Genomic DNA, 114,997 nt, shown 5'->3' with positions numbered 1-114,997 from the left:
AGTGCCCGGCATCCTCGAATCCGGCGAGCACGCGGTAGGCCTGCGCAAACCCTCCGGGGACGCCCTCGGCCTGCACGCTGCCGCGCGTCACGACGCCGTAGCGCTCCAGGAGCAGGCTCGCCGAGGCCGTCGCCCGCAGCGCGCCATCGGCAGACGGCTCGGGCAGCAGCGACCATCGTCCGCCGGCCATCGGCGCGCGCGGTGCGGCGGTGCGCGTGGCGGCCAGGGTCGTGGGGATGGAGGTCCCCCGGAACATGCGGGCGCGGGGAGCACGTCTCGCGGTGCGATGCGCCTGCGAGCCTCCGGCGAGCAGACCGCGAACGGGCGCAAAGGTGTCGTTGGTCACCCGTCCCGTCCAGGCGAGGTTCCAGAGCGCATCGATGACCGCCTGCTCGCTGGTCGCCTGCTTCATTGCTGCCAGCTGGCCGGCGAAGAACGCGCCGCCGGCGCGGAGGGCGTCGATGATGCGCTGCTCCGTGTCGGAGGGTGCCTCCGGGTCTTCCGCCGGGGTGAGGGTGAGGGCCACTGTGTCGGCGGGGTGAAGGGCGATCCACCCGTCGCGGCCGGGCAACGAGCCGTGACCCGACCAGACGACGTCGCCGGTCGAGGTGAGCTCGTCGAGCATCGCCGGTGTGTAGTCGCTCACCCGCAGCGGCAGGATCAACGACTCCCACGCGCTGGCGGGAAGCGGTACGCCCGCGAGCTGCTCGATGACGGCGAGGACGCCGTCGACACCCTCGAGCGGGCGTCCGCCGGCCGCGCCCGCGATGTGCTGCCAGGCGGGGAGGAAGCGGGCGTACGAGGCCGGCGCCACGGGTTCGACGGTGCCGCGGATCGCGGCGAGCGAGCGCAGGCGCAGACGTCGCAGCACCTCGCTGTCGCACCATTCCAGGTCGTCGATGCCGGCGCGGGAACCGCCCTCGTCGTCGGTCATCGATCGCGGGGCGGCCCCCTCGGGCAGGAAGAAGCCGCTCGCCACGCGCCCTTGCGACTCCAGCCGTTGCAGCGTCTGGCGGGCGACGGCGCCGCCGACGCCGAGCCGCCGTGCGACGTCGGCCGTGCGGAACGGGCCGTGGGTGCGCGCGTAGCGCGCGACGAGGTCGGCGAGGGGGTCGGCGACGGGCTCGAGGAAGGCGAGCGGAATGCCGACGGGCAGCGCGGCGCCCAGAGCATCGCGGAGCCGCCCGGCGTCCTCGATGGCCGCGACCCGCTCGACACCGCCGACACTCACACGGATCGCCCGACGTGCCGCGACGAGCTGATCGAGGAAAGCGGATGCCGCGCCGTGCGCGCCCGCGTCGCTCTCGGCATCCGTCGGGGACGGTGCCACACCCGCAGACGCGTCCTGCGACTGCGCAGCCGGTGGGGCCAGTCGCGCCGCGACCTCGATCGCGTCGAGCGGTCCGAGAAGGCGCAGCAGGTCGGCGACGCCCTCCAGCCCGCGCACGCGCCGCGACGGGTCCAGTCGCTGCGCCTCGCGTTCGAACTGCGCGATCACGGCCGGGTCGAGCAACTCGCGCATCTCGACCTTGCCGAGCAGCTCGCCGAGCAGGGCGGGGTCGACCGACAGAGCGGCCGCGCGACGCTCGGCGAGGGGCGAGTCGCCCTCGTACATGAAGGCGCCGACGTAGCCGAACAGCAGATCGCGGGCGAACGGCGAGGGGGTGCTCGTGGTGGTCTCGACCAGCCGGATCCGGCGGTCGCCGATGGAGCGCGCGATGCGCAGCAGCGCAGGGAGGTCGTAGACGTCCTGGAGGACTTCGCGCAGCGTCTCGAGGATGATCGGGAACGTCGGGTGGTTCTTGGCCACCTCCAGCAGCTGGGCCGACTTCTGGCGCTGCTGCCACAGCGGCGACCTCTTGTTCGGGTTCAGACGGGGCAGCAGCAGCGCGCGTGCGGCGCACTCGCGGAACCGGGAGGCGAACAGCGCCGAGCCGCCGACCTCATCGGTGACGAGTTGTTCGAGCTCGTCCGGCTCGAAGACGAACAGCTCTGCGCCGGGCGGCTCGCTCTCGGCATCCGGCACCCGCGCGATGATGCCGTCGTCGCTGGCGACCGCCGAGCCCTCGACGCCCAGCCGCTCCCGGATGCGCGCATTGACGGCCAGCGCCCACGGGGCGTGGACATGCATGCCGTACGGGGAATGCAAGATGATCCGCCAGTCGCCGACCTCGTCGCGCGAGCGCTCGACGGTCAGCGTGCGGTCGGTCGGGAGGCTTCCGGTGGCCTCCTTCTGCTCGTCGAGATAGGCCAGCAGGTTGCTGATCGCGTTGTCGTCGAGGCCCGATTCCCGCAGACGCGCCGTCGCCTTCTCGGCATCCGCTCCCGCCACCTCACGCGAGAACCGGCCGAGGGCTTCGCCCAGCTCGGCGGGCCGGCCGAGCCCGTCGCCGTGCCAGAACGGCAGCTTTCCCGGCTGACCGAACGCGGGCAGGACGTTGACGCGGTCGTGCGTGATCTCCACGATGCGCCAGCTCGTGGTGCCGAGCGTGAACACGTCGTTCACGCGCGACTCGTAGACCATCTCCTCGTCGAGCTCGCCCACCCGGGCGTTTCGCGTCTCGCCGGCGACGAAGACGCCGAACAGGCCGCGGTCGGGGATCGTGCCGCCACTCGTCACGGCCACGCGCTGGGCACCGGGGCGCGCCGTGAGGGTGCCGTGATCGCGGTCCCAGACGACGCGGGGACGCAGCTCGGCGAACTCGTCGGACGGGTACTTGCCGGCCAGCAGGTCGAGCGTCGCTTCGTAGGCCGAGCGGGGCAGCGTGCGAAAGGGCGCCGAGCGCCGCACCGTCTCGAACCAGCCCTCGACGTCCACCGGCCCGACGGCGCACGCGGCGATCGTCTGCTGCGCGAGGATGTCGAGCGGATTCTGCGGCACGCTGATCGCCTCGATCTGGCCCGCGAGCATGCGTTCGGTCACCAGCGCGGTGTGGAGGACATCGCCGCGGTGCTTGGGGAACAGTGCGGCCCGGCTCACCTCGCCCACCTGATGGCCCGCCCGTCCGACACGCTGGAGTCCCGAGGCGGCGGACGGCGGTGCCTCGACCTGGATCACCAGATCGACGTCGCCCATGTCGATGCCGAGCTCCAGCGAACTCGTCGCGACGACGCAGCGCAGGATGCCGCGCTTCAGTTCGTCTTCGACCTGGGCGCGCTGCTCCTTCGACACCGAGCCGTGGTGGGCCTTCGCCAGCTCCGGCGGGGCTCCGGCGCTCGCTCCCGCCTGGGCCATCGTGGCGGCCGGAACCGTCTGCCCGGGCAGATCGAGCCCGAGCCGCTCCGCATAGATCTCGTTGAGGCGCCCCGTGAGGCGCTCGGCGAGACGCCGCGAGTTCGCGAACACGATCGTCGAGCGATGCGCCAGGACGCGGTCGACGATGGCCTCCTCCACGTGCGGCCAGACCGAGCCGGTGACCTCGGACGGCTGCGACGGCGTGAACCAGTCGCCGTCGCCGTCGCCCTCGGCATCCGTCGCCGCCTCCGCGTCGGGATCGGTCCGCTCCGGCGGTGGGGGAGGGTTGAGCATGTCGCTCATCGGCACCACGACGCGCAGATCGAACGCCTTCGTCGCACGCGGGGCGACGATCTCGACCGGCGCGGAGCCGCCGAGGAAGCGCGCCACCTCGTCGATGGGGCGCACGGTGGCCGAGAGCCCCACGCGTTGCGCGGGCGCGCGCTCGGGGTCGTCGCCGCGACGCAGCGCGTCGAGTCGTTCGAGGCTGACGGCCAAGTGAGCGCCGCGCTTGGTCGCCGCGACCGCGTGCACTTCGTCGACGATCACCGTGTGCACGTCGCGCAAGGTCGCCGCCGCCTGCGAGGTGAGCATCAGATACAGCGACTCGGGCGTGGTGATGAGGATGTCGGGCGGGTCAGTGACGAGTCGGCGCCGATCGGCGGCCGGAGTGTCTCCCGAGCGCACGCCGACGGTGACCTCGGGGAGCGGGATGCCGAGGCGCCTCGCCGCCTGCCCGATTCCCACCAACGGCGAGCGGAGGTTGCGCTCGACGTCGACGCCGAGCGCCTTGAGCGGGGAGATGTAGAGGATGCGCGTGCCGGCGGCATCCTTCTTCCTCGCCGCCTTCTTCCGGGAGCCAGGGGGCTGCTGGGGGGCAGCGGGCTGCTTGGGCGCAGCGGGGTCTTCCGCCGCTTCGGACGCTCGCGGCGCCGGAGCCTTCTCACGGAAGACGCGGTCGATGGCCCAGAGGAACGCCGAGAGGGTCTTGCCCGAGCCGGTGGGAGCCACGACGAGGGCGTGCTTGCCGGCGGAGATCGCATCCCACGCCCCCGCCTGAGCGCTCGTGGGCTGGGCGAAGGCGCCGCGGAACCAGTCCTGGGTCGCAGGACCGAACCGCTCGAGCACATCGGCCATCGCTCCATCATCGCGCGGACCTCCGACACGCGGGGTCGCGCTCGCGCGCGGCGAACACCGACGCGTCGGGGCGGCGGAGCGCGCCCGCCGCCCCGAGGGCCGGATCAGCCGGACGCGACCTCGGTCAGCACCCCCTCCCGTAGCTCGAGCACGAGGTCGGGATCGATCCTCCCGAGGAAGCCGTCGTCGTGGCTGACCACGACGACGGCGCCGCGGAACGCCGACAGCGCGGCGACGAGCTGGTCGACCGTGTCGAGATCGAGGTTGTTCGTCGGCTCGTCGAGCACCAGCAGCTGCGGTGCCGGCTCGGCCATCACGAGGCATGCCAGCGCGAGGCGGAAGCGCTCACCGCCCGACAGCGCCGACACCGGGCGCAGCACCGTGGCCCCGCGGAGCAGGAACCGTGCGAGACGGTTGCGCAGCTCGACGTCGCCGACGCCGGGTGCGGCGCGGCGCAGGTTCTCCAGCGGCGTCGCCTCCTCATCCAGTCGGTCGATCCGCTGCGACAGGTACCCGACGCGGTCGGTGTGGGCGGTCGCGTGTGCAGGACTCCGCCTGGGCGGGCCGTCCGGACCACCGGCACCGCCGCCGGCAGCGGTTGAGGCGGAGTTGTGCACGTCGTCGTGCTCCGACGACACCGAGCCACTCGAGACGAGCCGTTCGAGGAGGGTCGTCTTGCCTGCTCCGTTCGGACCGATCAGCGCGACCCGCTCCGGGCCCTGGATGACCCACGACCGCTCGCCGTCACCGATCGTCGCGATCCGCCGGCCCGCGGCGACGCCGGGGTCGGGGAGGTCGATGTGCACCGACTCGTCGTCGCGCACGCGACGTTCGGCGGCGTCGAGCACGGCTCTCGCCTCCATCTCCTTGTCGCGCGCCTCGATGCGAAGCCGCCCGGCGGACACCTGTGCCGAGCGCTTGCGGGCTCCCATGATGATCTTCGGCACGCGCTTCTCTGCGTACGCCTTGTTGCCCACCGCCGTCCGGGTGGCCAGCACCTGGTCCTGGTGGATGCGGTCGCGCTTCTCGCGTCGTACCTGTTGGCGAGCGGCGGACTCGGCCTGCCGTGCGGCGGCCTGTTCCTCCTCATGGGCTGCGCGCCACGCGGAGTACGGACCGCCGAACGTCGTCAGCGCACTGCCGTAGAGCTCGGTCGTCTCGTCCATCTGCTCGAGCAGTGCCGTGTCGTGGCTCACGACGATGAGCGTGCCCCGCCAGCTCCGTACGAGCTCGTATACCCGCGCCCGCGCATCGCGGTCGAGATTGTTGGTGGGCTCGTCCAGCAGCGCGATGGGTGCACCGCGCAGCCGCACTCCGACCAGCGCCGCGAGCACGGCTTCGCCGCCGGAGAGGGCGTGGACGCGTCTGTCGAGCGCGTCGGCGGGCAGGCCCGCTTCGGCGAGCGCGGCCTGGGCCCGCGCTTCCACGTCCCAGTCGTCGCCGACGGCATCGAAGTGACGCTGGTCGACGTCGCCGGAGGCGATGGCGCGCACGGCATCCAGGGACGTGTCGACGCCCAGCAGAGCGGCGACGCGGGTGTCTTCGGGGACCCGCTGGGGCATCACATCGACGGTGCCGCTGCGAAAGACGGTGCCGGATGCCGGGACGCGGGTGCCCGCGATGAGGCCGAGCAGCGTGGACTTGCCGGCGCCGTTGCGTCCGATGAGTCCGGTGCGCACATCGGAGAAGGCTCCGGAGACGTTGTCGAGAGCGACGGTGCCGTCCGGCCAGGTGAAGGTGACGCGGTCGAGCACGACCGCGGGAGAAGCGTGGGGCATGGGTGCCTCCTGTCGGTGACGGGAACAGTGTCGGAGCGCGGGCGCGCACGACACCGTTCCCGGGACGACGGGAGAGGGTCGACGGCCGGCGCGGATAAGGATGCGCCGACGCGTCGAGAACCCGGGTTCCGAAGAGGGACGGAGGGATCGACGTCTCAGCGCGCAATCACAGCGCGGCGTCGAAACCCTTCAACGGTCTTCCTCACGGTCGGGACAGGAACGCCGACAGCCTAACGCACCCGCCCTCCGAAGGCCACAGCCGGCTCAGCCCTCCGCGGCGGCGAGCTGCTTCTCGAGGAAGACGCGGACGTCGTCGAGCTCCTCCTGCGACACGCTGTGGGTCAGCCCGGCATAGACGCGACCGCTCAAGGTCGCGTGCTCCGGCAGCCACTGCACCGTGTGGGCCACCGCGGCCGGCGGAATGACCTCGTCGCGGGCGCCCCGTCCCCAGAAGACCGGCGGGCGGCGTTCGGCGAGCGTCCCGTCGCCCGGAAGGGGGGTCGGGTCCGCATAGCCGGCGAGGTTCACGACGAACGCGAACCGTTCGGGGCGCAGGCGCAGGGCCTGCAGAGCGACCGCGGCGCCCTGGGAGAATCCGAGGATGCCGACCGTCTCGGCATCCGTCGTCCGATCGAGCCACGCGATCAGGGCGTCGGCGGCGTCCGTCACTGCGGTGCTCGAGCGTCCGTCGAGTCCCTCGATCGGGTACCACGACCAGCCGGGGGCGGGAAACGGCGGAGCCAACGGTGCGCGGACGGCGGCCAGCACGAACGCGTCGGGCAGAAACGGAGCGAGCCCGAACAGGTCGCGCTCGTCCGAGCCGTAGCCGTGCAGGAGCAGCAGCACGGGTCTGCCGCTGCGCGCCTCGGGGCCTTCGGACCAGAGGACGGCCCCGTCGTCGATCGCGATCGCGCTCATCACCCCATCCTCGCAGGAGGTGTCGACGCTCGCGTCGTCGCCCGGCCGACGCCGCGGACGCGCCATGGGCGGCGGTGCGGGTATACATGGAGGCATGGCCGTTCGCACCCCCGACCCCGATCCGAACGAACGCGACGACGACGGGACCCCTCGCGACCCGCTGCGCGGCTTCGGGGGAGGGGTCGGTCGTCCCGGGCACCCCCTCGGCGACGGCACGTTCGGCTCGCCGGCTCCGGAGAGCGCCGGAAACCCCGGCTGGTTGAGCGACGTCGAGCTCGCCGAGGCCCGTCGGCGGCTGCCGATCCTCTACGTCGAGGCGGTGCCGGTGCGCACGGACGGCGTAGGTGCGGTGACGCAGGTCGGCGTGCTGCTGAGGGCAACGCCGCTGGGGGAGATCACCCGGTCGATCGTGTCGGGGCGGGTGCGCTATGGCGAGACGGTGCGCGACGCCCTCTTCCGTCATCTCGAGAACGACCTCGGTCCGATGGCGTTCCCGCAGCTTCCGCCGCAACCGGTGCCGTTCACGGTGGCCGAGTACTTCCCCCTGCCCGGGGTCAGCGCCTTCCACGACGACCGTCAGCATGCGGTGTCGCTGGCGTTCGTCATCCCGGTCACCGGTACGTGCGAGCCGCGCCAGGATGCCCTGGAGGTCACGTGGATGACCCCCGAGGAGGCGTCGTCCGACGCTCTGGCCGCCGAGATGGAGGGCGGGCGCTCGACGCTCATCCGTCTGGCTCTCGCCAGCGTCGGCGCGCTGCGCTGACCGCCCCGCCGCCGAACCGACTCTCGAACCCAGGTGATCACCGTGCCCCGCAGTGAGATGCTCGTCGAGGTCGCCGGCGCGCTGCCGCTGGCGCTGCTGCTGTCGTTCGTGATCGCCTGGGTGCTGCGTCGCCTGTTCGGTGCCCGGCTCTCCCTGCCGCTGTCGGTCATGACGATCGTGTCGCTGCTGGGAGTGAGCCTGGGGCTCTTCCTGGCGGGGTGGTTCTTCGTCGGGCTGAGGCTGTGGATGCCGACCGCACTGCTGCTGGCGACCGGCAGCAGCCTCGGGCTGTCGTTCCTCGTCGCCGGCGTGGCGGCGCTGCTGCGCCGCGACGGGGCCATCGACGTCGCCGCGCTCCTGGAGAAGGGCGAGAGCGACCGTGTCGAGTTCAAGGAGACCGCGCGCTGGAACGTCCGTGACGACAAGAAGGACGCGCGGATGGAGCAGGTGGTCGCGAAGACCGTCGCCGCCTTCCTCAACAGTTCCGGGGGAACACTGCTCATCGGCGTCGACGACGACGGCCGCGTGCATGGTCTCGATCGCGACTTCGCGACGCTCCGCACCCCCGACGCCGACCGGTTCGAGCTCTGGCTGCGCGACATGCTGACGGCGAGTCTCGGAAAGAACGCCGCTGCCATGCCGCGTATCCGTTTCGCCGAGGTCGACGGCGCCACGGTCTGCGCCGTACGCTGCCCGCGAGCGCCCGAGCCCGTCTTCGTCGCCCAGGGCGGCGGCACCGAGTTGTGGGTGCGGGTCGGCAACTCGACCCGCGCGTTCGGCGTCGACGAAGCCGTGACCTACGTCGCCCGGCACTTCCGGCCCACCCTCACCGATCTTCTGCTCGGGCGTCGCTGACGACGACACCGTGACGATCGGCTTCTCCGATATCATTCGCGTGCCGGCACGCCCGAGTCGGTGACATGCCGCCGCGCCCGCCGGGGCGGGCGCCGCTTCGGAGTGTTGCCATGACCGACCGCCACGAGTCCGACCAGTCCGCCTTCGACGACCTCATGTCGGGGTCGCACGAGTCCCGATCCGACGGGGACGCGGCGTCGTTTCCCACCGTCTTCCGCGGCTACGACCGCGCCGCCGTGGATGCCGCGCTCGCGGCGTTGATGGCCGACACCGACGCCCGCCGCGCCGACGCCGACGCGCTCACCCGTCAGCTCGAGACCGCGCAGCAGCAGGAGCACGAGCGCACCGACGAGCTCGCGCGGCTCCAGGCGCGCGTCGCGCAGCTGGAGAGCGACCTCGCGGTGCAGTCCGCGCGCGCCGACAACGCAGAGGACAAGGTGCAGACCCTCTCGGCGGAGTTCGTGAGCTCTGCCGCGGAGTCCTCCCACGAACGCGAGCGGTTCGAGGACGTGCTGCGGGTCGCGGAGGACCAGGCATCCGTGATCATCAAGAACGCGAGCGTGCAGGCGGAGCGTCTTCTCCAGGCCGCCCGCGAGGAGATCGCCGCGCAGCGCGCAGCGGCTCACGCGGATATCGAGACGGTGCGCGCCCAGGCGGCGACGGATGCCGCACAGGCGAGACTGACGATCGATACCGAGCTGACGGCGCACACCGCCCAGCTCGAGCGCGAAGCGGCGCACGCCGCCGAGAAGGTCGCCCAGGCCGAACAGGAGGCCGCTGCCATCCGCACCGAAGCCGAGAAGGGCGCCGCGGCCCTGCGTGCTCTCGTCTCGCGCGAGACGGAGCAGCTCCGCGCGGAGGCGGAGGACGCGGTGCGCGAGCAGCGCCTACGCGCACTCGAGTTCGAGGAGGCCCTGAGCCGCCGGCAGGACGATGCCCAGCAGGAGTTCCTGATGCTGCACAACCAGGCCGTCGCGCACGCCGAGCGCATCACGCAGGACGCCAACGACCAGGTCGCCGCATCGCTGGAGCACGCGCAGCGCATCACGGCGAAGGCCGACGACTTCGACAAGCTCATGCGCGCCCAGGCTCAGCAGCACGAGGCCGACGCCCGGCTGCGGTCGCGCGAGATCCTGGATCGCGCGAGCGTCAAGGCGCAGAAGATCATCGACACCGTCACCGGGCATTCGCAGAGCGTGCTGCGCGACGCCGAAGACCGCGCGCGGGCGCTGCGCTGGCAGCAGCAGCAGTTGACGAGCTTCATGTCCGAGGTCAAGGAACTGCTGCGCACCGAGGCGGCGGCGGCCGACGGCGCCGAGGCCGCGTCGGTACCCGGTGCCGAGGAGATCGACGACGATCACGCGCCGCAGTGATCGCCGATCGGTGACGTCGCGGGCCCGACGTAGGCTCGGAGCATGACCTCGATCGAGCCCCTCGTCTTCCCGACCGACGCCGACGGTTGGGCGGCATTCGCGTCCGGACGCCCCGCCGCCGCTGTCGCCCTCGTCGCCGATGTCGACGCCCGCCTCGTCGGCGCGGCGGACGAGATGGATGCCGCGACGCGCCTGGATCTGTGGAACGACGCCGACCTGGCGCTGCGTCAGGCCACGTGCGAGGCCTATCTCCTGAGTGAGGCGCACCCGGATGCCGAGGTGCGCCGCGTCGCGGAAGCCCAGGTGCAGGCGCTCGAGGCGCTCTCGGCATCCCGGCTTCTCGACGCGAAGCTCTTCGCCGCGTTCGAGGCGCTGACCGGTGAGGATCTCGACGCCGACCAGGTGCGCCTGCTCGCCGAGGTGCGCCGCGACTTCCGCCGCGGGGGCGTCGCCCTTCCTCCGGACGACCGCGATCGCGTGCGCGTGCTCACCGACCGCGACACGGAGCTGAGCCTCGAGTTCTCGCGCAACATCCGCGACGGGCGGCGGGAGGTCCGTGTCGCACCCGAGGCTCTGGCGGGTCTGCCGCAGGACTTCATCGACGCGCATCCCGTGGACGACGACGGACTGATCGTGCTCACCACCGAGTACACCGACCTCATGCCGGTGCGAGAATACGCGACCGACCGTGCGACCCGCGCGGCGCTCGTCGCGGCCTACAACGACCTCGCGTGGCCGGCGAACGACGCGGTGCTCGCCGAACTGCTGACGGTCCGCGCCGAGCGGGCGCAGCTGCTCGGCTACCGAGACTGGGCCGACTACGAAACCGAGACCCGCATGATCGGCGCCGGACGCCCCGACGGCGGCAGTGCGGCGATCGCGGAGTTCCTCGCGCGTCTCGACGATGCGTCGGCCGCCGCCGCCGCGGGTGAGTACCCCGTGCTGCTCGAGCGGCTGCGACAGGATGACCCGTCGGCCACCGAGGTCACCATCGCCGACTTCTTCTACCTTCTCAGCACGCTGCGGCGTGAGCGTCACGACGTCGACGCCCAGCTGGTGCGCTCGTATTTCTCGTTCGACCGCGTGCTGCCGGGCGTGCTCGACACGACCGCGCGCCTGCTGGATGTCGAGTACGTTCCCGTCGAGATTTCCGCCTGGCATGACGACGTGCGCTCCTACGACGTGATCCGCCGCGGCGAGCGGCTCGGACGCATCCACCTCGACCTGCATCCGCGCGACGGCAAGTACAACCACGCCGCGTGCTTCCCCCTCGCGCCCGGCGTGACGGGACGCGTGCTGCCCGAGGCGGTGCTGCTGTGCAACTTCGCGCGCGGGCTGATGACCCACGACGAGGTCGTCACGTTCTTCCACGAGTTCGGTCACCTCGTGCACGACATCCTCGGCGGCGCCCAGCGCTTCGTGCGCTTCTCGGGGGTCGCCACGGAGTGGGACTTCGTCGAGGCACCGAGTCAGCTGTTGGAGGAGTGGGCGTGGGATGCCGAGGTCCTCGCATCCTTCACGGCGAACGCCGACGGCGAGCCGATCCCGGCCGACCTCGTCGCCAAGATGCGCGTCGCCGACGGGTTCGGCCGGGCACTGGAGGTGCGCCGTCAGCTCGGTCACGCCAACGTCTCCTACCACCTGCACGTCGACCGTCCGGCCGACCTGCAGGCGGCCACCGAGCACTGGTACGCCTCGACGAGCCCCGTGCAGCCGCTGCGCGGGCTGCACTCGTACGCCGGATTCGGGCATCTCACGGGGTACGGCGCCTGCTACTACACGTACCAGTGGAGCCTCGTGATCGCGCGCGACCTGCTCTCGGGCTTCGGCGGCGACCTCATGGATGCCGAGGCGGCGACCCGCTACCGTCGTGAGATCCTCGAGCCCGGCGGCAGCCGGGACGCGACCGCGCTCGTCGAGGCTTTCCTGGGGCGGCCCTCCTCGTTCGACGCCTACCGCGACTGGCTCGCGGGCGCCTGACCGGCGGCGAGGCGCGGGTCTCAGGTGAGGCGGGCGAGCTCCGCGATGAACGCGTCGACGTCGTCCTCGGACGTGTCGAAGGAGCACATCCAGCGGACTTCGTTCTTCGCCGCGTCCCAGTCGTAGAAGCGGAAGCTCTCACGGAGGGTGTCGGCGACACCGTCCGGCAGCACCGCGAACACGCCGTTGGCCTGCGTCGGCTGGCTGAACGACACCCCCGTGATCGACCCGTCGGCGATGCCCGCCTCGACGCCGGCACGAAGCCGCTGGGCCATCGCGTTGGCGTGGCGGGCATTGCGCAGGTACAGGTCTCCCTCGAGCAGTGCCACCAGCTGCGCGGAGATGAAGCGCATCTTCGACGCCAGCTGCATGTTGAGCTTGCGCAGGAACAGAAGTCCTTCCGCGGCATCCGGGTTCAGGACAACGACGGCCTCTCCGCCGAGCGCGCCGTTCTTCGTCCCACCGAAGCTCAGCACGTCGACGCCGACATCGGTCGTGAAGGCCCGCAGCGGCAGGTCGAGCGCCGCAGCCGCGTTGGAGATCCGGGCGCCGTCGAGGTGCAGGCGCATACCGCGCGCGTGCGCGTGGTCGGCGAGGGCTGCGATCTCGTCGGGGTTGTAGAGGGTTCCGAGTTCGGACGACTGTGTGATCGAGACGACGAGCGGCTGCGCGCGGTGCTCGTCACCCCACCCCCAGGCCTCGCGATCGACGAGCTCGGGGGTGAGCTTGCCGTCGTCGGTGGGGACGTTCAGGATCTTGATCCCCGCCACGCGCTCCGGAGCGCCGCCTTCGTCGACGTTGATGTGCGCGGTGGATGCCGCGATCACCGCACCCCAGCGCGGGAGCATCGACTGCAGCCCGACGACGTTCGCGCCCGTTCCGTTGAAGACGGGGAACGCCTCGACGCCCGCACCGAAGTGGTGACGGAACACCTCCTGCAATCGGGCCGTGTACGCGTCCTCGCCGTACGCGATCTGGTGTCCGTGATTGGCGGCGGCGATGGCCTCGAGGATCTCGGGGTGGACGCCCGAGTAGTTGTCGCTGGCGAAGCCGCGCACGGCGGTGTCGTGGAGAGTCGTCACGGACATCCAATCTAGTTCGACGCGCCGAGAGCGACGATCGTGTCGTTGACGGTGGCGGCGTCGAGTTCCCACAGACCGACGAACGCACGGGCCAGCTCGTCCTCGAGACCCTCGAGTGCGCGGATGCGGAAGATGACGGATGCCGCGCTCTGCGGCATCGAGCGATCGCGCGCGTCCTTCGCGAACCCCTGCGCCATCGCCCGCGCCCACGTCTCCTCGGCCGCCTTGACGGCCGCGTAGTTCGCGCCGCCGGCCAGGGGACGCGCGACCGCCGTGGACGACACGATCGCCGCGCGTGCAGCGGCGGAGGCACGCAGATCGTCCCACCACGCTCTCGTGACGTGCCGCAGGGCGCTCAGTCCGCTCTCGAGATCTCGGTAATCGGCCTCGGTCTGGCCGCGCAGCCCTCCACCGCCGCGCCAGCCGCCGACGAGGTGCAGCAGCCCATCGAGGCGCACGCCGTCCGCCGCGAGCGTCGCCGCGAAGCGCGCGACCTCCGCTTCGTCGGCGAGGTCGCACACGACGGTGCGGGCGCCCAGTTCTCGGAGGGGGATCAGAGCGTCCGCCCGTCGCCCCACCGCGATGACGTTCGCCCCCGCCGCCACGAGCGCGCGTGCGGCGGCGTGCCCGCTCGCGCTCGTCGCACCGGCGATCATGACCGAGCGCCCACGCACGCCGTCACCCATCGCGGCCCGTGATCCCCGTGGTCGAGGAGATGACGCTCTGCATCTTCTTGTCGAGCGCCTCGAAGAACATCGACAGAGGGAACTCGTCGTCCAGCACGGCGTCGGTGTAGCCCTTCGGGGCTCCGGCCAGCACGTCGTCGGGCAGACCGCGCGCCCAGAGCGACGCCGGGTGAGGGGTCACGACGCTGCTCACGAGCTCGTAGGCGGCGAGCCAGTGCGCGACCTTCGGTCGGTCGATCGACTCCCAGTACAGCCGGTCGATCGCATCGCTGAGGGCGATGACCGCCGCCGGCACCTCGTCCCAGTCGAGGGCGAGAGCGGTGTCGGTCCAGTGCAGCACGCCGCGCTGGTGCAGCCAGGCGAAGAGCAGCTGCCCGCCGAGACCGTCGTAGTTGCGCACCCGCGACCCGGTGATGGCGAATCGGAAGATCCGGTCGAAGAGCACCGCGTACGGGACGAGTCGCGCGTGATCGAGCATCTCCCGCTCGGCATCCGTCAGATCGTCGCCCTCATCGACGCGCGCGCTCAGCCGCACGGCGATGCCGACGCACTCCCGGTACGCCGTCAGATCGCATCGCAGTTCCTCCAGCGTGTACAAGAAGTACGGCATGCGCTGCTTGATCATGAACGGGTCGAACGGCAGATCCCCGCGCATGTGGCTGCGGTCGTGGATCAGGTCCCACATCACGAAGGTCTGCTCGGTCAAGCGTTGGTCGGCGAGCAGGCGCGTGACGCCCTCCGGCACATCGAGCTTCGTGATCTCGGATGCCGCGGCGACCACGCGTCGGAAACGCGCCGCTTCACGGTCCTGGAAGATCGCGCCCCAGGTGAACGCCGGGATCTCGCGCATGGCGACCGTCTCCGGGAACAGCACCGCCGAGTTCGTGTCGTAGCCGGACGTGAAGTCCAGCAGGCGGAGGGAGACGAACAGGCCGTTGGTGTAGGTCTGTTCGAGCTCGGCGATGAACCCCGGCCAGATCACCTCGCAGAGCACCGCCTCCAGGTGGCGGTCGCGGGAGCCGTTCTGCGTGTACATCGGAAAGACGACGAGATGGCGCAGGCCATCGACCCGATCGCGCTGCGGCTGGAAGGCGACCAAGGAGTCGAGGAAGTCGGGTGCGCCGAAACCGGAGTCCGCCCAGCGGTGCAGGTCGATCACGCACGCCGACAGATAATCGGCGTCGTGCGGGAACAGGGGCGCGAGAGTCTCGATCGCCTTCGCAACGACGGCGACCAGCGACGTCGCATGATCACGGTGAGCGGGGTCGGGCACCGCGCCGTCGGGTGCTTGCAGCGGCTGCAGTCGTGAGACGGCGTCCTTCAGGGCCAGCCAGGCCGGCTGCTGGGTGATCGGCCGGTCGTCTTCGACGAGCTGGGTGATCGGTCGGTCGTCTTCGACGACCTCGGGCTCTCCGATGACGGACTTCGCGGGAGTGAGAAGGGACATGGTGGGCACCTCCGATCGTTTGGCAGGAATATTTACGGCCTGAGTGGCTCGCATCGGATATTCTTCCATGTGTGGAAGATGATGTCGACCGTCGAATCGTTGCCGAGGTCTCCCGTGACGGGCGGATGACCCTGGCTGACCTGTCCGCCGCCGTCGGATTGTCGGTCTCGGCGGTGCAGGCGCGGCTCAAGCGCCTCGAGTCCCGCGAGGTCATCACCGGCTACCGCGCCCTCGTCGATGCCGATGCGGCCGGACGCCCCCTGGCCGCGTTCATCGAGATCACCCCGCTCGATCCCGCCCAGCCCGACAACGCGCCCGAGCTGCTCGAGCACCTCGACGCCATCGAGGCCTGCCACTCGATCGCCGGCGACGCCAGCTACATGCTCTTCGCCCGCGTCGCCTCGCCGCGCGCACTCGAAGAGCTCGTGCGCGACATCCGCCTCGCGGCCTCCGTCCGCACTCGCACCACCGTCGTCCTCCAGACGTTCTACGAGCACCGGCCCATCGTCCCGCTCGGCGCGTCCTAGGGCCGCCGGGCGCCGCCGACTGCAATACATCCCGCGATGGATGCCGCGACACGCGCCGTCGCGTAGCGTCGAAGCGTGTTCCGCACGCTCACCCGAACGCAGCTGACGGTCGACATCGTCGCCGCCGGCGTCTTCGCGATGTTCGCCGTGCTGGCCACCCTCGTCCCCTGGGACTCGGTGAGCTCGGGCGTGCTGCCGCCGCGCGTGGCGCTCGCCGTCGCGCTGGTTCTCACCGTGGTCTTCTCGGCCGCCGGCGCGATCCGCCGCCTCGCGCCGGAGCTGGCGCTCGCGGTCTGCTGGGTGGCCGCGATCATGCAGATGGCCAGCGGCCTGCCGCCCCTGCCGGCGAACGTCGTGATCTTCGGTGTGCTCTACACCACCGCCGCATACGGCGCCCGACGCACGTTCTGGTTCGGGCTCGCCTCATCCCTGGTCGGTGCGTTCGCGATCGCCGCCTACATCGTCGTGGTGCCGCTCCTGCTCGGAGCGGGGACGCCGAACGGCATCGGCACGTACGTGTTCGCCAGCGTCGCCACCTTCGCCTCCGCCGCGTTCGCTCTGCTGCTGTCGTGGACGACCGGCGCGCTGGTGCGCACCACGCTGCGTGCGCGCGAGAACCGCCGCGCGCAAGAACTCGCCGAGGCGACGGCGGTCGCCGAGGCCGAGCGCACCCGCATCGCCCGCGACATGCACGACGTCGTCGCCCACTCGCTCGCGGTCGTGATCGCTCAGGCCGACGGTGCGCGCTACGCGGCGGCATCCGACCCCGCCGTTGCCGCAGCGACGCTCGGCACCATCTCGGCCACGGCCCGCGCCGCGCTGTCCGACGTCCGGATGCTGCTGACGCAGCTGCGGCACACGCAGGCCGAAGGGCCACAGCCGACGCTCGCCGACCTGGAACAGCTCTACGCGCAGGTGCGCGCGGCGGGGGTCGCACTGCGCGTCGATGTCGACCCGATGCCGGCCGCCGAGGTGCCCTCGGCCGTGCAGCTCGCCGTCTTCCGCATCCTGCAGGAGGCGCTCACCAATGCGCTGCGCCACGGCGCACGCTCCGAGGTGAGCGTGCGGCTGGCGTGGCACCCTGGACGGGTGGAGCTGACCGTGAGCAATCCCATCGATCCGCCGTCGCCGCTTGCCGGCGCGCACGGCGACCGCGCAGACGGCGAGGCGCGCGGGCACGGGCTCATCGGCATGCGTGAGCGTGCACAACTCGTCGGCGGGCACCTCGAGGCGGCTCCCCGCGGGCGGGTCTTCGTGGTGAGTGCCTCGCTGCCGATCGCCGCCGAAGCGATGACGCCGGGATCCCGCGTGCCCGGGCCGACGCTGCCGGGTTCGCACGTCCCGGAGGCGGCGCGGTGAGCGCGCCAATCCGTGTCGTCCTCGTCGACGACCAGGCCCTCTTTCGCGCCGGCATCCGCATGGTCATCGATTCGCAGCCGGACCTGACCGTCGTCGGTGAAGCCGGAGACGGGGCGGAAGGCGTGCGGGTCGTCCGACAGACGCGCCCCGACGTCGTGCTCATGGACATCCGGATGCCGGTGATGGACGGCCTCGCTGCGACCGCGGAGCTGCTGTCCGATACGACGCTGGCGAGCGCACCCCCGCGGATCGTCATGCTCACGACCTTCGATCTCGACGAGGCGGCCGCGCGAGCCATTCGTCAGGGGGCGAGCGGCTTTCTCCTGAAGGACGCCGATCCGGAGTTCCTCCTCGCGGCCATCCGCACGGTGCAGTCGGGCTCGGCGGTCATCGCCGCCGCGGCCACGCGTGAGCTGTTCGCCCAGTTCTCGGCCCCTCTGCGTGCCGCACCGCCGGCGTTCGCCGAGCTCACCGACCGGGAGCGGGAGATCTTCGCCCTCGCCGCCCGCGGCCTCTCCAACGCCGAGATCGCCCAGCGCGAGTTCCTGTCCGAGGCCACGGTGAAGACACACATCAGCCGCGTGCTGGGAAAGCTCGGACTCCGTGACCGCGTGCAGCTGGTCGTCTTCGCGTTCGAGCACGGCTTGGCCTGAGAGCGCGTCGTCGCCGCATCATCCTTGCGATGTACGTCTCCGCGACGCGAGGCCGACGCGGGGCTGCAGACGCCTTCCGTAGCGTCGAGATCATGCAGATCACCACGACCGAACTCGGGCTCGCCGCTCGCGTGCAGAGCCTCACCAAGACCTACGGCGGCGGGGAGAGCGCGGTGCGCGCCCTCGACGGCGTCACCGTCGGCATCCGCCGCGGGGAGTTCACCGCCATCATGGGCCCCTCGGGCTCGGGCAAGTCGACGCTCATGCACATCATGGCCGGGCTGGACAGCGCCACCAGCGGTCGGGCGTGGATCGGCGACACCGAGATCACGGGTCTGTCCGACCTCGAGCTGACGATTCTTCGCCGGCGTCGGATCGGCTTCGTCTTCCAGGCGTTCAACCTCGTGCCGACCCTCGACGCGATCGGCAACATCATGCTGCCCTTCGACCTCGACGGACGGCGCCCGACGGCGCTGGAACGGGCTCGCATCGATGCCCTCATCGACACCCTGGGGCTGCGGGCACGCCTGCAGCACCGGCCGCACGAGCTGTCCGGCGGCCAACAGCAGCGCGTCGCCATCGCTCGCGCCCTCGCGACGGCGCCCGACCTCGTCTTCGCCGACGAACCGACCGGCAACCTCGACTCGCGCTCGAGCCGTGAGGTGCTCTCCCTTCTCGCCGCCGCCAGCCGGGATCACGGACAGTCCATCGCGATGGTGACGCACGACCCCGTGGCCGCCGCGCATGCCGATCGCGTGCTGTTCCTCGGTGACGGCCGTGTCGTCGCCGACAAGCCCGCGCAGACCGCCGAGCAGGTCGCGGCGTTCATGCTGGCCGCGGAGGTGAGGGCGTGAGCGCCCTGGTCGCCGATCGCGCCGCGCCGCCGACGATGTCCTCCCGACGTGACGCGGCCAGAGGCGGGTGGCTGCGCGAGCGCGGCATGGGGGCGAGCATTCTCGTCGCCGCCATCTCCTCCGCGTTCGGCGTGCTGCTGCTGACCGCCACCGGCTACATCGCGACCTGGGTGCGCAGCGACCCGTACCTGGGCGACAGCGAGACGGTCGCGATCGTCCTCGGCATCCTGAGCGTCCTGCTGGTCGGCGTCGCCGTGTACGTCGCTGCGATCGTGACGGCCAACACCTTCGCGACCATCGTCGCCGGTCGCACCCGTCAGATCGCCCTGATGCGGCTGATCGGTGCGTCAGCGCGGGCGCAGCGCCGCGCGGTCGGCCGTCAGGGCTGGGGCGTCGGCGTCATCGGAGCCACCACGGGACTCGTCCTGGGAGCCGCCGTCGCTGCGGTGCTCGTCCGCGCCGCCGATGCCGTGCTGCACGTCACCGTCGGCTACGCCGTGCTGCAGCCGGTGCTGCTGGTCCCCGCCGCCGTCGTGGCGATCACTACCTGGGCCGGCGCCTGGAGCGGGTCGCGCCGGGTGCTGGCCGTGACGCCGCTGCAGGCGCTCGGGGGAGCCACACCGCGCACGCGCGACGAGACCCGTTCGCGCGGGCGTACGGCGGTCGCGGCCGCCCTCGGGGCCGTCGGCGCAGCCCTGCTCGCCACCGGCGTGGTCGTCGGGACCGCATCGCCGCTGGGCGTCATCGTCGCCTTCTTCGGGGGCGTGCTGTCCTTCACCGCTCTTGCGCTGGGCGCCGTGCTCGTCATGCCGCCGCTGCTGCGTCTCAGCGGCCGTGCCTTCGGGCGGTCGGCGCCCGCGCGCTTGGCGGCCGAGAATGCGCTGCGCTACCCCGAGCGGGCCAGCCGGATGGCCATCGGCGTCGTGATGGGGGTGACGCTCGTCGTGATGTTCGCGGTCGCGAGCGCGTCGGTGAAGTCCCTGCTGACCGCGGCCGCCGACGGCGTTCCGCCTGCTGAGCTGAGCCGCGTGCTCGACACCTTTGCGGCGATCATGATGGGTCTCGTGGCGGTATCCGCGGTGATCGCCGCCGTCGGGCTCGTCAATCTTCTGACGATCGGCGTCGTTCAGCGCCGACGCGAGCTCGGTCTGCTGCGTGCGCTGGGGTTGTCGTCGGCGCAGGTGCGCACCGTGGTGCTGCTGGAGGCCGTGCACGTGACGGTCACGGCACTCGCGTTCGGTCTGGTGCTCGGCGTCGCCTACGGCTGGGTGGCGGCGCAGTCGCTGCTCGGGTCGGTCGCGCTGCCACCGTCGTTCTCGTCGCCGACGATCGTGGCTCCCGCCGTGCCGTGGATGCCGGTGCTCATCGTCGTGGCGGCGACGGCACTGCTGACTGCCGTCGCGACGGTCGTACCGACGCGGCTGGCGACACGGGTGAGCGCCGTGGAGGCCCTCGCCGAATGAGTCTCCGGGCGCATCGGGAGCGCCCGGACACCGGCCGCCGCGGTCACGGCTTCGACCGTGGCGGCCGGCTTTTCCGAAGGGTGGCGGTCAGCGCGTCGACGCGTCGACGGGGACGCTCTGCACGGTGTCGGGGTCGTACGCCCAGGTCGGCGCCAGCGCCTTCAGCCGCGCGCCGCGCCACTGCCACGTCGCCCACAGCACGGGCCAGAGCGCGGCCGCCGCCGCACCGCCGATGACGAGTCGGTCGCGCCAAAGGGTTCGCGACGGATCGCCCGGTGCGGGGGAGACGGCCATCTGGTGGTCCCAGACATCGAGGGCCGCGAGAGGGCCGGTGAGCGGGATGCCGCTGTCGCGGAAGATGCGGACGGGACCGTTCGCATCGTCCACGTGACGCTCACTCACGTGGATCAGCTGCTGTCCGAGCGTGATCCGCCCGGCGACGCTCATGCGAACGGGAACGTCGGCGCCCGCCTCCAACCGCGACGGCAGCCCCTCTGCCGCCATCGGCACCAGTTGCACGAAGGGGCCGTACAGATCGGCCACCGCCCGCGGCGAGTGCAGCGCTCGCCACGCGGCATCCGCATCGCAGTCGAGGACGAGCTTCAGCATGATCCGCATGTGCCCAGTCTCGCATCCGCCTGCCCGTAGCCTGAAGACATGCCCTCCCCGTTCGATCAGTCCCGTTATCAGGTGCGCATGGAATGGGGAGTGTCGGGGCTCGAGTGCGCTGCGGCATCCGACATCGTGGTCGTCGTCGACGTGCTCCGATTCTCGAGTACGGTCGCGCGGCGCATCGCGGCGGGCGACACCGTCGCCCTGGATGCCGACGCCCACGCCGTGTCGCTGAACGGCGCGGCCGTCGCAGCCCGTGCCGCCGACAGCGCAGCGGTGGTGGTTCTGGGGGCGCTCGTCAGCGCACGTGCGGTGGCCGCCGCCGTCATGGCCGAGCAGCAGCGCCGCGCCGCGAGGACGAGCATTCTCGTCATCGCCGCCGGCGAACTCTCATCCCGTGAGCCCGGCGCCGCTCTCCGCGTCGCGGTGGAAGACTTTCTCGGCGCCGGCGCGATCGTCGACGCCCTCGGAGCGCTCGGCATCGACCACACCTCTCCCGAAGCCGCGGCCGCCGGCGAAGCGTTCCGAGGCCTTCGTCCCGCGCTGCGGCACCTGCTCACCGCCAGCGGTTCGGGGCAGGAGCTCATCGACCGGGGCCTTCGCGACGACGTGCTCGCCGCCGCCCAGGTCGATACCGTGTCGTCGGCGCCGGTGCTGCGCGACGGCGTCTTCGTGCCGTACGCCTGAGGGTTCTCGCTGCACGCACGAGCCGGGCTCAGAGCGACGCGCCCACGCTCTCCCGCGGCGTCATCGCCGCCCGACGTGTGGCCGGCGAGATCTCGCGTCTCGTCCAGACGAAGAGGTAGCGGTCGTCGAAGGATGCCGAGCAGCGCGCGCACGAGGTCGGTCGGGTGGCGCGGCGATGGCGATAGGCGATGTGGCCGCGGGGGCAGACGCCGACCCAGGGCGCCAGCTCGGTGGCCGTCTCGCCGTGGTGGGTCGTGCCGCCGGTGTAGCCCAGCAGGCGCGCCGTGCGCTTCCACGCGCTGCCGTGCCCGGCTCGCGGACCGGCGAGCGCGTGCGCGACCTCGTGCAACAGCGTCTGCCGGTTGGTCTCGTCGTCGTAGCGGGCGGCGAGATACCGCGAGACGGTGATGCGCTGGCGCGTGTAGTCGCAGGCCCCCGCGCGCCGCTTCGCGTTGTCGAACGCGAACGTCCACGACGCGTCGAGATGCGTGCGGATGAGAGCCTCGGCCTCGCGCCGGACGACGTCCAGATCGGTCATGCGCACACGCTAGAAGGGATGTCCGACACTCAGCTCGCGACGGCCGTGCTGCGACGACGGTCGGCGGCTTCGATCGCCAGCAGCGTCGATTCGAGCTGCTCCTCGGGGGCACCCGCCTGCTGGCGCAGGAACAGCGCACGCTTGAAGTCGGCGCGGGCGTCGGCGAACTCCTCGGCGTCGTAGCTCACCTTGCCGCGATGCTGGAAAGCGAACGCCGCCAGGGCGGCCCAGCCCTGGCCTTCGGCCTCTTCGGCGCACGTGGTGAGCTCCTGATGGGCCGCGGCGTAGGCTCCCCGCACCTGCAGCACGCTCGCGTGCAGGATGCGTGCGCGCAGGAGATCCTTGCGGGTCCCGCCCATCCGCGCCACCCGCACCGATTGCTCCGACACGACGAGGGACTCGTCCCACCGGCCGAGCACCTTCAGCAGCCACACCCGCTCGAGCAGAGCCGGAAGGCTGCGCTGGTCGCCCAGCTCGTCGAGGCGCTCCTGGCATTCGCGCGGGTCCACGATCTCGCGCAGCGTCTGCGGGTCGTATCCCTTGATGTAGCTCACGGGCAGGCCCCCTTCGTCGTGCGAACGCGCCCGGGTGAGGCGCACCCCTCCAGTGTGACCCGCGGCCGTCGGAGGGACGGCCTGTACACGCCGCCGGTGCCGATTCTCAGCGTTCGAACACGGATGCCGCGGGCTTCGGCGAGGCCGTCGCGTCGGCATCCGTCGCCACGCGGGCGCCGCGCACGAACTCGTCGAGCTCTGCGCCCTGTGCGACCTTCGCCGGGTGCGGGCCCGCGGCCATGAGTCGCGGCAGCCACGCGACCGGCAGGGGAGAGGGGGATGCCGCGATGACGAGGTTGCCGAAGCGGCGCCCCTTCAGGGTCTGCACCTCCGCGAGCACGATGACCTCGGGCAGCACCTCCCGGACCGTGGCCACCTCGCGGCGGGCGAAGGCGAGTCCCGCGCCGTCGGCGACGTTGACGAGGAGCACGCCGTCGGGAGCGAGGAGCCCGGCGAGGATGCGGAAGTACTCGACGGTGGTGAGGTGGGCGGGAGTCTGTGCCCCGGCGAACACGTCGGAGACCACGAGGTCGGCGGCGCCCTGCAGCCCCGCGGGAAGGCGGCCGGCGACCTCGCGGGCGTCGCCGATGCGCACGCGCACCTGCGCGCCGCGCGGCAGCGGCAGCTGGGCGCGCACGAGGTCCACGAGTGGCTGTTCGAGCTCGATCACCTGCTGTCGCGAGCCGGGGCGCGTGTGCTCGACGTACCGGGGAAGGGTCAGCGCTCCCGCGCCGAGGTGGATCGCGGTGAGTGGCTGCCCCGGCATCCGGAGCCGGTCGATGACCGCGCCCATCCGGGCCACGTACTCGAAGTGCAGGTGCGCCGGGTCGTCGAGATCGACGTGCGACTGGGGTGTGCCGTCGACATCCAGTTCGAAGCCGCCCGCGTAGCGGCTCGGCACGACCCGTGCGATCGTGCCGTCCGACAGGCGCGCCTGCGGTTCGTCGTCCTCCACGTGCGCGCGAGCCATGCCTCCCACGGTACTCGCGCGCCCGCACCCGGCTCGTGGCGTGCGTAACTCCGCCTGGATCGGCGTTGCCGGGTGTGGGGGCCGCGGTCGGCGCGTGTGAGGCGGAGTTGTGCACGCCGGAGGCAGGTGACCGCAGGGTGACCGGCCGACCCCACCGACGGACGCCGGCCGCCGGTACGCTCGGATCGTGGCGGTCATCGATCTCAACGCCGATCTCGGCGAGACGGTCGGCGGGCTGCCCACGGCGGACGACGACGCCATGTTCGCGCTGATCTCGAGCGCGTCGATCGCGTGCGGGGGCCACGCCGGCGACATGGCCTCGATGCACGCCGCGGTCGAGCGCGCCGCCCGCACCGGCGTCGCGATCGGAGCGCACCCTTCCTACCCCGATCGCGCCGGCTTCGGACGGACGCCCCTCGCGATGAGCGCAGCCGATCTCCGCCGGAGCCTGGACGACCAGCTCGGCACCCTCGCCGCCGTCGGCGCCGACATCCGCTACGTCAAGCCCCACGGGGCGCTCTATCACGCCGTCCGCGCCGACGCCGCGCACGCCCGCGCGGTGGTGGATGCCGTGGCGGCGCTGGCCGCGGGGCTCGGCCGTGCCGTTCCGATCCTGGGTCTGGACGGCGCCATCGCCGACGAGGCCTCGCGGGCCGGTGTCCCGTTCGTGCGCGAGGCGTTCCTCGATCGCGGCTACCTGCCCGACGGTGGGCTCGTGCCGCGGAGCGACCCCGGGGCGCTCCTGCACGACCCCGGCGAGGTGGCTGCACGCGCGCTGCGACTGGCGCGCGACGGGGTCGTCGAAGCCGTCGACGGCAGCCTCGTCGCCACCGGTGCGGCATCACTCTGCGTCCACGGCGACTCACCGGGCGCCGTCGCCATGGCCCGTGCCGTGCGCGCGGCGCTGGATGCCGCGGGTGTCGACGTCGCCGCGCCATGGTGACGCACGGCGACGCGGTGATCGGCGGCGGCATCCGGGTGCGGCCCTTCGGCGAGCGCGCGCTGCTCGCGGAGGTGGACGACCTCGAGGCGGTTCTCGCGCTGCACGCCCGACTCGTGGCGACGCGGCGGCCCGGGATCGTCGATCTCGTGCCGGCGGCGCAGACGGTGCTCGTCGTCATCGACCCGACGGTGATGCCGCTCGCGTCGGCGCGGACGTGGGTGCTCTCGGCCCGCACGGCCGTCGCGCAGGGCGCACTCCCGCCGGCTCGCACCGTCGAGGTCCCCGTCGTCTACGACGGCGAGGACCTCCATGCGCTCGCCGCCGAGCTCGGCATCGGCGTCGCGCAGCTGACCGCGCGCCACGCGGCGGCCGACTGGACGGTCGCCTTCACGGGGTTCGCGCCCGGTTTCGGCTACCTCGTGAGCGCCGACTGGCCTTTCGACGTGCCGCGGAGGGCGCGTCCGCGGCCACGGGTGCCGGCCGGCGCCGTCGCGCTCGCGGGACGTTTCTCGGGGGCGTATCCGCGCTCGACGCCCGGCGGTTGGCAGCTGATCGGCACGACACCCGCGGTGCTGTTCGACCCCGATGCCGCATCCCCCGCGCTCCTTCGGCCCGGCGACCATGTGCGCTTCGTTCCGACGGCGCCGTCGGCGGCGGGGCGCCCGGTCGCCGTCGACATCCCGGCCGGTGCCGCCCCTCGCGCCGTGTCGCCGTCGTCGCGCGCCCGCGACGGCATCGTGGTGCGCGCGCCGGGGCCAGCGGCGACGGTACAGGACCAGGGCCGGCGCGGCGTGCTCGCCGACGGCGTCGCGCTGTCCGGGGCGGCCGACCGGGCGGCGCTGCGGGTCGCCAACCGGCTCGTCGGCACCGCGGCCACCGCTGCCGGCGTCGAGATCACGATGGGCGGGTTCCGTGCGGTGCGGGATGCCGCGGCATCCGCGGCGGACCTCTGGTTCGCCCTCGCGGGTGCGTGGGGCACGATGCGTCTCGACGGCCGGCCGTTCGACCCCTACGTCGCCCACCCCTGGCCGGCGGGCGCGGAGCTGGAGATCGACACCTTCACGCACGGTGTGCGCGCCTACCTCGCGGTCCGCGGCGGCGTGGCCGCGCGCTCACTTCTCGGCTCGAGGGCGACGGACACCCTCGCGGGGCTCGGCCCGGCGCCGCTCGCGGCGGGCGATGTGCTCGGCGTGGGAGGCGACGTCGCCGGGCCGGTTCCCGCCGTCGATCTGCGGCCCTGGAGTCCGCCCGCCGCCGAACTCGACATCGCGCTGGCGCCGGGCCCGCGCGCCGACCGGTTCGCCACGGTGGAGCCGTTGTTCGCGGAGGTCTGGACGGTGTCCACACAGGCCGATCGGGTGGGCATCCGCCTGGAGGGGCCGGCCCTGGAGCGCGCCGATATCTCGGAGCTGGCGAGCGAGGGCATGCTGCCCGGTGCGATCCAGGTGCCGCCGGACGGCCAGCCCGTCATCCTCGGCCCGGACGGCCCGGTCACCGGCGGCTACCCGGTCGTCGCCGTGGTCACGGATGCCGATCGCGATCTCCTCGGTCAGGCGCGGCCTGGCACGCGCCTGCGCTTCCGCCGCGTCGGCGCGGCGTCGTCCGGTCCCTCCTGAGAGCGCGTCCGCGCGTTTATACCGCAGCCGGGGAAGCTCGTCAAGAATCGACTGGACATGGCGCGTCGTGCGGACTATAGTGGGTAGTTGCGCTCCCTTCCCCCATGCCCTCATATGGTGGTCGGCTTGTGCCTGCGTTGACAATGTGCCCCGGATCATGGGGGCGCTCGCGCAGGAGTGGAACGGAGCACTCCACCTGACGACAAGGAAACCAGCCCCTGCCCGGGCTCATGGAGGTAATCCCCTTGGCTGCTGCGCGCAACGCAACCAATTCCACCACCACCCCCAAGAACGGCCGCGGCGCTTCGCGCCTGTCGTTCGCCAAGATCTCCGACACGCTGACGGTCCCCGACCTTCTCGCGCTGCAGACGGAGTCCTTCGACTGGCTCGTCGGCAACGACGCCTGGAAGGCCCGTGTCGCAGAGGCGAAGGCCGCCGGTCGCACCGATGTGCCCGAGACCAGCGGCCTCGAGGAGATCTTCGAGGAGATCTCGCCCATCGAGGACCTCGGCGAGACGATGCAGCTGAGCTTCACGAACCCCTACCTCGAGCCGGAGAAGTACTCGATCGAGGAGTGCAAGGAGCGCGGCAAGACCTACGCCGCCCCGCTGTACGTCGAGGCCGAGTTCATGAACCACCTCACGGGTGAGATCAAGACGCAGACGGTCTTCATGGGCGACTTCCCCCTGCAGACCGGCAAGGGCACGTTCATCATCAACGGCACCGAGCGCGTCGTCGTCTCGCAGCTGGTGCGCAGCCCCGGCGTCTACTTCGACAAGACGCCCGACAAGACCAGCGACAAGGACATCGTCTCGGCCCGCGTCATCCCCAGCCGCGGCGCCTGGCTCGAGTTCGAGATCGACAAGCGCGACCAGGTCGGCGTGCGCATCGACCGCAAGCGCAAGCAGTCCGTCACCGTGTTCCTGAAGGCGCTCGGTCTGTCCAGCGAGGACATCCTCGCCGAGTTCGCCGGCTACGAGTCGATCGCCGACACGCTGAGCAAGGACACGATCCTCACCAAGGAGGACGCGCTCCGCGACATCTACCGCAAGCTCCGTCCGGGCGAGCAGGTCGCCGCCGAGGCCGCCCGCGCGCTGCTGGACAACTTCTACTTCAACCCGAAGCGCTACGACCTCGCGAAGGTCGGCCGGTACAAGATCAACCAGAAGCTCGGCCTCGACAAGCCGCTGAGCGACTCGGTGCTCACCGTCGACGACATCGTCGCCACGATCAAGTACCTGGTCGCCCTGCACAACGGCGACGCGACCATCCCGGGGGTGCGAGCAGGCCAGCCCGCGGAGATCCGCCTGGACGTCGACGACATCGACAACTTCGGCAACCGTCGCATCCGCGCCGTCGGCGAGCTCATCCAGAACCAGGTCCGCACCGGTCTGTCGCGCATGGAGCGCGTCGTCCGCGAGCGCATGACCACGCAGGACATCGAGGCGATCACGCCGCAGACCCTGATCAACGTCCGTCCCGTCGTGGCGGCGATCAAGGAGTTCTTCGGCACGTCGCAGCTGTCGCAGTTCATGGACCAGAACAACCCGCTCGCGGGTCTGACCCACAAGCGCCGCCTCTCGGCCCTGGGTCCCGGCGGTCTGTCGCGTGAGCGCGCCGGCGTCGAGGTTCGCGACGTCCACCCGTCGCACTACGGCCGCATGTGCCCGATCGAGACGCCGGAAGGCCCGAACATCGGTCTGATCGGCTCGCTCGCCTCCTTCGCCCGCATCAACGCGTTCGGCTTCATCGAGACGCCGTACCGCCGTGTGGTCGACGGCAAGGTCACCGACGAGATCGACTACCTCACGGCATCCGAGGAGAACGACTACATCGTCGCTCAGGCCGGTGTCGAGCTGACCGCCGACGGCAAGTTCGCCAACGAGCGCGTCCTCGCCCGCCGCGGTCAGGGCGGCGAGGTCGACCTCTTCCACGCCGACGAGATCGGCTACATGGACGTCTCGCCGCGCCAGATGGTGTCGGTCGGCACCTCTCTCATCCCGTTCCTCGAGCACGACGACGCCAACCGCGCCCTCATGGGTGCGAACATGCAGCGTCAGGCCGTGCCGCTGCTGCGCAGCGACTCGCCGTTCGTCGGAACCGGCATGGAGGGCTACGCCGCCATCGACGCCGGTGACGTCATCACCGCAGACAAGGCCGGTGTCGTCATGGAGGTCTCCGCCGACGTCGTCACCGTGCAGCTGGACGAAGGCGGCACGAAGGACTACTTCCTGCGCAAGTTCGACCGCTCCAACCAGGGCAACTCCTACAACCAGCGCGTCATCGTCTCGGCGGGCGACCGGGTCGAGGTCGGCGAGGTCATCGCCGACGGCCCCGCCACCGAGAACGGCGAGCTGGCGATCGGAAAGAACCTGCTCGTCGCGTTCATGACGTGGGAGGGCCACAACTTCGAGGACGCCATCATCCTCAGCCAGGACCTCGTCAAGAACGACACCCTCTCCTCGATCCACATCGAGGAGTACGAGGTGGATGCCCGCGACACGAAGCTCGGCAAGGAGGAGATCACCCGCGACCTCCCCAACGTCAGCCCCGACCTGCTGAAGGACCTCGACGAGCGCGGCATCGTCCGCATCGGCGCCGAGGTGCGCCCCGGCGACATCCTCGTCGGCAAGGTCACGCCCAAGGGTGAGACCGAGCTGAGCGCCGAGGAGCGCCTGCTGCGCGCGATCTTCAACGAGAAGAGCCGCGAAGTCCGTGACACCTCGCTGAAGGTGCCCCACGGCGAGCAGGGCACGATCATCGCCGTCAAGGAGTTCAACGCCGAGGACGGCGACGACGAGCTCGGCTCGGGCGTCAACCGCCGCGTCGTGGTCTACATCGCCCAGAAGCGCAAGATCACCGAGGGTGACAAGCTCGCCGGCCGCCACGGCAACAAGGGCGTCATCGCGAAGATCCTCCCCGTCGAGGACATGCCGTTCCTCGCGGACGGCACGCCGGTCGACGTCGTGCTCAACCCGCTCGGCATCCCGGGTCGAATGAACTTCGGCCAGGTGCTGGAGACCCACCTCGGGTGGATCGCCAAGCAGGGCTGGAAGGTCGAGGGCACGCCGGAGTGGGCCGTGCACCTGCCGGAGGAGGCCCGCGAGGCCGCTCCCGGCACGAAGGTCGCGACTCCGGTGTTCGACGGTGCGCACGAGGCGGAGATCGCAGGTCTGCTCGACTCGACGCTGCCCAACCGCGACGGCGAGCGTCTCATCGACAGCTCGGGCAAGACGACGCTGTTCGACGGTCGCTCCGGCGAGCCGTTCCCGGCGCCCATCTCGGTCGGCTACATGTACATCCTGAAGCTGCACCACCTCGTGGACGACAAGATCCACGCGCGTTCGACCGGCCCCTACTCGATGATCACCCAGCAGCCGCTCGGTGGTAAGGCGCAGTTCGGCGGCCAGCGCTTCGGTGAGATGGAGGTGTGGGCCCTCGAGGCCTACGGTGCCGCGTACGCGCTCCAGGAGCTCCTGACGATCAAGTCCGACGACATCGTCGGCCGCGTGAAGGTTTACGAGGCCATCGTCAAGGGCGAGAACATCCAGGAGCCCGGCATCCCCGAGTCGTTCAAGGTGCTCATGAAGGAGATGCAGTCGCTCTGCCTGAACGTCGAGGTGCTCTCGGCCGATGGCACGCCCGTCAACCTCCGAGACACGGATGACGAGGCCTTCCGCGCAGCGGAGGAGCTCGGCATCAACATCTCCAGCCGCTTCGAGTCCTCGTCGATCGACGAGATCTGACCCGCGGCCTGATTTCGAAACTTTTCTGAGACACAGGAGAACCAGTGCTCGAGTCCACCACTTTCGATCAGCTTCGTATCGGCCTGGCCACCGCTGACGACATCCGTCGTTGGTCGTTCGGCGAGGTCAAGAAGCCCGAGACCATCAACTACCGCACGCTCAAGCCCGAGAAGGACGGTCTGTTCGGCGAGCAGATCTTCGGCCCCTCGCGCGACTGGGAGTGCGCCTGCGGCAAGTACAAGCGCGTCCGCTTCAAGGGCATCGTCTGCGAGCGCTGCGGCGTCGAGGTCACCAAGAGCTCGGTGCGCCGTGAGCGCATGGGCCACATCGAGCTCGCCGCCCCCGTCACCCACATCTGGTACTTCAAGGGCGTGCCCTCGCGCCTCGGCTACCTGCTCGACATGGCGCCGAAGGACCTCGAGAAGGTCATCTACTTCGCCGCGTACATGGTGATCTCGGTCGACGAGGACGCCCGCCACCGCGACATGCCGACCCACGAGGCGAACCTGCGCCTGGAGATCAAGAACCTCGGCGACCGCCGCGACGCCCGCGTGGCGACGCGTCTGGCCAAGCTGGAGGAGGAGCTCGCGGCCCTCGAGGCCGAGGGTGCCAAGGCCGACCAGAAGAAGAAGGTCAAGGACGCCGCCGAGAAGGAGATGGCGTCCATCCGCAAGAACGCGGACGACCAGGTCGCCAAGCTCGAGCGCATGTGGGACGAGTTCCGCGGTCTCGAGGTCGGTCAGCTCAAGCAGGAGGACGACGTCTTCCACGAGCTGCAGGACCGCTTCGGTCAGTACTTCGAGGCCTACATGGGCGCGGAGTCGATCCAGCGTCGTCTGCAGGCCTTCGACCTGGCCGCCGAGGCCGAGTCGCTGCACCTGCAGATCTCCGAGGGCAAGGGCCAGCGCAAGATCCGCGCGATCAAGCGCCTCAAGGTCGTCAACTCGTTCCTGCAGACGGGCATGAGCCCGGCATCCATGGTCCTCGACGTCGTCCCGGTGATCCCGCCGGAGCTGCGCCCGATGGTCCAGCTCGACGGTGGCCGTTTCGCCACCAGCGACCTGAACGACCTCTACCGTCGCGTGATCAACCGCAACAACCGTCTTCGTCGCCTGATCGACCTCGGCGCCCCCGAGATCATCGTCAACAACGAGAAGCGGATGCTGCAGGAGGCCGTCGACGCGCTGTTCGACAACGGGCGCCGCGGTCGTCCCGTCACCGGTACCGGCAACCGTGCTCTGAAGTCGCTGTCCGACATGCTCAAGGGCAAGCAGGGCCGCTTCCGTCAGAACCTGCTCGGTAAGCGCGTGGACTACTCGGGCCGTTCGGTCATCATCGTCGGCCCGCAGCTCAAGCTCCACCAGTGCGGTCTGCCCAAGCAGATGGCCCTCGAGCTGTTCAAGCCGTTCGTGATCAAGCGCCTGATCGACCTCGGTCACTCGCAGAACATCAAGGCCGCCAAGCGCGCCGTCGAGCGCACCCGTCCCGAGGTCTGGGACGTGCTCGAGGAGATCATCCGCGAGCGTCCGGTGCTGCTCAACCGCGCCCCCACGCTGCACCGCCTCGGCATCCAGGCCTTCGAGCCTCAGCTCGTCGAGGGCAAGGCCATCCAGCTGCACCCCCTCGTGTGCGCGGCGTTCAACGCCGACTTCGACGGTGACCAGATGGCCGTGCACCTGCCGCTGTCGGTCGAGGCTCAGGCCGAGGCCCGCGTGCTCATGCTCGCGTCGAACAACATCCTCAAGCCCTCCGACGGCCGTCCGGTCACCCTGCCTTCGCAGGACATGATCATCGGCCTGCACCACCTGACCACGGTCATCGAGGGTGCCAAGGGCGAGGGCCGCGTGTTCGGCTCGGTCGGCGAGGCCATCCTGGCCAAGGACGAGGGCACCCTCGACCTGCAGGCGAAGGTGCGCATCCGCATCCCCGGTCTGACCTTCCTCGAGGGCGAAGCGCCCGAGGGCTACGAGCGCCACGGTCTCGTGGACGCCTCGCTCGGCCAGGCGATCTTCAACGACACGCTCCCCAAGGGCTACCCGTTCGTTCGCGAGCAGGCCGACAAGGGCAAGCTGTCGCAGATCGTCAACAAGCTGGCCGAGGAGTACCCCAAGGTCGAGGTCGCGGCATCGCTGGACCGCATCAAGGATGCCGGCTTCTACTGGGCCACGCGTTCGGGTGTCACGGTCGCGCTCAGCGACATCCTGACCCCGCCGAACAAGGGCGAGATCATCGCCAAGTACGAGAAGCAGGCGCAGAAGGTCCAGGGCCAGTTCGAGAAGGGTCTCGTGACCGACGCCGAGCGTCGTCAGGAGCAGATCAAGATCTGGACCGAGGCCACCGACGAGGTGCAGGCCGCGATGAAGGCCAACTTCCCGGCCGACAACACCATCAACCGCATGGTGAGCTCGGGCGCCCGTGGTAACTGGCTGCAGATCCGTAACATCGCCGGTATCCGAGGCCTGGTCAACAACACCAAGGGTGAGATCATGCCCCGCCCGATCATCTCCTCGTACCGCGAGGGGCTGTCGGTCGCGGAGTACTTCACCGCGACGCACGGTGCCCGTAAGGGTCTGGCCGACACGGCTCTGCGTACCGCGGACTCGGGTTACCTGACGCGTCGTCTTGTGGACGTCTCGCAGGACGTCATCATCCGTGAGGACGACTGCGGCACCTCCAAGGGCCTCGAGTTCACGATCGCCGCTCCCGGTGCCGACGGCACCCTGGTGCGCGACGCGAACGTGGAGAACTCCGTGTTCGCCCGCACGCTCGCGGCCGAGGTGGTCGCACCGTCCGGCGAGATCGTCGCCGAGGCCGGAGATGACGTGGGCGACGTGCTCATCGACAAGCTCGTGGCCGCCGGTGTCGAGACCATCAAGGTGCGCTCCGTGCTCACGTGTGACTCGGCCGTCGGTGTCTGCGCGAAGTGCTACGGCCGTTCGCTCGCGACCGGCAAGCTGGTCGACATCGGTGAGGCCGTCGGCATCATCGCCGCCCAGTCGATCGGTGAGCCCGGCACGCAGCTGACGATGCGTACCTTCCACACCGGTGGTTCCGCGTCGGCCGACGACATCACGCAGGGTCTGCCCCGCGTGCAGGAGCTGTTCGAGGCGCGTACCCCCAAGGGTGCGTCCCCGATCGCCGAAGCCGACGGTGTCATCAAGATCGACGAGACCGACAAGGCCAAGAAGGTCATCCTGACGCCCGACAACGGCGACGAGCCGCACGTCTACCCCGTCCTGAAGCGCGCGACGCTCCTGGTCGAGGACGGCCAGCGCGTCACGGTCGGCCAGCCGATCCTGGTGGGCACGCTCGACCCCAAGGAGGTCATGCGCGTCATGGGCGCCCGTGAGGTGCAGAAGTACCTCGTCAACGGCGTGCAGGGCGTCTACCGCTCGCAGGGTGTGCCGATCCACGACAAGCACATCGAGGTCATCGTGCGCCAGATGCTGCGGAAGGTCACCGTGGTCGACCACGCCGACACGACGCTGCTTCCGGGTGAGCTGGTCGACTTCAAGCGCTACCAGCAGATCAACCGCGAGGCCGTCGCCGAGGGCAAGCGCCCGGCGTCGGGTCGTCCGGAGCTGATGGGTATCACGAAGGCGTCGCTCGCGACGGAGTCGTGGCTGTCGGCGGCATCGTTCCAGGAGACCACCCGCGTCCTGACGCAGGCGGCCATGGAGGGCAAGAGCGACCCGCTCGTCGGCCTCAAGGAGAACGTCATCATCGGAAAGCTCATCCCCGCCGGCACCGGCCTTGCGAAGTACCGCAACGTCGTGGTCGAGGCGACGGAGGAGGCCAAGAGCGAGCGGTACCCCAACCGCATCTTCGCCTCGGACGGCGCGTACAGCGACGCCGACCTGAGCTACGTCGACTTCGACAGCTTCTCGACGGACGACTTCACGCCCGGCACGTACAACTGATCGAGGCCAAAGGGCCCCGGGGACACGCGTCCCCGGGGCCCTTTCCCATTCCCGCGAGCCGCTACGTTCCGCGCGAGCCGCCATGATCTGGCGCGCCGGAACATGGCGGCTCGGGCAGATCTTGGCGGCTCGCGGGAGGGCGCGGCGGGTGCGTGGGGGCGCGGAGATAGCCTGAGCGCATGGCTCGGGTCGGAGGAAGAAACGCGGCGTTCGCGTGGGTCGTCGGTGTCGCGTGTGCGGCGACCGTCGGCGTGCTGGCGTTCCTCGCGATTCCGATGATCCCGGCATCCGTGTCGTGGCTCGGCGACGCGGTCGGACGCCCGTCGACCTCGACACCGGCCGCGGACGCGACGGGCAAGGCGGGGCCCATCGGGGGCGCGGCGCCGACCCGCTGCGCCGATCTGTACGACGCGGCTCTCGACGCGACGCTGACCTTCGCCCCCGGGGCGGCCGGGCTGACCGCCTCCGCCGACGCTCCCATGACCACCGCGACGCAGCTGGTCGACGCCCTGCGGCCGCAGGTCGTGTTCACCTGTGCATGGCGCGCCGACGCCGGCACCGTGACCACGACGCTCGCGAACGTCCCCGCGGATGCCGGGCCCATCGCCGCGGCGGCGCTGCCGGCGGCCGGGTTCACGTGCTCCTCGCAGGCCGAGCGCACGCGGTGTACCCGCACCGACGGCGAACTCACGGAGACGATCGAGGCCGGTGGGGGCCGGTGGCTGTCGACGAGCGAGACGGGCTGGCACCCGACGGACTACGTCACCCGCATCGCCAAGCGCGTCTGGGGCTGAGCGCGACTATCGCGAGGTCTGCGGCCTCGCGAGCCAGGTCGGCAGCAGGTCCACCATGAGTCGCACGATGCGCTCGTCGTCGACGTCGCCGTGAACCACGATGTCGACGAGGAGCGCGACAAGGCCGCCGGCGATGAAACTGCTGGCCGTGCGTATCGTCGCGTCGTCGTCGGCGGGGCGTTCCGCGCGCACCGCGTCGCGCACCGACGTCGCGAGCGCGGCGAACACATGTTCGCGCAGCCGGAGTGTCGAGGGGCCGGCCAGGACGTAGAGGAAGAACTCGCGTTTCTCGCGGAGCGCGGCCAACAGGTCACGCGTCGCCAGCTCTGCGATGACGTCGCCGGGAAGCTCGTGTTCGTGGCGGCGACGGGCGTCACGGGGGCCCAGCTCCGCGAAGACCTCGTCGACCACGAGCTCGGCGACGTCGTCGACTGATCCGAAGTGCGCATAGAACGTCGAGCGGCCGACGCCGCCCCGCGTGCAGATCGCGGCGACCGACACGCTCTCACCGCTGCGAAGCAACTCTCCGAGCGCCTGCACGATGCGGCCGCGCGTGCGCGCTGGGCGCGGATCCTTGGAAGCCTTCGGCGTCGAGCGGGGGGTGTGCGATTCGAGCGCAGCCACCGCCCCATCATGACAGATGAGTTTCGAGACAGATGTTCAGAATCGCGAGTAGTCTGACGGAGTCCGCACTGACGCGGACGACCTACCGCGACGCTGATGTCACGGGTGACGGGCCGCGGGGCTGCGGCAGAAGAAGGAGAACAGAGATGAAGGCATCGGTCGTGCGCGAGTTCGGCGGAGGATTCCACACAGAAGAGGTGGCGATCGCCGAGCCACGAGGTCGCGAGGTACTGGTCCAGGTCAAGGCCTCGGGGCTGTGCCATAGCGATGAACTCGCGGCCAACACCCCGCTCGGCTACGAAGTGCCGATGGTCCTCGGGCACGAGGTATCCGGCGTCGTCACAGCGGTGGGCCCCGACGTCGTCGACCTCGCGGTGGGTGACCACGTCGTCGCCTGCCTGGTCCAGTACTGCGGATCGTGCGCGAAATGCCTCATCGGACGCGTTCATCTCTGCGAGCACCCGGAGTTCACGGTGCGCGCCGGGCGTCTGGCCGATGCGGACGGCAACGAGCTCGCGCAAGGCATGGGACTCGGGGGCTTTGCGGAGTTCGCACTCATCCACGAGAACCAGCTCGCCAAGATTCCGGATGCCGTTCCGTTTCCGCAGGCGGCGCTGCTCGGCTGCGGGGTTGTGACAGGGGCCGGCGCGGTGATGAACACCGCCGACGTCCAACCCGGTGAGACCGTCGCGATCATCGGCACCGGCGGGGTCGGCACCAACGCCATCAGCGGCGCAGTGATCGCCGGAGCAGGTCGTATCATCGCCATCGATGTCGCCGACGACAAGCTCGACAATGCGCGGCATTTCGGCGCGACCGACGTCATCAACTCCCGCGAGGTCGACGCCGTCGCCGCGGTCAAGGAGCTCACCGGCGGTCTCGGGGCGGACTACGTCTTCGACTTCGTGGGGATTCCCGCAGTGACGCAGTCGGGGCTCTCGATGCTGGCGCCCGGTGGCGGGCTCTACCTCATCGGAATTCTCGACCCGGCCAACCATATCGACGTGTCCGCGCTCCAGCTGCTCGGCGCACGTAACCGGGTCGAGGGCGTCTACATGGGCTCGACAAACCCGAAGCGTGACATCCCGATGATCGCCGAACTCTATCTGCAGGGCCGGTACAAGCTCGACGAGCTCGTGTCGAGGGAGATCTCGATCGACGAGGTGCAGCAGGGCTACGAGTCTCTTCGTGACCCGAAGATCAACCGCGTCGTCGTGACCTCGTTCTGACGTCTCGGAAAGGCCCCAGACCCGGCCCGTCCGCCGCTATCGCGTCGCGGACGGGCTGGGTGTCGGCGCCGGCGTTCTCGGCACCGACCCGGCGGGCGGCCAGAGGGCGTCGATGATGGCGTCGGTGTAGCCGGCGGGGGCGAGATTCGAGTACTGGGTGTCGACGATGACACCGTCGCGGTAGAAGAGGGTGCGCCCCTCCTGCACCGGGAGGGTCGCGGACTGCCAGGTCTTCTCGCAGCGGATGCCGCCGTGCGGCTCGTAGCATGTGTAGCCGTCGTTGCCGAGGGCGTAGAGCGCGTCGCGAGCCGGCTGGTCGGGGGCGTACCCGATGAGGGTCACGAGGCGAGTGCCGACCGCGCCCGGCTCGCCCCAGACGCACACGCGCGTGCTGTCGCTGCGGATGCCGCCGCCCATCCCCTCGGCGTTCAGCGGCACACCGTCGAGCTCCTGCAGGACGCTCGCGGTAAGGATGTCGCGGCACCCCTGCGGCAGGTTCGAGGGCAGCGGCGTCGTCGAGGTGGCCGGGCCCATCGGGAACGGCGCGAGCGTCATCACCGGTGTCGGCGCCGCAGACGACGCCCCCGACGTCGCGCTCGTCGTGCCACCGTCGGGAGTGCCGGCGCAGGCGCTCAGCGCGAGAACCGCGAGCAGGCTGATGCCGAGGGCGGCGAGTCGGCGTGAGGTCATGGCCTCACGATAAGCGGCGCGCGCGGCACGGGCGTCGAGACACGTCGGCATGGCTCCCCGTCGGCGCGCCGGCCCGGCGTTACGCTCGCTGTGCGGCGGCACACGTCCCGCGTGAGGAGCACACGCCATGAGCGACCCCAAGTACGGCGAACCGATCGAGGAGCACCCTCCGGTCGAGACCACGTCGGTCGACGAGGCCGTCGCGAGTGCCCATGCGGGGCTCGCCGACGCCGAAGCCGCCTCTCGCGAGGCCGCCGTCGATGCGCCCTCGACGGCGGATGCCGAGGCCGCCGACGCTGTCCACACGTCCGCGTCGGCCGCGTCCGAGCAGGCGCCGCAGCCCGTGGTCGCCGAGCCGGCCCGCGCGGAGTCGACGCCCGCCACGCACACGGAACCGGTCTACGGATCCTCCTTCGCCGACGATCCGGTCGACGAGACGTACGTTCCGGGCGCCTATTCGTCTTCTGCGGAGACCGTCGTCGTCGCGGAGCCGGTCGTGCCGGTCGTCCCGGCCGCGGCCCCCGCCCCGCAGCCGATCTTCGTGCAGGCTCCCGAGCCGCCGCGTCTGCGCGGCAACCGCGGCGCCGCGGGCGCGATCGGCCTGCTGGCGACGCTGGCCTTCGGCATCCTGTACCTGGGCGCCGCGCTCGGCCTGCAGGCCATCCGGGGCGAGGTGACGGGTGCCAACGTGGGCACCGCCGCGCTGGCTGCGGTGCAGTCGTGGTGGCTGTGGGTGCCGGTCGTCGTCTTCTTCATCGGCTTCTGGCTGCTCGGCGCCATCATCAACCGCGGACGCTGGGGACACTGGGTCATCTTCGGCCTGCTCGTCGGTGTCGTCGCCTACGCGGGTCACCTCCTCGGCCAGCTCTTCCAGGCGCCGTTCTGGACGCTCACCGCGCGGCAGGGTGCCGACCTCGTTCAGGGGCAGCTGCTCGCCCCGCTCGCGATCGTGGCCTTCGTGCTCGGCCGTGAGCTCACGATCTGGTTCGGCGCGTGGGTGGCGGCACGCGGCAAGCGCGTCACCGAGCTGAACGACGAGGCGCAGCGCGAGTACGAGCGCACGCTCGAGGCGGGCCCGAGGCTGCACCAGAGCTGATGACCGATCCGCGCGGACGCGGTGGCGCAGGCGGACTCGCTCCGCCGGTGGCCACCGCGTTCGCCGTTGCGGGATTCTTCGCCCTGGTCATCGCGGGATTCGGCATGCTCAGCCTGTTTACGGGGGCGGAGGTGCTGGCGGTCTCCGGGCTCGGGCAGCTTCCCGGCATCGTCGGAGGCGCATTCGCCGTCGGCGCGTTCGGGGTGTCGACGTGGTTCGCCCTGCGAGCCGAGCGCACACGATACGGCAGTGCACTGATCGTGACGGTCGCGACGTTCCTCGCCTACCTCGTCGGTGTACTGGTCGGCGGCGTGCTCTCGGGAGTGGACGCCGCGCGCGTCGTGGCCGCGGTGGGTGGCTTCGCGACCTCGTGGTTCGCCGTCGTGCTGGCCGCCGCAGCTCTGGTGGCGGGATGGGCCGCGATCGCGCTCGTGCGGACCGCCGCCGAGCGGCCGCGCTGGCCGTGGGAGCGCGACGAGGACTGAGCCGTGCGCGCAAATCCGCGCCGATCGGCGCGGATGCCGCCACAATGGAGCCGTGGAGCGGTCGATCGAGACCCAGGTCAGCCAGGCGGTGGACGCCTGGCTGCGCTGGCTGCCGCGCTGGGAGCCCGCCACCCATCGCGGGCGCGTCGCTCCGTGCCGCCGTTGTTTCGGCTCGCCGGTGCTGTCGGCCGCGGGCCTGGGAGCCGATGTTCCGCACGGCGTGCAGCACGGACTCTCCACCCGCATCAAGACGATCGTCGATCACGCGGTGGCCGAGTACACGTCGCGCAATCTCCCCATGCTGCAGGCCGAACTCGAGCAGCAGGCCGCCCGCAACCGGGCGCGCAGCTATCGGCCCGCCGAGGGCCTCGATCCCGAGTTCGAGGGGCTTCCGCTCGACCCGGATCCGGTGCCGGGGGCGCCGTTCCTCTTCACGATCGGCGGGCTCGCGGAGCAGGAGGATGCCGCCATCCCCGCGCTGCCACCGCTCAGCGACGATGCGAAGGCGGCCCTGCGCCAAGAGGTCGGCCTCGCCGATGACTACGCGAACATGGTGGGCCGCGAGGTCTGCGCCGTGCTGCTGCACCATCGCCTCCGCATCCAGGCCGCCATCGCGCAGTACGTCGAGCCGCAGATCGCCGCCATGCTCGAGGAGCTCACCCGTTCGCTGGATGCGCCGTTCGAGCCGAACGGCGACCCCGGACTTCCCGAGCTCTGACCCGCCCCGGCTCGCCCCGAGGCGAAGCGGGGCGGAGCGGGCGCCGCGGTGCGGCGAGGTGGCTTTGTTAGCATGGCCGGGTTCCCGACGTCGTCGGGAATGGGGTCGCGAGATGACTGAGGGGTGCCATGACGCGCAGGCTCCCGTCTGCGCCGCCGCAGCTGCCGGGGCTCGATTACGTGCGTCCGCTGGGATCGGGCGGCTTCGCCGACGTGTTCCTGTATCAACAGGACATGCCGCGACGCGCGGTCGCCGTGAAGGTGCTGCCGGCCGGCGAGCGTGACCCCGACCTGCTGCGCATGTTCAATGCCGAGGCGGACGTGCTGGCGCATCTATCGGCGCACCCGGCGATCGTCACGGTCTACCAGGCCGGAATCTCCGCCGACGGACGGCCGTACATCGTGATGGAGTACTGTCCGGGCTCGCTCGCGCAGCGCTACCGGATCGAGCGGATGCCGGTGGACGAGGTGATGGCCGTCGCCGTACGTCTGGCCGGTGCGCTCGAGTCGGCGCACCGCGCCGGTCTCATCCACCGCGACATCAAGCCGAGCAACATCCTGGTGACCACTTTCGGGTCGGCGGTGCTGGCCGACTTCGGCATCTCCGCGTCGTTGCAGCGCAGCGCGGCATCCGACGTCCTGGCGATGTCGATTCCGTGGAGCGCGCCGGAAGTCGTCGCCGAGCACAGTGGCGGCACCATCGCGAGCGAGGTGTGGAGCCTGGGCGCGACCGTGTACTCACTGCTGGCCGGGCACAGTCCGTTCGAGCGGCGCGAGAAGGATCAGAACACCCGCGAGCTGATGCGTCGCCGCATCGCGCGGGCGACGTTCGTGCCGATCGCCCGCCCGGATGTTCCCGACGCGCTGCAGCAGGTTCTCGCGACGGCGATGACCCGAGACCCCGACCGTCGCTACGCCTCGGCGCGGGAGTTCGGCGAGGCCGTCCGCGAGGTGCAGCGCGCGGCCGGGATCGCGCCCACGGCGCTGGAGGTGCCGACGGAGGAGTGGATGCCGGCATCCGACGCGATCGACTTCACCGACGTGTCGGCACGAGGACCGGCGCGCAGCCGCGTCGCGGAGGGGCGTCGGCGCGCCACGGCGGATCCCACGGCCCGACGCACCCCCGGCGGGGATGAGGACGCGACGGGGCTGAGCGCCTCCGCGCCGCGTGCGCTGTGGTCACCGCGGGTCATCGCGCTCTCGATCGTCGGCGCCCTCGTCGTGGGCGGCGGACTGCTGGCCGCGGCCGCGGCGCTGTGGACGGTGATGCGCTGATGAGGCGGGGCAGCATCGTCGGTCTCGCCGCCGCGGGCGCGACGGCGGCGCTGATCGCCGGTGTCAGCGTGGTGTGGCCGGGCCTGGACGCGCAGCGCACCCCGCCGTCGCAGAGCTCCGCGTGGGTTCTGCAGGCCGACACGCTGCGCTACGCGCGCGTGAACACCGCGATCGGAGAGATCGACACGGTGCGCGCCGTCAGCAATCCGAGTCGGATCGTGACCTCCGCCGACGGTGCGTACATGTTCACCGACAACGACGCCAAGGTCGAGCGCATCGACGACGCCGCACCGGTCGATCTCGACGCCGAGGGGCTGCGCACCGCGACGCCCGCGCCCGCCGGGACGGCCGACATCGACGCCTCCGGTGACGTCGTGGTCTACCGCACCGATGCGGGGGCGGTCTTCGCGGGGCGGCTCTCGGCCGGACCCGCCGCGCCGATCGATGTTCCGGCCGCCGCCGCCGTGGCGGCCGCATCGTCGGGCGTGATCTTCAGCTATTCGGCGTCGGCCGGCACGGTTTCGCGGATCGACCTCGCCTCGGGAAGGGTCGCCGCCGCCGACAAGGTGGCGGCCACGGTGGAGCGCCCCGTCCTCACTGCCGCCGGCGATGACTGGGTGCTCCTGGACACTGCCGGCAGCGGTGCGGGACGGTTCTGGACAAGCCGTGGGACGGGCACGATCTCGCTGACGGGCACCATCGCGGTCAGCCGACCGGCGGTGGACGGCGATGCCGTCTACGTCGCCGACGACACGGGTCTGGTGCGCATTCCCGTCTCCGCGGTCGCGGCCGAGCGCATCTTCGGTGACAGCACGACCTCGCGAGGCACCCCCGCCCGTCCGGTCAGTCGTGGCGGCGTCATCAGCGCCGCGTGGCTTGCCGAGGGCACGCGCGGGGGCACCCTGTGGACCTCCACCGGAGGGGATGTGCCACTGGACTACGGCGGGCAGGGTCTGGGCTCCCAGCGTCGCCCCGTCTTCGTGGATGCCGGCGACAGCGTGATCCTCAACGATGCGCGATCAGGGTGGGTCTGGTCCGTCCCGGAAGGGCGCCTGCTGCCCTCCAGCCAGAACTGGGACATCGAGGACGAGGTGAAGACGGCGCCGAAGACGTCGGACCAGAAGCCGCCGCCCATCATCGACCCGCGCCCTCCGGTCGCCGAGAACGATGCGTTCGGCGTGCGGCCGGGTGCCCTCGTGAGCCTTCCGGTCCTGCTGAACGACCACGATCCCAACGATGACGTCCTCGCCGTCGACCCGGCATCGGTCACCGGCCTCGACCCCGCCTTCGGCACCGTGACCACCACCGACGACCGCCAGCGCCTTGCGGTGCGGGTCGCCCCCGGAGCGACGGGATCGGCGACGTTCAGCTATGCGGTCACCGACGGCACGACGGCGGACGGGCTCGTTTCGCCGCCGGCAACGGTGACGCTGCGCGTCGCGGCGGAGGAGGAGAACTCCGCCCCGGTGTGGTGCGGCGTCGAGGGGTGCCGCCAGGACTGGCCGAGCCCCGAGGTGGCTCCCGGGGGCACGGTGACCGTTCCCGTGCTCGGCGACTGGGTGGACCCGGAAGGCGACCCCGTTCTGCTCCTGTCGGCGAGCGACGACTCCGGTCTCGGCGAGGTCGCCACCACCCCGGAGGGCGACGTCGTGTTCCAGCACCGCGACGCCGGGGTGGCCGGCGAGCAGGCCGAGTCGATCACGGTGACCGTCGCCGACGTCCGCGGCGCGACCGCGACCCGGCAGCTCGTCGTGCGGATCCGGGGCGACGCGCAGCCGGCCCTGCAGTCGTTCGCGGTCGTCGACGTGGCGGGCGCGCGCGTGTCGGTCGACGTCGCCCCGCACGTTACGGGGACCGCCGGCGACCTGTCGCTGACCGCGGCGCGCGTGCTCGATGATGCGGCGGCCACCGCGACCGTCGTCGGCGGCTCGACCACGTTCGACGTCGTCGCGGCGTCGCCGGGCGCCTACCGTGTCGCCGTCACGGTGTCTTCGGGAGGGCACGAGGCCAGCGGCACCGTCCGACTCACGCTGCTCGACCCCGGCGGGCCCGCCGACCTGTCCACCTCGCCGGTCGTCGCCTTCGTGCGTCCGCAGGCCGATGCCACCGTCGACGTCCTGGCCGCGGTCACCAACCCCACCCGGCGGGTGCTGCTGCTGAGCGATCTGGTCATCCGCCCGGTCACCGGTGCGTCCCTGTCGGCCGACGTCGTGGCCCAGAGCCAGCTGCGGGTGTCGGGCTCGACGGCATCCGGCGCGTCGGGTCTGCTGGGAACCGTCTCGTACCGGGTCGGCGACGGCACGACCGACGAGGGTTCGGCCATCACCGGTGAAGCGACGGTGTACCTGCTGCCGCCCGCCGCCGAGCAGGCGCCGATCGCCGTCGACGATCGTGCCGTCGTGCGCGCGGGCGCGCAGATCGACATCCCGGTGCTGGACAATGACGTCGCGGCGGTCGGCACCCGCCCTCGCCTGGACCCCGAGTCGATCGTCGCCTCGCGCCCCGACGTCCTCGCCTTCGCCGCCGGTGATGTGCTGCGGTTGCTGGCTCCCGCGACGCCGGGGGACGTCACGATCTCCTATCGGGCGTTCACGACCGGCGCACCGGCGCTCGGCGACACCGCCACGGTGCACCTGAGCGTGGTCGGCGACGGAGCGAACCGCGACCCCCTGCCGCGGACGCTCTCGGGGCGGGTGCTCAGCGGACTGTCCACGGTCATCGCGTTCGACGGCTTCGGGATGGATCCGGACGGCGACGTCGTGCGTCTGGATCGCATCGTCGATCAGCCCGCGCACGGCTCGGCCGTCATCTCCGCCGACGGTGCGTCCATCGTCTACTCCAGCGATGCCGGGAGTTCGGGGCAGGACACGTTCACCTACCGGGTGGTGGACCCGTCCGGCGCCGCGGGCGTCGGAACCGTCCGCGTCGGGGTGCTGAGCGGCGATGCCAGTCCTGCCCCCATCACCTACACCGATTACGTGCAGGTGCAAGCCGGTGACGGCAACGTGCTGCGCGTGCATCCCCTCGCCAATGACATCGACCCCCTGCAGGGCACGCTGACCCTGCAGCGGGTGCGCCCCGACGTGCCTCAGTTCGCGTTGGACGGGTCGCCGACGGCGGAGTTCACTCGTCTGCAACAGCGACTCGTGTCGCAGAGCGACGACACGGTCACGATCGCGGCGGGACCGACACCCGGGACGATGTCGTTCCTCTACGACGTGGTCTCCTCGGCCGGAAACACCGCCCGCGGCCTCATCGTCGTGCGGGTGGTCGCCCAGCGCGTCGCCGACTTCCCGGTCGTCTCCGACACCGTGCTCGACGCCGACGGACGCGCCGATCTGGCGCGAGGCATCGACGTGCTCTCCGGCAAGGTGCTGTGGTCCGGAGGCGACACGGGCGACCTGTCGGTCGGGCTCTGGGCACCGGTGGACGGCATCACCGTCGAGGGGACACGCCTGGTGGGCACCGTCGATGACCGCGCCCACGTGATCCCCTTCTCGGTCACGGGGCAGACGTCCGCCGGACCCGTGACGACGTACGCGTTCCTGAGGATCCCGGCCGCCGCCGATACGCCGTTGGCGCTGCGTGCCGGGGCGCCCCCGCTCACCGTCGGCGAGAACGCGCAGGCCGATGTCGACCTCGCCGCGCTCATCACGGTGCCACGCGGTCGTGCCCTGGAGCTGTCCGGCGAGACCCGCGCCTCGGGCGCGCGGCCCGGGGCATCGTGCACCGCCGTCGGCGGAACCACCCTGCGTTACGCGGCCGGCGCGGACGCGCCGTGGACGGACACCTGCCGGGTGCTCGTACGCCTGGCCGGTCAGCCGGCCTGGACCGTCCTGGCCATCCCGGTCGTGGTGACCCCGATCGCCCCGCAGCCGCGGCTGTCGCCGGCCGCGCTCGAGGTCGCTCCGGGCGACACCCAGGTCTTCGATCTCGGCGCGATGACCACCTGGCAAGGGCGCCCCGAGGCGATCGTCTACCGGGTCGACGGGACCCCGGCATCCTTCGACCTCGCGCTGCAGGGCGCGCAGCTGAGCGTTCGAGGCCGCGATGCGGCCGCGCCCGGCACGATCGAGAGCGTCGTCGTCCAGGTGACGTCGCACCCGGGTGTCGCCCCGGCGCGGATCTCCCTGCGGGTCGGCGCCGCCCCGTCCACGTTGCCCCAGGGCGGTTCGGTGCAGCAGCAGTGCAGCCAGGCATCGGGCTCGTCGTGCGCGATCGACGTCATCGGTGCGGCCGGCGAGGTCAACCCGCTGCCGGGTACGCCGCTGCAGGTCGTCTCGGTCGCCCCGGCCGGCGTCTGCACCGGAGTGAGCTTCGCGGTGGTCTCGCCCAGCCGCGTCTCGGCATCGTGGACCTCGGATGCGCCGGGTGCGACGTGCGCGGCGAGCTTCACCGTCCGCGACGCCCAGGGCCGCCAGAGCGCGAGCGCCCGGGACGGGCGGATCCTCCTCGACCTGCAGGGCTATCCGAAGGCGCCGGCGAGCGTGGCCCAGTCCGCCTACGCCGACGGCTCTCTCACGCTCCGCGTCGATCCCGGACCGGCGCAGGCCGCCTACCCGGTGCTCACCGGGTTCGAGGTCCGTCAGGGCGGCCAGCGCGTGGCGGTGTGCACCCCGCAGGGCATCTGCCCGCCGATCAGCGCCCCGAACGGCGAGCAGCGCTCCTACGAGGCCGTCGCGGTGAATGCGGTGGGGTCATCGCTCACCGCGGTGCGCACGACCGCGTGGGCGTACGACCCGCCGTCCGCTCCCACGGGTGCGACCGCGGCTCCCGTCGTCGCAGGCGCCGACGGCGGCGTCGCGTCGCTGGCGATCTCCGGCGTGGATGCCGCGAACACCGGATCTCTGCAGATCACCAGTCCGGTCGGCGAGACGCAGACGATCGCCGTCGGCTCGTCGCAGACCACCGTCACGGTGCCCGCGTTCCGCGTGGGCGCGAACACGGCGACCGACGTGACGATCACGCCGCTGTCGCGGTACACGGCCCCGCCGGGCCTGCCCGGCCCCGCCATCGGCTCCACGACGGTGTCGGCGCACGGCATCGGTGCGCCGACGCAGGGCACCCTGACCCTCACGGCCGTCAACGTCGGCGGCGGCCGCGTCGACATCACGGCGGTGGGAACGGCGACGCCGGGCGGCGACGGCGCCCGCGTGCGGTACGGCATCGTGCGTCTCGACGGCCCCGTCGGCCAGGACGGCGCCCCGGTCTCCGTCGACAGCTGTCGCACGAGCGACGACGGCGGACAGCGCGTCTTCCGCGGTCTCCCGGACGGGCGCCTGTACACCTTCGCCCTCTGCGCGGAGTCGTGGTTCGATTCCCGCTCCTTCGGTCGGGCCACCGTCACCAACACGGTGCGCGCGGTGCAGAGCGGAGCCGCGCCGACCGGGTACACCTTCGTCGTCGGCCCCACCGCCCACGTCGCCGGCGACGGCACCCCGTCGGGCCGCGCCACGTGGACGATCGATCAGACGCCCACGTCGCCCGAGACGCCGCCGAACGACAACAACGTCGTCTTCCGGGGACTGCCGAGCAGCGTGTTCGACAAAGACCCCGGGATCGAGGTGCGCTACGAGCACAAAGACGGGTGGTGGCAGTCGGACTGGGGCGACGTCGTCCCCGCCGCTGGCAGCGCTCCCTACCAGGTGCAGGCGTCCTGGTCGCTCGGCACGTGCACCGGCGGCACGACCCTCACGCGCACCGCCGGATCGAGCGGCTCGGATGCCGCGGTGACATTCGATGCCGCCGGCATCCGCTACTACGACAAGAACGACGCGTTGCTGGTTCCCGGCACGGATCCGTGGACGGTGCCCGCGGAAGCCGTGCGCGTCACCGGCATCCGTGTCGTCGTCGACTGGTCCGGGCAAGGCTGGAACCTCGCCCCCGCGAGCGCAGAACTCGCGACACGCTGTACGCCCTCCACCGCGCCGAACCCGGCCGGCTGACCCGACGGAGTCCTCATGACGATCACCACCGAGCAGGCGACCTGGTTCGCCCAGACCTTCGCGCAACTGGCCGACAACGTCGAGCGCGCCGTGCTCGGCAAGCGTCACGTCGTCGAGCTCATCCTGACCGCCATGCTCAGCGAAGGACACGTCCTCATCGAGGACGTGCCGGGCACGGGCAAGACATCCCTCGCTCGCGCCGTGGCCCAGTCGGTGCAGGGGACGACGACCCGCATCCAGTTCACGCCCGACCTGCTTCCGGGCGACATCACCGGAATCACCGTCTACGACCAGAAGACCGGCGCGTTCGAGTTCCACCCCGGCCCCATCTTCGCCAACATCGTCCTCGCCGACGAGATCAACCGCGCGAGTCCGAAGACGCAGGCCGCGCTTCTCGAAGTGATGGAGGAGGGGAGCGTGACCATCGACGGCGTCACGCGCGCCGTCGGCGCCCCCTTCCTCGTGCTCGCCACGCAGAACCCGGTCGAGCAAGCCGGCACCTACCGACTGCCCGAGGCCCAGCTCGACCGCTTCCTGCTGCGCACGGCGCTCGGCTACCCCGATCATGCGGCCACTGTCCGCATCCTCGACCGCGCCGCGGTCGCGACCGCGGACCTGGCGCCCGTGCTCACTCCGGGCGCGCTGGTCGGTATGGGCGAACTGGCCGCTGACGTCTACGTGGACGCGCTCGTGCTCGACTACATCGCGCGGCTCGTCGATGCGACACGAGCCGCTGACGAGGTGCGCCTCGGCGTCAGCATCCGCGGGGCTCTCGCCCTGACGCGTGCCGCACGTACCACCGCCGCCGCCCACGGTCGCACCTACGTCACTCCCGACGACGTCAAGCGTCTCGCCGTCCCGGTTCTCGCCCACCGCCTGATCCTGCATGCGGAGGCCGAGTTCGACGGTGTGGCCCCCGAGGCGGTCATCGGCCAGGTCCTTCTCGACGTGCCGCCGCCCACCCGCCGGGACAGCGCGTGAGCAGCGTCGAGAGCCGCTCGTCCGTGACCGACACCCGGCTCACGCGCACCTCGGCCACCGGACTCACCGGCGAGCGGACCGAGGTGACGGCTCGCCGCGGACGTCGCCTCGTGGGAGCGGCCGTCCGCGCCTCGCGAGCCTGGGCGAGCGGACGTTCGGCCGTGCGCGCCGCCATCGCCTGGTGTCGTGCCACGATCCGGCCCGCCGGGGCCCTGGTCGTGCTCACCTCGACCGTCGGCCTCGCCGCCGGTCTCGCGTTCGGATGGGTCGAGGCGCTCGTCGCCGGGGCGGCGGCCGGGGCACTGCTCGTGATGGCCCTGCCCTTCTTGCTCGGAGCCCGCGCGTACGAGGTGCGGGTGGTGCTCGAGCGGGAGCGCGTCGTCGCCGGGGCGGCGGCGCGGGCGGGCATCACCGTGCGCAACATCGGGCGCACCACGGCGCTGCCGGGCCGCATCGACATCCCGATCGGACCCGGTCTGGTCGAGGTCGGCATCCCGCTCCTCGCCGCCGACGAGGTCTCCCGGCACGCGGTGGATCTGCCGCCGCAGCGGCGCGGCATCGTGCGCATCGGCCCCGCGACGACGATCCGCTCCGACCCGCTCGGTCTGCTGCGGCGCGAGCACGCCTTCGACGAGGTGCAGGAGCTGTTCGTCCACCCGCGCACGGTCACCGTGCCGTCCACGAGCGCGGGACTCATCCGCGATCTCGACGGCAGCGCGACCCGGCGACTGGTCGATGCGGACATGTCCTTCCACGCGATCCGCGAGTACGCGCCCGGTGATGCGCGCCGACAGATCCACTGGAAGTCGACCGCGAAGACGGGCCGGCTGATGGTCCGGCAGTACGAGGAGTCGCGCCGCTCGCGGATGGCGGTCGTGCTGGGACTCTCCAGCGCGGAATACGCGTCCGACGACGAGTTCGAACTCGCCGTCAGTGCGGCGTCCTCCCTGGCGCTGCGGGCTGTGCACGACGCGCGCGACCTCGACATCGTCGTCGGCGCCGAGATCCCGCGCGTCGTGCGGGGTCGCCTGCGCGCCATCCGACACATCGCCGCGAGCGCTCCGCGCGCCGTGCTCGACGGCTTCAGCGGTGTCGATCGTCTCGTCGAGACGATGCCGTTCCCCGAGGTGTGCCGGCTGACCGCCGAGGCGAACGAGCGGCTCTCGGTCGCCGTGCTGGTCGCCGGCTCGGGCGTGCCTCTCACGTCCCTGCGCCTGGCGGCACTGGCTTTTCCGGTGGATGCCGCGATCATCGCCGTCCGCTGCGACGAGCGCGCGCATCCGCGCGCGCAGACCGTCGGTCCCCTCACCGTCGTCACGATCGGTGCGCTCGAGGACCTCGCCGGACTCCTCCTGCGCGGAGCGCGCTCGTGAGGGTCGCGGCCGGGGCGCTGTACGCTCTCGCAGCCGTGGGGCTGGCGGCGGTCGCGGCATGGCCGGTCTACCGCTCGGCGTCGTTCCTGCTGCTGGTGGCTGCGGCATCCGTTCTCGCGGGAGCGATCGCCGCCCTCGTCGCCTGGCGGCGATGGAACGGCTGGGCTGCCGCCGGGCTGCTCGCCGGTGCACTCCTGGTGGTCGGAGTGCCCGTGGCCGTCCCGTCGCGCGCCGGAGCACCGGCGCCGTTCCTCCAGGGACTGGGTGAGCTCGTCGCGGGACTGCTGTGGGGCTGGAAGGACCTGCTCACCGTCGACCTGCCGGTCGGGTCGTATCGCAACCTGCTGGTGCCGGCGCTCGTCGTGTTCCTCGTCGGTACCGCCAGCGTCCTGCTGCTGAGCTGGCGCACAGACGCGCTCGCCGTGCTCGCTGTGCCCGTGGCGATCGCGATGGCCGGCTTCGGGCTGCTGTTCGGCAGCACGGAGCTCAGCGCGCCGCTGGTCGTCGGACCCGTCGTCCTTCCCGCTCCGGTCGAAACGGCCGTCGGCGCCGGGGTGCTGCTCAGTGGGGTGCTGTGGCTGTCGTGGCGCACCCGCGCCGCGCGGGTGCAGGCACTTCGTCGAGCGTCGGGCGCGGCCAGCGTGCGCGTGGCCGGCGGCCCCGCGCGGGGAGCGGGTGCGCGACTGCGCCGGCTCGGGCTCGGCGTCGGCATGGTCGCCGTCGCCGCGGCCGTCGCCGTCTCGGTGCCGGCGGTGGCGGTGCCGTCGCAGCGCGACGTCCTACGCGAGGCGACGGGACCGCGTCAGGAGATCTCCCGCGCGGTCAGCCCGTTGAGCGCGTATCGAACGCTGTTCGCCGATGCGCGCGTCGACGAGGAGCTGTTCCGGGTCGCCGGCGATGCGCTGCCCGATCGCGTGCGACTGGCCGTCCTGGACGATTACGACGGCGCGGTCTTCCGCACCGATCCGGCGGGAGAGCCGTTCGTGCGGCTCGCGGCGGCGCGCGTCCTCGGTGCGGGCGCTCCCATCGACGCCGAGGTGACGATCGGTGCGCTGGACGGCATCTGGATGCCGACGGCCGGAGCCGTGGCCTCCATCGACTTCGCCGGGCCGCGCGCCGCCGCGCTCGCCGACGGGTTCTACGTGAGCGGTGCCCGGGAGGCGGCGGTCGAGACGACACCGTGGAGCGCCGGCGACACCTATCGCCTGCGCGCCGCGGCACCGGCGGTGAGCGCCCTCACCTCGGCGGCTGCTCCCGGGGGGCAGGCGGGGGTGTCGGTGACCGCGGCCGACGGCGGCGAGCTCGTCGCGCCGGCGAGCCTGCGCACCTGGGTGCAGCAGCATGCCGTCGGCACGGGCGGTGCAGCCCTGGACGGACTCGTCGCGCTGCTGCGCTCGCGCGGCTACCTGAGCCACGCGCTGCGCGCTCCGGCCGGCGGCGCCGCGTGGATGCAGCAGCTCGGGACGGGCTACACCTTCGCGCCGAGCGCATCGGGACACTCGCTGGCGCGCATCGACAGCATGTTCACGGCATTGCTCACCCGCGAGGCCGACCCCGCCGCCGTGGCTGCGGACGACCTCGTGGCCGCCGTCGGCGACGACGAGCAGTTCTCGACCGCCGTCGCCCTCATCGCCCGCGAGTTGGGCTTTCCGGCGCGGATCGTCGTCGGCACGCGGCTCGTGTCGAGCGACCCGGACGTCGCGACGTGCGTCGACGGAGTGTGCCGCGCCGGCGACGTCTCGGCCTGGGTGGAGGTGCGCTCGGCATCCGGGGAGTGGATCCCGGTCGACGTCACCCCCCAGCACACGCGCCCGCCGCGCACCGAGCGCACCGAGCAGCCCGACCCGCAGATCGCCACGTCGGTGCGCCCCGACGGGGTCGACGAGGTCCAGCCCCAGCGTCCCGCGCAGGAGGACAGTGCCGCGCCGACCGACCGACCCGACCCTCTCGACCTGCGCTGGCTGTGGACGACGCTGGGTATCACCGGCGGCGTCCTCGCGGTTCTGCTCGTGCTCGCCGGCCCGTTCGCGGCGATCATGATCGCCAAGGCCCTGCGCCGCCGACGGCGACGGCGCCAGGACCGACCCGCCGACGCGATCGCCGGGGGATGGGACGAGTACCTCGACGCCGCCGCCGACGCCGGCCGTCGCACACCGCCCGCGGCCACGCGCTCCGAGATCGCACGGGCGCTGGCTCGTCCTGCGGCGGGAACCCTCGCGCGGACGGCCGATGAAGCGGTCTTCTCCGCCCGCCCGATGTCCTTCGACGAGGCCGAGGAGTTCTGGCGGATCGTCGAGGACGAGCGGGCCGCGCTCGCGACGAACAGGTGGCGCCGGCTGCGTGCAGCCGTATCGTTGAGATCGTTCGTCCCGCGATCGTTCCGGTCACACTTCGAGAGGGGGAGCCGTGCGGCCTCGCGCCCGCGGCGCACCGCATGAACGCACCCATCGGCGACTCCGTCGGCGCTCTGCTGGGCCTCGTCGCCCTGGCGGTGGGCCTCGCTCTCTATGTCTGGACCGCGCTGGCGCTGGCCGCGATGTTCCGCAAGATGGGAGAGGCCCCCTACAAGGGGTGGGTTCCCGTGTGGAACGTCGCCACCCTCCTCCGGTGGGGAGGCTTCAGCCCGTGGCTCGTTCTGATCGGGCTCTTCCCGGTGCTGGGGCCGATCGCGCTGTGGGTGCTGGTCGTCGTCGCGGCGCACCGGATCAATCCGGGCTTCGGCTACGGGGGCGGCATGACCGCCCTCGCGGCGGTGCTGTTCGTCGTGTGGGCGAGCATTCTCGGTTTTGGGCCCGCGCGATGGCTCGGCGCGCGCGCCGGCGGCATGTCGGCGCACCGCCGCGAACAGCCTCGTGCGAGCCTCGGCGGTGTGTTCGCCGAACCCGCCCCGATGACGCCGGAAGCCGCGGTCGTCTCTGCATTGCCGCCGGCCGTGGCGGCGGAGCCGGCAGCACCGACCGACGACGTGCGCGAGGACGACGACGACCTGGCGCGGCTCTTCGCTCCTCCCGCTCCCGCCGCCGCACCGGCCTGGACCCCGCCGGAGACGACGGTGCCGCCCGCCTCGCCGTCGACGGCCGCCCCGGCGCCCGCGGAACCTGCCCCCGCGGAACCTGCTCCCGCACGGTCCGAGGCGGGAACCGTCGCCGTCGAGGCGCTCGACGAGCCCGTCGCGACGTCGTCGCCGTCCCCGGCCGCCGTCGTCCGTCCGCCCGCTCCGGCGCCCGTATCGGCATCCGCCGCGGTCCGCGCCGGGGAAGCCGCCGCTGACGACGACGCGGCGTGGCCGTCGGAGATCGATGATGTCTCGGCGATCGCGCCCTCCCCGTTCCCGCCCAGCTCCGGTGCCGGATGGCGCCACGCGATGCCGCCGGTCACCGATGATGCCCCCATCGACTTCGTGCCGGGCCGGCGCAGCACCGCGCTGCCGTCGCCGCACGACGTCGGCGAGGCGGCGGATGCGCCGGCACCGGCGCCCCGGGTCTCCGCTGCCGCGGCAGCCGCCCGAGCCGCCCATGGCGCACCGGCCGAACCCGCCGCGGACGCGTCCGACTCCGCGGTCGACGGCTCCCAGGCGGGCTCCTCGGATGCGCCCGCCGCGGGGGAGCGTGGGCTCGCGCCGGAGGCGGCGGAGCCGCCGCTGCGTCGCGCACGACCGTGGCCGGCGTTCGCGGTCGCCCCGAACGAACCCGATGGCTTCCCGGAGCTGTCGGGCGAGGTCTCGGCGGTCATCGGATCGCCCGCCGCCGGGTCGCCCCGCTCCGCCGCGGGCGCCGTCGCGGCCCAGCATCGCCGCGACCAGAGCGTCGACGACGACATCGACCAGACGGTGATCACGCGGCGGGTCCGCGCGGCCGTGTGGCAGTTGGTCCCCGCCGCCGGCGCACCGGTGGCGATCACGGCGGACGTCGTCATCCTCGGGCGTCGCCCGGCAGCCGACACGGCCTTCCCGAAAGCGCAGCTCATCGCCGTTGCGGGCGAGGCTCTCACCGTGTCCAAGACCCACGCCCGCCTCGAACGGCACGACGACGTCTGGACGATCACCGATCTGGCCTCGACGAACGGGGTGCTCGTTCGCACCTTCATGGGCGAGGAGGTCGAGGTGGAGCCGGGCTCGAAGATCGACGCGGGGGAGCGGTTCTTCCTCGGCGACGAGGAGTTCCACCTCGCGCGCATCGAACGCTGAGGCGAGCGCGGCGGGAGCAGGGCGCGACTCACCGGGCGCGTTTGCCCGCGTTCGTCATACGGCGTAGTATTGACCGGGTGTGCGTATACGCGCGCCGTCCGCCGTGCCACGGCATCCGGACGGGGTTCGGCACACGATCGGGACCGGTCTGCGAACAGGCCGCCCCCACGGCATATCCACCACCCATGCTCGGCATCCGCCGTGTCGGTGGATCTGTGGTGAAACCACCATCGCTGTCACCGTGCAGCACCTGTGCAGGCGAGAGCCCGCACAGCTTTACAAGGAGAGAACGTGCCAACCATTCAGCAGTTGGTTCGCAAGGGACGTACGCCCAAGGTCACCAAGACCAAGGCGCCCGCCCTGAAGTCGAACCCGCAGCAGGCGGGTGTCTGCACCCGCGTGTACACGACCACGCCCAAGAAGCCGAACTCGGCGATGCGCAAGGTCGCCCGTGTCAAGCTTCGCAACGGCACCGAGGTCACGGCCTACATCCCGGGTGAGGGTCACAACCTGCAGGAGCACTCGCTCGTGCTCGTCCGTGGAGGCCGTGTCAAGGACCTCCCCGGTGTCCGCTACAAGATCGTTCGCGGCGCCCTGGACACCCAGGCCGTCAAGAACCGCAAGCAGGCCCGTAGCCGCTACGGCGCCAAGAAGGGCTGAGTCCGATGCCTCGCAAGGGACCCGCACCTCGCCGCGTCGTCGTCAACGACCCGGTCTACGGTGCTCCGATCGTCACCCAGCTGGTGAACAAGATCCTCGTCGACGGCAAGAAGTCGCTCGCCGAGTCGATCGTCTACAACGCCCTGAAGGGCGTCGAGGCGAAGAACGGCCAGGATGCCGTCGCGACCCTCAAGAAGGCGCTCGACAACGTCCGCCCCACCCTCGAGGTCAAGAGCCGCCGCGTCGGTGGCTCGACCTACCAGGTGCCGGTCGAGGTCAAGCCGCACCGCGCGAACACGCTCGCGCTGCGCTGGCTCGTCAGCTACGCGAAGGGTCGTCGTGAGAAGACGATGACCGAGCGTCTGCAGAACGAGATCCTCGACGCCTCGAACGGCCTGGGTGCCGCGGTCAAGCGCCGCGAAGACACCCACAAGATGGCCGAGTCGAACCGCGCCTTCGCTCACTACCGCTGGTAACGCGTTTCGACGCGCTGCGCTCGCTCAACGACCGGCGGTCACTCCCCGGTCGTTGAGCGAGGCCCGCAGGGCCGCGTCGAAGCGTCCGCAACCCGAACACACACGTAAGGACACCCCGTGGCACAAGAAGTGCTCACCGACCTCAACAAGGTCCGCAACATCGGCATCATGGCGCACATCGATGCCGGCAAGACGACGACGACCGAGCGCATCCTGTTCTACACGGGTGTCAACCACAAGCTGGGCGAGACCCACGACGGCGCCTCGACCACCGACTGGATGGAGCAGGAGAAGGAGCGCGGCATCACGATCACGTCCGCCGCTGTGACCTGCTTCTGGAACAAGCACCAGATCAACATCATCGACACCCCCGGACACGTGGACTTCACGGTCGAGGTCGAGCGGTCGCTGCGCGTCCTCGACGGTGCCGTCGCCGTCTTCGATGGCAAGGAGGGCGTCGAGCCCCAGTCCGAGACGGTCTGGCGCCAGGCCGACAAGTACGACGTGCCCCGCATCTGCTTCGTCAACAAGATGGACAAGCTGGGCGCCGACTTCTACTTCACCGTCGACACGATCGTGAACCGTCTGGGCGCCAAGCCACTCGTGCTGCAGCTGCCGATCGGTGCCGAGAACGACTTCGTGGGCGTCGTCGACCTCGTCGAGATGCGCGCACTGGTCTGGCCCGGCGACGCCAAGGGTGATGTCACCATGGGCGCCAAGTACGAGGTCCAGGAGATCCCGGCCGACCTCGCCGACCGAGCGGCCGAGTACCGCGAGAAGCTGCTCGAGACGGTCGCCGAGTCCGACGAGGCGCTGCTGGAGAAGTACTTCGGCGGCGAAGAGCTCACGCTCGCCGAGATCAAGGGCGCCATCCGCAAGCTCACCGTCGCCGGTGACCTGTACCCGGTGCTCTGTGGTTCGGCCTTCAAGAACCGCGGCGTGCAGCCGATGCTCGACGCGGTCGTGGACTACCTGCCCTCGCCCCTGGACGTGCCCGCCATCGAGGCGCACGACCCGAAGGACGAGGAGAAGGTCATCGAGCGTCACCCCGACGCCAACGACCCCTTCGCCGCGCTCGCGTTCAAGGTCGCGGTGCACCCCTTCTTCGGCCGTCTGACCTACATCCGCGTCTACTCGGGTCACCTCGACTCGGGTGCGCAGGTCATCAACTCGACCAAGGGCAAGAAGGAGCGCATCGGGAAGATCTTCCAGATGCACGCCAACAAGGAGAACCCCGTCGACGCGGTCACCGCGGGCAACATCTACGCCGTGATCGGCCTGAAGGACACCACCACCGGTGACACCCTCGCCGACCCGAACGAGCCCGTCGTCCTCGAGTCGATGACCTTCCCCGAGCCCGTCATCGAGGTCGCCATCGAGCCGAAGACCAAGGCCGACCAGGAGAAGCTGGGCACCGCGATCCAGAAGCTCGCCGAAGAGGACCCGACCTTCCGCACCGAGCTCAACCCCGAGACCGGCCAGACGGTCATCAAGGGAATGGGCGAGCTGCACCTCGACATCCTCGTCGACCGCATGAAGCGCGAGTTCAAGGTCGAGGCCAACGTCGGAAAGCCCCAGGTGGCGTACCGCGAGACGATCAAGAAGGCCGTCGAGCGTCACGACTACACCCACAAGAAGCAGACCGGTGGTTCGGGTCAGTTCGCGAAGATCCAGTTCGCGATCGAGCCGCTCGAGGTCACGGCCGACAAGACGTACGAGTTCGAGAACAAGGTCACCGGTGGCCGCATCCCGCGCGAGTACATCGAGCCGACCAACCAGGGCTTCCAGGACGCGATGAACGTCGGTGTCCTCGCGGGCTACCCCGTCGTGGGCGTCAAGGCGATCCTGCTCGACGGCGCGTCGCACGACGTCGACTCGTCCGAGATGGCGTTCAAGATCGCCGGCTCCATGGGCTTCAAGGAGGCCATCCGCAAGGCGAACCCCGCCATCCTCGAGCCGCTCATGGCGGTCGAGGTGCGCACGCCCGAGGAGTACATGGGCGACGTCATCGGCGACCTGAACTCGCGTCGTGGCCAGATCCAGTCGATGGAGGACGGGTCGGGCATCAAGATCGTCCGCGCCCTCGTCCCGCTGTCGGAGATGTTCGGCTACATCGGCGACCTGCGCTCGAAGACCTCGGGCCGGGCCGTGTACTCGATGGAGTTCGACTCGTACGCGGAGGTCCCCAAGGCCGTCGCCGACGAGATCGTCCAGAAGAACAAGGGCGAGTAACCCTCTGGGATGCTGTGCGCCGAGCCTTCTGCGTAGACCGCTTCGCGCACAGCATCCGCACAAACTGAATACAGACCCAGTCGTCTAGACTGACACCCATCCCCGTAGAGCACCGGTCGCAATCCAGCGCCCGGAACCTCTACATGAATGTCCTGAGGAGGACCCAGTGGCCAAGGCCAAGTTCGAGCGGACCAAGCCGCACGTCAACATCGGAACGATCGGTCACGTCGACCACGGCAAGACCACGCTCACCGCTGCGATCTCGAAGGTGCTCGCCGACAAGTACCCGTCGGCGACCAACGTGCAGCGTGACTTCGCGTCGATCGACTCGGCTCCCGAAGAGCGTCAGCGTGGTATCACGATCAACATCTCGCACGTCGAGTACGAGACCCCGAAGCGCCACTACGCGCACGTCGACGCGCCCGGCCACGCCGACTACATCAAGAACATGATCACCGGTGCCGCTCAGATGGACGGCGCGATCCTCGTGGTCGCCGCCACCGACGGTCCGATGGCTCAGACGCGCGAGCACGTTCTGCTCGCCAAGCAGGTCGGCGTTCCCTACCTGCTGGTCGCGCTCAACAAGAGCGACATGGTCGACGACGAGGAGATCCTGGAGCTCGTCGAGCTCGAGGTTCGTGAGCTGCTCAGCTCGCAGGACTTCGACGGCGACAACGCTCCCGTCGTCCGCGTCTCGGGCCTGAAGGCTCTCGAGGGCGACGAGAAGTGGGTCGAGTCGATCGTCGAGCTGATGAACGCCGTCGACGAGTCCATCCCGGACCCGGTGCGCGACAAGGACAAGCCGTTCCTCATGCCCATCGAGGACGTCTTCACGATCACCGGTCGTGGCACCGTCGTCACGGGCCGCGCCGAGCGTGGCACGCTGGCCATCAACTCCGAGGTCGAGATCGTCGGCATCCGCCCGACGCAGAAGACGATCGTCACCGGTATCGAGATGTTCCACAAGCAGCTCGACGAGGCCTGGGCCGGCGAGAACTGTGGTCTGCTCCTGCGCGGCACCAAGCGTGACGACGTCGAGCGTGGTCAGGTCGTCGTCAAGCCGGGTTCGGTCACGCCGCACACCGACTTCGAGGGCACCGCGTACATCCTCTCCAAGGAGGAGGGTGGCCGTCACAACCCGTTCTTCACGAACTACCGCCCGCAGTTCTACTTCCGCACCACCGACGTCACCGGCGTCATCACGCTGCCCGAGGGCACCGAGATGGTCATGCCCGGCGACACCACGGAGATGACGGTCGAGCTGATCCAGCCGATCGCCATGGAAGAGGGCCTCGGCTTCGCGATCCGTGAGGGTGGCCGCACCGTCGGTGCCGGTACCGTCACCAAGATCCTGAAGTAAGCACTTCACACCGACGATGCCCCCGGGAGCCACGTGCTCCCGGGGGCATCGTCGTCTCTGCGCGACCATCCCCCTAGGCAGCCGGCTCCCGCGACGCCAGAATGTCCTCAGCGCGCTCCCGCGCGGTATCGATCGACCAGGAGGGGATGGCCATGGGGCTGGACGACATCGTGAATCAGGGTAAGCAGTTCCTCGAGCAGAACAAGGACAAGATCGACGAGGTGATCCACTCCGACAAGGCGGAGGAGGTCAGCGACGGCGTGCTGGACGCTGCGGCCGACTTCGTCAAGAAGATCGCCCCCGATCAGTTCGACGCGAAGGTCGACGAGGTGCGCGACCAGGTCGACGGCGCCATCGGCAACTGACCGGCGATCAGCGCCGACGTGGTCGGATGAGGGGGTGGATGCCGCGGCATCCACCCCCTCATCGCACCGTGTCGAAAACGAGATCAAACCCGACTTGACGCCGGGTCGCGCACCATCTAGCGTCAGCAGTGGTCAGTACGACGCCGGGGGGCTGAAAACCGACTGAACGAACTGTGGGGGTTCGTTCCGCCGCATCGCGCAGAAGTTGCGTGTGTGCACGGTGACAGGTTGTGGGGGCATGAGCGCTGCTCGTGGATGTATGGGGGATGCTGTTCGGGGGACCCGAGCGCACTCGTCGCGGTTCGGCGTTTCCGACCGCGTGTCCCTGGCTCCTGCCGGCGATGGACTCCTCGCCGTCGATGTGGATGCCGGGGGGCGTCCTCATCGCGGTCGTCCGCGTCTGCACGTCGTTCTGGACGCCGCGCCATCGCGTCGGGGGGACGCGGCGCGCTGAGACCCGGGACGCGCGGTCGGGGGGTCGCGCGTCCCGCGGAGACCGGGAGGGGTGGGCTTTCCCCAAGGGCCCGCCCCTCCCCTTTTTCTGTCTCACGAGTGCGACGAGATCCCGCGCACGCGTCACTCATGCGGCGGCGACACGCCCGGGTTTGCGACACGCCCGGCGGACACGTAGACTAGTCCAGTTCCACATTCCTGCGTGCGCGCGACTGACAAGACTCGCGGCGTGCGGGATCACTGCCAGGGCAGTGCATAGGCGGCGCATCCTCTTCGGAATCGCGCACTGACCTAGGCCGCGGGCAGCAGAACAACACAATCCGATCTCTCCTGGTCACAGGATTCGTGCGCGTGCGCGCGAACGATCGGAACTGACATCAGAACAGCGGTGCGCAAGTGCCCGGCACAACCCTGTGCCATGTGCGTCCAATGCCCCCTGAGTGATCAGGGCAGGTACGACGCGAGAAAGAGAGTGAGCAGACAATGGCGGGACAGAAGATCCGCATTCGCCTGAAGTCGTATGACCACGAGGTCATCGACACGTCGGCGCGCAAGATCGTCGACACGGTGACCCGCGCAGGCGCCACCGTCGTGGGCCCCGTGCCCCTTCCGACCGAGAAGAACGTCGTGTGCGTCATCCGGTCGCCCCACAAGTACAAGGACAGCCGCGAGCACTTCGAGATGCGCACCCACAAGCGCCTCATCGACATCATCGACCCGACGCCCAAGGCCGTCGACTCGCTGATGCGCCTCGACCTCCCGGCCGACGTCAACATCGAGATCAAGCTCTGAGGTCCCGGTCATGGCACACATCAACGAAAAGGTTTCCAAGGGCCTGCTCGGCACGAAGCTCGGCATGACCCAGGTCTGGGACGAGAACGGCAAGCTCGTTCCCGTCACCGTCATCGAGGTGGCCCCCAACGTGGTCACCCAGGTGCGCACGCCGGAGCGCGACGGCTACAACGCCGTCCAGATCGCCTACGGCCAGATCGACCCCCGCAAGGTCAACAAGCCCCAGACGGCCCACTTCGAGGCCGCGGGCGTGACCCCCCGCCGCCACCTCACCGAGGTGCGCACCGCGGATGCCGCTGACTACTCACTCGGTCAGGAGCTCACCGTGGACGCCACCTTCGAGGCCGGCCAGCTTGTCGACGTCGTCGGCACCAGCAAGGGCAAGGGCACCGCGGGTGTCATGAAGCGCCACAACTTCAAGGGTGTCTCCGCCTCGCACGGTGCGCACCGCAACCACCGCAAGCCCGGCTCGATCGGCGCCTCGTCGACGCCGAGCCGCGTCTTCAAGGGCATGCGCATGGCCGGCCGTATGGGTGGCGAGCGCGTGACCGTCCTCAACCTCACGGTGCACGCCGTCGACGCCGAGAAGGGTCTGCTGCTCGTCAAGGGCGCCGTCCCCGGTGCGCGCGGCCGCATCGTCTACGTCCGCAACGCAGTGAAGGGTGCCTGATCATGGCTGACTCGACTCTCGCGCTCGACGTCCACAGCCCCAGCGGCAAGAAGGCCGGCTCGGTCGCTCTTCCCGCTGCGCTGTTCGACGTCAAGACGAACATCCCGCTGATCCACCAGGTCGTCGTCGCGCAGCTCGCGGCGGCTCGCCAGGGCACGCACTCGACCAAGCGTCGTGGCGAGGTCTCCGGTGCCGGCCGCAAGCCCTTCAAGCAGAAGGGCACGGGTAACGCCCGTCAGGGCTCCATCCGCGCGCCGCACATGACCGGTGGTGGCATCGTCCACGGCCCGAAGCCGCGCGACTACTCGCAGCGCACCCCCAAGAAGATGATCGCCGCCGCCCTTCTGGGCGCGCTGAGCGACCGTGCTCGCGGTGGCCGTCTGCACGTCGTGGACTCCTTCGGCATCGAGGGCGCCCCGTCGACCAAGGCCGCTGCGGCCGTCCTCGCCGAGCTCGCTCCGACCAAGAACGTCCTGGTCGTCATCGAGCGTGGCGACGAGCTGTCGGTCAAGAGCGTTCGCAACCTCGCGTACGTCCACGTCCTCAGCTTCGACCAGCTGAACGCCTACGACGTGCTCGTCTCCGACGACATCGTCTTCACCAAGGCCGCCTACGACGCGTTCGTCGCGTCCAAGAGCGCCACCACCGAGGAGGTCTCGGCATGAACGTCTCCCTCAACAAGGACCCGCGCGACATCATCCTGAAGCCGGTCGTCTCGGAGAAGAGCTACGGGCTCATCGACGAGGGCAAGTACACCTTCCTGGTGGACCCGCGCTCCTCGAAGACCGAGATCAAGCTCGCGATCGAGAAGATCTTCGGCGTCAAGGTCGCCGCGGTCAACACGCTCAACCGCGCGGGCAAGTCCCGCCGCACCCGCTTCGGCACCGGTAGGCGCAAGGACACCAAGCGCGCCATCGTCACGCTCAAGTCGGGCACCATCGACATCTTCACGGCCGTCGGCTGACAGCTGGGATAGAGGACAACCAACATGGCTATTCGCAAGTACAAGCCCACGACCCCGGGTCGCCGCGGTTCGTCGGTGGCCGACTTCGCCGAGATCACGCGATCGACGCCCGAGAAGTCGCTGCTCCGTCCGCTGTCGAAGACCGGTGGTCGCAACAACCAGGGGCGCATCACCACGCGTCACATCGGTGGCGGTCACAAGCGTCAGTACCGCGTCATCGACTTCCGTCGCAATGACAAGGACGGCGTCAACGCCAAGGTCGCACACATCGAGTACGACCCCAACCGCACCGCGCGCATCGCGCTGCTGCACTACGTGGACGGCGAGAAGCGCTACATCCTCGCGCCGAACAAGCTGCAGCAGGGCGACATCGTCGAGTCCGGTCCGGGCGCCGACATCAAGCCGGGCAACAACCTGCCGCTGAAGAACATCCCCACCGGTACCGTGATCCACGCGATCGAGCTCCGCCCCGGCGGCGGCGCGAAGATGGCGCGTTCGGCCGGTGCGTCGGTTCGCCTGGTCGCCAAGGACGGCCCCTACGCGCAGCTTCGTCTGCCGTCGGGCGAGATCCGCAACGTCGACGCGCGCTGCCGCGCCACGATCGGCGAGGTCGGCAACGCCGAGCAGTCGAACATCAACTGGGGCAAGGCCGGCCGTAACCGCTGGAAGGGCATCCGCCCGACCGTCCGCGGTGTCGCGATGAACCCGGTCGACCACCCGCACGGTGGTGGTGAGGGCAAGACGTCCGGTGGACGTCACCCCGTCTCTCCTTGGGGCCAGGCTGAGGGTCGCACCCGCCACGCCAACAAGGAAAGCGACAAGTACATCGTCCGTCGTCGCAACGCCGGCAAGAAGCGCAAGTAGGAGTAGAGGAAGATGCCTCGCAGCCTGAAGAAGGGCCCCTTCGTCGACGAGCACCTGCTTCGCAAGGTCGTCTCGCAGAACGATGCCGGCACCAAGAACGTCATCAAGACCTGGTCGCGCCGTTCGATGATCATCCCCGCCATGCTGGGACACACCATCGCCGTGCACGACGGACGCAAGCACATCCCCGTGTTCGTGTCCGAGACCATGGTCGGTCACAAGCTGGGCGAGTTCGCGCCCACCCGCACCTTCCGCGGCCACGAGAAGGACGACAAGAAGGGTCGCCGCCGCTGACGCGGTGGCGTTCCTAGAGAGGACTAGAGGAGGAGAGAAATGGTGGATTCCATCGCACGCGTGAAGCACATCCGCGTGACCCCTCAGAAGGCTCGTCGTGTCGTCGCGCTGATCAAGGGCAAGCAGGCTCAGGAGGCCCTGGCCATCCTGAAGTTCGCGCCCCAGAGTGCCAGCGAGCCGATCTACAAGCTCGTCGCCGCTGCGGTCGCCAACGCCCGTGTGAAGGCTGACAAGGACGGCGAGTTCCTGGACGAGCAGGACCTGTACGTGCGCAACGCGTACGTCGACGAGGGCACGACGCTCAAGCGTTTCCAGCCCCGCGCACAGGGCCGCGCCTTCCAGATCAAGAAGCGCACGAGCCACATCACCGTCGAGCTCGCGACCCCCGAGGTCGATGAGGCCGCGGCCGGCTCCACGAACAAGAAGGCGAGCAAGTAATGGGACAGAAGGTCAACCCGTACGGCTTCCGCCTCGGCATCACCACGGACCACGTGTCGCGTTGGTTCTCCGACTCCACGAAGCCGGGACAGCGTTACGCCGACTACGTGGCCGAGGACGTCAAGATCCGCAAGCTCCTGCAGACGCAGCTGGACCGCGCCGGCGTGAGCGGCATCGAGATCGAGCGCACGCGTGACCGCGTCCGCGTCGACATCCACACCGCCCGCCCCGGCATCGTCATCGGTCGCCGCGGCGCCGAGGCCGAGCGCATCCGCGCCGACCTCGAGAAGCTCACCGGCAAGCAGATCCAGCTGAACATCCTCGAGGTCAAGAACCCCGAGGCCGACGCTCAGCTGGTCGCCCAGGGCATCGCCGAGCAGCTCTCCGCCCGCGTGGCCTTCCGCCGCGCGATGCGCAAGGGTCTGCAGGGCGCACAGCGCGCCGGCGCCAAGGGCATCCGCATCCAGGTCTCGGGTCGTCTCGGCGGCGCCGAGATGAGCCGTTCGGAGTTCTACCGCGAGGGTCGTGTGCCGCTGCACACGCTGCGCGCGAACATCGACTACGGCTTCTACGAGGCCAAGACCACCTTCGGCCGCATCGGTGTGAAGGTCTGGATCTACAAGGGCGACCTCACCAACAAGGAGCTCGCTCGCGAGCAGGCCAACGCGCCGAAGGCACCCCGCGGTCGTGACGACCGTGGTGGCGACCGTCGTCGCGCGCCCCGCAACGAGGCGCCCGTCGCAGAAGGAGCATCGGCATAATGCTTATTCCCCGTAAGGTCAAGTACCGCAAGCAGCACCACCCGGGTCGCGCGGGCCAGGCCACCGGCGGCACGAAGGTCTCCTTCGGCGAGTTCGGCATCCAGGCCCTCACCCCCGCGTATGTGACCAACCGTCAGATCGAGTCCGCTCGTATCGCGATGACGCGTCACATCAAGCGTGGCGGCAAGGTGTGGATCAACATCTACCCCGACCGTCCCCTCACCAAGAAGCCCGCCGAGACCCGCATGGGTTCCGGTAAGGGTTCGCCGGAGTGGTGGGTCGCCAACGTCAAGCCGGGTCGCGTCCTGTTCGAGGTCGCGGGCGTCAACGAGCAGCTCGCTCGCGAGGCGCTCACCCGTGCAATTCACAAGCTGCCCCTGAAGGCACGCATCATCAAGCGCGAGGAGGGCGACGCGTAATGGCTGTCGGAACCAAGACGCTCGCTCCGAGCGAGCTGGACACGTTCGAGGACCAGCGCCTCGTCGAAGAGCTGCGCAAGGCCAAGGAAGAGCTGTTCAACCTGCGCTTCCAGTCGGCCACCGGCCAGCTCGAGAGCCACGGCCGCATTCGCGCCGTCAAGCGCGACATCGCGCGGCTCTACACCGTGATCCGCGAGCGCGAGCTCGGCATCCGTGCCACGCCCGCCCCCGTCGAGGTCGCGTCCAAGGCGAAGAAGACCAAGGCCAAGAAGGCGGATGACGCTGCCGAGGCCACGAAGGAAGAGGCCGAGTGATGGCTGAGACCACCGAGAAGAAGGCCGCCAAGAAGGCGCCGGCCGCCGAGGCCGTCGTCGAGGCGCCCGCTGCCGGTCACGAGTCGGCTGCCCACGACGTGCGCGATGCGGACGCCCGTGGCTACCGCAAGTCGCGTCGTGGCTACGTCGTCAGCGACAAGATGGACAAGACGATCGTCGTCGAGGTCGAAGACCGCGTGAAGCACCCGCTCTACGGTAAGGTCATCCGTCGCACGTCGAAGGTCAAGGCCCACGACGAGCAGAACAGCGCCGGCATCGGCGACCTCGTGCTGATCAACGAGACCCGGCCGCTCAGCGCCACCAAGCGGTGGCGCCTGGTCGAGATCCTCGAGAAGGCGAAGTAAGAAATGATCCAGACTGAGTCCCGCCTCAAGGTCGCCGACAACACCGGCGCCAAGGAGCTGCTCACGATCCGTGTGCTCGGCGGCTCCAACCGCCGTTACGCCGGTCTCGGCGACATCATCGTCGCGACCGTCAAGGACGCGATCCCCGGCGGCAACGTCAAGAAGGGCGATGTGGTCAAGGCCGTCATCGTCCGCACCAAGAAGGAGGTCCGTCGTCCCGACGGCTCCTACATCAAGTTCGACGAGAACGCCGCCGTCATCCTGAAGAACGACGGGGAGCCCCGCGGCACCCGCATCTTCGGACCGGTCGGTCGTGAGCTTCGTGACAAGAAGTTCATGAAGATCGTGTCGCTCGCACCGGAGGTGATCTGACCCTCATGGCCAAGATCAAGAAGGGTGACCTCGTTCAGGTCATCACTGGCAAGAAGCAGGACAAGGGCGGCGACCGCGGCAAGCAGGGCAAGGTCCTCGACGTTCTCGTCGAGCAGAACCGCGTCATCGTCGAGGGCGTCAACTACGTCACGAAGCACAACCGCGTGGGCCAGTCCCAGCGCGGCACCAAGACGGGCGGCATCGAGACGATGGAAGCCCCGATCCACATCTCCAACGTCGCCCTCGTCGACCCCTCGACCAAGAAGCCGACCAAGGTCGGTCACCGTGTCGAGGAGCAGACGAAGGATGGCGTGAAGCGCACCGTTCGCGTGCGCTACGCGAAGAAGAGCGGCAAGGACCTCTGAACATGAGCAGCACCACTGCCGCGGCGGCTGGCAAGATCCAGCCCCGCCTGAAGCAGAAGTACCAGGGCGAGATCAAGAAGGCCCTGCAGGACGAGTTCGGCTACGCCAACGTCATGCAGATCCCCGGGATCGTCAAGGTCGTCGTGAACACCGGCGTCGGCGAGGCGGCTCGCGACTCCAAGGTGATCGATGGTGCGGTCGACGACCTCACCAAGATCACGGGTCAGAAGCCCGTCGTCACCAAGGCCCGCAAGTCCATCGCGCAGTTCAAGCTGCGTGAGGGCCAGGCCATCGGTGCGCACGTCACCCTCCGCGGTGACCGCGCGTGGGAGTTCCTGGACCGCCTCGTGAACCTCGCTCTGCCCCGCATCCGCGACTTCCGCGGCCTGTCGCCCAAGCAGTTCGACGGTCACGGCAACTACACGTTCGGTCTGCAGGAGCAGTCGGTCTTCCACGAGATCAACCAGGACAAGATCGACCGCGTCCGCGGCTTCGACATCACGATCGTCACCACGGCGAAGACGGATGACGAGGGCCGGTCGCTGCTGCGCCAGCTGGGCTTCCCGTTCAAGACGGACGAGAACCAGGCCTGACACCTCCCCCGACCTCTCCGGTCGGTCCATCAAGAAGGTCGGCTGTCGTGTAACGGCATCCGAAACCGCTGAACAAAGGAAACCAAGAAATGACGATGACAGACCCGGTCGCTGACATGCTGACCCGTCTGCGCAACGCGAACTCGGCGCACCACGACTCCGTGTCGCTGCCGAGCTCGAAGCTCAAGACCCACATCGCCGAGATCCTCCAGCAGGAGGGCTACATCTCCGGCTGGGAGGTGTCCGACGCTCGTGTCGGCCAGACCCTCACGCTCACGCTGAAGTACGGCCCGAACCGCGAGCGGTCGATCGCCGGCATCAAGCGCGTCTCGAAGCCCGGCCTGCGCGTGTACGCACGCTCGACCGAGATCCCCAAGGTCCTCGGCGGCCTGGGCGTCGCGATCCTGTCCACCTCCTCCGGTCTTCTCACCGACCGCCAGGCAGAGCAGAAGGGCGTGGGTGGGGAAGTCCTCGCCTACGTGTGGTGATCTGACATGTCGCGTATTGGACGTCTTCCCATCGACATCCCCGCCGGCGTGACCGTTTCGGTCGACGGCCAGGATGTCACGGTCAAGGGCCCGAAGGGCGAGCTCGCGCTCTCCGTCTCCAAGCCCATCGAGGTCAAGGTCGAGGAGAACCAGGTTCTGGTCTCCCGTCCCGACGACGAGCGCGAGTCGCGTTCGCTGCACGGACTGACCCGCACCCTGATCAACAACAACATCATCGGCGTCACCCAGGGCTACACCAAGGGCCTCGAGGTCGTCGGCACCGGTTACCGCGTCGCGCAGAAGGGGACGGCGGTCGAGTTCGCGCTCGGCTTCTCGCACCCCGTGCTGGTCGAAGCGCCGGCCGGCATCACGCTGACCGTCGAGGGCAACAACAAGCTCACCGTCAGCGGCATCTCGAAGCAGGCCGTCGGTGAGGCCGCCGCGAACATCCGCAAGATCCGCAAGCCCGAGCCCTACAAGGGCAAGGGTGTGCGTTACGCGGGCGAGGTCGTTCGCCGCAAGGCCGGAAAGGCTGGTAAGTAATCATGGCTGTCAAGTCGAAGAGCGACGCGCGTTCGCGTCGTCACCTGCGCCTTCGCAAGAAGGTCGTGGGCACCGAGGCCCGTCCGCGCCTTGTCGTCACCCGTTCGGCCCGCCACGTCTTCGTCCAGCTCGTGGACGACAGCAAGGGCGTGACCGTCGCGTCGGCCTCGACTCTCGAGTCGGACCTGCGCACGTTCGACGGTGACAAGACCGCCAAGGCCCGCAAGGTCGGCGAGCTCGTCGCCGAGCGCGCCAAGGCGGCCGGCTTCTCGGACGTCGTGTTCGACCGCGGTGGCAACCGCTACGCGGGCCGTGTCGCAGCGATCGCCGAGGGCGCCCGCGAGGGAGGTCTGAACCTGTGAGCGATGCAACTACTCAGAATGTGGAGAACGAAGTGACCGAGCAGGCTGCGGCCACCGCTCCCGTCGAGCGCGAGGCCCGCGAGCCCCGTCGTGGCGGTCGCGAGCGCAACCCCAACCGCGACCGTGGTTCGCGCGACGCCGAGAAGAGCCAGTTCCTCGAGCGCGTCGTGACGATCAACCGCGTGTCGAAGGTCGTCAAGGGCGGTCGCCGCTTCAGCTTCACGGCGCTCGTCGTCGTGGGCGATGGCAACGGTCTCGTCGGCGTCGGCTACGGCAAGGCGCGTGAGGTTCCCCTCGCCATCTCCAAGGGTGTCGAAGAGGCCAAGCGCAACTTCTTCCGTGTGCCGCGCACCGGCTCCTCCATCCCGCACCCGGTGCAGGGTGAGGCCGCTGCCGGTGTCGTGCTCCTGCGTCCGGCTGCCGCCGGTACCGGTGTTATCGCCGGTGGTCCGGTGCGCGCCGTGCTCGAGTGCGCCGGCATCCACGACGTGCTCTCCAAGTCGCTCGGTTCGTCGAACACGATCAACATCGTGCACGCGACCGTCGAGGCGCTGAAGCAGCTCGAGGAGCCCCGCGCGGTCGCCGCTCGTCGCGGTCTCGACTTCGACCAGGTGGCTCCCGCCCGTCTGATCCGTGCCGAGGCCGACGCCGCGGCCGCTGCGAAGGTAGGTGCCTGATGGCCGCGCGTCTCAAGGTGACCCAGGTCAAGTCCAAGGTGAGCGAGAAGCAGAACCAGCGCGACACGCTGCGTTCGCTCGGTCTGAAGCGGATCGGCGACTCGGTCGTCCGTCCCGACGACGCGCAGACGCGCGGCTACGTCAAGACTGTCGCCCACCTCGTCAAGGTTGAGGAGATCGACTGATGGCCGAGAAGGCTGAGAAGGCGACCGAAGAGGTCGCTGTGAAGAACACCGAGAAGAAGGCCGCCGCCAAGCCGGCTGCCAAGAAGACCGCCGAGAAGCCGGCCGCGAAGAAGGCTCCCGCCAAGAAGGCGGATGCCGAGGTGTCGCGCCCCGGTGTGCTCAAGGTCCACCACCTGCGTCCGGTTCCCGGCTCCAACACCGCGAAGACCCGTGTCGGTCGCGGTGAGGGCTCGAAGGGTAAGACCGCTGGTCGTGGCACCAAGGGCACGAAGGCCCGCTACCAGGTGAAGGTCGGCTTCGAGGGCGGTCAGATGCCGCTGCACATGCGGACGCCGAAGCTGCGCGGGTTCAAGAACCCGTTCCGCGTCGAGTACCAGGTGGTCAACCTCGACAAGCTGGCCGAGCTGTACCCGGCCGGTGGCGACGTCACCGTCAGCGACCTCGTCGCCAAGGGTGCGGTGCGCAAGAACGAGAAGGTCAAGGTGCTCGGCACCGGCGACATCTCGGTCAAGCTCACCGTCGCCGTCGACAAGGTCTCGGGTTCGGCCGAGCAGAAGATCGTCGCCGCGGGCGGTTCGGTCAAGTAATTCCACGGCAGGGGCCGGAGGCGAGCCTCCGGCCCCTGTTGCCGTACTCTGGAAGCGGCGTCCTCGGACCCGCATCGAGACACCGGTCAGCTCTCTGGAGGAAATCCCCTTGTTCAGCGCCGTCAGCGCCATCGCGCGGGTCTTCCGCACCCCGGATCTCCGGCGGAAGATCTTCTTCACCCTCGCGATCATCGCCATCTATCGCCTTGGTGCGCACGTTCCGGCGCCCTTCGTGAGCTTCCCGAACGTGCAGTCCTGCCTCCAGCAGACCGGTTCTGCGAGTGAGGGTCTGCTCTCGCTCGTCAACCTGTTCTCCGGCGGCGCGCTCCTGCAGCTGTCGATCTTCGCGCTCGGCGTCATGCCCTACATCACCGCGACCATCATCGTGCAGCTGCTGCGCGTCGTGATTCCGCACTTCGAGGCGCTGTACAAGGAGGGGCAGGCCGGTCAGGCCAAGCTCACGCAGTACACCCGCTACCTGACGATCGCGCTGGCGCTCCTGCAATCCACCACGCTGGTGACGGTGGCACGCTCGGGTCAGCTCTTCGGCACGACCGGCATCGCCGAGTGCAACGCGCTGCTCACCAACGACGTGTGGTGGGCCCAGCTGCTGATGATCATCACGCTGACCGCCGGCACCGGCCTCATCATGTGGTTCGCCGAGCTCGTCACCGAGCGTGGCGTGGGCAACGGCATGTCCATCCTCATCTTCACCTCGATCGCGGCGCAGTTCCCGGCGGCCATGTGGGCCATCGCCACGTCGCGCGGTTTCGAGGTCTTCCTCCTCGTGCTGGCCGTCGGCATCGTCGTCGTCGCTCTCGTCGTCTTCGTCGAGCAGTCGCAGCGGCGCATCCCCGTGCAGTACGCCAAGCGCATGGTCGGGCGTCGCACCCTCGGCGGCACGAACACGTACATCCCGATCAAGGTGAACATGGCGGGCGTCGTGCCGGTCATCTTCGCCTCGTCGCTGCTGTACATCCCGGCACTGATCGCCCAGTTCAATCAGACGCCGGACGCCAACGGCAACATCCCCGGTTGGGTGACGTGGATCCAGCAGTATCTGACGAAGGGCGATCACCCGCTCTACATGCTGCTGTACTTCCTGCTCATCGTCGGGTTCACCTACTTCTACGTCGCGATCACGTTCAACCCCGTCGAGGTCGCCGACAACATGAAGAAGTACGGCGGATTCATCCCCGGCATCCGTGCCGGCCGGCCCACGGCGGAGTACCTCGACTACGTGCTGACCCGCATCACGCTGCCGGGCTCGATCTACCTCGGGCTCATCGCGCTGCTGCCGCTGGTGGCGCTCGCGACGGTCAGCGCCAACCAGAACTTCCCGTTCGGCGGCGCCTCGATCCTCATCATCGTCGGTGTCGGTCTGGAGACGGTCAAGCAGATCGACGCGCAGCTGCAGCAGCGTCACTACGAAGGGCTGCTGCGATGACCGCCGCGCGCCTTATCATCATCGGACCGCAGGGTTCCGGCAAGGGCACGCAGGGCGTGCGCATCGCCGACGCCCTCGGTATCCCCGCCGTGTCGACGGGGGACGTGTTCCGCGCCAACGTGAAAGAGGGCACGGAACTCGGTCTGAAGGTCAAGGCGATCATCGACGCGGGCGACCTCGTCCCCGACGCGCTCACCGGGGAGATCGTGCGCGATCGCCTGGCCCAGCCGGATGCCGCCGGTGGTTTTCTCCTGGACGGCTACCCGCGCAACCTCGGACAGGTGGGCGACCTCGACGGTTTCCTGGACGAGAGGGGCGAGCCCCTCACCGCGGTCATCGAGTTGGTGGTGCCGCGCGACGAGTCCATCCAGCGTCTCTCGCTGCGGGCGGCCGAGCAGGGTCGCGCCGATGACAACGCCGAGTCGATCGCGAAGCGTCTGGCCATCTACGAGTCCGAGACGGCGCCCATTCTGGACGTCTACCGCGAGCGCGGCATCGTCGACCAGATCGACGGTGTCGGCTCCCTGGACGAGGTGTACGCGCGCATCCAGGACGCCCTGGCAGCTCGCGGCATCGCCGCTTCCTGATGGGACTTCGGCGCTCCCTGTACAAGACCCCGGCGCAGCTGCGTGCGATGGTCGAGCCGGGTCTGATCACCGCGGCCGCGCTGGACGCGGTGCGCGCACTGATCGCCCCGGGCGTGACCACGGCTGAGCTGGATGCCGCGGCATCCGAGGTCATCCTCGCCCGCGGGGCCGAGTCGAACTTCCAGCTCGTGCGCGGCTACCGCCACACGACCTGCATCTCGGTGAACGACCAGGTCGTCCACGGCATCCCCGGGGAGCGCGTGCTCGAGCCGGGCGACATCGTGTCGATCGATGCCGGTGCGCAGTTCAAGGGCTGGAACGGCGACTCGGCCATCACGGTGGTCGTCCCCGGCGGGGATCCGGTTGTGCAGGCGTCGCGCGAGCGGCTGTCGCAGGTGACCGAGGGCTCGCTCTGGGCGGGCGTGGCCGCGCTCGCGTCGGCGTCGCGCGTCGGAGAGATCGGTGACGCGGTGCAGGGCTACATCGAGCGCTCGGGGGAGAGCTACGGCATCCTTCGCGACTACGTCGGCCACGGCATCGGCCGCCGGATGCACGAGGGCCCGACGATCTTCAACTACCGGGTGTCCGACCTGGGCCCCGCGGTGCGTCCCGGCCTGTGTGTCGCGATCGAACCGATGATCACCGCCGGCTCCGAGGAGACCTTCGTCGAGGACGACGACTGGACGGTCACGACCGTCGACGGCAGCGACGGAAGCCACTGGGAGCACAGCGTCGCCGTTCACGAGAACGGCGTGTGGGTGCTGACCGCCGCCGACGGCGGCGCCGCCGGTCTCGCCCCCTTCGGCGTCACCCCCACCCCCATCGCCTGACCCGCGCACTGCGCGCACTCTGCTCCCCGCGAGCCGCCATCCTCCGCGCGAGCCGACATCATCCTCCGCGCCGCAGGATGTCGGCTCGGCGCCGCAGGAGCGGCTCGCGTGGTGCACGAAGGTTCCTCCCCAGGGCACCCCGTGGGCGGCTGCTGTCCACCGCGGGCGAAGAGGGAGATCCGGATGCCGATGCGGCGGTGCGGCACGGATCCCTCATCCGTGTGGATCGCGGGTGTTACGCCGAGGCGGAACGGTGGCGCCGTGTCCACAGCGAAGGGCGTCATCTGATGCGTGTCGCCGCCGCTGAACGTCGTCGCACGGGGAACTCGGAGCTCGTCTACTCCCATGCCTCGGCGGCCGTCCTCTGGGAATTGCCGCTGTTTCGCGTCGAACCCCGCCGCGTGCACCTCAGTGGACGCGCAGCGAGCGGGCACGTACGCGCATCCGAGCCGTTGGTCGCACGTCACCAGGTTGCCGTCGCCTCGAGCGACATGACGATGCGCCAGGGCGTGCTCTGCACCGGACTGGCCCGCACGGTCGCGGACGTGCTGCGCTCGGCATCCTTCGAGACAGGACTCTCCCTCGCAGACGCCGCGCTTCGCCGTGCCGCCTGGTCGTGGAACGGGTACGACGTGGAGGCGGCGGAGAGTCTGCGCCGGCAGGTTGCGCAGCGGCTGCCGTGCGGTGGCCGTGGGGTCCGGCCCGCCCGGCGGATGCTGGAACTCGCCGATGGTCGTGCCGCTTCGCCCGGGGAGAGCGTGAGCCGGCTCTACATCGGCGACCTCGGCTTCGCCACGCCGCGTCTGCAGGTCCCGGTCGCCGGTCCGGGCTCGCGCCTGGTCCATGTCGACTTCGCGCTGGATGACGTCGGAGTCTGGGGCGAGTACGACGGCGAGGGAAAGTACCTCGATCCTGCGATGCGGGGCGAGGGCGTCGGGGTGGAGCGGGTGGTCATGGAAGAGAAGCAGCGCGAGGACTGGATCCGCGGGACCACGGGACGGCGACTCGTGCGCTGGGGCACGGCCGACATCGCCACGGCAGCCCACCTGGGTGCACGCCTGCGCGCGTTCGGCATCCATCCGCAACGCTGACCGGTCACGCCGAGCCGCTACGAACGTGCCGAACCGACGCGAAAGGGCGCGCGAGAACATGGCGGGTCGCGGGCGACGTAGCGGCTCGGCGGGGTGGGGGCGGGTGAAGTCACGGCTTTCACGGGCAACGCATAAGAGTGCGTGAGCCACAATGGTAGGACGGCGGCGACAGCCGCATATCGGAGAGGCATCGAGGTTATGGCGCAGGCAGCAGCGGGTAAGAGGAACTGGTTCGCGATCTGGGTGAGCGTGGCGGTCGTCGTCGTGGTCGCGCTGGTCATCGCGCTCGTGGTGTGGATGAACCGGGCAGCCACGGACCCCGGCACGGCACCGGCGGGTGCGGGCATCAACCAGGAGACGGGCGCGATCGCCGTCGGCTCGGGAGAGCAGACCCTCGACACCTACATCGACTTCATGTGCCCCATTTGCAACCAGTTCGAGACCACGTATGGCCCCGAGATCCTCGATCTGGCGAACAAGGGCACGATCACGCTCAACATCCACCCGATCGCGATCCTGGACCGCTACTCGCAGGGAACCAACTACTCGACGCGGTCCGCCAACGCCATGTACTGCGTCGCGCAGGCCGACCCCGACAAGGTCGTCGCGTTCATGCAGGCGATGTACAAGAACCAGCCCGAGGAGAACTCGACGGGCCTGACCGATCAGCAGATCATCGACATCGCGAAGGGCGTCGGCGTCACGGGTATCGACTCGTGCGTGACGGACGGCACCTATTCGAAGTTCGTCACCTCGATGACGCAGAAGACGCCGGTCCAGCCGGGATCGAGCGGCATCGGCACGCCCACTCTCGCGATCAACGGAACGGTCATCTCGAACCAGACCATTCCGGCGAAGGGTCAGTTCGCCTCCCTCTTCAAGTGACGCGCGTCTGAGACGAGCGCGAGGGCCGTACGGCAGTTTGCCGTGCGGCCCTCTATCACGTACACTGAATCTTTGGTGCCTTGCGCCTTCATTGGCGTGTCGCCGCACCACATCCCACTCACCGCAGACCGACCGGTCTGCACAAGCGTCAGCGAGGCTATGGCTAAGAAAGACGGTGTCATCGAAATCGAGGGCGTCGTGTCTGAAGCGCTGCCCAACGCGATGTTCCGCGTTGAGCTCACCAACGGACACAAGGTACTCGCCACGATCTCCGGCAAGATGCGGCAGAACTACATCCGCATCATCCCCGAAGACCGCGTCGTCGTGGAGCTCTCGCCCTACGACCTCACGCGCGGTCGCATCGTCTACCGCTACCGCTAGACCGGTCGAGAAGTAACGAGCGGGCGGATGCCGAGGCATCCCGTCCGACTCGAAGACAGCGAACAGGAAAATCATGAAGGTCAACCCCTCCGTCAAGCCCATCTGCGACCACTGCAAGGTCATCCGCCGCCACGGTCGCGTCATGGTGATCTGCAAGTCGAACCCGCGTCACAAGCAGCGCCAGGGTTGAGTCGGAGCGCATCACCGCGGCGACGCCGCGCTGATCCGCTCGCGACTCAAGGTTGAGCAAGGCCGCGCAGCGGTCGAGCCGAAACCTCAGCACGAAGACACAACTCCATACCGCGAACGGCGCGCTTCGACTCGCTGCGCTCGCTCAACGACCAGCGGTCCGAGAACGGCGCAACGTTCGCACCGACTGGAAACAGTCAGCACACAGGCAGGATCAGATCCTCTTCGGAGGGGACACCTCGGGGCGGAGGCCCGGGCACCGATCCTGCTCCACACCTCCACTACTCCTAGGAGAACCGCATGGCACGTCTTGCCGGCGTTGACATCCCGCGCGACAAGCGCGTGGTGATCGCCCTCACGTACATCTACGGCATCGGCCGTACCCGTTCGGTCGAGATCCTCAAGGCCACCGAGATCGACGAGTCGATCCGCGTCAAGGACCTCACCGACGACCAGCTGGTCGCGCTGCGCGACCACATCGAAGGCAACTACAAGGTGGAGGGTGACCTGCGCCGTGAGGTCGCCGCCGACATCCGCCGCAAGGTCGAGATCGGCTCGTACGAGGGTCTGCGTCACCGCCGCGGCCTTCCGGTGCGCGGTCAGCGCACCAAGACCAACGCGCGTACCCGCAAGGGCCCGAAGCGCACCGTCGCCGGCAAGAAGAAGGCCGGCCGCAAGTAAGCGCGGCCCCCGGTACAGGTTTAGGAGAACAGACACATGGCACAGGCCAAGACCGCTGCGCGCAAGCCGCGCCGCAAGGAGAAGAAGAACATCGCGCTGGGCCAGGCCCACATCAAGTCGACGTTCAACAACACGATCGTTTCGATCACCGACCCCTCGGGCGCTGTCATCAGCTGGGCGTCCTCGGGTGGAGTGGGCTTCAAGGGCTCGCGCAAGTCGACCCCGTACGCCGCCGGCATGGCCGCCGAGTCGGCCGCCCGCCAGGCCGCCGAGCACGGCGTCAAGAAGGTCGACGTCTTCGTGAAGGGCCCGGGTTCGGGTCGCGAGACCGCGATCCGTTCGCTGCAGGCCGCCGGCCTCGAGGTGGGGTCGATCTCCGACGTCACCCCGCAGGCGCACAACGGCTGCCGTCCGCCGAAGCGTCGCCGCGTCTGACTTCCGGGCCGGGTGCCCCCGCATCGCGGGCGGCACCCGGCATCCGTCGTCTTTGAAAACTCAACACCTCTTGCAATCGCACGTGTCATATAGCGGGCACGTGACGGAAAGGAACACATAGTGCTCATTGCACAGCGTCCCACTCTGACCGAGGAGAAGATCGGCGAGTTCCGCAGCCGCTTCGTCATCGAGCCGCTGGAGCCCGGCTTCGGCTACACGATCGGCAACGCGCTGCGCCGCAGCCTGCTGTCCTCGATCCCCGGCGCGGCTGTCACCAGCATCCGCATCGACGGCGTGCTGCACGAGTTCAGCACCATCCCGGGCGTGAAGGAGGATGTCACCGAGATCATCCTCAACATCAAGCAGCTGGTCGTCTCCTCGGAGCGCGACGAGCCGATCACCGCCTACCTGCGCAAGACCGGCGCCGGCGAGGTCACCGCCGCCGACATCTCCGCTCCGGCGGGTGTCGAGGTGCACAACCCCGAGCTGGTCATCGCGACGCTCAACGACTCGGCGAAGTTCGAGCTCGAGCTCACGATCGAGCGCGGCCGTGGCTACGTGTCGGCCACCCAGAACCGCAACGAGTACGCCGAGGCGGGCCAGATCCCGATCGACTCGATCTACTCGCCCGTTCTGAAGGTCTCGTACCGCGTCGACGCCACGCGTGCCGGTGAGCGCACCGACTTCGACAAGCTCGTCCTGGACGTCGAGGCCAAGCCGTCGATCTCCCCGCGCGACGCCGTCGCGTCGGCCGGGCGCACGCTCACCGAGCTGTTCGGTCTCGCTCGCGAGTTGAACGTCGAGGCCGAGGGCATCGAGATCGGTCCCGCGCCGGTCGCCGAGGTTCTCACCAACGAGCTGTCGATGCCGATCGAGGACCTCGATCTGTCGGTGCGTTCGTACAACTGCCTCAAGCGCGAGGGCATCAACACGGTGTCGGAGCTGGTCGCCCTCTCCGAGACGCAGCTGATGAACATCCGCAACTTCGGTCAGAAGTCGGTCGACGAGGTGCGCGACAAGCTCGTCTCCCTCGGCCTGTCGCTGAAGGACTCGGTCCCCGGGTTCGACGGTGCGCACTTCTACGGCGGCTACGACGACGAGGCCCTCTGAGCCTCCGCGCTCGCAACGGCAAGACCTTCTGCGCGCACCGGCCCCGACCGGTTCGCTGACCTTTTCCCTCTGGAGTAACTGACATGCCCAAGCCCACCAAGGGTCCCCGCCTCGGAGGCGGCCCCGCCCACGAGCGTCTGCTGCTGGCCAACCTGGCCTCGGCGCTGTTCACCCACAAGTCGATCACGACGACCGAGACCAAGGCCAAGCGCCTGCGCCCGCTCGCCGAGCGCATGGTCACGTTCGCCAAGCGTGGCGACCTGCACGCGCGCCGTCGCGTGCTGTCCGTCCTCGGCAACAAGGACGCCGTCCACGAGCTGTTCGCCGAGATCGCGCCGCTGGTCGCCGAGCGTGAGGGCGGTTACACCCGCATCACGAAGATCGGCAACCGCAAGGGCGACAACGCGCCGATGGCCGTGATCGAGCTCGTCCTCGAGCCGGTCAACCCGAAGCCGAAGTCGACCAAGAAGGCGGCCGCTGCCGCTCCGGTCGCCACCCCGGCCAAGGATGAGGATGCCGTCGAGGAGACCGCCACCGACGCGGTCGCCGAGGCCGACGAGGCTCAGGATGCCGCGGCCGAGGTCGTCGCCGACGACGCCGCCGCCGCAGGTGCCGAGTCGCCCGAGGAGGGCGCCGCGGCCGAGGCTGCCGCCGAGGACGCCGCGAAGTAAGCACGGCTGTCGTTCGAGAAGGCCCGCACCCGTCAGGGGTGCGGGCCTTCTCTTTTCGCGCCGCGGCCGGCTCCGCGCGTGCGCCCCACGCGCGTCCCCACTACAGTGGCCCGAGTGAGTGAGCCATCGCTGAGTGCGCGCATCGACCAGTTCCGCCGCCGGTCCGGATCCGAGCTCGGACCGGTGCTGCCACGGCATCCGGAGGTCGCGTCGTGGCGCACCGCGACGGCCGACGACATCGACGCCATCCACGCCGTGATGGTGGCGGCGGAGCGTGTCGACCACCCGACCTGGACCACTCCGCGCGAGGACGTCGCCGACACCTTCGATCTTGCGCACATCGACCACTCCCGCGACACCGTGCTGGCGCTGGATGCCGAGGGTACCGTGATCGCGTTCGGAAGCTCCTTCCTCCACCCTTCGCGCGAGGGCGCCCTGAACGTGCACCTGTCGGGTGCGGTGCTGCCGACGCTGTGGCGCCGCGGGATCGGCAGCGCGGTGTTCGGCTGGCAGTACGCGCGCGGCCTCGAGCAGCTGGCGGAGGCCGCGGGCGCGCTGCCCGACGTGCCGGGCGATGACTGGAGCGCTCAGCTGCGGGTGTACGCCGAGGAGTCGAACCGCGGCAATCAGAGGCTCGCCGAGTCGGCGGGTCTGGCCGCCGAACGCTGGTTCGCCACGATGCTGCGCGATCTGACCGACGGTGCGCCGGAGGTGTCGCTGCCGGCCGCGGCGCGGGAGGGCGGGCTGCGCATCGTGGCGTACACGCACGATCGTGATGACGACGCCCGTCTGGCGCGCAACGATGCGTTCCGCGATCACTGGGGAAGCCTGCCGAGCCAGCCCGAGTCGTGGGCCAAGTTCGTCGGCGGCGAGTTCTTCCGCCCCGATCTGTCCCGGCTGGTCGTCGAGGCCGACGGCACCATCGCCGCTTTCTGTCTCGCGTCGGTGAACGAGGAGGACTGGGTGAGTCTGGGCGCCTCGAACTCGTACATCGACCTCATCGGTGTCGTGCGGGCGCGCCGTCGGCAGGGACTGGCTCCCGCGGTCGTCGCGGCGACGTTGCGTGCGATCGCCGATGCCGGTCTGCAGAAAGCGGTGCTCGACGTCGACACCGCGAGCCCGACGGGAGCCGACGCCCTCTACGAGGGGCTGGGCTTCGTGGCGGACGAACGGTCGGTCGCCCTGGTCGCGCACATCTGAGGCGCCCGCTGCGCACGCCCGCGGCGCCGCGGGCGGCTCAGGACGACGGTGCGGGGGCGAACGTCCGACTCGTCGCCCAGCGGATCAGCTGCACCTGGTAGCGCGTCTGCGCGCGCTGATTCGCCACGGCATCGACGGCGTGGGTGACGGTGTCGGCGTAGATGCGCCCGCCGGTCTCGCCCGGATGGATGCCGTCGCCGGCGAGCACATCGGCGTGCGGCGCGATCGCGCCGGACCAGTCGGCGATGACGACGCCGGGATGGCTCGCCGCGAACGCGGTCAGCTCGGCATTGACGCCCGGGATCCAGTCGCGGGGAGCGAACGCCGTGACCAGAACGAGCGTGCGGTCGCGACCGACGCGGTCGTAGATGTCCTGGAGGGCGTCCGAATCGACGGGGCCGTTGGTGCCGAGGCCCACGACGACGTAGTCACGCAGGGCACCCTGGTCGGAGAGCCGGTCGATGATCTTGCTGCCCGCCCACATCGAGCGCGAGACTTCGGCGTCGATCTGCACGCCGGGCAGCTCGTCGAGCAGGCCGCCGGCCGAGGCCAGCATCACCGAGTCGCCGACGGCCGTCACCCGGTCGCCGCTCACGGTGACCGGTGCAGGGGGCAGCGGCTCGCCGTCGGGGCCCTGCGTCGCCGTGGCGATGGGTGTCGCCGTCGGTGAGGCGGCGCGGCCGCCCGACGGAGTGGGGGCGGCGGATGCCGCGTCGAGCGCACGCTGGCCCGCCTCGACCACCGCCTGGCTGGAGCTGACCGGCGGGGCGGCGGCGACGGCGGCCGTCGTGCCGCCGAGCACGAGCGCCCCGACACCGACGGTCGCGATCGCGCCGAACCGCCGCGACGGCGTGGAGTGCAGGCGCGCCCACAGTGCTTGCCCCGCGCCCCGGAAGCCGAGCCGGCGCACGGGCTGTTCGAGCAGGCGGTACGAGGCCGCGGAGACGCCGAGCGTGAGGGCGGCGGCGCCGAGCCCGACGCTGACCGGCACGGATTCCTCGAGGAAGCCGCCCGTGGTCGCGAGGGCGAGCAGGACGACGATAGGCCAGTGCCACAGGTAGATGCCGTAGGAGCGCTCGCCGATCCAGCGCAGCGGCGCGACGTCGAGGGCGTGCCCGAACCAGGAGCCGGCGTGTGTCGCCGCCGCGATCGCGACCGCGGTCAGTGCACTCGCGATCGCCGGCACGAGCGGATAGCGCTCCGCCCCGGCCGGCAGCGCACCGACGATGATGATGCCGATCACACTCGCCGTGCCGATGACCGCGGTCCAGGCGGGCACGACGCCGCCGATGGACGGGCGCGCGGACGCGCTCCACGCGGTGCGCCCGGCGAGCGCGAAGGCCAGTGCGACGCCGAGCAGCAGGCCGAAGGCGTGCGTATCGGTGCCGTAATACGCGCGCGTCAGGTCGACCGAGCCCGCGCCGATGCCTACGAGCTGCGCTGCCCAGGCCAGGGATGCCGCGGCCAGGACCATCGCGACGGCGGCGCGCATGCCGCGGCGTGGCAGCAGGAGGAACACGGGCAGAAGCAGCGGCCAGAGCACGTAGAACTGCTCCTCCACCGCGAGCGACCACAGGTTTCGCAGCAGCTCGGGCTGCGTCCCGGCGAAGTAGGACGCGCCGGCCGAGATCGACGCCCAGTTGTAGGAGAACGTGATCGCGCCGAGCACCTGTCGACCGAGCCCCAGCAGAACGTCCCCACCGATGAGCCAGGCGACGCTGGCGCTCACGGTGACCACCACGGCGAGGGCCGGCAGCAGCCGGCGGGCGCGGCGCGCCCAGAACGCGCCGAGGGCGATGCGGCCGGTGCGGTCGTGTTCGCGCAGCAGCAGCGACGTGATGAGAAAGCCCGAGATGACGAAGAAGACGTCGACGCCGACGAAGCCGCTCTGCAGGAGCCAGCCGGGGAACAGGTGGTACACGACCACGAGCAGCACGGCGAGCGCGCGCAGGCCGTCGAGGCCGGCGAAACGAGGGGAGGGGGAGGTCATGGCGGGCACTGGGGTTCCGAGGGGGTTCCGGGGCGGTTCCGTGGTGATTCGGAGCGAGTTCCGTGGGCCGTCTCGCCGGCCACGTCGGGTCGGTGCGAGCGGATCTTCCAGTGTACGTACCCTCCCTGAACGTCGGGCGTCGTCTACACCGACTGCCGATGACGCGCGCGCCGCGTGCGGTGCGCCAGACTGGTCGTATGGATACGGATGTGCTGGTCATCGGTGAGGCGCTCATCGACATCGTCGAGAGCGCCGAGGGCGACCGCGAGCTCGTCGGCGGCAGCCCTGCCAACGTCGCCGTGGGCCTTGCCCGGCAGGGACACGCGGTGCGTCTGCTGACCCGACTGGGGCGCGACGAGCGCGGCGCGCGGATCGCTGCCCAGATCGCCGAATCCGGCGCCGTCGTCGACGAGGAGTCGTGGACGGATGCCGCGACCTCCACCGCCCGCGCACGACTGCGTCCGGACGGTTCCGCCGAGTACGAGTTCGCGATCGACTGGGCGGTTCCCGCGGCATCCCTGGACGGAGCCCGTGTCGTCCACACCGGTTCGATCGCGCTCTTCCTGGAGCCGGGCGGCAGCGCCGTGCTGGAGGTCCTGCGTCGCGCCGCCGACACGGGTGCGGCGCTGGTGACGCTCGACCCGAACATCCGCCCGGCGCTCGTCGGCGCGCACGAGGTCGCGCTCGCACGTTTCGCCCAGGCCGCGGCATCGGCCGATCTGGTCAAGCTGAGCGACGAGGACGCCGCGTGGCTGTACCCGGGGTTGGACGCCGACGCCGTGCTGCACCAGGTCGCCGCCTACGGGCCGCGCGTGATCGTCATGACCCGAGGCGGCGAGGGCGCCGTCGGGCTGGGGCCCGGTGGTGTGAGCGCCGTCGATGCGCTGGCTGTCACGGTCGTCGACACGATCGGTGCCGGCGACGCGTACATGGCGAGCCTCATCTCCAGCGCGCTGGACGATCCTGCGATCTTCGAGGACGCCGCCTCGTTCGCCGCGGCGCTGCGCCGTGCCGCCGTCACCGCCGGCATCACCGTCTCGCGGGCCGGTGCGAACCCGCCGACCCGTGCCGACGTGGACGAGCGTCTCGGCTGAGCCGGCTGCGCACGTCCCCACCCACAAGAAAGGTCTCCTGTCATGACTGTTGTCGTCACCGCCGTCTTCCAGCCCGTCGACGGCCAGCGCCCCGCACTCATCGAGGCGCTCAGTGCCGCCATGCCCGCCGTCCACGCCGAGGAGGGGTGTCTGCTCTATGCCATCCACGCCGCCTCCGACGGGACGGTCGTGATGATCGAGAAATGGGCGGAGCCCGCCGCCCTCGCCGCGCACGCGCAGGGCGACGCCGTGAAGGCCCTGCAAGCCGCCGTCACCGGCCTGGTGACCGGGCCTGCCGAGGTCGTGACGATGACTCCTGTGCCGGCCGGGACGCCGTCCCAAGGCGCTCTGTGACGACAGGCGAGCTCGTTTCCGACTCCGCGGGAGGGATGCGGCTGCGCCTCGATCTCGCCTACGACGGCACGGACTTCCGCGGGTGGGCCCGTCAACCGGGTCTGCGCACCGTTCAGGGCACGCTCGAGACAGCACTGGCCCGCGTGCTCGGCGGCGATCCGCAGCTGGTCGTGGCGGGGCGAACCGACGCCGGGGTGCACGCGGCCGGGCAGGTCGCCCACCTCGATCTCACCGATCGGCAGCAGCAGCGGCTGTCGTCCAGCCGCGGCGGCACCGCCGAGGCGCTGGCTGCCCGCATCAACGGCGTGCTCGGTGCCTATCCCGACGTCGTGGTGCACCGCACCGCCGTCGCACCGGACGGTTTCGATGCGCGGTTCTCGGCCGTCTGGCGACGCTACGAGTACCGCATCGCCGATCGCATCGCCGGCTACGACCCCCTCGAGCGCGTGCGCACGACCAGCGTGAAGGCCGCGCTGGACGTGGACGCGATGGATGCCGCGGCACGGTCGCTCATCGGTCTGCACGATTTCGCGGCGTATTGCAAATGGCGGGAGGGGGCGACCACGATCCGCACCCTGCTGGAGTTCGGCTGGGGTCGAGACGATCACGGCATCCTGATCGCGCGCGTGAAAGCCGACGCGTTCTGCCACAGCATGGTGCGCGCCCTCGTCGGTGCCTGCGCGGCGGTCGGCGAAGGGCGGCGGAAGATCGCCGACGTCGCCGCGATCCGCGACGGCGGGGTGCGCACGAGCGACGTGAAGGTGCTCGCGGCCCGCGGTCTCACCCTCACCGAGGTCGGCTACCCCGCCGATGACCTGCTGGGTTCCCGCGCCGCGCAGACGCGCGCACGCCGCAGCCTCGACGCCGACTGAGCCGGCCGGGTCCCGTTGTCAAGACGGAGCAGATTCCTAGGACCGCCGCTTAGGCTGAGAGCGACGGAAGGCGGGGGATGAAGGTCATCTCGTACAACCTCAACAAGCACAAGGCGATCGGCGAGCTCGGCGAGCTGGTCGAGAGCACGGGGGCCGACGTCCTCTGCCTGCAGGAGGCGGTCTCCAGCGACCTGCCGTCGCAGATCGGCGATCTGCACCTGGCCGAGGCGACGGCACGCAACCGGCTGGGACTTGCGCTGTACTACCGGCGAAGCGTCTTCGATGCGCGCGACGTGCGTGCGCTCGCGCTGAAGAAGTCGCTGCACGACCGTGTGCTCAAGCCCGCGGAGGAGCGCATGCTGGCGGTGCGCCTGCACGACATCGACCTCGGCCGCGAGGTGATCGTCGCGAGCTTCCACGCCGCCCCGCTGACCGCGCTCAACTCGCTGCGGCGCAAGCAGATCCAGGCCGCGCTGGAAGAGCTCTCCAGCCTCGGCCCCGACCTGCCGATCCTCATGGTCGGCGACTACAACTATCCGGTGTTCAAAGAGAACCTCGGCCAGCACGTGCGTGAGTCCGGGTACGAGCTCACCCTGAGCGATGCCCGCACGTACACGCGCTACAAGTTCTTCCGCGGCCACTACGACTTCGCGACGAGCGTGGGGTTCGACATCGCGACGATCACGACGCTGCCGCAGGGGCGCAGCGACCACCTGCCCATTCTGATCACTGCCGAGCCGCGCGCCCTGGCCCCGCGCACCCCCTGACCCTCTTTGTCACGGCCCACGATCCTGTGGCCGTGCGGTGCCGCGGCGTAACGTGGAGGCACCGATCCCAACGGAGGGACGAATCATGGTCGAGAAGATCGTCGTGGCTGTGACGGGGGCACCCGTCTCCGAACGTGCGGTGCGATGGGCGCTGCAGCGGGCGCAGGCCGCTCCGCCCGGCACGCAGGGCATCGAGCTGATGTCGGTGATCGGGGGAGCGCTCGGCGCCGTCGGCGAGGCGGCGCTGATCGCGCAGGCCGTCGCCGACACCGAGACCGTGCTGGAGCGCCTGGCGGCGCCGGTGCGGGATGCCGGCATCACGGTGATGACACGGGTGGAAACCGGCAACCCCGTGTCCCGCCTCATCGACGCCAGCGTCAACGCCTCACTCCTCGTGCTGGGCAGCGATTACCGCGGACCGGGCGACGGACCGGCGCGCGGCGCCCACGGCATCCGTATCGTCGCCGGGGCCGCCTGCCCGGTCGTAGTGGTGCCCGACACGGCACTCGTCGGGCGGCGCGGGGTCGTCGTCGGCGTCGACGGGTCGCCGGTGTCCGAGCATGCGCTGCGTTTCGCGGCGCGCGAGGCCGACCGCCTGGGCGAACCGCTCACCGCGGTCAGTGTCTGGACTCCCATCGAGGCGCCCCGCAACGGACTGGCCGTCTACCCCGAGATGTACCTGTCGAACATGCAGGCCGCCACGGAGGAGATGCAGGCGGTGGCCCTCGCCGGGCTCGCCGTCGACTTCCCGGATCTGGTCGTCGAGCGCGTCGTCGAGCGCGGCTACCCCTCACGAGCGATCGCCTCGCGAGGTCTGACCGCTCGCCTCGTCGTCGTGGGTACGCACGGTCGCGGGGCCCTCGGCCGCTTCCTGCTCGGCTCGATCAGCCAGGAGGTGCTGTCGCATCTTCCCGCGGTGACCGCGGTGGTGCGCTGACGCCGCGCAGCCTGCGCACAACGAGAGAGCCTTCCCGGCCGTGACCGGGAAGGCTCTCTCGTTGTCGTTCTGGCGTGCGTCAGGCGTTGGTCTCCTGGCGGTTGCGACGCACCGTGGCGGCCACGGCGACGGTCGCACCGGCGAGGACGAGAGCGCCACCGCCGACCCAGATGCCGAGCAGCGACTCACTGTCGCCACCCGTCGAGGGCAGCGTGCCGCTGCCGCCGCCGGCCTCGGACGAGGCGCGAGCGCCGGTCGCGGCGAGCGTCCACGAGGAGCCCACCGGCGGGGTGCCGACGATCGTCGCCGTGGCGACGCCCGACGAGTCGGCGGTCTTGGTGACCGTCGTGGAGCTGACCGCGAACTTGACCGCGGCGAGGTTGCCCGCGCCGACGCCTTCGCCCACGAGCGTGAAGGTCACGCTCGCGCCCGGCTGGAAGCCGGTCACGGGAACGGGACCGGGCGCCGTGACCGTCACGGTGACGGTGTCGGGGCCGGTCGGGGTGTAAGCCTGTGCCATTGCCGGGGCGGCGAAAACCAACCCTGCGGCGATCGCGACGGAGGCCGCGACCTTGGTGAAACGGTGCTTCATGAGTGCCTGCTTTCGAATCCGGTCTGGGGGTACCTGATGATCCGCTCGTTCCGTATATCCGGTCTTGATGCAGATGGGGGGATGGAGAGTGAAGCGGTATGGTGGTGCTGATGCTCTCCCGAGTATTCCCTAGGGGTCTGCCGGATTGCAAACTCCTGCGGTTTCCGATATGTAAATGTTTCGCGACGTGAAGGAGACCTGCCGGATGGAACGCCCCGGGAGTCGCCGCCGTGCTCTGAGCGCCGCGCTCGCCGCGCTGGTCGTCGTGATCCCGCTGGTCGGTTGCGGGCCCGCGCCATGGGCCGCGCAGGCGACGACACCCGCGCCCGCTCCCACGACCGCCGTCCCGGTTCCGACGCCGGTCTCCAACGATCTGTCGGGCGGATCGACCCAGCGCACGCTCACGGCGGGCGCGGTCTCGGCAGCAGTGAACTACTGGTCGACGTTGCGGATGGACCGCTGGACGCCGGCGGCGATCAAGCCGATCAGTCTGTCGATGGTGACGACGATCACGCCCAATGACGGGCAGAAGGTCTATCTCCAGCGCGCCACGATGACCGCGATCCCCGCGAACGCGTCGCAGACGTTCGCACCGCTGGATGCCCAGGTGGATCAGGCCACGGTCTCTCCCGGATACCTGGTGCTGTCGCCCTACAGCTATTCCAACACCTTCAATGTCGGCACGGTCCCCGCCGAGGCCACCTACGTCACGGTGCAGTTCGAGTACGACTTCCTCGTGCAGACGACGCCGACCTCGACCGAGTTCGCGAAGCAGACCGCGAGTGACACGCTGACGATCGCGATCGCCGCCCAGAACGGCGGCTGAACGCGCCTTCCTCAAGATCGGGTAAAGACCGTGTCGAGGTTTCCCTGATTCGCACGTCCCGCCGGTGGTCCATAGATAGCGTGTGGATCATGCTTCCCGCCCCCTCGCGTCCTCCCCGCCTCCGCGCCCTCGCCGCCGCCGCCGCGGGCCTCGTGGTGCTGACGTCCCTGACCGGCTGCACCCAGATCGCCAGCGCCTTCAACGGTCTGCAGCAGAACGCGGTGTCCACGCCTGCCCCGCGCCCGGCGGTCACCCAGGCCGTCAGCATGCCCTACGACTCGAAGTTCACCTACGACGGCTCGGTGTCGCTGTCCACCGATGTCGCCGATGGGCTCGAGGTGCGCCTGGACGTCTGGGCCGCCGATCCGAAGCGCACTCAGGAGTGGGCACCCGACAACGACAAGACCTTCGGTTTCGCGGTCAACGTGGTCGATCACCGCGTCGATGAGAAGGCGGTGCTCACGCAGAAGCGACGTGTGTACCTGTCGATGGTCAGCATCACCTCGCAGGTGTCGCAGTCCACGATCGGTCAGCAGCAGATGATGTCGCCGTTCCAGTTCTCGGCCGACCCGCGCACCCTGGTGCCGTCCGACACGATGCGCTCCGACCGCGGCCTCCTGCTGAACACCTTCCAGGGCGGGCTGCTCGTGCCGACGACGACGATCCACCAGCTGCCGGCCGACACCTACGGGATCACCCTCCAGTTCGCCCTGCAGGTGTGGGTGGAGGGCACGGCCAACACGGATACGAGCTTCCAGCAGCAGACCGTCTATCAGGTTCTTCCGATCGCCATCTTCTCCCCGACCGCCCCCACTCAATAGTCTGTTGTCCACATCGACACGAGGTACACCGTGAGCACGCCCTTCGACACCGGCCGGCAGGCCGCCGAACCGCAGTTCCGTGCGGCACCCTTCGGGGCGCCGCCGGCACCGCCGGCGCAGCCGTACGGGTTCCCCGTGCCGCAGGAGTCCTTCCACCCCGCGGAGCTCGCCATCCCCGAGCTCGACGACTTCTCCTCGGTGCTCGAGCACACGACCGTGCACCGCTCGACCATCGGGTGTGTCGTGCCTGCGTACAACGAGGAGGAGTCGATCGCCGACGTGCTGCGCTCGCTGCTCGGGCAGAGCCGGGTGCCCGACGTGATCCACGTCGTCGTCAACAACACGTCCGACGCGACGGTCAAGATCGCGTCGGAGTTCAGCGGTCCGCACGAGATCACCACCGAGCTGGGCGAGCAGTTCACCGAGGTGTTCGTCCACGACATCGGCAAGAACCCCGACAAGAAGGTCGGAGCGCTCAACTACGGCTACGCACTGGTCGAGGGGTACGACTACCTGCTCGGTGTGGACGGTGACACGATCGCCGACCGCCGGGCCGTCGAGTTCCTCGAGGGCGAAGCCGTCGGCGACTCCCGCATCGGCGGGATCTCTGCGATCTACTCGATCGATGACCGCCCGATCAAGGGCGTCATCGCGAAGTTCCTCATCGCCGGCCAGCGCACCCAGTTCGCGGCCTTCAACCTGCAGAACCTGTTGCGCGGGCGCAACATGGCGGTGCTGGGCGGGCAGTTCTCGATCTTCTCGACGACAGCGCTGCGCGATGTCATGAAGGCGAACCACCAGAACTCGCCCTGGGTCAAGGACAGCGAGGTCGAAGACTCGCTGCTGTCGCTGCAGATCAAGAGCGCCGGCTACCTCACCAAGATCAGCCCCTTCGCCCGCGCCGACGTGGGCGGAATGACCACGCTCAAGGGTTACGACGCCCAGCAGGTGAAGTGGACCTACGGCGCGATCGAGCTCATGTGGCCGGGTCAGCGCGGCGACACCAAGGGGCAGCCGTTCCACCCGAACTTGCGCCTGCGGTGGTTCGAGAACTTCTCGATGCTCACCAACCTCTTCGTGCGCGTCGCCTTCCTCACCCTGCTGATCGCCTCGCTCTCGATCAACGCGTTCGTCTTCTCACCGTGGTGGCTCATCCCGCCGGTGGTCGCGATGATGCTGAACCTGCGGGTCGCACGGGCGATGGAGACCTGCAACAGTCGCGATCTTCTCTTCGCCGGCCTGATGTTCCCCGCGGAGATCTTCATGTGGGTGCGCATCAGCCACTTCCTGCGGTCGTGGACGCGGTTCCTGTCGCGCAAGAAGGTCGACAACTGGGCGATGCAGGCCAAGGCCGAACGCGGCGGCGGCAGCATCGGTCACTGGGTGCCGTTCATCATGCTCGCCATCGTCGCGATCGCGGTCGCGGTGATCTGGAACATGCTCGACCCGGTGGCGCAGTCGGCGATCCTCTGGGTGGGCTGGCCCATCGTCGGGGTGGTCACGGTCATCCAGACCGTGCTCATGTCGTTCCGGCTGTTCCGTCGTCACCAGGGCTTCAAGGTCTGACGGCCCGCGACGAAGACCCGCGGTGCCCGTCGGCGACGCTCCTCGGCGTCGCTCAGGCGGCGTGCTCTGCCGTCAGCCGGTAGCCCACGCCGCGCACGGTCTCGATGTACCGCGGGTTGGCGGGGTTGTCGCCGAGCTTTCGGCGGAGGTTGGTCATGTGTGCCTCGATCGCGCGCTTGTCGGCCTCGCCCACGAAGTAGCTCGTCACGTACGACTCCCCGCGCAACACGAGGGTCAGATCGGCCTTGCTGCGCACCCGCCGCTTGGACTCCATGAGGGTCGCCAGCAGATCGAACTCGGTGCGCGTGAGCACCAGCTCCTGACCGGCGATCGCGGCGACGCGCTGCTCCGGGTTCACGGTGAGATCGCGGTGCGCGACCCAGCCGGGCCCGGTGTAGGCGACCACCTCACCGGCGGCCCCCGCCGTGGCGAGGGCGCTGCCGGGCGACTGGGGCCCGACGCTCGAGGGCACGACGATCGGCTGCGCCGGCGGCGCCGGTGCGGCGGGTGCCGCCGCGGACGGAACGGGTGCGGCGGATGCCGGGGCCGTCTGCTCCTGCGGCTGCGCAGGCGCTGCGGAGGGCTGCGCGCCGTCGAAGCTGTAGGGCGGGTCGGCCGGCGCGGCGGGAGGCCAGCCGGCGGGCTGGGCCTCGACCGGTGTCGGCCAGCCGGGGGCCTGCGGCGGATACCCGTACCCGGCGGCGGGAGCCTGCGGCATCCCGTAGTCGGGCACGCGCGGCGCGCCCGGACGCGCTCCGGGGAAGGACGGGCCGCCGACCTCCTGGCGGGGCGCGGCCACCTGCGGCGCGCCGCCGGCCGTGGCGCGCGGGCGGCGCAGGAGCGAGTCGATGCGAGCGCGCAGCTCGCGCGGGCGGAACGGCTTCACGATGTAGTCGTCGGCGCCGGAGCCGAGCCCGACGACGACGTCGGCCTCTTCCTCGAGGCCGGTGATCATGATGATGAACGTGTCGCTCTGCGCGCGGATGCGCCGCGCTGCCTCGAATCCGTCGATGCCGGGCATGTTCACGTCGAGAGTGGTGACGAGAGGCTGGTAGGAGAGCACCGCCCGCACGCCGTCGATGCCGTTGCCGACCGACACCGTCGAGAAGCCCGCGGCTTCGAGCACCTCGACGATGAGGTGACGGATGTCGGGATCATCCTCGATGATCACGGCGGTTTTCATCGGTAACGAAGGATCGGTCATGGTCCCGGGACTCTCCAGTAGGGGGGTGTGGAGCACGGTGCTGAGCCACAGTCTAGCCACGCGCCGCAGCGGCGGGATCGAGGTGGCGTCAGCGCACGCCGCTGGTGAGTTCCACGGCCGCGGCGGGCCACCACAACCCGGCCGCCGGACCGCCGTTGCAGACGCCGTCGCTCTCGCCCGGAGGCTTGATCCAGAGGTTGGTGTCCACGACGTCGTCGCCGAAGGTCCCGGTGGCATCGCCGACGCGCTGCCCGGACGGGTTGCACCAGGTCGCACCGGCGGTCGCGACGCCGTTGCGCGAGGTGTCGATGATGGCGTGGGTGCCCCCCAGGCGGTCCGACAGCGCGTGCGCGTAGGCGAACTCGTCGTACGTCGACTGGTAGTTGGAGACGTTGGTGGCCACACCGCGCACCCGGTCGATGATGCCCATCTGGCGAATGAGCTGGGCCATCTCGTCGGGGCTGTGCCAGGCGCTGTGTCCACCGTCGATGTAGATCCATGTCGCCGTCGACGAGAGGGCGTCGACCGCGCCCGAGAGGAAGCCGGCACGCGTCGCGACATCCCCGCACTCGCTGGTCAGGGCGATGCTGTCGGGTTCGAGGATGATGATCTTCTGCTGGTCGGGCGCCGTCTTCAGCGCCTTTCCGATCTCCGCGACCCAGCGGGGGTAGTCGGAGGGCGACAGGCCGCCGGCGGAGTGATTGCCGCAATCGCGGTCGGGCAGGCCGTAGACGACCATCGCCGTGGCGCGATTCTGATCGCGGGCCTGGGCGATGAGGTCCAGAACCGTTCCGCCGACGGTTCCGATGGGATCCTGCTCAGGGGTCAGCCAGTAGGCGGTGGGCTGCGCGGCGAGGTAGGTCGTGCCGGCGGTGGCATCGGCATCCATCGGCAGGTTCTCGAGTGCGATCCGTGCCTTCGACTGCTGCGGCGCGATGACGGTCGTTCCGACGGCGGGCGGCTGGGCGAGCATGGCATGCACCCCCTGGGTGACGGCGATCCCCACCCCGGCGATCGCGCCCACCACGATCACGGCGGCGAGGACGATGACGGCGATGACGATTCCGCGTCTCGGCACGCGCCGAGGGGACAGGATGCGCCTGCGGGGGGAGGAGGACACGTCTGAACTGTACCGGTGCGGGGAGCGCGGGCGGCCGTTCAGAGGTCGTTGCGGTCGCGACGACGGCGAACGGCGAGGGCGACGAGCACGACCGCGCCGGCGAGGACGAGCGCTCCGCCGCCCACCCAGACGCCGACGAGCTGACCGCTGTCGCCGCCGGTGCGCGGAAGGCCGTCGGCGCCGGTGGTCGACGCGCTGGCCGTACCGCCGGCCGAGCTGCGCGAGATCGCAGCGATGTTGTAGACGCCGCTCGCGGTCGCGGGCAGGACGATGCGGACCTCGCCGAGGGCGCCGTTCGCGTCGGAGGTGCGTGTGGTGCTGCCCGTGCTGATGCCGAGGTGCACCATGGCGAACGACGTGTTCGCGCCGTCGTGCCCGGTGACGGTGATGGTGACCGGCTCATCGGCGCCGAACGTGCGCTCTGCGCAGGAGAACGACAGGGTGCCGCCGGCGGTGATGCTGGCCGGAGAGGTCGTGCACGAGTCGACCGGCGGGTAGATCGTGGAGGCGTGGGCCGCGTTCGGGGCGAGCGCGAGAACGACTCCCACCAGGGCCGCCCCCGCGGCGCGCGCCAGACGGTCGGCGGTACGGCGGCGCGAGCGGGTCATGGAGCTTCTCCCTGCGGTGTGCACCAGACCGGGGACGAACCGGCCGAGCGTGCGATGCAGGGAGTCTACCCCGCGCCGCAGGTCGCCACGACGACGGGAGCGCGCGCGGCATCCGCCGTCGGTGTGACGACGGCCTGGGCGTCGCCGGCGGCGGTGTTCGCCCGGACGGTGACCGTCACGCCCGTGGATGCTCCCGGGGTGAGGTCGATGCCGAAAGTGAGCACCCGGCGTCCCTCGTGCACGCCGCCCGCGAAGCCGGCGCCGTTCGTGGCCGTCGCCGAGACGAGCTCGAAGCCTTGCGGCAGGTAGATGTTGCCGACGACCTCGGCGGCGCCCGGCGCCGTGCCGTAGACGCCGCCGCCGGTGATGTACTCCGGCAGCGTCGTCGCGGCGTCGGCGGGCGCGCGGCTGGTCAGGGTGAGCTGCAGGGTGAGCTGGCGGGGCGCGCTCTGCCCGCCCGGCCGGCACGACGCCCAGGCGAGAGAGACGTCGGGGTCGATGTAGTAGCTCATCTTCGACCCGGTGCCGTCGTTCAGAAAGACGCCGAACCGTGCCGTGTGCGCGTCGGTGACCGGAAGCTGACCGGCCACGACGGTGCCGTCGATGATCGCCTGCTCGTCGGCGTGCGCGCTCCAGGCGAGCAGGCGATGCTCTTCGCCGGCCCGGGTGAGGGCGGAGATGAGGCCGGATGCCGAGCCCCGCCCGTCGGCGAGGGCCTGGAAGACCGCGCCGGCCGCACCGGCGAAGAACGCGTCCTGATCGGCGGGCTTGGCGTACCGCAGGTACACCTCGTTGAGCAGCAGCGGGATCGCGTTGTCGGCGCTGAGGGCGTCGCCGCTCGGGAGGGCGACCGGACCGGTGGTCTGCAGCAGGTACGACAGCACGACCGGGTCGATGGCGAGCACGCCGTCGACGTCGGTGCCCGTCTTCAGCCGGTACATCTCCCGCGCGATCGGAGCGTCGACCGTGAAGTCGGGGATCTGCGTGAGGTTCTGGAAGTATCGCGCCGGCTTGGTGTCGTAGATCTTCGTGACCTCGTCGGGCAGGGCGACGACCGGGTTCGTGAAGCCGCGCGGCAGATCGCCCGACGAGAGCGCGCCGATCAGTGACAGGCGTCCGTCATCGGCACGCAGCACCACCGCGGCGCCGGCGATGCCGCCCAGCGAGCGCCACTCGGCGTTGTTCTGGACGAGCACCAGGTATGTTCGCGGTCCGTTCCGACCGAGCATGTCGGGCAGCAGCCGCGAGGTGCGCGACAGGGTGTCCACGGCGGTCGAGACGGTCGAGAAGAGATCGTCGGCACGGTCGACGGCCGTGCCGACGACGCCGATCAGCGGGGTGCGGTCGATGTCCTGCACGGCGACGGCGGCGTCGGCTGCGCGCGTCGCGGCATCCTGGGCGGGTGTCACGAGACCCGCGAGGACACTCGTGTCGAGGCGTCCACCGACGGGGCGCAGGCCGTCGATCGACACGTTCTGAGCCGCGGTGGCCAGGGGCAGCAGACTCTCCCGAAGGAGTTCGTCGGATGCCGCGGCGACCGTCCCGAACGCCGCCAGCTGCGGGCCGATCCACGGTGTGTGGCTGGCGAACGCCCAGACGGGGTCGGAGGTGAGCTGGTGCGCCTCGGACGCGTCGGCGGCCAGCCGTGCCAGCGTCGGCGCGGCGGATGACGGGTCGGCGGCCAGCGCCGCGGTGCTCTGCGCTGCTCCGGTCTGTATCCGCTGCAGATGCTGGTAGGCGAGGGCCCCGCGCACACCCACCCACACGGCGATCGCGACCGCCAGCAGCAGCAGACCCGCGACGGTCCACGCGAAGATGCGGCCCGCGGTGCGCGCCGGGCGGGGGAGTGCGCTCACGCCACGATCCTACGGGGAGGCGCTCAGGCGATCACGCTCGCGCGTTCCCAGCGGTCGCCGCCGGCCAGCTGCGCCTCGTCGGCGGCGGCGGCGGCGGCCGTGATGAGGTCGTCGAGGTCGTAGCCGATCCGCGACACGCTCGCCCAGCCGATGCTGGCCGACAGGCGGACGGCGATCGATTGGTCGGTCGAGACGGTCGCCACACGCTCCAGCAATGCGCGCAGGAGGGGGCGGACGGCGGCCTCGTGGCGCGGCAGCAGAACGAGCATGCGCGAGGGTTCGAGCCGATCGAGATCGGCCTCGGCGGGGAAGACGGCGGCGACGTCCGACGCGAAGCGCTCGAGGACACGGCTGTACGCCAGCGCGCTGGAGGCTTCGCGCAGCGCGATCGGGTCGTCGAGGCGAACGTCCAGCAGCGACCACCACGCGTCGTCGAATCGCTCCGCGCGGGCGAGTCGGTCACGTGCGATGACTCGGAAGCCGGCGACCGTCGCCGTCACCGAGGTCGGGTTCTCGGCCCGGGCGAGCAGCAGCAGCGTGGTCAAGGCGGTCACGAGCGTGATGGCCATGACCACCGGGGTGAAGTCCTCCGTCGGAGGGAGGTTGTCGACCAGGCGCAGGCGGTCGCCCACGAGGTCGGTGCAGAGCCACACCAGGGAGAACACCGCCACCAGGCCCGACGACAGGGCGAGCGGGACGATCACGCCGCGTGCTGCCGTGCGCACACCGACGAGTTCGATCGCCGTGGCTGCGGAGATCGCCGCGAACACGACGAGCTCGACGTTGCCGACCGCGTCTTCGGCGGCCGTGCCCGAGGTGAGCGCGACGGTCACGATGACCACGAGCGTCACACCGATCACCGCCGACAGCAGGATCGGTCGGCGCCCGCGGCGCGCGCGCAGGCCTACCCACACGAGGCCCAGAGCGAGGAGCATGAGTCCGTCGCTGAGGGCGTCGAGCCAGGCATTGTCGAGCAGATTGGCGCTGGTCTGCAGGTAGCTCGCGGCCATGGCGGCGATGAATCCGCTGGACCAGATCGCGGCCTCCCGCGACGGCCGCTGCAAGAACCCCAGCCCGATCATGATCGCGGTGCACAGCGTCGTCAAGGCGACCATGACGGTCGAGATGCTCATGCGCTGACCTCCGTCGTGCTCGGACGGTGAGAGCCCCGCAACGGCAGGCGGACGGTCGCGGTCGTGCCGGTGCCGAGCGTGCTCTCCAGACTGATCGTGCCCGCGTTCTCCTCGATGATCTGGCGGGCGATCGACATTCCCAGTCCGGTGCCCGCGATGCCGCTCGCGGTGGCGCTGCGCGCGCGGAAGTAGGGGACGAAGACCCGCTCCAGATCGTCGGCCGCGATCCCGATGCCGGTGTCGGACACCCGCAGCACCGCGTCGTCGCCCTCTGCGGTGGTCATGACCTCGACGCTACCGCCGCGCGGGGTGTACTTGATGGCGTTGCTGATGAGGTTGTCGACGACCTGGCGCAGTCGGAAGCCGTCCCCGGTGATCGGCAGGGGGCGGTCGATGTTCGTCTGCAGGTCGATGTCGGAGGCGGCCGCGGCCGGGGCGAATGCGTCGGCCGTGGCCTCGGCGATGATCGACAGGTCGAATTGGTCGCTCACCTCCGGGGCGCGGTGGGAGTCGAGCAGCGATTTCGTGAGGGCCAGCATCCGTTCGGCGGCCCCCTCGATGACCGTCGCGTGCTCGCGCTGGGCCGGCGTGAGGTCTTCGGCGTCGAGCATGAGGTCGGCGTGACCGAGGATGACCGTGAGCGGGTTTCGCAGCTCGTGGGAGACGGCGCTGGTTGTCGCCCGCTGCTCTCGGCGTTCGCGCTCGGTGTCGGTGACGTCGTCGAGCTGGATGATGGAGACCTCCGTGTCGTCGTCGGTCTCGGTGCGCACCGTACGTCCGCGGATCGACATCGACAATGCGCGCCACTCTCCGCTGGCGTCGTACAGCCAGATCAGCTCGTTCTCGACCCGCTCGCCGCGGGCGGCGCGGGCGATGGAGCTCGCGTCGCGGGGAAGGGCGGTGCCGCGGTAGGCGTCGTACTCGACGGCGCGCGGCGGATGCCGGTAGTCGTCGTTGTCGTAGGCGTAGAGATGCCGGTAGGCGGCGTTGGCCAGGTCGATGTTCCCACGGTCGTCCACGCGGGCCAGCGCGGTGCTCACGGTGTCGAACAGTCCGTTGGCGCGGTCTTCGTGCACGCTCATCCGCGCGACGGCACGGTCGAGCTGGCGGGATTGGCGCTGGATGAGCAGGCGGAACGCTCGGGTGCGACGGGCGCCCTGGTTCATGGCGATGCCGAGGAAGCCGAGTCCCAGCAGGACGATCATGATCTCCAGGGGCGACGTGAGCGGTGCCCCGGGAATCCACCAGCGCACGATCTGCAGCGCGAAGATGAGCCCGAGCGCGGCGACCACGGCAGCCATCGAGTAGTAGGTGGCCACCCACGCCATCGGGACGACCCACAGATATCCGAGCGTGTGGTCCGAGATGGCGAGCAGTCCGATCGCGACGGCGTCGGCGAAGGGCAGCGCGAGGACGAGCTCGCGATGGCGGGCCCACGGCATCACCATCGCCCACGATGTGATCGCGCAGATCAGGGCGAGCCCCGTCAGCAGCGAGATGTCGCCGAAGAGCCGCGGATTGAGCAGCGTCACGCCCAGTGCGACCGCGACGGTGCTGAAGCCGACGATGAGCTGCCACTGCCACACGGACCTCACGACGGTGCCGATCAGCTGGCTGTCGGCCCATCGACTCTCGACGCGGGGGGTGGTCATCGGTTCCTCATTCGGCAGTCTATTGATCCGCGTCGGCGGCAGCTGTGCCGCTGCGGGGAAGCAGCAGGGTCGCCTTCGTGCCGTGTCCGGGCAGCGACACGATCATGACCTCCCCGCCGTTGCGTCGTGCGAGCATCCGGGCGATGGGCAGGCCCAGACCCGTCCCCGGGGTCGCACGGACCTCGGCCTGCTCGCCGCGGTAGAACGGGTCGAAGACCTGGGCGAGGGCGTCGGGCCCGATGCCCGGACCGGTGTCGCTGACGGTGAACATCACGTCGGCGGCGACACCCGAGATCTCGACACGGACGGCGCCGCCGGCCGGTGTGAACTTGACGGCGTTGGACAGCAGGTTGCCCAGTGCGCGCGCGGCGTCGTCACGGTCGGCAAAGACCGCCATCTCCTCGGCGGTGTCGATGTCGACCTCGATGGAGCGCGCAGTGGCGCTGCTGGTGTGGTGCGCGACGACCTCGTGCACCAGGTCGGATGCCGCGATCTCGAGCGGTCGCGGTCGTTCGGCCTGGGTGCGGCTGAAGGCGAGGAGGTCGTCGAGCATGCCGGCCAACCGTCCGGTGTTGCGATGGATCGCGTCAACCCACGCACCGGCCTCGGCAGGCAGTTCGGCGTCGGAGAGCAGTTCGCTGTAACCGGCGATGATCGTGATGGGCGTGCGCAGCTCATGGCTGGTCGTGGAGAGGAAGTCCTGCCGCTGCCGTTCGAGGTCGTAGCGCACCTGGACGGTGGCGGCGGTGGCACGCGCGGCTTCGGCGCTCTGCTCCGCGGAGTCGACCGCCGTGCGGGCGTTGCGCAGCGACTCGTTGCGTTCGGTGGTCGTCAGTACCGTGAAGATCGCGAGCGCGGCGACGAAGGCGGCGACCGTGATGGCGCGCTCGGTGGGGTCGATGCGGGCCGGGTCGAACACGCCCATGCTCAGCCGGCTGAACAGCATCGTCGTCAGCGCGACGACGAGGGCCTGGATCTGGGCGAACAGCGGCGGGAAACGCAGGGATGCCCACGCCAACGGCACGAAGACGAGGAATGCGAGCGGCAGAGGGCTGAGCGGGCCGATGCCCGCCGCGATGACGATGAGCATCACGAGGATCTGCGCCGCCGACTCACCCGGACGAGAAGGCGGTTGCGGCTGCCCCTCGAAGAGCGCGAGAGGAACGATCAGCAGCACGGCCGACAGGTGGGAGGCGCAGGTGATGATCGCCGAAGCGAGGGGTTCACCCTCGACGAGGGTGATGTTGATGAGCGCGATGAGCAGGGCGAAGACCATGGCGGAGACTGCGGACAGGGCGACGAACTGCACCGCGTCGGTGGTTGTGCGCAGGCGTGCGTCTCGGCCCCGGCGCAGCAGCAGCCAGCCCAGCATCGCCGCTTCGATCGCGTTCGCCAGTCCGTACAGACCGCTGAGCTCGGCGGGTCGCCCCGCCACGAGGTTGCCGGCGGTCGTCGCGACGAGCACGACGCACACCGACACCGCGCGGCGGTGAGGCGGCGCGCGCAGGACGAGCACGACCGAGACGCCGGCCGCGGGCCACCACAGGGCTACCGGCACGCCGGGAACGGCGAAGCCGACCGCCACGATCGACAGCACGAAGATGAGCACTGCTCCGCCCAGCCAGAAGCCCAGGGTGCGCCACGCAGCTGTGGGGCGATCGACGGGGCGATCCACCCCGGAGGCTGTCATACGAGTACGCTAATGGCATTCGGGGGAAATCTAGACAGGCTAGTTATCGAGGGGCTGAGTCGGTGGAGGGCGCACCCATGGCGAACGTGCTCGTTGTCGATGACGACGCCGACGTCGCCGAACTGGTGCGCACGGTCTTGAGCATCGCCGGTCATGAGGTCACCGTCGCCACCGACGGCGAGCACGGAATCGCCGCGGCATCGGCAGCGCACCCCGATCTCATCGTTCTCGATTGGATGATGCCGGGGATGACGGGCATCGAGGTCTGTCGCACGCTGCGGCAGGATTCGTCGTTCGATGCCACCCGCATCATCATGCTCACGGCCAAATCGGCGCCGTCCGACATCGATGCGGCGCGCGGAGCGGGTGCCGACGACTACGTCGTGAAGCCCTTCGCGCCGCGCGAGCTGCGTCGCCGCGTCGCCGAGCTGCTCGCCTCGTGACTGCGGCCGGCTCAGCCGGCGATGTCGATGAGGCGTGAGCCCGCCCAGAGGGTGAGCACGGTGCCCGATGCGCTGCTGCTCGCGTCCAGTGCGAGCGGCCCGGCGGCATCGGCGGCGTCGAGCGTCGTGCATCCGAGATCGCTCGTTCCGGTCGCGTCGCTCGAGTGGGCGGTGATGCGGATGCCGCTGCACGCGGCATCCATCTGCGCGATGTAGACGGTGTCTGCGCTGACGGCGACGGCGCGTGCGGTCTGAGCGAGACGCGTCCAGTTCTGCCCGTCCAGGCGGTAGGCGGCGTCGTCGCAGACGATCGCGGTGGTGCTGCCGGCCGAGCGCAGGCCCCAGGGTGTCGCGCAGGGGGCGGCGATGCGTGTGCCGTCGACGATGACGGCGCGCTCGCCGGGCAACACGTAGGTGTCGACGGCGAAGATGTCGGGATAGGGCTCCCAGAACCGGCCGTCGGTGTAGGTGCGCAGCGTGTTCAGGGTGCAGTTCGCGCCGAGCGCGGCGACGGCGGTGGCGTTGCGCCCACCGAACGAGGTGAGGCTGAGCACCTGGACGGCGCCCTTCGTCGTCGGGGTGACGCTCTGCCACGTGGCGCCGTTGTCGCCGGAGCGTTCGACGACGGGGGCGGCGCCGCCGCACGCTCCCGCGGTGGCGCGCCACATCGCGTCGGCGCCGACGGACAGGAACCGCTCGGCCGCACCGGGCGCGCCGGCAGGGGTGGGGGAAGTGGATGCCGTGGGTGTCGCCGTCGCTGTCGGGGTGCGGACGGCGTAGGTGAAGGTGGGCGCCGGTCCGACGGTGGCGTCAACGTCGCCGGGGCCGCGGCCCTGCCGGAGCGCGGCGACGCTGAGCCCGACGGCCGCGACGGTGAGCGCGATCAGTCCGATCGCGATGAGCGTCGCGCCGCCGCGGCTCTTGGCGAAGCTGCGCGGGCGGGGCACGACTCAGCTCTCCCTGTCGGCCTCACGCGCGTCGCGGCGGGAGTCGAACCCGAGCTCGTCGAGCGTGGGCGCGGCGGGCACGCTGGCCAGCGGGGTGGTGCGTCCGCGGCGCTTGGCCCCCTTGCGCTCGGCCTTGGAGGTCTTGGCCGGGGTCTCGCGGTAGCCGTACCCGTATCCGTAGCCGTACCCGTAGGCGGAGTAGTAGGAGTCGGGCCCGCGGGTGGGAACCATCGACATCACGAAGCCGGCGAGCTTGGCGCCGACGGTGTTGAGGGCTTCGGTGGCCCCCTGGAGCTGGTGCTTGGTCGTGCGGCCGGCCGAGATGATCAGCAGCGCGCCGCTGGTGACGCGCGCGAGGATGGCGGCGTCGGTGACGGGCAGCAGGGGCGGTGCGTCGCAGAGCACGACGTCGAAGTCCTTCTCGAGCATCTCGAGCAGGGTGTTCATCTGGCGCGAGCCGAGCAGCTCGCTGGGGTTCGGTGGGATCTTGCCGGCGGGCAGCACGTAGAGGCTGCGCCCGCCCCAGGGGAGCATGACCTCGCCGACCTTGGCGCGGCCGATGAGCACGTCGGTGAGACCCGCGCCGCCTTCCATGCCGAGGTATTCGGCGACCTTGGGCTTGCGAAGGTCGGTGTCGAGCAGGGCGACGCGCTTGCCGGCGTCGGCGAGGGCGATGGCGAGGTTGATCGTCGTGGTCGACTTGCCCTCGCTGGGGATCGAGCTGGTGATGACGAAGCTGGATCGGCCGCCCATGTCGAGGAACTGCAGGTTGGTGCGCAGCGCCCGGAACGACTCGGCCCGGGGGCTGAGCGGATCGGCGTGGACGATGAGCGGGCGCTCCTTGGCCTTCGTGTCGTAGGCGATCGCGCCGATGCCGGGCGAGCCGGTGATCTGCTCGGCCTCGCGGGGCGTGCGCACCCGGTTGTCGAGGGTGGTGCGCAGCACCGCGACGCCGATGCCGAGGGCCAGGCCGACGAGAACACCGAGGGCGAGGTTCAGCGGCACGTTGGGGCTCGACGGCTTCAGCGCGGGCTGCGCGTCGCTGACGCGGCTGAGGCGGATGGCGCTGGCCCCGCTGTTGCTCTCGGGCTCGAGCTGCGGCACCGCGGAGGCGAGGCTCGCCGCGATCGCGTTGGCGATCTTGGCCGCCTGGACGGCGTCGGGGTCGGAGACCGTGATGGTGATGAGCGTGGAGTTGAGAGCGGCCGACGCCTTGACGTCTTTCGCGAGATCTTCGGCGGTGCGGGCGAGGCCGAGGTCGGCGATCACCGGGTTCAGCACGACGGGCGTCGTGGTGAGTCCCACGTAGGTGTTGATGCGCGCCTGGGCGAACGACGATCCCTGCTGCAGCTCCTGGGCCGTGTTGCCCGACTGCGTGGAGACGAAGACCGTGCTCGCGGACTCGTAGATCGGGGTCCTCGTGAGGGAGTAGCCCGCTGCCGCGCCGAGTCCCAGCAGGGTCAGCACGACGATCACGAGCCAGTTCTTGCGGAGGATGCGGATGTAGTCGCTGAGCTCCATGGTGCCTCTCGAAGACGCGCTGCCAGCCAGGAGGGGGGTTGCAAGGCCGGGACGATCGGACTCAGTCTGCCATAGCGGATGTTTCGGGCCGGTGTCCGGGCGGCAACACGTGCGTGTGCAGCCTGCACAGGTCGTCGTCGCCGTCGGTGCCGCCGTGTGGATCCGTCATCATCACCCCACATCGCTCAGCAGCTCAGCGCGTAGCGGGCACCCCCACCGATGCGGGGCGTGCGATCGGCGTCGATCCACGGCGGCGGGATGAACCACACCCGCGCGGCCACTCCGACGCCGTCGACGCGGATCTCCCACCCGTCGCTGTGGATGCGATGGTGGCAGCCGGTGCACAGCAGCACGCCGTTGTCGAGGTCGGTGGGCCCGGCATCCCGGTTCCACCAGGCGATGTGGTGTCCGTGAGTCCACGCCGGCGGAGCCCCGCAGAACGCGCAGCCGCCGTCGCGTTCGGCGAGGGCGAGCTTCTGTGCGGGTGAGAAGAGGCGACGCGTGCGACCCCAGTCGAGAATCTCGCTGTCGCCGCCGAGAACGCACGGAATGACCTGCAGGTCGGCGGCGAGCCGGCGCACTTCCGCGGCGGGCAGCGATGCGTCGAACCCATCGATGCGCGCGACGCCGCACCCCGACTCGAGCTGGTCGAGCGTCATCCGCACGACGACGGTGGTCGTCGCGACCGTGGGGACCTGCTCGCAGCCGAGGGCGTGCGCGCACAGTTCGTGCAGGGCGTCGGCTCTCATCTGCGGCACCGTGCGCTCGTCGCGAAGAGCGCCTGCCTTGGGGTCGTCGCCGCCCCCGCCCCCGTGCCCATGCCCGTGTTCGTGCCGCGGGGCGTGCTCGTTGTTCTGCAGCACGCGGGTGACCATCGCGTCGAGCACCGTCTTGATCGGCGCGGCGGTGGCCACGTCGAACACCCCGGTGAGGTGGAGCATGCCGTCTCGCTCCTGCATCCGCAGCGCGCGGGCCGACCGATGCTCCTCGTGCGCGGCGGCGAGCCCGTCGGGGTCGAGTTCGGCCTCCGCGTGCGCCAGCAGCCGGGTCAGCTCGTCGGCCCGCAGTCCGGGTGCCCGCTGGCAGAGGTCGCGCTCGGCGGCATCCCTGCGCGCGGAATCGACGCGGAGCGACAGCTTGTCGAGCAGAGTGATGATCGCCGACGCCGCCGTCATCGACAGAGCGCCCGCCGCCACAGCCGCCGCCACGTGCGGATGCGCGGCGGGTCGCGACTCGCCGCTGATACTGGTGCGCGGCGCCGTGCTCTCGCCCACCTGCACGAGTCTGATCGCTTCGCCCACGCTCGCGCCGGTGGTGGCTTGGATCAGCGCGACGGGGGAGCGGAAGCCCTGCTTCTTGGCGAGGGAGTCGCCCCCGAGCTGCGGCCGCGACTGACGGGAGATCTCGGCTGCGACGGGCGCGAACGCGGCGTCGACCTGGCGCATGAGCACGCCGAAAGCGCGATTCACCTCGACGAGCGCGCTCGGTGAGAGCGCGGCCGGCGCCTGTGCACCGCCCGCCGCCGCGAGCGCGTCGAGCGCTGCGGCGATGCCATCGAGCCTGTTCTCCATGACTTCGACATTAGAACATACCTACGACACTCGTCGGAGTTGTCCACAGGGGTCGAGGTCAGCCGAAGGCGATCCGCACGACGCGTTCGACGGCGACGAGCCCCGGCTCGAGCTCGACCGCAGAGCGTTCGTACGTGGCCGCGGAGCGACCGTAGGGGTCGATGACGTCGTCGTCCTCGGGGGATGCCGGGGGCAGCGTGATCCCGCGGCGCCCGGCGATCGCGCCCAGCGCGGCGGCGAAGCGCTCCCGCGGGGGTGCGCCCTCCCCGGCGGTCGCTGCGGCCGTCCGCAGGTCGTCGTTGCTCAGATCGGCGGCGAGGCGGGCGAACTCGCGCGCCGTGAAGGCCTGTCGCATGCGCGAGGGGTCGAGCTCGACGACTTCGCGGCGGTGGTCGCGCGCCATGGAGAGCACGAGATCGGCGGTGCGCACGTGCACCGGGGTGAGGTAGCGGGCGCCGTGGGCCGCCACGAGCGCCGGGTCGACGCCGCGGGCGAGGGCGAGGTCAGCGGCTTCGGGAGTCATCGGCATCCCGTCGCGCGCGCGAGCGCCGGCGCTGGAGACGCGCACCGGAAGATCGGCGAGGCGGGTGGCCAGCAGCTGCGCGGCCAGGGGGGAGCGGCAGATGTTGCCGGTGCACACGGTGAGGATCTCGAGCACGGTGACTTCCGGTGTCGATAGAGCGGGGGAGGGAGTGTGTGGCTCGCCGCGTGACCGGTAGTTTGGCCACGTGCCCGATCAGCTTAGCGACCCCGGTTCGTCCGCCGTCGAGGCGTCGACGCCTGCGCGCCGGTCGCCGAGTGGGCGCGGCGCGTCGGAGGCCTCTGGCGAGACCGCGACGCCCGGGCGCCGTCGTCGCAAGCGCACCGACTGGCGTCTGGGCGGCACGTCGGTGCGCCGTTGGGACCTCTCCGTCCTGTCGGCAGCGCTCATCGGGGTGGGGCTCGGCGTCGTCGGCGGCGGCGCCGTGAGCCGCATCGCGGCGCCGTGGGCCGCCACCGCCTCGACCGTGGTGCTGTGGCTCGGGCTCGGTGCCGCTGTCGCATTCGCGTTCGCGCGGTCGCGGCCGGCCGGGCTGCTGAGGTTTCGGCCGATCGATGTGCTGTGGGGCGTCGGGCTGGGGCTCGGCCTGCGTCTGCTGCAGGGCTGGGTGAGCGGTGCGGATGCCGCGGCCTTCCCCTCCGCGATGGCGCTCGACGGCGGCCTGCCCTCGGGGTGGTGGCTGACGGAGGCGATTCCGGCGGGGCTGGTCGCGCCGCTGGTCGAGGAGTTCTTCTTCCGCACGGTCGTTCTCATCGCGGTGTATCAGTTGCTGCGGCGGAGCGTGGGTGGGGTGGCGGCCGGGGTGACGGCGGCGCTCGTGTCGGCGGGCGGGTTCGTGCTGCTCCACGCGACGGCCGGGGCGTTGACGCTGGTCGACGGCATCCAACTCTTCGCGGTCGGGGGCACGTGCGCGCTGGTGGTTCTGCTTACGGGCCGCATCTGGGGCGCCGTGTTGACGCACGTGGTCTACAACGTGTCGTATCTGGTGCTCGTCGTCGTCGGAACGTGGGGTGCCGTCGCGCCCGCGGCGCCGTCGCTCGGCTGACGGATCCGCACGCGACACCAAGTTTTCACCAAAAGGATGATGAGAGCCCTCTCATCGTGCTCATAGGCTCGGGTGTCACCGGGAGTCATCAGACCGTCACGCGTCACACACCTGACACATTCGGCTGATAATCTCCCGACAGCCGGGGGGCCGAAACCGAGATATAGGAGGAAGCCGAAGTGTCGACCGATATTCAGGTCGATGCGACGACGGAGTCGCCTCACGACTCGACAGCACCCCGCGCGGACAGCGGCTCCATCACTGCTCCGGCCGGTGCGTCGACTCAGGCCACCAGCACTATGCGTCCCGCTGCCCCACCCTTCAACGATTGGCGTCGCCGCTTTCAGCGCCGGCTCGTCGTCAGCGACTTCCTCGTGCTGACCTGGGCCGTGTTCGGCGCTCAGATCGCGTGGTTCGGGTTCGGTAACGCGCAGATCGCCATGCGTGACGACGTTCGCATCACTGATTTCTCTTATTGGGCGTTCTCGGTTCTCCTCATCGTGCTGTGGATGGGCGCGCTGTCGTGGAGCGACTCCCGCAGCTACCGCGTCATCGGCATTGGCACGAGCGAGTACGTGCGCGTCGCCGTCTCGAGCTTCCGGTTGTTCGGTGTGATCGCGATCGTCGCGTTCCTGACGCGCATCGATGTCGCCCGCGGCTTCCTTCTCCTCAGCCTGCCGATCGGTGTCGCCGTGCTCCTCTGGACGCGCTGGCTCTGGCGGCAGTGGCTGCTGTCGAAGCGCCGCCACGGGAAGTGGTCGGCACGGCTCCTCCTGGTGGGGTCGGAGTCTTCGGTGGGACAGATCGCCCGCGAACTGCAGCGCTCGCCGCGGTCGGGGTATGTCGTGGTCGGGGCCTGTGTGCCGCATGGCAAGATCGCCGATGTGATCGATGGCACGAGCGTGCCGGTGATGGGCAGCGTCAACGCGGTGGCGTCGGCGATGCAGGCGGTGAACGCCGACACTGTCGCGATCACGAGCACCGATGAGCTTCCGGCCGACAAGGTCAAGGAGATCTCCTGGGGCCTCGAGGCGGGTCGTCAGCACCTGGTGCTCGCGCCGAGCATCATCGACATCGCCGGCCCGCGTCTGCACACGCGCCCCGTCGCCGGTCTGCCGCTCATCCACGTGGAGACCCCGCGGTTCACGCGCGGCCAGCTTTTCGTCAAGCGGACTTTCGACATCATCGCCGCCACGATCTTCATCGTGCTGCTGTCGCCGGTGCTGCTGGTGGTCACGGTCGCGGTGTCGTGGACGAGCATCGGTCCTCTTCTTTATAAGCAGGAGCGCATCGGTCGCAACGGCGAGCCGTTCAAGATGCTCAAGTTCCGTTCGATGCGCGTGGGCGCCGACAAGGAGCTCAAGGCGCTGCTCGAAGCGCAGGGCACCAGCGAGAAGCCGCTGTTCAAGATCAAGGACGACCCGCGCATCACTCCGGTGGGCAAGTTCATCCGCAAGTACTCGCTCGACGAGCTGCCCCAGCTGTTCAACGTGCTCGGCGGCTCGATGAGCCTGGTGGGCCCTCGCCCGCAGATCGCGGCGGAGGTCGCTCTTTACACGGATGCCGCGCGCCGGCGTCTGCTGGCTCGCCCCGGCCTCACCGGCCTCTGGCAGGTGAGCGGCCGTTCGAGCCTCGATTGGGAGGATGCCGTGCGTCTCGACCTCTACTACGTGGAGAACTGGTCGCTGGTGAGCGACCTGGCCATTCTGATGAAGACGGCCAAGGCTGTCATCGCGCCAGGGGAGTCGGCCCATTGACTGACACAGCAAGCTACAAGCTAAACGGAGACCTGATGTCTGCCAGGTGGTCGCTCATAACTGTCACGTACAATAGCGCTGCGAAACTCCGCCAATACTGGTCCGAGCTCAACCTCCCTGACGCCGTTGAATGGGTCGTAGTCGACAATGCCTCTTCCGACGACTCAGTTGCGGTAGCGCAAGAACTGGGGGCACGGGTTATTCCTCTTCCGCGCAACGTAGGTTTTGGCGCGGCGAACAATATCGGATTCGAAGTCACAGAAGGCGCGTACGTTGCGTTTGTCAACCCCGATGTGACGCCTGTGCTTGATGATTTGAGTCGGCTTGCACAACACCTATCGAACAATCCCAACGACCTTGTCGCTCCCCAGCTGGTTAACGATGATCTGAGCCTTCAGCCCAATGGGCGAGGGAGACCATACCTCTCGGCGAAGATTGTCAACCGCCTACGGGATCGCGGTGGACGCGACGGGTATTTGCTCGTTGCTCAGGCGGGCGAGGTCCTGGAGACTGACTGGCTCATGGGAGCGATGGTCGCAGGTACACGCGACCGTATCAAGAAGATTGGCGTCTGGGATGAGCGCTTCTTCGTATATTACGAAGACAGCGATCTGGGGCTCCGAAACGCGGCGCACGGCGGCCGGTCAGTGGTGCTAGGTGACATCAGGTGGATTCACGGGTGGGCGCGCGAAACCAAGGCCCCGAGCCTTGCTGCGTGGCGGCTCGAGTTGCCCTCCATGGTCAAATTTTACTCAAGGTATCCGAACCTCATCCTGGGTTCCTCACCGCATAGAAGGCGAGTGGAAGCTAAATGAAAGCTCTCATCACAGGCATCGCTGGGTTCGTTGGCAGCACGCTGGCGCTCCGACTACTTAGAGATGGCTATGACGTACTAGGTGTCGATTCCCTGACCGACTATTACGACACGACCCTTAAAGAGAAGAACCTTGAGCTCCTGGACTCTGGCCGTCGTGGTTCGCGGTTGACCGTGCTACGAGCAGACCTTCGCGATCTAGACCTTCGCGAACTCCTTGTGGACATCGACTACGTCTTCCATCAAGCGGGCCAGCCAGGAGTCCGAAAGTCGTGGGGCAGGGACTTCTCGTTCTATATCGAGTCCAATATCGACGTGACACAGCAACTTCTCGAGGCTGCGCGCACTGCTCCGCGACTGAAAAGGCTCGTGTACGCCTCTTCCTCCTCGGTTTACGGCGATGCTGAGACTTATCCGACTTCGGAGACTCTTCGCCCACAGCCGCGAAGCCCGTACGGAGTGACAAAACTCGCTGCCGAGCATCTGTGCGTTCTCTACGCGGCCAATTTCGGAGTTCCGACCGTTTCACTTCGTTATTTCACGGTTTATGGTCCGCGCCAACGCCCGGATATGGCCTTCACTCGGTTCCTGCGTGCTATCAAGGATGATCGGCCCATTACCCTCTTCGGTGACGGAGAACAGATTCGCGATTTCACGTTCGTCGATGACATCGTTGATGCCAACATCCGAGCCGCAGAAAGCGCATCCCTAGAGAACGGTGCGGTGCTAAACGTTTGCGGTGGAAGCAGCGTTTCAGTGAATGAGGTCCTGGGCATAATGCGCGATGTGTCAGGTCGGGATGTCCTCATTGATAGATATGAGGCGGTGGCTGGCGACGTTCGACGAACGGGTGGAGACTCCCATCAGATTAGGCAGTTCCTGGGATGGAGCCCCCGTGTTCAGCTAGAAGAAGGGATCGCGCGTCAGTGGGCGTGGGTCCTTGAGTCGGACGGTTGAGCGAGGGCGCCATGGGCGATTCGCGGCTCGAGATGAGGGTGGTCTTCGCTCTGAGGTCGGATGCTCTCACGAAGCCCGGAGGCGACTCTTCCAAGGTTCACCGTTATCGGTCTCACTTAGCGGCTCTCGGGTGGGACTCGTCGATTGTCACATCGCCGCAGGACCTCGCGAAGGAGCGAGCGGACGTCGTGCACATTGTGAACCTGGATCTTCCCATCGAGAACTCCGGGTACGTGCGTGTCGCTAATCGTATGGGCGCTCCGATCGCATTGTCGACGATCAGGCACCCCTTCGACGGCGTGGAAGCTATGTACCATCATGGCGCTGATTCCTTTTACAAGTCGACAAGGCGTCTCCTGCTATCCGCCGACCAGGCAGTGGCGGCAAGGGAGCGTATCAAGCTGTTCAGGGCAAAGAATCCGTCGTGGAGGTTAGGTGGATCGAGCTTCTTCCGCAATCAGCATCGGCTTATCGGGAGCGTCGACGCGTACCTGCCTATGGCAGAGGGGGAGAGGCTCGATCTCGAGCGGCTCTTCCGCCCACCCGGACAGTGTTCAGTAGTCCGTAACGGGTTCACCTTTGGCGGCCTCAAGACCGCCGAGGAGGCTTTCGCTGATCCCACGTTCGACGTGATTTCGGTCGGGAGGATCGAACCTCGGAAGAATAGCGTCGCTCTAGCGAGAGCGGCGCTTCAGCTGGGAGTTACAGTCAAGTTCGTTGGTGCGCTAAATACTAAGCACCGTGCATACGCGATGGAGTTTGAACGGCTAGTAGAATCCTCGAGCGCTATTGTGCACCAGCCGGCCGTCCCTCAGGACGAGTTGCCGAAGATTCTTGCGCAGGCTACGACGTATGTGAATCCTGCGTGGTTTGAAGTCGTTTCGCAGGCAGATGCCGAAGCCGCGACGCTTGGACTGAAGATTGTCACGACAAAGCACAGCTACATTCAGGATGCGCTCGGACCGTCGACTCCTGTGTTTGATCCGACGGACCTCATAGCGACCCCAGCGGACGCCTTGGCCGCCGCTCTAGGGAAGGCGACCACAGTGAGCCCACCAGCGCCGATTCAATGGAGTGATGCCGTAGCGGACCTCGTTCGCGCATATGAAGGGATAGTGCGCAGATGACAACTCCTAGGCGCGCATCTCGCGGCGACGCGATCTTTCATTACAACCTAGATCCGGGACAACGGGTGTCCGTTGCGAAGCGCCTCGTGAACCCTTCCTTGTTGGCGGCCCGGCTCTTTCGACTTGCCGCAAGTGAGGCCAAGGCTCCGCATCTGATCGGACGCTGGCTTTGCATCTTCCTGTTCTCGTCGGATGTGTCGAGGGGGGCGCGCTTTGAAGGGCCGATAGATCTTCCCCATCCCGTGGGTATCACTATCGGCACGGGTGCGATAGTCGGTCCCCGGGTGCGCATATATCAGAACGTGACGATCGGCTCCTCGCGTGCAGGTCTGTACCCCCGGATAGGCGAAGGGGTGACAATCTACAGCAATGCGGTAGTCGCGGGAGGCCTGACTGTGGGTGATGGAGCCGTGATTGGCGCCAACTGTACGGTCACCCAGAATGTCCCAGAACGTAGCGTCGTTCGCAGTCTGCCGATTGCATGAGCCGCCGGATTCGGGCCGCGCTCAGCTTGTGTCTGGCCGCGACCAGCTGGGTACTTCTTTCGGCCGCTCTACTGCTTCCTACGCTGTTCGGTTCCGGAGCAATGGCGACGTTGTTTGCGGCTGGCTTCATCGCCGGTGTCCAAGCCGGCCAATCGAGCTTTGTGCAGGTGGCGCCTAGTCTGTTGAAGTACTGGGTTGTTGTGGAGGCTGTGCTCACGGTCGCAGGTATTGCGAGTGCCGCATTGGCTGGGTGGACAACGAGTCTCGCTGTAGTCCCGATTGCCGCCACGATCTCGGGTGCATGTCTGGGAATACCCCTCGGTGCGTCGGCTAGTCGAGTCCTCGCGTCGCGTGGTGGATTGGCCTATCAAGCCTTCCAGGTTCAGCGCTCGGTTCTCATCTGTGTGGCGGTCGCTCTCGCTTCTCTCGTGTTCCGTGACAGTTCGACGGCAGCCTTCGCGCTCGCGGCTGCCGCACTCGGCCTCGGTGGTGCGGCGCTGACGATGATGGGACGGAGCCAAGCGCAAGCTGTTCTATCAGAGCAGCTTGAGGCGCCCGCGCTTGTGAGGCCGCTTGCTTATGTCTGGGTAGTATTCGGGCTGCTCGCTTCGCTCTACTACAGGAACGACACCACGTGGCTTCGGGCCAGTGTCGCAGCTGAGCCTGAATTCGAGATCTGGCACATCTCGTTGATTGGCTATTCCGCGCTTCAAGGGTTTATTGGATTCGTTGTGGTGCAAAGACTCTTCGCGCGCCGGGCCGAAGTGGCGGTCATGCTGCAGGAAAAAGCCGAGCGCTACCGTCTCGTTGTTATGCTCGGTTGGATCTCGATCTCTTCCGTGATCCTTGCCACTAGTGTTCTGCTGCCTATTCCATTCTCCGTTGCTATGTCTGCGCTGCTATCTGTCGTAGTCGGTTTTGCCTCGGGTTTGGCTCACGTCGCGCGAAGGAACTGGGCACCTTACCTCGGCGGCATACTCGGTACGACAGCGTTGCTATTGATTCTGCGGGCCGATTTCGACCCACGACTGGCGCTCGCCGCCACCAACGTTGTCATTGGGTATGTCCTTTTGGGTGCGCTAATTTCTGTCAAGGAGAAGCGCTGATGGCCGCCTTTTCCCTCGTTTTCGTTTCCATCGCTGGACTTGTCCAGATAATTGTCTGGGCGAGAAGACGGCTCTACGTGAGATCCTTGTTCTGGCTCGTATTTATAGTCTGCTACCCGATGGATCTGCTCTGGATTAACGGATCTCAAGAAGTCTACCTGAGCGCGACTATCTATGGACCGCTTCCGGATAGCGGCTCGCTCACTACTGCCGCTGTGATGGTGGTTGGATGCTGGGTCGTTATGAGCGCCGTCGTCTCGCTCTCGGCGCGCGGGCGCGGCGAGAGTTCACTCCCGCGTGTGTTGGGCGGTGACTACGCACCGTACCGGCTTCGCTTCTTTGCTTTTGTTCTATTGACATCAATGTTGAGCCTGGTGATTATTTCCAAAGTCGCGCTACATGGCGTCGAACAGACTTTGGCTTCTCGTCAGACCGTGTTCGGTGACGATCCTGTCGCCTTGCTCGCATACTATGCCCTCCCGCCGCTCGCCGTTTTCGGCGCTGCAGCGCTCGGGACGCTCTCCTGGGCCCGGCGGTTCGTCGTAGTTATCCTCATCGTCGTCTCGCTGGGAGTCACCTTCTTGACGGGAAGTCGATCAGGTTTGTTGTTAAGCTTCCTTCTCCCGATTCTCGCCCTCGCTTGGCGCGGAATTTCGCGACGTTTGCGTGGGTATGCGAAGGATATGTCTCGCATTCTCGTAGTAGGGTCCTTGGTGCTGGCTGCCTCTTTTGGTGGGGCTTGGTACGTCAGCGAGTTCCGTGGAGTTTCGACGTCGGAAGGCTTTTTCCGCAGCACGGACCTTTCCCAGGCTGATGTTCTCGTCGCGTTGGTAGCCGCCAATCCTCCTGTCGTCGGCGGGTCGAGCTACTTGGCGGGTGTTACGACACTCATTCCCCGATCGGTGTGGCAAGCGAAGCCGCTGCCGGGGAACGTTTGGTCGAGCATTGTTCTCACGCCCGACAGGTATCAGTTGACGGGTGCTGAGACAACTGCGGGTCTCCTCGGCGAGGCGTTTTTGAATTTCCACTTGATCGGATTTCTCGTAGCGGGGCTCCTCCTGGGCCTGATTGTTGTCTTGTGTGAGCGACTGACCGAGGCCAGACGTCCAGATCTGACTTGGATATTCGGAGTACTTCTGGTTACGCGCGGCATAAATATCGTCCGCGGTGACCTGGCAAACGTGTGGGCTCCTGTGTTCGTTGCGCTAATCGCCTGGCTAATCGTCGTTAAGCGAACGCGCGCTCGCGTCGAGGGGCAAGGTCCTGAGCCGGAATTCCAGCCATCGCGTTCGCGAACAGGATCCGCGAGAACGTGACACAAAAAGTCGGAATTGAGTCAATGCCACCGCGTGTGGTGTGAGTGAGAGGTGTTCAATGAAAATTTCCGTGATCGGCTGTGGCTACCTGGGAGCAGTTCATGCCGCCGCGATGGCCTCGATTGGCCACGATGTTGTCGGCGTTGACGTGGATCAGCGGAAAGTAGCCACACTTTCGCAGGGCCATGCCCCGTTTTTCGAGCCTGGACTCGAAGACCTTCTTCGTGCTGGCCGCGAGTCGGGGCGTCTCAGCTTTACGACGGACATGGCGGAGGTCGTGAACGCGTCCGTTCACTTCATCGCGGTGGGTACTCCCCAGCAACGGGACAGTTACGCGGCTGATCTCACCTTTGTCGACGCGGCGATTGATGCGTTGTTGCCGTTCCTCAAGCAAGGTGACATCGTCGCTGGCAAGTCGACGGTTCCCGTCGGCACAGCAACTCGGCTCTCAGGACAGGTGGAATCGACCGGCGCTACTTTGGTTTGGAATCCCGAGTTCTTGAGAGAGGGCTGGGCTGTGAAGGACACGCTCGAGCCGGATCGTTTAGTGGTCGGTGTTCCGGATGGCGCCGGCGGCGAGCGCGCTGAACGTGCCCTTCGTGAGGTGTACGGCCCAGCCGTAAAGTCTGGAACTCCGTTCCTTGTGACAGACCTTGCAACCGCGGAACTCGTGAAGGTTTCTGCTAACGCGTTCCTCGCTACCAAGATCAGCTTCATTAACGCTATGGCTGAAATCGCTGAGGTAACAGGGGCAGACGTCAGCAAGCTGGCGGAGGCGATTGGATATGACGAGCGCATCGGCCGTCAATTTCTCAAGGCCGGGATCGGCTTCGGCGGTGGCTGTCTGCCGAAGGATATTCGCGCATTTTCGGCGCGCGCGGAAGAACTCGGCCGGGGGGAGTCCGTAGCGTTTCTTCGCCAGGTCGACGAGATCAATCTGCGTCGCCGCGACCGCGCCGTGCAGCTCGTGGTTGACGGTCTTGGAGGTTCCGTCTTCGAGAAGAACGTGACGGTGCTCGGGGCAGCTTTCAAGCCTCACTCCGACGACATCCGTGACTCGCCCGCTCTCGACGTTGCAGTGCGTCTGCACGGACTTGGAGCGAACGTCACAGTCACCGACCCGGCGGCGATCGAGAACGCACGCCGCGTCCACCCACAGCTCACCTACGTAGAAGGCCGTGACGAAGCTATCCGTGACGCGGACGCGCTCGTGCTCGTCACCGAATGGGACGAGTACCGTCGCCAGCTTCCTCCTGAGCACGCGTCGTCGCTCACCGACGGCCGCGTCGTCGTGGACGGCCGCAACGGGCTCGATGCGGCCGCGTGGCGCGCAGCGGGATGGTCGTATTACGGGATGGGGCGGCCCTAGATCCGATCGATTGGGGCGCCGCGCTGGGTGGCGCCCCCAAACCTGATCCTGGAGACGTAACAACGTGCGCGGAATAGTTCTCGCTGGTGGCTCGGGCTCGCGCCTTTGGCCTATTACCAAAGGTGTGTCGAAGCAGCTCGTTCCTGTGTATGACAAGCCGATGGTTTATTACCCGTTGTCGACGTTGATGTTGGCGGGGATTCGGGACATTTTGGTGATCACGACGCCGCATGATGCGGAGCATTTTGTGCGGTTGTTGGGTGATGGGTCGCAGTTCGGGATCAGCCTCACGTATCAGGTGCAGCCGTCGCCGGATGGTCTGGCACAGGCGTTCACTCTGGGTGCAGACCACATCGGGCCGGACAAGGTCGCTCTCGTCCTGGGTGACAACCTCCTCTATGGGCCGGGGTTGGGGTCGCAGTTGCAGCGTTTCGCCGACGTGGATGGTGGTGCGGTGTTCGCGTACTGGGTCGCGGAGCCGGAAGCATACGGTGTCGTCGAGTTCGACGGGGCGGGGCGGGCGGTGTCGTTGGAGGAGAAGCCAGCGGTTCCGAAGTCGAACTATGCGGTTCCCGGTCTGTACTTCTATGACAACGATGTGGTCGAGATCGCGCGGAGCTTGAAGCCGTCGCCGCGTGGTGAGTATGAGATCACGGATGTGAACCGTGCGTACTTGGAGGCGGGCAAGTTGCAGGTGGAGGTGTTGCCGCGGGGGACCGCATGGCTGGACACGGGGACGTTTGATCAGATGCTCGATGCGGGTGAGTATGTGCGGACGATGGAGCGGCGTACGGGGATGAAGATCGGTGTGCCGGAGGAGGTTGCGTGGCGTCAAGGGTTCCTGTCGGATGCGGAGCTTGAGGCGCGTGCGGCGGGGTTGGTGAAGTCGGGGTACGGGACGTACTTGCTGGAACAGTTGAAGAGGGGCCGTTGATGACACGCAACCTGTTGGTGACCGGTGGCGCCGGCTTCATCGGCTCCAACTTCGTCCACCACGTCATCGCGCACACCGACGACCACGTCACCGTGCTCGACAAGCTGACGTACGCCGGAAACCGGACCTCGCTGGACGGGCTCCCGGAGGACCGGCTCGCGTTCGTCGAGGGCGACATCGCCGATGCGGCGCTGGTCGACGAGCTGTTCGCCGGGGCGGATGCGGTGGTGCACTACGCCGCGGAATCGCACAACGACAACAGCCTGAACGATCCACGTCCGTTCCTGGATACGAACATCATCGGCACGTACACGCTGCTGGAGGCCGCGCGTAAGCACGGGACGCGTATGCATCACATCTCGACCGATGAGGTGTACGGGGACCTCGAGCTGGACGATCCGGAACGGTTCACGGAGAACACCCCCTACAACCCCTCGTCGCCGTACTCGTCGACGAAGGCGGGTTCCGACCTCCTCGTGCGCGCGTGGGTGCGCTCCTTCGGCGTGCAGGCGACCATCAGCAACTGCTCGAACAACTACGGCCCGTACCAGCACGTCGAGAAGTTCATCCCGCGCCAGATCACGAACGTGATCCGCGGCATCCGTCCGAAGCTGTACGGCAAGGGCGAGAACGTGCGCGACTGGATCCACGCCGACGACCACTCCTCCGCCGTGCTCACGATCCTCGACAAGGGTGTCATCGGCGAGACGTACCTCATCGGCGCGGACGGCGAGAAGGACAACAAGACCGTCGTCGAACTGATCCTCGAGCTCATGGGTCAGCCCGCCGACGCCTACGACCACGTGACCGACCGTGCCGGCCACGACCTGCGCTACGCGATCGACTCCACGAAGCTGCGCACCGAGCTGGGCTGGACGCCGCAGTACCGGGATTTCGAGGCGGGTCTTGCCGCGACGATCGACTGGTACCAGCAGAACGAGGCGTGGTGGGCGCCGGCGAAGGACGGCGTCGAGGCGTTCTACGCGTCGAAGGGGCAGTGACGCGGTGACCGAGTACGGGAAGAACCTTGCGGTGACCGAAACCCCGATTCCGGGGCTGGTGGTGTTCGATCTGCCGGTGCATGGGGATGCGCGGGGCTGGTTCAAGGAGAACTGGCAGCGGGAGAAGATGACCGCACTGGGCCTGCCCGACTTCGGGCCGGTGCAGAACAACATCTCCTTCAACGATGCTGTCGGCACCACCCGCGGCATCCACGCCGAACCGTGGGACAAGTGGGTCTCGGTCGCGACCGGTCGCATCTTCGGCGCCTGGGTGGACCTGCGCGAAGGCCCCACGTTCGGGGCGGTGTACACGACGGAGCTGGACCCGTCGAAGGCGATCTTCGTTCCGCGCGGCGTCGGCAACTCCTACCAAACCCTCGAAGCGGACACCGCGTACACGTACCTCGTGAATGATCACTGGTCACCGACCGCGGAGTACTCCTTCCTCAACCTCGCCGACGAGACCGCCGGAATCGACTGGCCCATCCCCCTGGATCAGGTGGAGATCAGTGAGAAGGACAAGAACCACCCCCGCCTCGCACAGGTGACCCCGATCCCGCCGAAGAGGATCCTCATCATCGGAGCGAACGGGCAGCTCGGCAAAGCCCTCCGCGCCCAGTACGGTGACGCCGCGCACGTGGAGTACACCGACCGGAGCTCCCTGGACATCACCGCCCCCGACCTGGAGAGCGCACGTCGGTGGCGGGACTACAGCGTCATCATCAACGCCGCCGCGTACACCAAGGTCGATGCCGCCGAAACCGACGAGGGACGCCGCGACGCG

General features: G+C 69.4%; 108 protein-coding genes (2 of these 108 cut by a window edge). 83 read left to right on the top strand and 25 right to left on the bottom strand.

Annotated features, from left to right (window positions below; genetic code table 11):
- From ACT53O_RS02960 to ACT53O_RS02950, 3 genes are all read right to left on the bottom strand, one after another.
- On the bottom strand, nt 1–4,372 hold the 5' portion of the coding sequence (locus ACT53O_RS02960) for an ATP-dependent helicase (protein ID WP_476151296.1). The gene continues 476 nt to the left of window position 1, outside the view; only the first 4,372 of its 4,848 coding nucleotides appear in the window; its start codon is at nt 4,370–4,372; the stop codon falls past the left edge of the window.
- Nucleotides 4,373–4,476: 104 nt separating this feature from the next.
- Nucleotides 4,477–6,150 (bottom strand): ABC-F family ATP-binding cassette domain-containing protein, encoded by a 1,674-nt coding sequence (locus ACT53O_RS02955; RefSeq protein ID WP_476151295.1) that lies wholly within the window; start codon nt 6,148–6,150, stop codon nt 4,477–4,479.
- A 264-nt stretch (nt 6,151–6,414) separates the two neighbouring features.
- On the bottom strand, nt 6,415–7,068 hold the full coding sequence (locus ACT53O_RS02950; protein ID WP_347418322.1) for an alpha/beta hydrolase: 654 nt from the start codon (nt 7,066–7,068) through the stop codon (nt 6,415–6,417).
- Between the two features lie 94 nt (nt 7,069–7,162).
- On the opposite strand from ACT53O_RS02950, the gene ACT53O_RS02945 reads away from it, so the two are divergent.
- From ACT53O_RS02945 to ACT53O_RS02930, 4 genes are all read left to right on the top strand, one after another.
- Nucleotides 7,163–7,831, top strand: a complete 669-nt coding sequence (locus ACT53O_RS02945) for an NUDIX hydrolase family protein (RefSeq protein WP_347418323.1) — start codon at nt 7,163–7,165, stop codon at nt 7,829–7,831.
- A 33-nt stretch (nt 7,832–7,864) separates the two neighbouring features.
- Complete coding sequence (locus tag ACT53O_RS02940) at nt 7,865–8,686, top strand: AlbA family DNA-binding domain-containing protein (protein ID WP_476151294.1); 822 nt, start codon at nt 7,865–7,867, stop codon at nt 8,684–8,686.
- A 110-nt stretch (nt 8,687–8,796) separates the two neighbouring features.
- The gene (locus ACT53O_RS02935) at nt 8,797–10,059 is read left to right on the top strand and encodes a DivIVA domain-containing protein (RefSeq protein ID WP_347418325.1); all 1,263 of its coding nucleotides are present in this window, start codon (nt 8,797–8,799) and stop codon (nt 10,057–10,059) included.
- A 42-nt stretch (nt 10,060–10,101) separates the two neighbouring features.
- Nucleotides 10,102–12,039 (top strand): M3 family metallopeptidase, encoded by a 1,938-nt coding sequence (locus tag ACT53O_RS02930; RefSeq protein ID WP_476151293.1) that lies wholly within the window; start codon nt 10,102–10,104, stop codon nt 12,037–12,039.
- 20 nt (nt 12,040–12,059) lie between these two features.
- Here the strand turns inward: ACT53O_RS02930 and ACT53O_RS02925 are convergent, their stop codons facing one another.
- Genes ACT53O_RS02925 through ACT53O_RS02915 form a run of 3 tightly spaced genes read right to left on the bottom strand, consistent with a single transcriptional unit; the run spans nt 12,060 to nt 15,254 of the window.
- Entirely contained in the window at nt 12,060–13,127 is a 1,068-nt protein-coding gene (locus ACT53O_RS02925) for a threonine aldolase family protein (RefSeq protein ID WP_432206816.1), read from the bottom strand.
- Between the two features lie 5 nt (nt 13,128–13,132).
- Entirely contained in the window at nt 13,133–13,807 is a 675-nt protein-coding gene (locus ACT53O_RS02920; protein ID WP_476151292.1) for an SDR family NAD(P)-dependent oxidoreductase, read from the bottom strand.
- Complete coding sequence (locus ACT53O_RS02915) at nt 13,800–15,254, bottom strand: DUF6421 family protein (RefSeq protein ID WP_476151291.1); 1,455 nt, start codon at nt 15,252–15,254, stop codon at nt 13,800–13,802. Before ACT53O_RS02915 ends, ACT53O_RS02920 begins: the two co-directional genes overlap by 8 nt.
- A 71-nt stretch (nt 15,255–15,325) precedes the next feature.
- On the opposite strand from ACT53O_RS02915, the gene ACT53O_RS02910 reads away from it, so the two are divergent.
- The 5 genes from ACT53O_RS02910 to ACT53O_RS02890 all read left to right on the top strand — a co-directional run bounded on the left by ACT53O_RS02910 (nt 15,326) and on the right by ACT53O_RS02890 (nt 20,110).
- Complete coding sequence (locus tag ACT53O_RS02910; protein ID WP_081767941.1) at nt 15,326–15,781, top strand: Lrp/AsnC family transcriptional regulator; 456 nt, start codon at nt 15,326–15,328, stop codon at nt 15,779–15,781.
- Between the two features lie 75 nt (nt 15,782–15,856).
- Nucleotides 15,857–17,140, top strand: a complete 1,284-nt coding sequence (locus ACT53O_RS02905) for a sensor histidine kinase (RefSeq protein ID WP_476151290.1) — start codon at nt 15,857–15,859, stop codon at nt 17,138–17,140.
- The gene (locus ACT53O_RS02900) at nt 17,137–17,793 is read left to right on the top strand and encodes a response regulator (protein ID WP_036316733.1); all 657 of its coding nucleotides are present in this window, start codon (nt 17,137–17,139) and stop codon (nt 17,791–17,793) included. Before ACT53O_RS02905 ends, ACT53O_RS02900 begins: the two co-directional genes overlap by 4 nt.
- A gap of 92 nt (nt 17,794–17,885) precedes the next feature.
- Nucleotides 17,886–18,647 (top strand): ABC transporter ATP-binding protein, encoded by a 762-nt coding sequence (locus ACT53O_RS02895; RefSeq protein WP_036316731.1) that lies wholly within the window; start codon nt 17,886–17,888, stop codon nt 18,645–18,647.
- Nucleotides 18,644–20,110: an FtsX-like permease family protein gene (locus tag ACT53O_RS02890; protein ID WP_476151289.1), complete on the top strand. Its 1,467-nt coding sequence runs from the start codon at nt 18,644–18,646 to the stop codon at nt 20,108–20,110. Before ACT53O_RS02895 ends, ACT53O_RS02890 begins: the two co-directional genes overlap by 4 nt.
- A gap of 87 nt (nt 20,111–20,197) precedes the next feature.
- On the opposite strand, the gene ACT53O_RS02885 is transcribed toward ACT53O_RS02890, so the two are convergent.
- Complete coding sequence (locus ACT53O_RS02885) at nt 20,198–20,728, bottom strand: hypothetical protein (protein WP_294979693.1); 531 nt, start codon at nt 20,726–20,728, stop codon at nt 20,198–20,200.
- Nucleotides 20,729–20,767: 39 nt separating this feature from the next.
- Here ACT53O_RS02885 and ACT53O_RS02880 point away from each other — a divergent pair, with 39 nt between their 5' ends.
- Complete coding sequence (locus ACT53O_RS02880; RefSeq protein ID WP_476151288.1) at nt 20,768–21,409, top strand: 2-phosphosulfolactate phosphatase; 642 nt, start codon at nt 20,768–20,770, stop codon at nt 21,407–21,409.
- Nucleotides 21,410–21,437: 28 nt separating this feature from the next.
- Here ACT53O_RS02880 and ACT53O_RS02875 read toward each other — a convergent pair whose 3' ends face one another.
- From ACT53O_RS02875 to ACT53O_RS02865, 3 genes are all read right to left on the bottom strand, one after another.
- Nucleotides 21,438–21,947, bottom strand: coding sequence for a SprT-like domain-containing protein (locus tag ACT53O_RS02875; RefSeq protein ID WP_039413133.1), 510 nt, complete (start codon nt 21,945–21,947; stop codon nt 21,438–21,440).
- A 29-nt stretch (nt 21,948–21,976) separates the two neighbouring features.
- Nucleotides 21,977–22,501, bottom strand: coding sequence for a tetratricopeptide repeat protein (locus ACT53O_RS02870; protein ID WP_036316723.1), 525 nt, complete (start codon nt 22,499–22,501; stop codon nt 21,977–21,979).
- A gap of 106 nt (nt 22,502–22,607) precedes the next feature.
- The gene (locus ACT53O_RS02865) at nt 22,608–23,471 is read right to left on the bottom strand and encodes a spermidine synthase (RefSeq protein WP_112932399.1); all 864 of its coding nucleotides are present in this window, start codon (nt 23,469–23,471) and stop codon (nt 22,608–22,610) included.
- Nucleotides 23,472–23,658: 187 nt separating this feature from the next.
- Between ACT53O_RS02865 and ACT53O_RS02860 the strand changes: the two genes are divergently transcribed.
- The 5 genes from ACT53O_RS02860 (at nt 23,659) to ACT53O_RS02840 (ending at nt 34,490) form a co-directional block, all read left to right on the top strand.
- The gene (locus tag ACT53O_RS02860) at nt 23,659–24,414 is read left to right on the top strand and encodes a 5-oxoprolinase subunit PxpA (RefSeq protein WP_476151287.1); all 756 of its coding nucleotides are present in this window, start codon (nt 23,659–23,661) and stop codon (nt 24,412–24,414) included.
- Nucleotides 24,408–26,030, top strand: coding sequence for a 5-oxoprolinase subunit B/C family protein (locus ACT53O_RS02855; protein WP_476151286.1), 1,623 nt, complete (start codon nt 24,408–24,410; stop codon nt 26,028–26,030). The genes ACT53O_RS02860 and ACT53O_RS02855 overlap by 7 nt, the downstream gene beginning before the upstream one ends.
- A gap of 245 nt (nt 26,031–26,275) precedes the next feature.
- A complete protein-coding gene (rpoB, locus tag ACT53O_RS02850; RefSeq protein WP_039413142.1) occupies nt 26,276–29,776 on the top strand; it encodes a DNA-directed RNA polymerase subunit beta in 3,501 nt (1,166 codons plus the stop codon).
- Between the two features lie 44 nt (nt 29,777–29,820).
- Nucleotides 29,821–33,696 carry a DNA-directed RNA polymerase subunit beta' gene (rpoC, locus tag ACT53O_RS02845; protein ID WP_112932402.1) on the top strand — a complete coding sequence of 1,292 codons (3,876 nt, stop codon included), beginning with the start codon at nt 29,821–29,823 and terminating at the stop codon, nt 33,694–33,696.
- A 179-nt stretch (nt 33,697–33,875) separates the two neighbouring features.
- Complete coding sequence (locus tag ACT53O_RS02840; RefSeq protein ID WP_476151285.1) at nt 33,876–34,490, top strand: hypothetical protein; 615 nt, start codon at nt 33,876–33,878, stop codon at nt 34,488–34,490.
- A gap of 6 nt (nt 34,491–34,496) precedes the next feature.
- On the opposite strand, the gene ACT53O_RS02835 is transcribed toward ACT53O_RS02840, so the two are convergent.
- Nucleotides 34,497–35,114, bottom strand: a complete 618-nt coding sequence (locus tag ACT53O_RS02835; RefSeq protein ID WP_051039635.1) for a TetR/AcrR family transcriptional regulator — start codon at nt 35,112–35,114, stop codon at nt 34,497–34,499.
- 146 nt (nt 35,115–35,260) lie between these two features.
- On the opposite strand from ACT53O_RS02835, the gene ACT53O_RS02830 reads away from it, so the two are divergent.
- A complete protein-coding gene (locus ACT53O_RS02830; protein ID WP_036320754.1) occupies nt 35,261–36,343 on the top strand; it encodes a zinc-binding dehydrogenase in 1,083 nt (360 codons plus the stop codon).
- Nucleotides 36,344–36,379: 36 nt separating this feature from the next.
- Here the strand turns inward: ACT53O_RS02830 and ACT53O_RS02825 are convergent, their stop codons facing one another.
- Nucleotides 36,380–37,033: a hypothetical protein gene (locus tag ACT53O_RS02825; protein ID WP_476151282.1), complete on the bottom strand. Its 654-nt coding sequence runs from the start codon at nt 37,031–37,033 to the stop codon at nt 36,380–36,382.
- Nucleotides 37,034–37,160: 127 nt separating this feature from the next.
- Between ACT53O_RS02825 and ACT53O_RS02820 the strand changes: the two genes are divergently transcribed.
- The 46 genes from ACT53O_RS02820 to ACT53O_RS02595 all read left to right on the top strand — a co-directional run bounded on the left by ACT53O_RS02820 (nt 37,161) and on the right by ACT53O_RS02595 (nt 78,197).
- Nucleotides 37,161–38,129 (top strand): ABC transporter, encoded by a 969-nt coding sequence (locus ACT53O_RS02820; RefSeq protein ID WP_294945195.1) that lies wholly within the window; start codon nt 37,161–37,163, stop codon nt 38,127–38,129.
- A complete protein-coding gene (locus tag ACT53O_RS02815; RefSeq protein WP_433720329.1) occupies nt 38,129–38,614 on the top strand; it encodes a hypothetical protein in 486 nt (161 codons plus the stop codon). The genes ACT53O_RS02820 and ACT53O_RS02815 overlap by 1 nt, the downstream gene beginning before the upstream one ends.
- Nucleotides 38,615–38,666: 52 nt before the next feature.
- The gene (locus ACT53O_RS02810) at nt 38,667–39,332 is read left to right on the top strand and encodes a spermidine/putrescine ABC transporter substrate-binding protein (RefSeq protein ID WP_476151280.1); all 666 of its coding nucleotides are present in this window, start codon (nt 38,667–38,669) and stop codon (nt 39,330–39,332) included.
- Between the two features lie 128 nt (nt 39,333–39,460).
- Nucleotides 39,461–40,606: a serine/threonine-protein kinase gene (locus ACT53O_RS02805; protein WP_036320741.1), complete on the top strand. Its 1,146-nt coding sequence runs from the start codon at nt 39,461–39,463 to the stop codon at nt 40,604–40,606.
- Nucleotides 40,606–46,551, top strand: a complete 5,946-nt coding sequence (locus tag ACT53O_RS02800; protein WP_476151278.1) for an Ig-like domain-containing protein — start codon at nt 40,606–40,608, stop codon at nt 46,549–46,551. The genes ACT53O_RS02805 and ACT53O_RS02800 overlap by 1 nt, the downstream gene beginning before the upstream one ends.
- Before the next feature lie 15 nt (nt 46,552–46,566).
- The gene (locus ACT53O_RS02795) at nt 46,567–47,532 is read left to right on the top strand and encodes an AAA family ATPase (protein ID WP_294945203.1); all 966 of its coding nucleotides are present in this window, start codon (nt 46,567–46,569) and stop codon (nt 47,530–47,532) included.
- A 23-nt stretch (nt 47,533–47,555) separates the two neighbouring features.
- Nucleotides 47,556–48,905: a DUF58 domain-containing protein gene (locus ACT53O_RS02790; protein ID WP_476151277.1), complete on the top strand. Its 1,350-nt coding sequence runs from the start codon at nt 47,556–47,558 to the stop codon at nt 48,903–48,905.
- Nucleotides 48,902–51,343 carry a transglutaminase-like domain-containing protein gene (locus ACT53O_RS02785; protein WP_476151276.1) on the top strand — a complete coding sequence of 814 codons (2,442 nt, stop codon included), beginning with the start codon at nt 48,902–48,904 and terminating at the stop codon, nt 51,341–51,343. The genes ACT53O_RS02790 and ACT53O_RS02785 overlap by 4 nt, the downstream gene beginning before the upstream one ends.
- The gene (locus tag ACT53O_RS02780; protein WP_476151274.1) at nt 51,340–53,091 is read left to right on the top strand and encodes an FHA domain-containing protein; all 1,752 of its coding nucleotides are present in this window, start codon (nt 51,340–51,342) and stop codon (nt 53,089–53,091) included. Before ACT53O_RS02785 ends, ACT53O_RS02780 begins: the two co-directional genes overlap by 4 nt.
- A gap of 291 nt (nt 53,092–53,382) precedes the next feature.
- Nucleotides 53,383–53,751, top strand: coding sequence for a 30S ribosomal protein S12 (gene rpsL / locus ACT53O_RS02775; RefSeq protein WP_036318318.1), 369 nt, complete (start codon nt 53,383–53,385; stop codon nt 53,749–53,751).
- 5 nt (nt 53,752–53,756) lie between these two features.
- Entirely contained in the window at nt 53,757–54,227 is a 471-nt protein-coding gene (rpsG, locus tag ACT53O_RS02770; RefSeq protein WP_005050524.1) for a 30S ribosomal protein S7, read from the top strand.
- 117 nt (nt 54,228–54,344) lie between these two features.
- Nucleotides 54,345–56,459: an elongation factor G gene (fusA, locus tag ACT53O_RS02765; RefSeq protein WP_005050523.1), complete on the top strand. Its 2,115-nt coding sequence runs from the start codon at nt 54,345–54,347 to the stop codon at nt 56,457–56,459.
- A 166-nt stretch (nt 56,460–56,625) separates the two neighbouring features.
- Nucleotides 56,626–57,819 carry an elongation factor Tu gene (tuf, locus tag ACT53O_RS02760; RefSeq protein WP_005050522.1) on the top strand — a complete coding sequence of 398 codons (1,194 nt, stop codon included), beginning with the start codon at nt 56,626–56,628 and terminating at the stop codon, nt 57,817–57,819.
- Between the two features lie 152 nt (nt 57,820–57,971).
- Complete coding sequence (locus ACT53O_RS02755) at nt 57,972–58,184, top strand: Rv0909 family putative TA system antitoxin (protein ID WP_476151271.1); 213 nt, start codon at nt 57,972–57,974, stop codon at nt 58,182–58,184.
- 936 nt (nt 58,185–59,120) lie between these two features.
- Complete coding sequence (rpsJ, locus tag ACT53O_RS02750) at nt 59,121–59,429, top strand: 30S ribosomal protein S10 (protein ID WP_005050520.1); 309 nt, start codon at nt 59,121–59,123, stop codon at nt 59,427–59,429.
- Between the two features lie 10 nt (nt 59,430–59,439).
- A complete protein-coding gene (rplC, locus tag ACT53O_RS02745; RefSeq protein ID WP_005050519.1) occupies nt 59,440–60,099 on the top strand; it encodes a 50S ribosomal protein L3 in 660 nt (219 codons plus the stop codon).
- Between the two features lie 2 nt (nt 60,100–60,101).
- Complete coding sequence (gene rplD, locus ACT53O_RS02740) at nt 60,102–60,764, top strand: 50S ribosomal protein L4 (protein ID WP_036318319.1); 663 nt, start codon at nt 60,102–60,104, stop codon at nt 60,762–60,764.
- A complete protein-coding gene (gene rplW, locus ACT53O_RS02735; protein WP_433720346.1) occupies nt 60,761–61,063 on the top strand; it encodes a 50S ribosomal protein L23 in 303 nt (100 codons plus the stop codon). Before rplD ends, rplW begins: the two co-directional genes overlap by 4 nt.
- Before the next feature lie 24 nt (nt 61,064–61,087).
- Nucleotides 61,088–61,927: a 50S ribosomal protein L2 gene (rplB, locus tag ACT53O_RS02730; protein WP_036318321.1), complete on the top strand. Its 840-nt coding sequence runs from the start codon at nt 61,088–61,090 to the stop codon at nt 61,925–61,927.
- Between the two features lie 12 nt (nt 61,928–61,939).
- Nucleotides 61,940–62,221 carry a 30S ribosomal protein S19 gene (rpsS, locus tag ACT53O_RS02725; protein ID WP_005050512.1) on the top strand — a complete coding sequence of 94 codons (282 nt, stop codon included), beginning with the start codon at nt 61,940–61,942 and terminating at the stop codon, nt 62,219–62,221.
- Nucleotides 62,222–62,260: 39 nt separating this feature from the next.
- The gene (gene rplV / locus ACT53O_RS02720) at nt 62,261–62,659 is read left to right on the top strand and encodes a 50S ribosomal protein L22 (RefSeq protein ID WP_016463574.1); all 399 of its coding nucleotides are present in this window, start codon (nt 62,261–62,263) and stop codon (nt 62,657–62,659) included.
- Nucleotides 62,659–63,420: a 30S ribosomal protein S3 gene (gene rpsC, locus ACT53O_RS02715; RefSeq protein ID WP_016463573.1), complete on the top strand. Its 762-nt coding sequence runs from the start codon at nt 62,659–62,661 to the stop codon at nt 63,418–63,420. The genes rplV and rpsC overlap by 1 nt, the downstream gene beginning before the upstream one ends.
- On the top strand, nt 63,420–63,839 hold the full coding sequence (gene rplP / locus ACT53O_RS02710; RefSeq protein WP_016463572.1) for a 50S ribosomal protein L16: 420 nt from the start codon (nt 63,420–63,422) through the stop codon (nt 63,837–63,839). The genes rpsC and rplP overlap by 1 nt, the downstream gene beginning before the upstream one ends.
- A complete protein-coding gene (rpmC, locus tag ACT53O_RS02705; RefSeq protein WP_005050508.1) occupies nt 63,839–64,153 on the top strand; it encodes a 50S ribosomal protein L29 in 315 nt (104 codons plus the stop codon). The genes rplP and rpmC overlap by 1 nt, the downstream gene beginning before the upstream one ends.
- Nucleotides 64,153–64,518 (top strand): 30S ribosomal protein S17, encoded by a 366-nt coding sequence (gene rpsQ / locus ACT53O_RS02700; RefSeq protein ID WP_036284607.1) that lies wholly within the window; start codon nt 64,153–64,155, stop codon nt 64,516–64,518. The genes rpmC and rpsQ overlap by 1 nt, the downstream gene beginning before the upstream one ends.
- Before the next feature lie 3 nt (nt 64,519–64,521).
- Entirely contained in the window at nt 64,522–64,890 is a 369-nt protein-coding gene (gene rplN, locus ACT53O_RS02695; RefSeq protein WP_005050506.1) for a 50S ribosomal protein L14, read from the top strand.
- Between the two features lie 5 nt (nt 64,891–64,895).
- The gene (rplX, locus tag ACT53O_RS02690) at nt 64,896–65,255 is read left to right on the top strand and encodes a 50S ribosomal protein L24 (RefSeq protein ID WP_005050505.1); all 360 of its coding nucleotides are present in this window, start codon (nt 64,896–64,898) and stop codon (nt 65,253–65,255) included.
- Nucleotides 65,256–65,257: 2 nt separating this feature from the next.
- Nucleotides 65,258–65,848 (top strand): 50S ribosomal protein L5, encoded by a 591-nt coding sequence (gene rplE, locus ACT53O_RS02685; RefSeq protein WP_036284609.1) that lies wholly within the window; start codon nt 65,258–65,260, stop codon nt 65,846–65,848.
- 89 nt (nt 65,849–65,937) lie between these two features.
- On the top strand, nt 65,938–66,336 hold the full coding sequence (gene rpsH, locus ACT53O_RS02680; protein WP_005050503.1) for a 30S ribosomal protein S8: 399 nt from the start codon (nt 65,938–65,940) through the stop codon (nt 66,334–66,336).
- Nucleotides 66,337–66,342: 6 nt separating this feature from the next.
- On the top strand, nt 66,343–66,879 hold the full coding sequence (gene rplF / locus ACT53O_RS02675; protein ID WP_036318323.1) for a 50S ribosomal protein L6: 537 nt from the start codon (nt 66,343–66,345) through the stop codon (nt 66,877–66,879).
- Nucleotides 66,880–66,881: 2 nt separating this feature from the next.
- Nucleotides 66,882–67,241 carry a 50S ribosomal protein L18 gene (gene rplR / locus ACT53O_RS02670; RefSeq protein WP_005050501.1) on the top strand — a complete coding sequence of 120 codons (360 nt, stop codon included), beginning with the start codon at nt 66,882–66,884 and terminating at the stop codon, nt 67,239–67,241.
- Between the two features lie 32 nt (nt 67,242–67,273).
- Nucleotides 67,274–67,918, top strand: a complete 645-nt coding sequence (gene rpsE / locus ACT53O_RS02665) for a 30S ribosomal protein S5 (RefSeq protein WP_269429743.1) — start codon at nt 67,274–67,276, stop codon at nt 67,916–67,918.
- The gene (rpmD, locus tag ACT53O_RS02660; RefSeq protein WP_023954062.1) at nt 67,918–68,103 is read left to right on the top strand and encodes a 50S ribosomal protein L30; all 186 of its coding nucleotides are present in this window, start codon (nt 67,918–67,920) and stop codon (nt 68,101–68,103) included. Before rpsE ends, rpmD begins: the two co-directional genes overlap by 1 nt.
- Nucleotides 68,103–68,690, top strand: a complete 588-nt coding sequence (gene rplO / locus ACT53O_RS02655) for a 50S ribosomal protein L15 (protein ID WP_005050498.1) — start codon at nt 68,103–68,105, stop codon at nt 68,688–68,690. Before rpmD ends, rplO begins: the two co-directional genes overlap by 1 nt.
- A 109-nt stretch (nt 68,691–68,799) precedes the next feature.
- Nucleotides 68,800–70,137, top strand: a complete 1,338-nt coding sequence (gene secY / locus ACT53O_RS02650) for a preprotein translocase subunit SecY (RefSeq protein WP_036284611.1) — start codon at nt 68,800–68,802, stop codon at nt 70,135–70,137.
- Nucleotides 70,134–70,724: an adenylate kinase gene (locus tag ACT53O_RS02645; protein ID WP_476151260.1), complete on the top strand. Its 591-nt coding sequence runs from the start codon at nt 70,134–70,136 to the stop codon at nt 70,722–70,724. The genes secY and ACT53O_RS02645 overlap by 4 nt, the downstream gene beginning before the upstream one ends.
- Entirely contained in the window at nt 70,724–71,554 is an 831-nt protein-coding gene (gene map / locus ACT53O_RS02640; RefSeq protein WP_112932413.1) for a type I methionyl aminopeptidase, read from the top strand. The genes ACT53O_RS02645 and map overlap by 1 nt, the downstream gene beginning before the upstream one ends.
- Before the next feature lie 287 nt (nt 71,555–71,841).
- Nucleotides 71,842–72,645, top strand: coding sequence for a hypothetical protein (locus ACT53O_RS02635; RefSeq protein ID WP_476151258.1), 804 nt, complete (start codon nt 71,842–71,844; stop codon nt 72,643–72,645).
- 198 nt (nt 72,646–72,843) lie between these two features.
- Nucleotides 72,844–73,530, top strand: coding sequence for a DsbA family protein (locus ACT53O_RS02630; RefSeq protein WP_476151256.1), 687 nt, complete (start codon nt 72,844–72,846; stop codon nt 73,528–73,530).
- Between the two features lie 159 nt (nt 73,531–73,689).
- Nucleotides 73,690–73,911 (top strand): translation initiation factor IF-1, encoded by a 222-nt coding sequence (gene infA / locus ACT53O_RS02625; protein ID WP_005050493.1) that lies wholly within the window; start codon nt 73,690–73,692, stop codon nt 73,909–73,911.
- A 73-nt stretch (nt 73,912–73,984) separates the two neighbouring features.
- Nucleotides 73,985–74,101 (top strand): 50S ribosomal protein L36, encoded by a 117-nt coding sequence (gene rpmJ, locus ACT53O_RS02620; protein WP_005050492.1) that lies wholly within the window; start codon nt 73,985–73,987, stop codon nt 74,099–74,101.
- A gap of 299 nt (nt 74,102–74,400) precedes the next feature.
- Nucleotides 74,401–74,781: a 30S ribosomal protein S13 gene (gene rpsM / locus ACT53O_RS02615; protein WP_036320304.1), complete on the top strand. Its 381-nt coding sequence runs from the start codon at nt 74,401–74,403 to the stop codon at nt 74,779–74,781.
- Nucleotides 74,782–74,817: 36 nt separating this feature from the next.
- Nucleotides 74,818–75,216, top strand: coding sequence for a 30S ribosomal protein S11 (gene rpsK, locus ACT53O_RS02610; RefSeq protein WP_005050490.1), 399 nt, complete (start codon nt 74,818–74,820; stop codon nt 75,214–75,216).
- Nucleotides 75,217–75,336: 120 nt separating this feature from the next.
- Nucleotides 75,337–76,326 carry a DNA-directed RNA polymerase subunit alpha gene (locus tag ACT53O_RS02605; protein ID WP_005050489.1) on the top strand — a complete coding sequence of 330 codons (990 nt, stop codon included), beginning with the start codon at nt 75,337–75,339 and terminating at the stop codon, nt 76,324–76,326.
- 83 nt (nt 76,327–76,409) lie between these two features.
- Entirely contained in the window at nt 76,410–76,997 is a 588-nt protein-coding gene (gene rplQ / locus ACT53O_RS02600; protein WP_476151253.1) for a 50S ribosomal protein L17, read from the top strand.
- 114 nt (nt 76,998–77,111) lie between these two features.
- Nucleotides 77,112–78,197, top strand: coding sequence for a GNAT family N-acetyltransferase (locus tag ACT53O_RS02595; protein WP_476151251.1), 1,086 nt, complete (start codon nt 77,112–77,114; stop codon nt 78,195–78,197).
- Nucleotides 78,198–78,234: 37 nt separating this feature from the next.
- On the opposite strand, the gene ACT53O_RS02590 is transcribed toward ACT53O_RS02595, so the two are convergent.
- Nucleotides 78,235–80,187, bottom strand: coding sequence for an acyltransferase family protein (locus ACT53O_RS02590; RefSeq protein ID WP_476151250.1), 1,953 nt, complete (start codon nt 80,185–80,187; stop codon nt 78,235–78,237).
- A 197-nt stretch (nt 80,188–80,384) separates the two neighbouring features.
- On the opposite strand from ACT53O_RS02590, the gene ACT53O_RS02585 reads away from it, so the two are divergent.
- From ACT53O_RS02585 to ACT53O_RS02565, 5 genes are all read left to right on the top strand, one after another.
- Nucleotides 80,385–81,281, top strand: a complete 897-nt coding sequence (locus ACT53O_RS02585; RefSeq protein ID WP_476151249.1) for a carbohydrate kinase family protein — start codon at nt 80,385–80,387, stop codon at nt 81,279–81,281.
- A 42-nt stretch (nt 81,282–81,323) separates the two neighbouring features.
- On the top strand, nt 81,324–81,635 hold the full coding sequence (locus ACT53O_RS02580; RefSeq protein ID WP_476151248.1) for a putative quinol monooxygenase: 312 nt from the start codon (nt 81,324–81,326) through the stop codon (nt 81,633–81,635).
- A gap of 35 nt (nt 81,636–81,670) precedes the next feature.
- On the top strand, nt 81,671–82,507 hold the full coding sequence (truA, locus tag ACT53O_RS02575; protein WP_476151529.1) for a tRNA pseudouridine(38-40) synthase TruA: 837 nt from the start codon (nt 81,671–81,673) through the stop codon (nt 82,505–82,507).
- A gap of 77 nt (nt 82,508–82,584) precedes the next feature.
- Nucleotides 82,585–83,274: an endonuclease/exonuclease/phosphatase family protein gene (locus ACT53O_RS02570; protein ID WP_476151246.1), complete on the top strand. Its 690-nt coding sequence runs from the start codon at nt 82,585–82,587 to the stop codon at nt 83,272–83,274.
- A gap of 85 nt (nt 83,275–83,359) precedes the next feature.
- Nucleotides 83,360–84,211, top strand: a complete 852-nt coding sequence (locus ACT53O_RS02565) for a universal stress protein (protein WP_476151245.1) — start codon at nt 83,360–83,362, stop codon at nt 84,209–84,211.
- Between the two features lie 79 nt (nt 84,212–84,290).
- On the opposite strand, the gene ACT53O_RS02560 is transcribed toward ACT53O_RS02565, so the two are convergent.
- Complete coding sequence (locus ACT53O_RS02560) at nt 84,291–84,803, bottom strand: LPXTG cell wall anchor domain-containing protein (protein WP_476151244.1); 513 nt, start codon at nt 84,801–84,803, stop codon at nt 84,291–84,293.
- 205 nt (nt 84,804–85,008) lie between these two features.
- On the opposite strand from ACT53O_RS02560, the gene ACT53O_RS02555 reads away from it, so the two are divergent.
- The 3 genes from ACT53O_RS02555 to ACT53O_RS02545 all read left to right on the top strand — a co-directional run bounded on the left by ACT53O_RS02555 (nt 85,009) and on the right by ACT53O_RS02545 (nt 88,016).
- Nucleotides 85,009–85,629, top strand: a complete 621-nt coding sequence (locus ACT53O_RS02555; RefSeq protein ID WP_135948572.1) for a hypothetical protein — start codon at nt 85,009–85,011, stop codon at nt 85,627–85,629.
- Between the two features lie 89 nt (nt 85,630–85,718).
- Entirely contained in the window at nt 85,719–86,450 is a 732-nt protein-coding gene (locus ACT53O_RS02550; RefSeq protein WP_476151243.1) for a fructose 1,6-bisphosphatase, read from the top strand.
- Nucleotides 86,451–86,480: 30 nt separating this feature from the next.
- A complete protein-coding gene (locus ACT53O_RS02545) occupies nt 86,481–88,016 on the top strand; it encodes a glycosyltransferase family 2 protein (protein ID WP_036318668.1) in 1,536 nt (511 codons plus the stop codon).
- A gap of 52 nt (nt 88,017–88,068) precedes the next feature.
- On the opposite strand, the gene ACT53O_RS02540 is transcribed toward ACT53O_RS02545, so the two are convergent.
- From ACT53O_RS02540 to ACT53O_RS02510, 7 genes are all read right to left on the bottom strand, one after another.
- Nucleotides 88,069–89,199: a response regulator transcription factor gene (locus ACT53O_RS02540; RefSeq protein ID WP_476151242.1), complete on the bottom strand. Its 1,131-nt coding sequence runs from the start codon at nt 89,197–89,199 to the stop codon at nt 88,069–88,071.
- 109 nt (nt 89,200–89,308) lie between these two features.
- On the bottom strand, nt 89,309–90,340 hold the full coding sequence (locus tag ACT53O_RS02535; protein WP_476151241.1) for a glycoside hydrolase family 6 protein: 1,032 nt from the start codon (nt 90,338–90,340) through the stop codon (nt 89,309–89,311).
- Between the two features lie 38 nt (nt 90,341–90,378).
- Complete coding sequence (locus tag ACT53O_RS02530; protein ID WP_476151240.1) at nt 90,379–90,948, bottom strand: cell wall protein; 570 nt, start codon at nt 90,946–90,948, stop codon at nt 90,379–90,381.
- Between the two features lie 65 nt (nt 90,949–91,013).
- Nucleotides 91,014–92,804, bottom strand: coding sequence for a DUF4012 domain-containing protein (locus ACT53O_RS02525; protein WP_476151239.1), 1,791 nt, complete (start codon nt 92,802–92,804; stop codon nt 91,014–91,016).
- A gap of 23 nt (nt 92,805–92,827) precedes the next feature.
- Entirely contained in the window at nt 92,828–93,937 is a 1,110-nt protein-coding gene (locus ACT53O_RS02520) for a diguanylate cyclase (protein WP_112932427.1), read from the bottom strand.
- Complete coding sequence (locus ACT53O_RS02515; protein WP_476151238.1) at nt 93,934–95,589, bottom strand: sensor histidine kinase; 1,656 nt, start codon at nt 95,587–95,589, stop codon at nt 93,934–93,936. The genes ACT53O_RS02520 and ACT53O_RS02515 overlap by 4 nt, the downstream gene beginning before the upstream one ends.
- Before the next feature lie 19 nt (nt 95,590–95,608).
- Nucleotides 95,609–97,279, bottom strand: a complete 1,671-nt coding sequence (locus ACT53O_RS02510; RefSeq protein ID WP_476151237.1) for an ATP-binding protein — start codon at nt 97,277–97,279, stop codon at nt 95,609–95,611.
- 77 nt (nt 97,280–97,356) lie between these two features.
- On the opposite strand from ACT53O_RS02510, the gene ACT53O_RS02505 reads away from it, so the two are divergent.
- Nucleotides 97,357–97,722: a response regulator transcription factor gene (locus ACT53O_RS02505; protein WP_036321166.1), complete on the top strand. Its 366-nt coding sequence runs from the start codon at nt 97,357–97,359 to the stop codon at nt 97,720–97,722.
- A gap of 11 nt (nt 97,723–97,733) precedes the next feature.
- Here ACT53O_RS02505 and ACT53O_RS02500 read toward each other — a convergent pair whose 3' ends face one another.
- The 4 genes from ACT53O_RS02500 to ACT53O_RS02485 all read right to left on the bottom strand — a co-directional run bounded on the left by ACT53O_RS02500 (nt 97,734) and on the right by ACT53O_RS02485 (nt 102,419).
- Nucleotides 97,734–98,669: a hypothetical protein gene (locus ACT53O_RS02500; RefSeq protein WP_476151236.1), complete on the bottom strand. Its 936-nt coding sequence runs from the start codon at nt 98,667–98,669 to the stop codon at nt 97,734–97,736.
- 3 nt (nt 98,670–98,672) lie between these two features.
- A complete protein-coding gene (locus ACT53O_RS02495; RefSeq protein WP_036289527.1) occupies nt 98,673–100,190 on the bottom strand; it encodes a tyrosine-protein kinase domain-containing protein in 1,518 nt (505 codons plus the stop codon).
- 185 nt (nt 100,191–100,375) lie between these two features.
- Nucleotides 100,376–101,761, bottom strand: a complete 1,386-nt coding sequence (locus ACT53O_RS02490) for an HNH endonuclease (RefSeq protein WP_476151235.1) — start codon at nt 101,759–101,761, stop codon at nt 100,376–100,378.
- Between the two features lie 58 nt (nt 101,762–101,819).
- Nucleotides 101,820–102,419, bottom strand: a complete 600-nt coding sequence (locus tag ACT53O_RS02485) for an arsenate reductase/protein-tyrosine-phosphatase family protein (RefSeq protein WP_476151234.1) — start codon at nt 102,417–102,419, stop codon at nt 101,820–101,822.
- 70 nt (nt 102,420–102,489) lie between these two features.
- On the opposite strand from ACT53O_RS02485, the gene ACT53O_RS02480 reads away from it, so the two are divergent.
- From ACT53O_RS02480 to ACT53O_RS02425, 12 genes are all read left to right on the top strand, one after another.
- Complete coding sequence (locus ACT53O_RS02480; RefSeq protein WP_476151233.1) at nt 102,490–103,347, top strand: lysostaphin resistance A-like protein; 858 nt, start codon at nt 102,490–102,492, stop codon at nt 103,345–103,347.
- 179 nt (nt 103,348–103,526) lie between these two features.
- Nucleotides 103,527–105,104, top strand: coding sequence for a sugar transferase (locus ACT53O_RS02475; RefSeq protein ID WP_476151232.1), 1,578 nt, complete (start codon nt 103,527–103,529; stop codon nt 105,102–105,104).
- 35 nt (nt 105,105–105,139) lie between these two features.
- Complete coding sequence (locus ACT53O_RS02470; protein ID WP_476151231.1) at nt 105,140–105,919, top strand: glycosyltransferase; 780 nt, start codon at nt 105,140–105,142, stop codon at nt 105,917–105,919.
- On the top strand, nt 105,916–106,875 hold the full coding sequence (locus ACT53O_RS02465) for an NAD-dependent epimerase/dehydratase family protein (protein WP_476151230.1): 960 nt from the start codon (nt 105,916–105,918) through the stop codon (nt 106,873–106,875). Before ACT53O_RS02470 ends, ACT53O_RS02465 begins: the two co-directional genes overlap by 4 nt.
- Nucleotides 106,872–108,002: a glycosyltransferase family 4 protein gene (locus ACT53O_RS02460; RefSeq protein WP_167487078.1), complete on the top strand. Its 1,131-nt coding sequence runs from the start codon at nt 106,872–106,874 to the stop codon at nt 108,000–108,002. The genes ACT53O_RS02465 and ACT53O_RS02460 overlap by 4 nt, the downstream gene beginning before the upstream one ends.
- On the top strand, nt 107,999–108,487 hold the full coding sequence (locus ACT53O_RS02455) for an LbetaH domain-containing protein (protein ID WP_135948558.1): 489 nt from the start codon (nt 107,999–108,001) through the stop codon (nt 108,485–108,487). Before ACT53O_RS02460 ends, ACT53O_RS02455 begins: the two co-directional genes overlap by 4 nt.
- Nucleotides 108,484–109,593: a hypothetical protein gene (locus ACT53O_RS02450; protein ID WP_476151229.1), complete on the top strand. Its 1,110-nt coding sequence runs from the start codon at nt 108,484–108,486 to the stop codon at nt 109,591–109,593. The genes ACT53O_RS02455 and ACT53O_RS02450 overlap by 4 nt, the downstream gene beginning before the upstream one ends.
- 119 nt (nt 109,594–109,712) lie before the next feature.
- Nucleotides 109,713–110,909: an oligosaccharide repeat unit polymerase gene (locus ACT53O_RS02445; RefSeq protein ID WP_476151228.1), complete on the top strand. Its 1,197-nt coding sequence runs from the start codon at nt 109,713–109,715 to the stop codon at nt 110,907–110,909.
- A 58-nt stretch (nt 110,910–110,967) separates the two neighbouring features.
- Entirely contained in the window at nt 110,968–112,278 is a 1,311-nt protein-coding gene (locus tag ACT53O_RS02440; RefSeq protein ID WP_476151227.1) for a UDP-glucose dehydrogenase family protein, read from the top strand.
- A gap of 64 nt (nt 112,279–112,342) precedes the next feature.
- Nucleotides 112,343–113,212 carry a glucose-1-phosphate thymidylyltransferase RfbA gene (gene rfbA / locus ACT53O_RS02435; RefSeq protein ID WP_476151226.1) on the top strand — a complete coding sequence of 290 codons (870 nt, stop codon included), beginning with the start codon at nt 112,343–112,345 and terminating at the stop codon, nt 113,210–113,212.
- Entirely contained in the window at nt 113,212–114,213 is a 1,002-nt protein-coding gene (rfbB, locus tag ACT53O_RS02430; RefSeq protein WP_476151225.1) for a dTDP-glucose 4,6-dehydratase, read from the top strand. The genes rfbA and rfbB overlap by 1 nt, the downstream gene beginning before the upstream one ends.
- Before the next feature lie 4 nt (nt 114,214–114,217).
- Nucleotides 114,218–114,997, top strand: the 5' portion of a protein-coding gene (locus tag ACT53O_RS02425; protein ID WP_476151224.1) for a sugar nucleotide-binding protein. Its footprint extends 630 nt past the window's final position; 780 of the gene's 1,410 nt are visible here — the first part of the coding sequence; its start codon is at nt 114,218–114,220; the stop codon falls past the right edge of the window.

The organism is Microbacterium sp. DMC48 (genome assembly GCF_056313825.1).
This window is presented reverse-complemented; position numbering and strand designations above follow the sequence as displayed.

Coding starts and splice junctions, on each gene's coding strand:
- rpmJ (WP_005050492.1), top strand. CDS start 73,985: ATGAAGGTCAACCCCTCCGTCAAGCCCATCTGCGACCACTGCAAGGTC.
- ACT53O_RS02570 (WP_476151246.1), top strand. CDS start 82,585: ATGAAGGTCATCTCGTACAACCTCAACAAGCACAAGGCGATCGGCGAG.
- ACT53O_RS02450 (WP_476151229.1), top strand. CDS start 108,484: ATGAGCCGCCGGATTCGGGCCGCGCTCAGCTTGTGTCTGGCCGCGACC.
- rplC (WP_005050519.1), top strand. CDS start 59,440: ATGGCACACATCAACGAAAAGGTTTCCAAGGGCCTGCTCGGCACGAAG.
- rplF (WP_036318323.1), top strand. CDS start 66,343: ATGTCGCGTATTGGACGTCTTCCCATCGACATCCCCGCCGGCGTGACC.
- rpsM (WP_036320304.1), top strand. CDS start 74,401: ATGGCACGTCTTGCCGGCGTTGACATCCCGCGCGACAAGCGCGTGGTG.
- ACT53O_RS02490 (WP_476151235.1), bottom strand. CDS start 101,761: ATGGAGAACAGGCTCGATGGCATCGCCGCAGCGCTCGACGCGCTCGCG.
- rplX (WP_005050505.1), top strand. CDS start 64,896: ATGGCCAAGATCAAGAAGGGTGACCTCGTTCAGGTCATCACTGGCAAG.
- ACT53O_RS02515 (WP_476151238.1), bottom strand. CDS start 95,589: ATGACCACCCCCCGCGTCGAGAGTCGATGGGCCGACAGCCAGCTGATC.
- map (WP_112932413.1), top strand. CDS start 70,724: ATGGGACTTCGGCGCTCCCTGTACAAGACCCCGGCGCAGCTGCGTGCG.
- ACT53O_RS02755 (WP_476151271.1), top strand. CDS start 57,972: ATGGGGCTGGACGACATCGTGAATCAGGGTAAGCAGTTCCTCGAGCAG.
- ACT53O_RS02865 (WP_112932399.1), bottom strand. CDS start 23,471: ATGGCTCGCGCGCACGTGGAGGACGACGAACCGCAGGCGCGCCTGTCG.
- ACT53O_RS02815 (WP_433720329.1), top strand. CDS start 38,129: ATGACCGATCCGCGCGGACGCGGTGGCGCAGGCGGACTCGCTCCGCCG.
- rfbB (WP_476151225.1), top strand. CDS start 113,212: ATGACACGCAACCTGTTGGTGACCGGTGGCGCCGGCTTCATCGGCTCC.
- rpsH (WP_005050503.1), top strand. CDS start 65,938: ATGACGATGACAGACCCGGTCGCTGACATGCTGACCCGTCTGCGCAAC.
- rplN (WP_005050506.1), top strand. CDS start 64,522: ATGATCCAGACTGAGTCCCGCCTCAAGGTCGCCGACAACACCGGCGCC.
- ACT53O_RS02855 (WP_476151286.1), top strand. CDS start 24,408: ATGGTGACGCACGGCGACGCGGTGATCGGCGGCGGCATCCGGGTGCGG.
- ACT53O_RS02645 (WP_476151260.1), top strand. CDS start 70,134: ATGACCGCCGCGCGCCTTATCATCATCGGACCGCAGGGTTCCGGCAAG.
- ACT53O_RS02950 (WP_347418322.1), bottom strand. CDS start 7,068: ATGAGCGCGATCGCGATCGACGACGGGGCCGTCCTCTGGTCCGAAGGC.
- ACT53O_RS02920 (WP_476151292.1), bottom strand. CDS start 13,807: ATGGGTGACGGCGTGCGTGGGCGCTCGGTCATGATCGCCGGTGCGACG.
- ACT53O_RS02540 (WP_476151242.1), bottom strand. CDS start 89,199: ATGAAAACCGCCGTGATCATCGAGGATGATCCCGACATCCGTCACCTC.
- ACT53O_RS02955 (WP_476151295.1), bottom strand. CDS start 6,150: ATGCCCCACGCTTCTCCCGCGGTCGTGCTCGACCGCGTCACCTTCACC.
- ACT53O_RS02805 (WP_036320741.1), top strand. CDS start 39,461: ATGACGCGCAGGCTCCCGTCTGCGCCGCCGCAGCTGCCGGGGCTCGAT.
- rpsQ (WP_036284607.1), top strand. CDS start 64,153: ATGGCTGAGACCACCGAGAAGAAGGCCGCCAAGAAGGCGCCGGCCGCC.
- infA (WP_005050493.1), top strand. CDS start 73,690: ATGGCTAAGAAAGACGGTGTCATCGAAATCGAGGGCGTCGTGTCTGAA.
- ACT53O_RS02930 (WP_476151293.1), top strand. CDS start 10,102: ATGACCTCGATCGAGCCCCTCGTCTTCCCGACCGACGCCGACGGTTGG.
- rpmC (WP_005050508.1), top strand. CDS start 63,839: ATGGCTGTCGGAACCAAGACGCTCGCTCCGAGCGAGCTGGACACGTTC.
- rpsK (WP_005050490.1), top strand. CDS start 74,818: ATGGCACAGGCCAAGACCGCTGCGCGCAAGCCGCGCCGCAAGGAGAAG.
- rplB (WP_036318321.1), top strand. CDS start 61,088: ATGGCTATTCGCAAGTACAAGCCCACGACCCCGGGTCGCCGCGGTTCG.
- ACT53O_RS02780 (WP_476151274.1), top strand. CDS start 51,340: ATGAACGCACCCATCGGCGACTCCGTCGGCGCTCTGCTGGGCCTCGTC.
- rpsG (WP_005050524.1), top strand. CDS start 53,757: ATGCCTCGCAAGGGACCCGCACCTCGCCGCGTCGTCGTCAACGACCCG.
- ACT53O_RS02560 (WP_476151244.1), bottom strand. CDS start 84,803: ATGAAGCACCGTTTCACCAAGGTCGCGGCCTCCGTCGCGATCGCCGCA.
- ACT53O_RS02915 (WP_476151291.1), bottom strand. CDS start 15,254: ATGTCCCTTCTCACTCCCGCGAAGTCCGTCATCGGAGAGCCCGAGGTC.
- rplP (WP_016463572.1), top strand. CDS start 63,420: ATGCTTATTCCCCGTAAGGTCAAGTACCGCAAGCAGCACCACCCGGGT.
- rplW (WP_433720346.1), top strand. CDS start 60,761: ATGAACGTCTCCCTCAACAAGGACCCGCGCGACATCATCCTGAAGCCG.
- ACT53O_RS02820 (WP_294945195.1), top strand. CDS start 37,161: ATGAGCGACCCCAAGTACGGCGAACCGATCGAGGAGCACCCTCCGGTC.
- rplE (WP_036284609.1), top strand. CDS start 65,258: ATGAGCAGCACCACTGCCGCGGCGGCTGGCAAGATCCAGCCCCGCCTG.
- ACT53O_RS02795 (WP_294945203.1), top strand. CDS start 46,567: ATGACGATCACCACCGAGCAGGCGACCTGGTTCGCCCAGACCTTCGCG.
- ACT53O_RS02440 (WP_476151227.1), top strand. CDS start 110,968: ATGAAAATTTCCGTGATCGGCTGTGGCTACCTGGGAGCAGTTCATGCC.
- ACT53O_RS02630 (WP_476151256.1), top strand. CDS start 72,844: ATGGCGCAGGCAGCAGCGGGTAAGAGGAACTGGTTCGCGATCTGGGTG.
- ACT53O_RS02505 (WP_036321166.1), top strand. CDS start 97,357: ATGGCGAACGTGCTCGTTGTCGATGACGACGCCGACGTCGCCGAACTG.
- rplR (WP_005050501.1), top strand. CDS start 66,882: ATGGCTGTCAAGTCGAAGAGCGACGCGCGTTCGCGTCGTCACCTGCGC.
- ACT53O_RS02800 (WP_476151278.1), top strand. CDS start 40,606: ATGAGGCGGGGCAGCATCGTCGGTCTCGCCGCCGCGGGCGCGACGGCG.
- ACT53O_RS02565 (WP_476151245.1), top strand. CDS start 83,360: ATGGTCGAGAAGATCGTCGTGGCTGTGACGGGGGCACCCGTCTCCGAA.
- ACT53O_RS02465 (WP_476151230.1), top strand. CDS start 105,916: ATGAAAGCTCTCATCACAGGCATCGCTGGGTTCGTTGGCAGCACGCTG.
- ACT53O_RS02945 (WP_347418323.1), top strand. CDS start 7,163: ATGGCCGTTCGCACCCCCGACCCCGATCCGAACGAACGCGACGACGAC.
- ACT53O_RS02520 (WP_112932427.1), bottom strand. CDS start 93,937: ATGAGCATCTCGACCGTCATGGTCGCCTTGACGACGCTGTGCACCGCG.
- ACT53O_RS02875 (WP_039413133.1), bottom strand. CDS start 21,947: ATGACCGATCTGGACGTCGTCCGGCGCGAGGCCGAGGCTCTCATCCGC.
- ACT53O_RS02550 (WP_476151243.1), top strand. CDS start 85,719: ATGCTTCCCGCCCCCTCGCGTCCTCCCCGCCTCCGCGCCCTCGCCGCC.
- ACT53O_RS02455 (WP_135948558.1), top strand. CDS start 107,999: ATGACAACTCCTAGGCGCGCATCTCGCGGCGACGCGATCTTTCATTAC.
- rpsS (WP_005050512.1), top strand. CDS start 61,940: ATGCCTCGCAGCCTGAAGAAGGGCCCCTTCGTCGACGAGCACCTGCTT.
- rplD (WP_036318319.1), top strand. CDS start 60,102: ATGGCTGACTCGACTCTCGCGCTCGACGTCCACAGCCCCAGCGGCAAG.
- ACT53O_RS02840 (WP_476151285.1), top strand. CDS start 33,876: ATGGCTCGGGTCGGAGGAAGAAACGCGGCGTTCGCGTGGGTCGTCGGT.
- ACT53O_RS02470 (WP_476151231.1), top strand. CDS start 105,140: ATGTCTGCCAGGTGGTCGCTCATAACTGTCACGTACAATAGCGCTGCG.
- ACT53O_RS02585 (WP_476151249.1), top strand. CDS start 80,385: ATGGATACGGATGTGCTGGTCATCGGTGAGGCGCTCATCGACATCGTC.
- ACT53O_RS02580 (WP_476151248.1), top strand. CDS start 81,324: ATGACTGTTGTCGTCACCGCCGTCTTCCAGCCCGTCGACGGCCAGCGC.
- ACT53O_RS02510 (WP_476151237.1), bottom strand. CDS start 97,279: ATGACAGCCTCCGGGGTGGATCGCCCCGTCGATCGCCCCACAGCTGCG.
- rplV (WP_016463574.1), top strand. CDS start 62,261: ATGGTGGATTCCATCGCACGCGTGAAGCACATCCGCGTGACCCCTCAG.
- ACT53O_RS02885 (WP_294979693.1), bottom strand. CDS start 20,728: ATGCGGATCATGCTGAAGCTCGTCCTCGACTGCGATGCGGATGCCGCG.
- ACT53O_RS02590 (WP_476151250.1), bottom strand. CDS start 80,187: ATGACCTCCCCCTCCCCTCGTTTCGCCGGCCTCGACGGCCTGCGCGCG.
- rplQ (WP_476151253.1), top strand. CDS start 76,410: ATGCCCAAGCCCACCAAGGGTCCCCGCCTCGGAGGCGGCCCCGCCCAC.
- rpsC (WP_016463573.1), top strand. CDS start 62,659: ATGGGACAGAAGGTCAACCCGTACGGCTTCCGCCTCGGCATCACCACG.
- ACT53O_RS02530 (WP_476151240.1), bottom strand. CDS start 90,948: ATGACCCGCTCGCGCCGCCGTACCGCCGACCGTCTGGCGCGCGCCGCG.
- ACT53O_RS02925 (WP_432206816.1), bottom strand. CDS start 13,127: ATGTCCGTGACGACTCTCCACGACACCGCCGTGCGCGGCTTCGCCAGC.
- ACT53O_RS02445 (WP_476151228.1), top strand. CDS start 109,713: ATGGATCTGCTCTGGATTAACGGATCTCAAGAAGTCTACCTGAGCGCG.
- truA (WP_476151529.1), top strand. CDS start 81,671: ATGCGGCTGCGCCTCGATCTCGCCTACGACGGCACGGACTTCCGCGGG.
- rplO (WP_005050498.1), top strand. CDS start 68,103: ATGGCCGAGAAGGCTGAGAAGGCGACCGAAGAGGTCGCTGTGAAGAAC.
- rpsJ (WP_005050520.1), top strand. CDS start 59,121: ATGGCGGGACAGAAGATCCGCATTCGCCTGAAGTCGTATGACCACGAG.
- ACT53O_RS02880 (WP_476151288.1), top strand. CDS start 20,768: ATGCCCTCCCCGTTCGATCAGTCCCGTTATCAGGTGCGCATGGAATGG.
- rpmD (WP_023954062.1), top strand. CDS start 67,918: ATGGCCGCGCGTCTCAAGGTGACCCAGGTCAAGTCCAAGGTGAGCGAG.
- ACT53O_RS02895 (WP_036316731.1), top strand. CDS start 17,886: ATGCAGATCACCACGACCGAACTCGGGCTCGCCGCTCGCGTGCAGAGC.
- ACT53O_RS02935 (WP_347418325.1), top strand. CDS start 8,797: ATGACCGACCGCCACGAGTCCGACCAGTCCGCCTTCGACGACCTCATG.
- ACT53O_RS02830 (WP_036320754.1), top strand. CDS start 35,261: ATGAAGGCATCGGTCGTGCGCGAGTTCGGCGGAGGATTCCACACAGAA.
- ACT53O_RS02635 (WP_476151258.1), top strand. CDS start 71,842: ATGCGTGTCGCCGCCGCTGAACGTCGTCGCACGGGGAACTCGGAGCTC.
- ACT53O_RS02825 (WP_476151282.1), bottom strand. CDS start 37,033: ATGACCTCACGCCGACTCGCCGCCCTCGGCATCAGCCTGCTCGCGGTT.
- ACT53O_RS02495 (WP_036289527.1), bottom strand. CDS start 100,190: ATGGAGCTCAGCGACTACATCCGCATCCTCCGCAAGAACTGGCTCGTG.
- ACT53O_RS02555 (WP_135948572.1), top strand. CDS start 85,009: ATGGAACGCCCCGGGAGTCGCCGCCGTGCTCTGAGCGCCGCGCTCGCC.